83 protein-coding genes and 1 pseudogene (1 of these 84 only partly in view) are annotated in these 87,433 nt (G+C 70.5%); 46 read left to right on the top strand and 38 right to left on the bottom strand.

Annotated elements, in window-relative coordinates; translation table 11 throughout:
* On the bottom strand, positions 1-1,316 hold the 5' portion of the coding sequence (locus ASD56_RS03825) for a M13 family metallopeptidase (RefSeq protein ID WP_055961383.1). 649 nt of this gene lie to the left of the window's left edge; the window shows 1,316 of its 1,965 coding nt (coding positions 1-1,316); its start codon is at positions 1,314-1,316; the stop codon falls past the left edge of the window.
* A gap of 114 nt (positions 1,317-1,430) precedes the next feature.
* On the opposite strand from ASD56_RS03825, the gene ASD56_RS03830 reads away from it, so the two are divergent.
* Positions 1,431-2,747: an MATE family efflux transporter gene (locus ASD56_RS03830; RefSeq protein ID WP_055963601.1), complete on the top strand. Its 1,317-nt coding sequence runs from the start codon at positions 1,431-1,433 to the stop codon at positions 2,745-2,747.
* Between the two features lie 12 nt (positions 2,748-2,759).
* Here ASD56_RS03830 and ASD56_RS03835 read toward each other — a convergent pair whose 3' ends face one another.
* Positions 2,760-3,398, bottom strand: coding sequence for a TrmH family RNA methyltransferase (locus tag ASD56_RS03835; RefSeq protein ID WP_055961386.1), 639 nt, complete (start codon positions 3,396-3,398; stop codon positions 2,760-2,762).
* A gap of 185 nt (positions 3,399-3,583) precedes the next feature.
* Here ASD56_RS03835 and ASD56_RS03840 point away from each other — a divergent pair, with 185 nt between their 5' ends.
* The 6 genes from ASD56_RS03840 (at position 3,584) to ASD56_RS16545 (ending at position 9,013) form a co-directional block, all read left to right on the top strand.
* The gene (locus tag ASD56_RS03840; protein ID WP_055961389.1) at positions 3,584-4,924 is read left to right on the top strand and encodes an Nramp family divalent metal transporter; all 1,341 of its coding nucleotides are present in this window, start codon (positions 3,584-3,586) and stop codon (positions 4,922-4,924) included.
* A gap of 23 nt (positions 4,925-4,947) precedes the next feature.
* The gene (locus ASD56_RS03845; RefSeq protein ID WP_055961392.1) at positions 4,948-5,583 is read left to right on the top strand and encodes a metal-dependent transcriptional regulator; all 636 of its coding nucleotides are present in this window, start codon (positions 4,948-4,950) and stop codon (positions 5,581-5,583) included.
* Positions 5,584-5,825: 242 nt separating this feature from the next.
* The gene (locus tag ASD56_RS03850; RefSeq protein WP_157535755.1) at positions 5,826-7,403 is read left to right on the top strand and encodes a hypothetical protein; all 1,578 of its coding nucleotides are present in this window, start codon (positions 5,826-5,828) and stop codon (positions 7,401-7,403) included.
* A gap of 100 nt (positions 7,404-7,503) precedes the next feature.
* Positions 7,504-8,313 carry an HAD-IIA family hydrolase gene (locus ASD56_RS03855; protein WP_055961396.1) on the top strand — a complete coding sequence of 270 codons (810 nt, stop codon included), beginning with the start codon at positions 7,504-7,506 and terminating at the stop codon, positions 8,311-8,313.
* Complete coding sequence (locus ASD56_RS03860; RefSeq protein WP_055961399.1) at positions 8,313-8,885, top strand: YdeI/OmpD-associated family protein; 573 nt, start codon at positions 8,313-8,315, stop codon at positions 8,883-8,885. Before ASD56_RS03855 ends, ASD56_RS03860 begins: the two co-directional genes overlap by 1 nt.
* Entirely contained in the window at positions 8,882-9,013 is a 132-nt protein-coding gene (locus ASD56_RS16545) for a hypothetical protein (protein ID WP_268777892.1), read from the top strand. The genes ASD56_RS03860 and ASD56_RS16545 overlap by 4 nt, the downstream gene beginning before the upstream one ends.
* 91 nt (positions 9,014-9,104) lie before the next feature.
* On the opposite strand, the gene pyrE is transcribed toward ASD56_RS16545, so the two are convergent.
* Both pyrE and ASD56_RS03870 read right to left on the bottom strand, forming a co-directional pair.
* Positions 9,105-9,683 carry an orotate phosphoribosyltransferase gene (gene pyrE, locus ASD56_RS03865; RefSeq protein ID WP_055961402.1) on the bottom strand — a complete coding sequence of 193 codons (579 nt, stop codon included), beginning with the start codon at positions 9,681-9,683 and terminating at the stop codon, positions 9,105-9,107.
* A gap of 62 nt (positions 9,684-9,745) precedes the next feature.
* Entirely contained in the window at positions 9,746-11,146 is a 1,401-nt protein-coding gene (locus ASD56_RS03870) for a D-alanyl-D-alanine carboxypeptidase family protein (protein ID WP_235565507.1), read from the bottom strand.
* A 97-nt stretch (positions 11,147-11,243) separates the two neighbouring features.
* On the opposite strand from ASD56_RS03870, the gene ASD56_RS03875 reads away from it, so the two are divergent.
* Positions 11,244-12,083 (top strand): exodeoxyribonuclease III, encoded by an 840-nt coding sequence (locus tag ASD56_RS03875; protein ID WP_055961408.1) that lies wholly within the window; start codon positions 11,244-11,246, stop codon positions 12,081-12,083.
* 87 nt (positions 12,084-12,170) lie between these two features.
* Here the strand turns inward: ASD56_RS03875 and ASD56_RS03880 are convergent, their stop codons facing one another.
* The 5 genes from ASD56_RS03880 to ASD56_RS03900 all read right to left on the bottom strand — a co-directional run bounded on the left by ASD56_RS03880 (position 12,171) and on the right by ASD56_RS03900 (position 16,668).
* Positions 12,171-14,141, bottom strand: coding sequence for a DUF5979 domain-containing protein (locus ASD56_RS03880; protein WP_055961411.1), 1,971 nt, complete (start codon positions 14,139-14,141; stop codon positions 12,171-12,173).
* A 115-nt stretch (positions 14,142-14,256) separates the two neighbouring features.
* The gene (locus ASD56_RS03885; RefSeq protein ID WP_055961414.1) at positions 14,257-14,892 is read right to left on the bottom strand and encodes a dihydrofolate reductase family protein; all 636 of its coding nucleotides are present in this window, start codon (positions 14,890-14,892) and stop codon (positions 14,257-14,259) included.
* A 10-nt stretch (positions 14,893-14,902) separates the two neighbouring features.
* Positions 14,903-15,607, bottom strand: a complete 705-nt coding sequence (locus ASD56_RS03890) for a winged helix-turn-helix transcriptional regulator (RefSeq protein ID WP_055961416.1) — start codon at positions 15,605-15,607, stop codon at positions 14,903-14,905.
* Positions 15,608-16,045 (bottom strand): VOC family protein, encoded by a 438-nt coding sequence (locus tag ASD56_RS03895; RefSeq protein ID WP_055961419.1) that lies wholly within the window; start codon positions 16,043-16,045, stop codon positions 15,608-15,610.
* A 50-nt stretch (positions 16,046-16,095) separates the two neighbouring features.
* Complete coding sequence (locus ASD56_RS03900) at positions 16,096-16,668, bottom strand: NADPH-dependent FMN reductase (RefSeq protein ID WP_055961422.1); 573 nt, start codon at positions 16,666-16,668, stop codon at positions 16,096-16,098.
* A 135-nt stretch (positions 16,669-16,803) separates the two neighbouring features.
* Here ASD56_RS03900 and ASD56_RS03905 point away from each other — a divergent pair, with 135 nt between their 5' ends.
* On the top strand, positions 16,804-18,066 hold the full coding sequence (locus ASD56_RS03905; RefSeq protein ID WP_055961426.1) for a sensor histidine kinase: 1,263 nt from the start codon (positions 16,804-16,806) through the stop codon (positions 18,064-18,066).
* 5 nt (positions 18,067-18,071) lie between these two features.
* Positions 18,072-18,734, top strand: coding sequence for a response regulator (locus ASD56_RS03910; RefSeq protein WP_055961430.1), 663 nt, complete (start codon positions 18,072-18,074; stop codon positions 18,732-18,734).
* A 118-nt stretch (positions 18,735-18,852) separates the two neighbouring features.
* On the opposite strand, the gene ASD56_RS03915 is transcribed toward ASD56_RS03910, so the two are convergent.
* The gene (locus ASD56_RS03915; protein WP_055961433.1) at positions 18,853-19,422 is read right to left on the bottom strand and encodes an NADPH-dependent FMN reductase; all 570 of its coding nucleotides are present in this window, start codon (positions 19,420-19,422) and stop codon (positions 18,853-18,855) included.
* A 207-nt stretch (positions 19,423-19,629) separates the two neighbouring features.
* Between ASD56_RS03915 and ASD56_RS03920 the strand changes: the two genes are divergently transcribed.
* Both ASD56_RS03920 and ASD56_RS03925 read left to right on the top strand, forming a co-directional pair.
* Positions 19,630-20,514, top strand: a complete 885-nt coding sequence (locus ASD56_RS03920) for an ABC transporter ATP-binding protein (RefSeq protein ID WP_055961436.1) — start codon at positions 19,630-19,632, stop codon at positions 20,512-20,514.
* Positions 20,511-21,617, top strand: coding sequence for an ABC transporter permease (locus ASD56_RS03925; RefSeq protein WP_055961440.1), 1,107 nt, complete (start codon positions 20,511-20,513; stop codon positions 21,615-21,617). Before ASD56_RS03920 ends, ASD56_RS03925 begins: the two co-directional genes overlap by 4 nt.
* A 92-nt stretch (positions 21,618-21,709) precedes the next feature.
* On the opposite strand, the gene ASD56_RS03930 is transcribed toward ASD56_RS03925, so the two are convergent.
* Together ASD56_RS03930 and ASD56_RS03935 are read right to left on the bottom strand one after the other, a co-directional pair.
* The gene (locus ASD56_RS03930) at positions 21,710-22,921 is read right to left on the bottom strand and encodes an acetyl-CoA C-acetyltransferase (RefSeq protein ID WP_055961444.1); all 1,212 of its coding nucleotides are present in this window, start codon (positions 22,919-22,921) and stop codon (positions 21,710-21,712) included.
* A gap of 65 nt (positions 22,922-22,986) precedes the next feature.
* The gene (locus ASD56_RS03935; protein ID WP_082541234.1) at positions 22,987-23,523 is read right to left on the bottom strand and encodes a winged helix-turn-helix domain-containing protein; all 537 of its coding nucleotides are present in this window, start codon (positions 23,521-23,523) and stop codon (positions 22,987-22,989) included.
* A gap of 57 nt (positions 23,524-23,580) precedes the next feature.
* Between ASD56_RS03935 and ASD56_RS03940 the strand changes: the two genes are divergently transcribed.
* The 4 genes from ASD56_RS03940 (at position 23,581) to ASD56_RS03955 (ending at position 28,094) form a co-directional block, all read left to right on the top strand.
* Positions 23,581-25,005, top strand: a complete 1,425-nt coding sequence (locus ASD56_RS03940; protein ID WP_055961447.1) for an MFS transporter — start codon at positions 23,581-23,583, stop codon at positions 25,003-25,005.
* A 74-nt stretch (positions 25,006-25,079) separates the two neighbouring features.
* Positions 25,080-26,240, top strand: a complete 1,161-nt coding sequence (locus ASD56_RS03945; RefSeq protein ID WP_055961450.1) for a type III polyketide synthase — start codon at positions 25,080-25,082, stop codon at positions 26,238-26,240.
* Positions 26,237-26,968: a methyltransferase domain-containing protein gene (locus ASD56_RS03950; RefSeq protein ID WP_055961453.1), complete on the top strand. Its 732-nt coding sequence runs from the start codon at positions 26,237-26,239 to the stop codon at positions 26,966-26,968. The genes ASD56_RS03945 and ASD56_RS03950 overlap by 4 nt, the downstream gene beginning before the upstream one ends.
* On the top strand, positions 26,961-28,094 hold the full coding sequence (locus tag ASD56_RS03955) for an FAD-dependent oxidoreductase (protein ID WP_055961456.1): 1,134 nt from the start codon (positions 26,961-26,963) through the stop codon (positions 28,092-28,094). The genes ASD56_RS03950 and ASD56_RS03955 overlap by 8 nt, the downstream gene beginning before the upstream one ends.
* Positions 28,095-28,302: 208 nt before the next feature.
* Here ASD56_RS03955 and ASD56_RS03960 read toward each other — a convergent pair whose 3' ends face one another.
* The gene (locus ASD56_RS03960; protein ID WP_055961459.1) at positions 28,303-29,142 is read right to left on the bottom strand and encodes a UbiA family prenyltransferase; all 840 of its coding nucleotides are present in this window, start codon (positions 29,140-29,142) and stop codon (positions 28,303-28,305) included.
* A gap of 47 nt (positions 29,143-29,189) precedes the next feature.
* Positions 29,190-31,394, bottom strand: a complete 2,205-nt coding sequence (locus tag ASD56_RS03965; RefSeq protein WP_082541235.1) for an ATP-dependent Clp protease ATP-binding subunit — start codon at positions 31,392-31,394, stop codon at positions 29,190-29,192.
* Positions 31,395-31,504: 110 nt separating this feature from the next.
* On the opposite strand from ASD56_RS03965, the gene ASD56_RS03970 reads away from it, so the two are divergent.
* Positions 31,505-32,395, top strand: coding sequence for an AraC family transcriptional regulator (locus ASD56_RS03970; RefSeq protein ID WP_055961462.1), 891 nt, complete (start codon positions 31,505-31,507; stop codon positions 32,393-32,395).
* Between the two features lie 4 nt (positions 32,396-32,399).
* Here the strand turns inward: ASD56_RS03970 and ASD56_RS03975 are convergent, their stop codons facing one another.
* The 4 genes from ASD56_RS03975 to ASD56_RS03990 all read right to left on the bottom strand — a co-directional run bounded on the left by ASD56_RS03975 (position 32,400) and on the right by ASD56_RS03990 (position 39,077).
* Positions 32,400-33,335: an aldose 1-epimerase family protein gene (locus ASD56_RS03975; protein ID WP_055961465.1), complete on the bottom strand. Its 936-nt coding sequence runs from the start codon at positions 33,333-33,335 to the stop codon at positions 32,400-32,402.
* A 1-nt stretch (position 33,336) separates the two neighbouring features.
* Positions 33,337-36,258, bottom strand: coding sequence for a DUF5107 domain-containing protein (locus ASD56_RS03980; RefSeq protein WP_082541236.1), 2,922 nt, complete (start codon positions 36,256-36,258; stop codon positions 33,337-33,339).
* 87 nt (positions 36,259-36,345) lie between these two features.
* A complete protein-coding gene (locus tag ASD56_RS03985; protein ID WP_055963606.1) occupies positions 36,346-38,019 on the bottom strand; it encodes a SulP family inorganic anion transporter in 1,674 nt (557 codons plus the stop codon).
* A gap of 53 nt (positions 38,020-38,072) precedes the next feature.
* Positions 38,073-39,077: a GlxA family transcriptional regulator gene (locus tag ASD56_RS03990; protein ID WP_055961468.1), complete on the bottom strand. Its 1,005-nt coding sequence runs from the start codon at positions 39,075-39,077 to the stop codon at positions 38,073-38,075.
* 98 nt (positions 39,078-39,175) lie between these two features.
* On the opposite strand from ASD56_RS03990, the gene ASD56_RS16550 reads away from it, so the two are divergent.
* Positions 39,176-39,298 (top strand): hypothetical protein, encoded by a 123-nt coding sequence (locus ASD56_RS16550; protein WP_268777893.1) that lies wholly within the window; start codon positions 39,176-39,178, stop codon positions 39,296-39,298.
* A 37-nt stretch (positions 39,299-39,335) separates the two neighbouring features.
* Here the strand turns inward: ASD56_RS16550 and ASD56_RS03995 are convergent, their stop codons facing one another.
* Both ASD56_RS03995 and ASD56_RS04000 read right to left on the bottom strand, forming a co-directional pair.
* On the bottom strand, positions 39,336-40,553 hold the full coding sequence (locus tag ASD56_RS03995; RefSeq protein WP_055961471.1) for a glycosyltransferase: 1,218 nt from the start codon (positions 40,551-40,553) through the stop codon (positions 39,336-39,338).
* 4 nt (positions 40,554-40,557) lie between these two features.
* A complete protein-coding gene (locus ASD56_RS04000; protein ID WP_055961474.1) occupies positions 40,558-41,775 on the bottom strand; it encodes a glycosyltransferase in 1,218 nt (405 codons plus the stop codon).
* Positions 41,776-41,884: 109 nt separating this feature from the next.
* Here ASD56_RS04000 and ASD56_RS04005 point away from each other — a divergent pair, with 109 nt between their 5' ends.
* The 4 genes from ASD56_RS04005 (at position 41,885) to cls (ending at position 45,123) form a co-directional block, all read left to right on the top strand.
* Entirely contained in the window at positions 41,885-42,496 is a 612-nt protein-coding gene (locus ASD56_RS04005) for a hypothetical protein (protein WP_055961477.1), read from the top strand.
* Entirely contained in the window at positions 42,493-43,332 is an 840-nt protein-coding gene (locus ASD56_RS04010) for an LLM class F420-dependent oxidoreductase (protein ID WP_055961479.1), read from the top strand. The genes ASD56_RS04005 and ASD56_RS04010 overlap by 4 nt, the downstream gene beginning before the upstream one ends.
* An 88-nt stretch (positions 43,333-43,420) precedes the next feature.
* Positions 43,421-43,633, top strand: a complete 213-nt coding sequence (locus ASD56_RS04015) for a hypothetical protein (RefSeq protein ID WP_055961485.1) — start codon at positions 43,421-43,423, stop codon at positions 43,631-43,633.
* Positions 43,634-43,713: 80 nt separating this feature from the next.
* Complete coding sequence (gene cls / locus ASD56_RS04020) at positions 43,714-45,123, top strand: cardiolipin synthase (protein WP_082541349.1); 1,410 nt, start codon at positions 43,714-43,716, stop codon at positions 45,121-45,123.
* A gap of 15 nt (positions 45,124-45,138) precedes the next feature.
* On the opposite strand, the gene ASD56_RS04025 is transcribed toward cls, so the two are convergent.
* Both ASD56_RS04025 and ASD56_RS04030 read right to left on the bottom strand, forming a co-directional pair.
* Positions 45,139-46,317 (bottom strand): AI-2E family transporter, encoded by a 1,179-nt coding sequence (locus ASD56_RS04025; protein WP_235565508.1) that lies wholly within the window; start codon positions 46,315-46,317, stop codon positions 45,139-45,141.
* A gap of 34 nt (positions 46,318-46,351) precedes the next feature.
* Entirely contained in the window at positions 46,352-48,943 is a 2,592-nt protein-coding gene (locus tag ASD56_RS04030) for a LuxR C-terminal-related transcriptional regulator (protein WP_055961491.1), read from the bottom strand.
* A gap of 127 nt (positions 48,944-49,070) precedes the next feature.
* On the opposite strand from ASD56_RS04030, the gene ASD56_RS04035 reads away from it, so the two are divergent.
* From ASD56_RS04035 to ASD56_RS04050, 4 genes are all read left to right on the top strand, one after another.
* Complete coding sequence (locus tag ASD56_RS04035) at positions 49,071-49,289, top strand: hypothetical protein (RefSeq protein ID WP_055961494.1); 219 nt, start codon at positions 49,071-49,073, stop codon at positions 49,287-49,289.
* Between the two features lie 94 nt (positions 49,290-49,383).
* Entirely contained in the window at positions 49,384-49,764 is a 381-nt protein-coding gene (locus ASD56_RS04040) for an SHOCT domain-containing protein (protein ID WP_055961497.1), read from the top strand.
* A 24-nt stretch (positions 49,765-49,788) separates the two neighbouring features.
* On the top strand, positions 49,789-50,208 hold the full coding sequence (locus ASD56_RS04045; protein WP_055961500.1) for a DUF6325 family protein: 420 nt from the start codon (positions 49,789-49,791) through the stop codon (positions 50,206-50,208).
* An 11-nt stretch (positions 50,209-50,219) separates the two neighbouring features.
* Complete coding sequence (locus tag ASD56_RS04050) at positions 50,220-50,570, top strand: SHOCT domain-containing protein (protein ID WP_055961503.1); 351 nt, start codon at positions 50,220-50,222, stop codon at positions 50,568-50,570.
* Between the two features lie 52 nt (positions 50,571-50,622).
* On the opposite strand, the gene ASD56_RS04055 is transcribed toward ASD56_RS04050, so the two are convergent.
* On the bottom strand, positions 50,623-51,366 hold the full coding sequence (locus ASD56_RS04055; protein ID WP_055961507.1) for a potassium channel family protein: 744 nt from the start codon (positions 51,364-51,366) through the stop codon (positions 50,623-50,625).
* 54 nt (positions 51,367-51,420) lie between these two features.
* On the bottom strand, positions 51,421-52,530 hold the full coding sequence (locus tag ASD56_RS04060; protein WP_055961510.1) for an AI-2E family transporter: 1,110 nt from the start codon (positions 52,528-52,530) through the stop codon (positions 51,421-51,423).
* Positions 52,531-52,619: 89 nt separating this feature from the next.
* Between ASD56_RS04060 and ASD56_RS04065 the strand changes: the two genes are divergently transcribed.
* Both ASD56_RS04065 and ASD56_RS04070 read left to right on the top strand, forming a co-directional pair.
* Positions 52,620-54,026: a DUF2252 domain-containing protein gene (locus ASD56_RS04065; protein WP_055961512.1), complete on the top strand. Its 1,407-nt coding sequence runs from the start codon at positions 52,620-52,622 to the stop codon at positions 54,024-54,026.
* A 63-nt stretch (positions 54,027-54,089) separates the two neighbouring features.
* On the top strand, positions 54,090-54,830 hold the full coding sequence (locus tag ASD56_RS04070) for a FadR/GntR family transcriptional regulator (RefSeq protein ID WP_055961515.1): 741 nt from the start codon (positions 54,090-54,092) through the stop codon (positions 54,828-54,830).
* Between the two features lie 29 nt (positions 54,831-54,859).
* Here the strand turns inward: ASD56_RS04070 and ASD56_RS04075 are convergent, their stop codons facing one another.
* The gene (locus ASD56_RS04075; RefSeq protein ID WP_055961517.1) at positions 54,860-55,837 is read right to left on the bottom strand and encodes an aldo/keto reductase; all 978 of its coding nucleotides are present in this window, start codon (positions 55,835-55,837) and stop codon (positions 54,860-54,862) included.
* A gap of 213 nt (positions 55,838-56,050) precedes the next feature.
* Between ASD56_RS04075 and ASD56_RS04080 the strand changes: the two genes are divergently transcribed.
* Genes ASD56_RS04080 through ASD56_RS04095 form a run of 4 tightly spaced genes read left to right on the top strand, consistent with a single transcriptional unit; the run spans position 56,051 to position 59,263 of the window.
* Complete coding sequence (locus ASD56_RS04080; protein ID WP_055961520.1) at positions 56,051-56,695, top strand: bifunctional 4-hydroxy-2-oxoglutarate aldolase/2-dehydro-3-deoxy-phosphogluconate aldolase; 645 nt, start codon at positions 56,051-56,053, stop codon at positions 56,693-56,695.
* Complete coding sequence (locus ASD56_RS04085; RefSeq protein WP_055961523.1) at positions 56,692-57,633, top strand: sugar kinase; 942 nt, start codon at positions 56,692-56,694, stop codon at positions 57,631-57,633. Before ASD56_RS04080 ends, ASD56_RS04085 begins: the two co-directional genes overlap by 4 nt.
* Positions 57,634-57,662: 29 nt before the next feature.
* Entirely contained in the window at positions 57,663-58,514 is an 852-nt protein-coding gene (locus tag ASD56_RS04090; protein ID WP_055961527.1) for a fumarylacetoacetate hydrolase family protein, read from the top strand.
* Positions 58,511-59,263, top strand: coding sequence for an SDR family NAD(P)-dependent oxidoreductase (locus ASD56_RS04095; RefSeq protein ID WP_055961529.1), 753 nt, complete (start codon positions 58,511-58,513; stop codon positions 59,261-59,263). The genes ASD56_RS04090 and ASD56_RS04095 overlap by 4 nt, the downstream gene beginning before the upstream one ends.
* Positions 59,264-59,423: 160 nt before the next feature.
* Here the strand turns inward: ASD56_RS04095 and ASD56_RS04100 are convergent, their stop codons facing one another.
* The 11 genes from ASD56_RS04100 to dnaK form a co-directional block, all read right to left on the bottom strand.
* Complete coding sequence (locus tag ASD56_RS04100; protein ID WP_055961531.1) at positions 59,424-61,061, bottom strand: fucose isomerase; 1,638 nt, start codon at positions 61,059-61,061, stop codon at positions 59,424-59,426.
* Positions 61,058-62,014, bottom strand: a complete 957-nt coding sequence (locus ASD56_RS04105; protein WP_082541237.1) for a ribokinase — start codon at positions 62,012-62,014, stop codon at positions 61,058-61,060. Before ASD56_RS04105 ends, ASD56_RS04100 begins: the two co-directional genes overlap by 4 nt.
* Before the next feature lie 21 nt (positions 62,015-62,035).
* Positions 62,036-62,908 (bottom strand): dihydrodipicolinate synthase family protein, encoded by an 873-nt coding sequence (locus ASD56_RS04110; protein WP_055961534.1) that lies wholly within the window; start codon positions 62,906-62,908, stop codon positions 62,036-62,038.
* Positions 62,905-64,548, bottom strand: a complete 1,644-nt coding sequence (locus tag ASD56_RS04115; protein WP_055961537.1) for a tripartite tricarboxylate transporter permease — start codon at positions 64,546-64,548, stop codon at positions 62,905-62,907. The genes ASD56_RS04110 and ASD56_RS04115 overlap by 4 nt, the downstream gene beginning before the upstream one ends.
* Positions 64,545-65,075, bottom strand: coding sequence for a tripartite tricarboxylate transporter TctB family protein (locus ASD56_RS04120; RefSeq protein WP_055961540.1), 531 nt, complete (start codon positions 65,073-65,075; stop codon positions 64,545-64,547). Before ASD56_RS04120 ends, ASD56_RS04115 begins: the two co-directional genes overlap by 4 nt.
* A 49-nt stretch (positions 65,076-65,124) precedes the next feature.
* Complete coding sequence (locus ASD56_RS04125; protein WP_055963611.1) at positions 65,125-66,114, bottom strand: tripartite tricarboxylate transporter substrate binding protein; 990 nt, start codon at positions 66,112-66,114, stop codon at positions 65,125-65,127.
* 79 nt (positions 66,115-66,193) lie between these two features.
* Entirely contained in the window at positions 66,194-66,877 is a 684-nt protein-coding gene (locus tag ASD56_RS04130; protein WP_055961543.1) for a GntR family transcriptional regulator, read from the bottom strand.
* A gap of 59 nt (positions 66,878-66,936) precedes the next feature.
* On the bottom strand, positions 66,937-67,422 hold the full coding sequence (locus tag ASD56_RS04135; protein WP_055961545.1) for a heat shock protein transcriptional repressor HspR: 486 nt from the start codon (positions 67,420-67,422) through the stop codon (positions 66,937-66,939).
* A gap of 105 nt (positions 67,423-67,527) precedes the next feature.
* Positions 67,528-68,520 carry a DnaJ C-terminal domain-containing protein gene (locus ASD56_RS04140; RefSeq protein WP_055961548.1) on the bottom strand — a complete coding sequence of 331 codons (993 nt, stop codon included), beginning with the start codon at positions 68,518-68,520 and terminating at the stop codon, positions 67,528-67,530.
* An 18-nt stretch (positions 68,521-68,538) separates the two neighbouring features.
* Positions 68,539-69,144: a nucleotide exchange factor GrpE gene (locus ASD56_RS04145; RefSeq protein ID WP_055961550.1), complete on the bottom strand. Its 606-nt coding sequence runs from the start codon at positions 69,142-69,144 to the stop codon at positions 68,539-68,541.
* 2 nt (positions 69,145-69,146) lie between these two features.
* Positions 69,147-71,015 carry a molecular chaperone DnaK gene (dnaK, locus tag ASD56_RS04150; RefSeq protein ID WP_055961552.1) on the bottom strand — a complete coding sequence of 623 codons (1,869 nt, stop codon included), beginning with the start codon at positions 71,013-71,015 and terminating at the stop codon, positions 69,147-69,149.
* Between the two features lie 184 nt (positions 71,016-71,199).
* On the opposite strand from dnaK, the gene ASD56_RS04155 reads away from it, so the two are divergent.
* Positions 71,200-71,763 carry a GNAT family N-acetyltransferase gene (locus ASD56_RS04155; RefSeq protein ID WP_235565510.1) on the top strand — a complete coding sequence of 188 codons (564 nt, stop codon included), beginning with the start codon at positions 71,200-71,202 and terminating at the stop codon, positions 71,761-71,763.
* Between the two features lie 6 nt (positions 71,764-71,769).
* On the opposite strand, the gene ASD56_RS04160 is transcribed toward ASD56_RS04155, so the two are convergent.
* The gene (locus ASD56_RS04160; protein WP_055963616.1) at positions 71,770-73,350 is read right to left on the bottom strand and encodes an MFS transporter; all 1,581 of its coding nucleotides are present in this window, start codon (positions 73,348-73,350) and stop codon (positions 71,770-71,772) included.
* Between the two features lie 171 nt (positions 73,351-73,521).
* Between ASD56_RS04160 and ASD56_RS04165 the strand changes: the two genes are divergently transcribed.
* A complete protein-coding gene (locus tag ASD56_RS04165; RefSeq protein WP_055963619.1) occupies positions 73,522-74,961 on the top strand; it encodes an MFS transporter in 1,440 nt (479 codons plus the stop codon).
* 1 nt (position 74,962) lies between these two features.
* On the opposite strand, the gene ASD56_RS16450 is transcribed toward ASD56_RS04165, so the two are convergent.
* Positions 74,963-75,535, bottom strand: a complete 573-nt coding sequence (locus ASD56_RS16450; RefSeq protein ID WP_235565511.1) for a MarR family winged helix-turn-helix transcriptional regulator — start codon at positions 75,533-75,535, stop codon at positions 74,963-74,965.
* 115 nt (positions 75,536-75,650) lie between these two features.
* Between ASD56_RS16450 and ASD56_RS16135 the strand changes: the two genes are divergently transcribed.
* The 12 genes and pseudogenes from ASD56_RS16135 to ASD56_RS16455 form a co-directional block, all read left to right on the top strand.
* On the top strand, positions 75,651-76,472 hold the full coding sequence (locus tag ASD56_RS16135) for a MarR family winged helix-turn-helix transcriptional regulator (protein WP_055961556.1): 822 nt from the start codon (positions 75,651-75,653) through the stop codon (positions 76,470-76,472).
* A gap of 121 nt (positions 76,473-76,593) precedes the next feature.
* Positions 76,594-77,283: a sirohydrochlorin chelatase gene (locus ASD56_RS04180; RefSeq protein ID WP_055961559.1), complete on the top strand. Its 690-nt coding sequence runs from the start codon at positions 76,594-76,596 to the stop codon at positions 77,281-77,283.
* A 115-nt stretch (positions 77,284-77,398) separates the two neighbouring features.
* Positions 77,399-79,183, top strand: coding sequence for a nitrite/sulfite reductase (locus ASD56_RS04185; protein ID WP_442922378.1), 1,785 nt, complete (start codon positions 77,399-77,401; stop codon positions 79,181-79,183).
* Positions 79,180-79,923, top strand: coding sequence for a phosphoadenylyl-sulfate reductase (locus ASD56_RS04190; RefSeq protein WP_055961562.1), 744 nt, complete (start codon positions 79,180-79,182; stop codon positions 79,921-79,923). Before ASD56_RS04185 ends, ASD56_RS04190 begins: the two co-directional genes overlap by 4 nt.
* Positions 79,920-80,840, top strand: coding sequence for a sulfate adenylyltransferase subunit CysD (gene cysD, locus ASD56_RS04195; protein ID WP_235565513.1), 921 nt, complete (start codon positions 79,920-79,922; stop codon positions 80,838-80,840). The genes ASD56_RS04190 and cysD overlap by 4 nt, the downstream gene beginning before the upstream one ends.
* Positions 80,840-82,153, top strand: coding sequence for a sulfate adenylyltransferase subunit 1 (locus tag ASD56_RS04200; protein WP_055961566.1), 1,314 nt, complete (start codon positions 80,840-80,842; stop codon positions 82,151-82,153). The genes cysD and ASD56_RS04200 overlap by 1 nt, the downstream gene beginning before the upstream one ends.
* Before the next feature lie 45 nt (positions 82,154-82,198).
* Positions 82,199-83,266, top strand: coding sequence for an ABC transporter substrate-binding protein (locus tag ASD56_RS04205; protein ID WP_055961570.1), 1,068 nt, complete (start codon positions 82,199-82,201; stop codon positions 83,264-83,266).
* Between the two features lie 146 nt (positions 83,267-83,412).
* Entirely contained in the window at positions 83,413-84,138 is a 726-nt protein-coding gene (locus tag ASD56_RS04210) for an ABC transporter ATP-binding protein (protein WP_235565578.1), read from the top strand.
* A complete protein-coding gene (locus ASD56_RS04215) occupies positions 84,128-85,045 on the top strand; it encodes an ABC transporter permease (protein WP_055961572.1) in 918 nt (305 codons plus the stop codon). Before ASD56_RS04210 ends, ASD56_RS04215 begins: the two co-directional genes overlap by 11 nt.
* A complete protein-coding gene (cobA, locus tag ASD56_RS04220) occupies positions 85,042-85,860 on the top strand; it encodes a uroporphyrinogen-III C-methyltransferase (RefSeq protein ID WP_055961575.1) in 819 nt (272 codons plus the stop codon). Before ASD56_RS04215 ends, cobA begins: the two co-directional genes overlap by 4 nt.
* On the top strand, positions 85,857-87,299 hold the full coding sequence (locus tag ASD56_RS04225; RefSeq protein WP_082541242.1) for an FAD-dependent oxidoreductase: 1,443 nt from the start codon (positions 85,857-85,859) through the stop codon (positions 87,297-87,299). The genes cobA and ASD56_RS04225 overlap by 4 nt, the downstream gene beginning before the upstream one ends.
* Positions 87,296-87,433 (top strand): annotated as a pseudogene (locus ASD56_RS16455) (ferredoxin); the annotation flags it as partial. The gene ASD56_RS04225 and the pseudogene ASD56_RS16455, both read left to right, overlap by 4 nt.

The following is an 87,433-nucleotide window of genomic DNA, read 5'->3' on the forward strand; positions in this document are numbered from 1 at the left end:
CACTCGTCGCGGTCGATCGGCTGACCGACCTTGCCGAGCTGACGGTCGTGCTCCCAGATGTGGGCGCGGCGGACGTTGCCGATCAGGTCGGCGGCGTCGATCTCGAGCGCGGAGTAGTCCTTCCACTTCACGGGGAAGCCGATCTTGGGCGTGAACGCGTCGAGCTTCGCCAGAGCGCGCTGACGGGTCTCGGGCGTCATCCACTCCAGGCCGGTGATCGACTGGCGGTACGCCTCGATCAGGTTGGCGACCAGCTCATCCATCTCCGCCTTCGCGGTGGGCGGGAAGTGCCGCTCGACGTACACCTTGCCGATCGCCTCGCCGAGGGCCGCCTCGGCGAGACCGACGCCGCGCTTCCACCGCTCGCGGTTCACCGGCACGCCGGTGAGCTGCGTGCCGTAGAAGGCGAAGTTCTCGGCGACGAACTCCTCCGACAGGAAGGCCGCCGAGCCGTGCACGATCGAGAAGCGCAGCCAAGCCTTCCAGTCCTCGAGCCGGTCCTCGCGCAGCAGCGCGCCGAGCCCCTCGAGGAAGCTGGGCTGGTACACGTTGATCTCGGTGAACACCGCGCCGTGCTCGGGAGCCAGTCCCTCGAGCCATGGGCTGAGGTCCATGCCCGCGAGCGCCTGGACGTCATCCCACGGCAGCAGGTTGTAGGTCGCGACGGCGTCGCGGCTCTTGACGTTGTCCCAGTGGTGCGTGGCCAGCTCTGTCTCGAGCGCGACGACGCGGTCGGCGGATGCCGCGGCCTCGTCCACCCCGGCGAGCTCGAGCATTTTCTGCACGTGGGCGCGGAACGCCGTGCGCGTCGCCTCGAAGTTCTCGAGCCGGTAGTAGCTCTCGTCGGGAAGCGACAGGCCGCCCTGGATGAAGAACGGCACGTACCGGGTCGGGTTGCCCGGGTCGGGCTCGATGTACAGGTGGATGAGGCCGGCTGCGCCGTCGCGCTCGAGGGCGCCGATGGTGCGGAGGAAACCGGGGATGTCGGTCACCGCATCGACGGCGGCGAGCGCGTCGCGCAGCGGGGCGGCGCCCAGCGCCTCGACCCGCTCGGTATCCATGAAGCTCGTGTAGAGGTCGCCGATCTTGCGGGTCTCGGTACCCGGCTCGGCATCCCTGGACTCCTCGACGATGGCGTGGACGTCCTTCTCGGCCTGCTCGGCGATGAGGTGGAACGAGCCCCAGCGGGCCTTGTCGTCGGGGATCTCGGTGCGTTCCAGCCACGCTCCGTTGACGTGGCGGAAGAGGTCGTCCTGCGGGCGGATCTCGGCGCTGAGCTCCTCGAGCGCGAGACCGGAACGGGGGGCGTCGGTCATGCGTCCCAGGATATGCGCACACTCGTCGCAGCCGGCCAGGCTCGGTCGTTGAGCGAGCACAGCGAGACGAAACGCGCCGTCCGGCGCCCGGCCTAGGCTCGAAGCGTGACGAGCATGCCCGCGACGCTGAACCGCGACATCCTGCGGCTCGCCGTCCCGGCGCTGGGCGCTCTCGTCGCCGAGCCGCTGTTCCTGCTCGTGGACTCCGCCCTCGTCGGGCACCTGGGCGTCACTCCCCTCGCGGGCCTCGGCATTGCGTCCGCCGTGCTGCAGACGATCGTCGGGCTCATGGTCTTCCTGGCGTACTCGACGACTCCGGCCGTGGCGCGGCGGTTCGGCGCCGGCGATCCGACGCGCGCCGTCTCGGTCGGCATCGACGGCATGTGGCTCGCGCTCGGGCTCGGCGCCGCGCTCGCGCTCGGCGGCTACCTCGCCACCCCGCTGCTGGTCGGGCTGTTCGGAGCGGATGCCGCGGTCGCCGAGCAGGCCGAGATCTACCTCGGGATCTCGATGTGGGGTCTCCCGGCGATGCTGATCGTGTTCGCGGCGACCGGGCTGCTCCGCGGCATGCAGGACACCGTCACCCCGCTGTGGATCGCCGGCATCGGCTTCGCCGCGAACGCCGGCCTCAACTGGCTCTTCATCTACGGCTTCGGGTGGGGCATCGCCGGGTCCGCGGTCGGCACGGTGCTCGCCCAGTGGGGAATGGTCGGCGCCTACGTGCTGGTCGTCGGCCGGCTGGCACGCCGGCACGCGGCATCCGTCCGACCCCACCGCGAGGGCGTGCGCGGCTCGGCGCGCTCCGGCGGCTGGCTGTTCCTGCGCACCGTGTCGCTGCGCATCGCGCTGCTCGCGACGGTCGCGGTCGCGACCATGCTCGGCACTGAGGAGCTCGCCGGCTGGCAGGTCGCGTTCACGATCTTCTCGACGGCGGCGTTCGCCCTCGACGCCCTGGCGATCGCGGCGCAGGCCCTCATCGGCAAGGGCCTGGGCGCCGACGACATCCCGCTCGTGCGGCGCGTGCTCGGCCGGACTCTGGCGTGGGGCGCGTGGTTCGGCGTCATCGTCGGGGTCGCGATCGGTGCGCTGTCGGGAGTCATCGGGCTCCTCTTCACCGGCGACCCCGCCGTCGCCGCCCTGGTGCAGCCGGCGCTCATCGTGCTGGCGATCGCGCAGCCCGTCTGCGGCATCGTGTTCGTGCTCGACGGCGTGCTGATCGGCGCGGGCGACGCCAAGTACCTGGCGATCGCCGGCGGCCTCAACCTCATCCCCTACCTGCCCGCGCTGGTGCTCGTCGGGGTGCTCCAGCCGCCCGGGGCCGCCGGCCTGGCATGGCTGTCGGTGGCGTTCTTCGGGGTGTACATGCTCGCGCGGCTCGCGACGCTGGGCTGGCGCGTGCGCGGCGCCGCCTGGATGACCGCCGGGGCGTGAGGATGCCGGGGCTCACGCCCAGCGACGGCACCACTCGTACATGACCACCGCGCCGGCGGCGCCGGCGTTGATCGACCGCGTCGAGCCGTACTGGGTGATCTCGACGACCGCGGATGCCGCGGCGAGAGCCTCGGGCGAGAGCCCGGGACCCTCCTGGCCGAACAGCAGCACGCACCGCTCGGGAAGATCGGCGTGATCGAGCGGCACCGAGCCGTCGACGTTGTCGATCGCGATGATCGGCAGGGCGGCGGCATCCGCCCACTGCGTGAAGGCCGCGACGTCCTCGTGGTGCCGCACGTGCTGATAGCGGTCGGTGACCATCGCCCCACGGCGGTTCCAGCGGCGCTTGCCGACGATGTGCACCTCGGCGGCGAGGAACGCGTTCGCGCTGCGCACGATCGAGCCGATGTTCATGTCGTGCTGCCAGTTCTCGATCGCCACGTGGAAGCCGTGCCGGCGCCGGTCGAGCTCGGCGACGATGGCGTCCATGCTCCAGTACCGGAACTCGTCCGCGACGTTGCGCGTGTCGCCGTGTCCGAGCAGTTCGCGGTCGTAGCGCGGGTCATCCGGCCACGCGTCCGGGTCGCCGGGCCACGGCCCCACGCCGTACGGCAGCGTCGGCTCGGGCTCGGGGGCGGCGGGCTCGGTCACCGGGTCAGGCTACCCGGCTCCGAACCAGCCGAGAGTGCAGGAATCGCAACCCGGGCAGCGCGGACACGTCGTTCGTGCACTCTCGGCGTTGTCTCGCCGCGAGACCCTCGGAACACTTTTCGGCGCACCGAAATATGCCCTAGTATTTCGGTATGCCGAAAAATCCTCTGGTCGACGAAGACCGGATGCCGCAGCCCGCAGCCGACGCGAAGGCCCTGCGTCGCGCCCGCAAGGCGACGGTGCCGCGTGCGGCATGGCTGATCGGTCCCGCCCTGGTCGCGGGCGTGGCCTACCTCGACCCGGGCAATGTCGCGAGCAACATGACCGCCGGCGCGGTCTATGGGTACCTCCTGGTCTGGGTCGTGGTGCTCGGCAACGTGATGGCGTGGCTGATCCAGTACCTGTCCGCCAAGCTCGGCATCGTCACGGGCAAGAGCCTGCCCGAGACCCTCGGCGAGCGCATCGGCAGCGCGTGGGGACGCCGCGCGTATTGGCTGCAGGCCGAGCTCGTCGCCATGGCCACCGATATCGCCGAGGTGATCGGCGGGGCCGTCGCCCTCAACCTGCTGTTCGATGTGCCGCTGCTGTGGGGCGGCGTCATCACGGGCACGGTGTCGATCGCGCTGCTGCTGCTGCAGTCCAAGCGCGGTCCGCGCACGTTCGAGTTCGTCGTGATCGGCCTCGTCGCGATCATCGCGATCGGCTTCACGTACGGCGTCTTCATCGCTCCGCCCGACCCCGCCGGCGTCGTCGGCGGACTGGTGCCGCGGTTCGAGGACACCGGCTCGGTGCTCCTGGCCGCCTCGATCCTCGGCGCGACGATCATGCCCCACGCGATCTACGCGCACAGTGCGCTCGCCCGCGATCGCTTCGCCCCGGCGGCGGCCATGAGCCCTGCACGCACGGCTCCCCTCCAGGACGACGGCCCCGGCGCCCGCATCCCGGCCCCGCTCGAAGAGCTCCGCGGCATCTCGACCTCGCGCCTGCTGCGCGCGACGAAGTGGGACGTCACGATCGCGATGCTCATCGCGGGCACCGTGAACCTCTGCATCCTCCTGCTGGCCGCGGCCAACCTCGCCGGGGTTCCGGGAACCGACACGCTCGAGGGCGCGTACGCGGCGCTCGACGCGGGCCTCGGCCCGGCCGTCGCGACGCTGTTCGCGGTGGGCCTGCTCGCGAGCGGCCTGGCCTCGACGTCGGTCGGCGCGTACGCGGGCGCCGAGATCATGCACGGGCTCCTGCGCATCAAGGTGCCGCTGCTGGCCCGGCGCCTGGTCACCCTCATCCCGGCGCTCATCATCCTCGCCGCCGGGATCGACCCGACGCTCGCACTCGTGCTGAGCCAGGTCGTGCTGTCGTTCGGCATCCCCTTCGCCCTCATCCCCCTCGTCGCACTGACGGCGAAGGCCGACGTGCTCGGCGGGTTCAAGAACCGCGTCCTGACGACGGCAGCGGGGGTCGCGGCATCCGTGTTCCTCATCGCGCTCAACGGGATCCTGCTGTGGTTGGTGCTCACGGGCGCGTGAGCCCTGCCCGGTAGCCTGACGAGGTGGCCTCTCCCGCGATCGACGACTACCTCAAGACGATCTACCACCACACCGAGTGGCAGACCGAGCCGATCACGCCGTCGCAGCTGGCCGGCGAACTGGGGCTCGCGCCGTCGAGCGTCACCGAGATGGTCCGCAAGCTCGCCGCTCAGGGCCTCGTCACGCACCGTCCGTACGGACCCATCACGCTGACGGATGCCGGAGCGCTCCGCGCCGCCGCGATCATCCGCCGCCACCGCCTCATCGAGACCTGGCTGGTCGGCGAGTTCGGCTACGCGTGGGACGAGGTGCACGACGAGGCCGAGATCCTCGAGCACTCGATCAGCGACCGCCTGCTCGAGGGCATCGACGAGCGGCTGGGCCGGCCGCGGTTCGATCCGCACGGAGACGCGATTCCGGATGCCGCCGGCCAGGTGCAGCGCGAGCCGTTCGTGCTGCTCGCCGCCGCCGCCGCTGGTCACACCGGACGCGTCCTGCGGGTGAGCGACCGCGACCCGGCGCTGCTGCGCGCGGTGGAGGCGGCCGGGGTCGAAGTCGGCGCGGAGGCGACCGTGCTCGAGGGGCCGGGGCTGCGCGTCGGCGGGTCGGACATCGCTCTTCCGTCCGCCGCGGCCGACGCCGTCTGGCTCAGCGCGTGAGGGCGTTTCCCATCCCCTCTTGACATGGCTCCATCCCGGGTGGAGGATCCGCGGTGGGGAGTCCTCTGGGGAGGATCTGACCGCTCGGATGGGTCCGGGCGCGTCACGGATGTCGTGGGCATCCGTACTTTCGGCACGGACGGACGGGGGAATCGAACGCGTGCCGCGTCCGACCGCGACGACAGGTCTCACTCGATGACGAGGGCCTCCATCAAGGGGGATCCATCACCATGGAGGGGAACATGTCCAGAAGAACAGTGGCGATCGCGCTGGGGTCAGCGCTCGTCGCGGCGGGGTTGCTGGCAGCGCCGGCCGCATCCGCCGACATCCGCACCGGAAGCGCAGAGACCGAGTGTCAATCGGCCGGCTTCGACACCGGCGTCAAGCTCGACACCGGGGCTCCCGGTTCCTACGAATACGATGGGATCGGGCCCTGGGAGCCGGACGGCAAGCCCATCATCCTCAGCGTCACCATCACCGACAGTCACACCTTCGCCTGGACAGCCGCGCCGTCGATCGAGGCCGTCCTTGTGAAAGCGGGATCGGTGCACATCGCCTATCCGGGCGGATCCGCCGGCGGCGGAGACCTTGTCGCGGACCACGACCACAAGAACGGAATCAGTCACCTCACGTTCTGCTGGGGCGACGACCCGTACGACCCGTACGAGGAGCTCACGGTCACGAAGACCGTCGAGACCTCGTATGTCAGGGACCACGACTGGTCCCTGAGCAAGAGCGCGGACCCCGCCGAGGTGTGGCTGTACGCCCCCGGCGGCGCGGGGTCGGGATCGGCCGACGTCGACTGGACCGTGATGGTCGGGTATGACGGAGCGACCGACTCGGGTCACACGGTGAGTGGAATCGTGACGGTCGAGAACACAGGCAGTGCGGCGGCGGCGGTCACCGACCTCGTCGACACGATGACGACGGATGCTCCGCACGAGATCGCGCTCGACTGCGGTGAGGTCGACCTCAGTGGCGACGCTCTCGTGATCCTCGCGGCCGGAGACTCGTTCTCGTGCGACTACTCGATGGCGACGGCCGGCCCGGTGTCGGGCTCGAACACCGCCGTAGCCACGACGGTCAGCGGCGGTTCCTACAGTTCGGGCGCTGAGCCCATCGCATGGGGAGACCCTGTCGAGGAGTCCGACCGGACCGTGACCGTGACGGATGTGAGCGACGTGGGCGGAACGCAGGACGCCTCGTTCACCGCACCCGACGGCGGCAGCATCGATTACTCCGACACCTTCACGTGGTCGGACTACGAGACCTGCGGCGACCACGTCTACGACAACACCGCGACACTGACGAGTGAAGGCTCGGATCCATACGAGCCGGCCGTCGTGCTGGACGAGGTCACCGAGTCGGTCACGGTGCACGTGCAGTGCCTCGTGTTCGACGGCGAGACCGCATGGGCGGCCAACGCCGGACCGGGAACGCTACCGTACAACATCAAGAAGGGCGGCAACTGGGCAACGTACGTCCAGTACCCGAACACGGCTCCCGTGGTGAAGACGTACAACGTCTACGCCGGGCAGAACATGCTCGCCGGCACAGCGACAGTGAGCCCGACCGTCGGTGGCAAGGTGACGGTGACGGTCGACCTGATGGGCGACTGGGAGTTCGCGGAGGTCGCGTCCAACATGAAGATCCAGACGTACTCGAGTGCGCCGAGCGGCAACCCGTCGCCCGGATTGTTCGCGTACAAGACGACCTGCATGACGGATCCGTGCACGTCCGGCCCCATTCCGGTCGCCAAGTACTACGGAATCCACATGGACGTCGGCGTCTGGGTCCCCGACCCGGGGTTCGGACTCTGACGAACGAGCGTTGAACGCCTGCGGGGAGTCGGTGACGGCTCCCCGCAGTCGTGTCCGACGCACGACTCAACTGTTCACGTGACGCCCCTAGGCTGGGCGCATGCGTACCCGGGCAGAGATCGAGTGCTGGCTGACCGACATGGACGGCGTGCTCGTGCACGAGAACACGCCCATCCCCGGAGCGTCCGCGCTGCTGGAGCAGTGGCGCGACACCGGGACGCCGTTCCTCGTCCTGACGAACAACTCGATCTTCACGCCGCGCGACCTGAGCGCGAGGCTTCGCGCGTCGGGGCTCATCGTGCCCGAGGAGTCGATCTGGACGTCGGCCCTCGCGACGGCGGACTTCCTGCGGTCGCAGATGCCCGGCGGCACCGCGTTCGTGATCGGCGAGGCCGGTCTCACGACGGCGCTGCACGAGGCCGGCTTCATCATGACCGAGACCGACCCCGACTACGTCGTCGTCGGCGAGACCCGCAACTACTCGTTCGAGGCGATCACCAAGGCCATTCGCTTCATCGGCGCGGGCGCGCGGTTCATCGCGACCAACCCCGACGCCACGGGTCCGTCGATCGATGGCGTCCTTCCCGCGACGGGCGCGATCACCGCGCTCATCACGAAGGCCACCGGCATGGAGCCGTACGTCGTCGGCAAGCCGAACCCGATGATGTTCCGATCGGCGCTCAACCGCATCGGCGCCCACTCCGAGAACACCGGCATGATCGGCGACCGCATGGACACCGACGTCGTCGCCGGCATCGAGGCCGGCCTGCATACGATCCTCGTGCTCACCGGCATCAGCGATCCCGCCGAGATCCAGCGATACCCGTTCCGGCCCGACGAGATCCTCAACTCGGTCGCCGATCTCCTGGTCACCGAACCCATCGAGAGCGAAGAGGCGGACATCCTCTGATGGGAGCCCTCGACGACGGCGAGAAGGTGGAAGCACCGGATGCCGCGACCTGGCGCGCCTGGCTGGAGGCGAACCACCGCACCTCGAAGGGCGCCTGGCTCGTGCGTCCGCGCAAGGACTCGGGGCTGACACTCGTCGGCTATGAGGACGCGATCCGCCACGCCCTGTGCTTCGGCTGGATCGACGGTCCGGTGCGCACGTTCGACGCCGAGCGCGGGGGCCTGTGGTTCGCGCCGCGCCGGCCGTCCAGCGGCTGGGCCGCCACGAACAAGGCGCGGCTCATCGAACTCGAGGCCGCGGGTCTCATGACCGAGGCCGGCACCCGAGCGGTCGAGCTGGCCAAGGCGAACGGATCGTGGACCGTGCTCGACAACGCCGAGGCGATGATCGAGCCCGACGATCTCGTGGCCGCCCTGGACGCAGAGCCTGCGGCCCGGACTGCCTGGGACGCGTTTCCGCCGTCGGCCCGCAAGATCGGCATCGCCGCGGTCGACTCGGCGCGGCGTCCCGAGACGCGTGCGGCGCGCATCGCGAAGGTCGTCGCGGATGCCGCGGAGGGGAAGCGCCCATGATCATCTCGGAGCTCGAGCGGAACCTGCTCTTCGCGGTGTCCACGCTCATCGTGCTGGGCACGCTGACCGTGTTCATCTGGCAGCTCGTGCGCAGCCGCAATCGCGACCGCGACGACGACCAGGGCTGAGCCTCCTGCCGCCGAGTGCGGCACTTTCCGGCGAGCGCTGCGTCGCGCGACGGCGCGCTCGCAGGAAACTGGCGCGCTCGCGAAGCGCGGGCTACTGCGGGGCGAGCCCGAGGTCGTCGAGGTCGATCGCCGCGAGCCACTGCAGGCCCTCGGCCTCGACCGCGGCCTGGGCGCCGGTCTTGCGGTCGACGATCACCGCGACGGCGATGGGCTCGGCACCCTCGCGGCGCAGCGCCTCGACGGCCTTGAGCGCGGACTGGCCCGTGGTCGAAGTGTCCTCGAGGACGACGACGCGCTTGCCCGCGACATCCGCTCCCTCCACCTGACGACCGCGACCGTGGTCCTTCGGCTCCTTGCGGACGACGAAGGCGTCCAGCGGCTCAGGCGTGCGCGCCGACTCGTGCATGACGGCGTTCGCGATGGGGTCCGCGCCGAGCGTGAGACCGCCGACCGCGACGATGCCGTCGACGCCGCGGACGAGGTCGAGCATGATGCGGCCGATCGCGGGCGCTGCCCGATGGTCGAGAGTGAGCTTGCGCATGTCGACGTAGTACGTCGCCTTCTTGCCACTCGAGAGCGTGAAGTCGCCGTGGAACACCGCCTCGGCCTTGATCAGCGCGATCAGGTTCTGGCGGTCGGACTCGAGCTCGGGCGTGGAGGCGGCGGTCATGGGTTCGAGTCTATTGATGCGGCTCGGTCGTGACCGAGCCTGCGTCGTCGCCGAAACCGGACCTACCCGCCGAGCTCCGCGGGGTGGGTGAGCCGCCACCAGTCGGTGGGGGGCTCGATGTCGCCCTTCACGACGATGTCGACCGTCTCGGTGTGCGGGCCGGCGGTCCAGGTGATGCTGCCCGCCACTTCACCGTCCGCGTAGCTCTCGGGAGCCGTGGTGTCCATCTCGACCGTGATCGCGGTGTCGGACCACGTGAAGATCGACGCGTCGCGGGCCAGCACCAGGTCGGCGGTGCCACCCCAGGCGGTGGTGAACGAGCCCACCTGCTGGCCGCGTGCGGCGAGCGGGACGTCATGGAAGCCGGCGCGGATGCTGTCGAGCTGGGCGAGCACGTCGGCGTTGACCGACTCGCGGGATGCCCCGCCGAGCACCACGCCGATCACGCTGAGACGCTCGGCGATGCCCGGCTCGACCTCGACGTCCACGAGCGCCGAGTACAGCAGATTGTGCGTGCCGGGGCCGAGGTTGCCGGTTTTGAGGCCGGTGATGCCGCCGGTGCCGAGCAGCGCGTTGGTGTTGAACATCCGGTCGTACCCGTCGAACGACAGCGACGGGGTGGCCGCGATCAGGGAGATGACCGGGTCCGCCGACGCCAGCTTGCCGATCGCGATCAGGTCCGTCAGCGTGCTCGTGTTGCGGGCGCTCATCCCGGTCGGTTCGACGATGGTCGTGCCGGTGAGTCCACGGGCAGCGAGCCAAGCTCGCGCCGCTTCGAGGAATCGCCCCTGCGAGCCGAACGCCCACGTCGAAACGGCCTCGGCGTAGTTGCTGGCCGACGGGACGAGCATCGTCGCCAGCGCCTGGCGCTGCGTCATCGTGCTGCCCGTGGGCATGGCCGCGATGGTGGCCCCCATCACGTAGTACTTGTCGTAGAGGTCGTTGTCGGCCTCGCTGAAGGTGAGGGTGGGGCCGGGGTCCGTCGCGTGCGCGAGCGGCTTGGCGTCGAGGATCACCATCGCGGTGATCAGCTTCGTCAGACTGGCGAGCGGGCGGGGCTCGTCCGTGCCCGTCGTCGACCAGATCCCGCTCGCGCCAGGGCCGAGATACTCGTCGCCACCGCTCACGCTGATCGCCGACGCGGCCGCCGACGGGACAGCGAGGACGGCGGCGGGCGCGGGCGTCACACCCGGAGTCTGCGAGGTCTCGACGGGCGCAGCCAGCGGAGCGTTCAATGCCCAGCCGGTGTAGCCACCCGCAGCCAGCAGCAGCACGGCGATGATCGCGACGGTGATGAGCAGAGCGCGCCTGCGGCGACGACGACGGGCCGCCCGGACCTCGGCCTGGGCTCCGGCGTCCGGCTCGGGCATCTCGTCGCGCATCAGCTCCGTGAGGTCGGCGAACTCGTCCGGCGCCTGCTGATCGGTCGTCATCGAGGCGCGGCCGGTCGGAGCATGATTCACTTTCTCATGCCGGGCGGGGGCAGGACGGGCGTGATCCCGCGCTGTGGACAACCGCGGGCGCGCGTCCACGTCGCACGCCGCGCCTAGGCTTGATCCCATGCGTCTGGCCACCTGGAACGTCAACTCGATCCGCGCCCGCGTCGACCGGATCGTCGACTTCGCGGTGCGCGAGCACATCGACGTGCTCGCCATGCAGGAGATCAAGTGCAAGGTCGAGCAGTTCCCGTTCGAACGGTTCGAAGAGGCGGGGTTCCACGTCGAGGCCCACGGCTTCTCGCAGTGGAACGGCGTTGCGATCGCGAGCCGCGAGCCGGTCGAGAACGTCCGCACGGCCTTCCCCGGAATGCCCGGCTTCGAGAAGGGCGTCGAGTCCCTGGATGCCCCGCAGGAGGCACGCGCGATCGGCGCCACCGTGGGCGGTGTCGAGGTCTGGAGCCTGTACGTGCCCAACGGCCGCGCGCTCGGCGACCCGCATTACTTCTACAAGCTCGACTGGCTGGCAGCGCTCGAGCAGTACACGCGCGAGTCGCTGATCGCCGACCCCGACCTGGCGCTCGCACTGGTCGGCGACTTCAACATCGCACCGACGGATGCCGACAACGGCGTGCCTCAGATCGTCCAGGGCTTCTCGACCCACGTCTCGCCGCCCGAGCGCGAGGCGTTCGCCGCACTCGAGCGAGCCGGCCTGCTCGACGTCGTGCGCCCGTTGGTGCCGACCGGCTTCACGTACTGGGACTACAAGCAGCTCCGCTTCCCCCGCAACGAGGGGATGCGCATCGACTTCATCCTCGGCTCACCTGCGGTCGCGAATGCCGTCACCGGCGCCGTGATCCACCGCAACGAGCGCAAAGGCGAATTGCCCAGCGACCACGTGCCGGTCGTGGTCGACCTCGACCTCACAGGGCCGGACGACGACGACCGCCCGATGATCTTCTAGTCGCCGCGTCCGGGGCGCCGCGCGTGCGCGACGCGCCCGTCGGCCCGGCGTGTTGTGACGACCCGAGGCCCCGAACCGCGTCCGACGTCAGCTCAGACGACGACGCTTAGCCGCGGCGAATGCGAGCCCGCCGACGAGCAGAAGGATCGCCCCGATGAACGTCGTACCCGCGACGTCCACTCCGGTCGCGGGGAGGCCCGAGTCGCTTCCGCCACCGGCGCCACCGCCACCACCGCCACCGGAATCCTCCGGAGCGTAGGTGTTCGTCGCCGTGACCGCCGTGACCGTGTCGGCGCCGATCGTCACCGAGCTCGGCGAGAACGCGACGCCGACGAAGTCGAAGCCCTCGGCTTCGGGTGCCGTCACCTCACTGAAGGTCACGACCGTGCCGACCGGCAGATCCGTCGGACCGTTGACCACGCCGCCGGTGGCGGGAAGCTGGAACACCTGGCTCGCCGGCACACCACCCACCGACCACGACGCCGTCACCTCGAACACCGTGCCGTCGGGGAAGTCCGCCGCTGTCACCCCGCTGAGTGCCTTCTGCAGCGAGAACCCGCCCGTCTCGACGGGCTCCGGCGCGTAGGTGTTCGTCGCTGTGACGGCCGTGACCGTGTCGGCTCCGATCGTCACCGACGTCGGCGAGAACGCGACGCCGACGAAATCGAAGCCCGCGGCATCCGGCGCGGTCGCCTCAGTGAAGGTCACCACCGTGCCGACCGGCAGATCCGTCGGGCCCGCGACCATGCTGCCGTCGACGGGAAGCTCGAACACCTGGCTCGTCGGCACATCCTCGACCGACCACGACGCCGTCACCTCGAAGACCGTTCCGTCGGGGAAGTCCGCCGGCGTCACGCCCACCAGCGCCTTCTGCAGCGTGAACCCGCCCGGCTCCACCAGTGAGCAGGGGAGCAGACCGAGGAAGAGGTTCGTGTGGATCTCCTCGCCGTTCTGGAGCGCACTGAACGAGGAAGCGATGAGCTGGCCCTCGAACTCCTTCCCGCCCTCAGCGGACGGCGGGAAGATCACGTGGGCGTCGGGCGCGTAGATCGACCCGCGCACGGGGCGATCAGGCGCGACGATGGTGACGTCTCCGGTGATGTCGCTCAGATCGAACAGGAGGTAGCTGATGCCTTCGTTGCCGGGCGCGTCCTTCCCGGCATTCGCATAGGAGGGCAGAGTGAGCACGCCGCCCACGACGTCGGCCGGCGAGACCTTGACGATCAGAGGTGCCTGCGCGGAGAAGCTGGACATCGTGAAGACGTTCGCGTCTCCCAGCCCGGCCCACAGGTCGACGAGGGCGATCTGGTTCGGACCGGATGCATTGAGCGCGACGTTCGGCGTGCCGCCGGGCACGACGTTCGGCGCGACGTAGTCGGTCTCGGAGAGGAGCGCGGCACCGGTGTCTTCGGGGAAGTACGCCCCGAAATCCGTCAGCGCGGTGTCGAAGGTCGCCTCACCGGCGCCGCCGTTCCAGAGCTGCGCCCGGGAATCGAGCTGTGGGCTCTGGTTGCCACCGGTACTCGGGTAGTACGTCGTGCCTGCGCTGTCGAAGGACGGGCCGAACACGTAGCCCGCGGGGGTCGTCTGATCGATGATCTTGGCGCCGCCGACGGGCAGGCCGTCCTGGACCTGCACCTGGACGATCTTGGGCGTCGCCGGGTCGCTTGCGAACCGGTTCAGCAGGACGCGATTGTCGACCCCATCGATCTGCGGAAGGTCGTAGTCGGCGTTCCCGCCGATGCCGCCGTGGTAGATGGGGTACTGCAGGTTCGCGTTGCCGCGAGGGTCCCCGAAGGTCGCCGTCCCCCCGATCGCCAGCGTCCCCTCGATCTCGGGGTTGGAGAGGATCGCGTCGCCGGTCGTGTAGATCGTGTACGCCGCCTCGGACCCGAGAGGAACGGACGCCCCCATCGGATTGGCACCCGCGGGCGTGCACTCGTTCGCGATCGCCGCGGTCGGCGCGCCGATGACGACGACACCCGCCGCCAGCACCATGGCGCCCACGGAAAGCACCGCGGCCGAGCGTGCACGGATCAAGCGTCGACGAAGCGACATGTCCCTCCCCAGGGTCAGCGCTCCGGGCGAGATCATCGTCTGCAGATGCGGAGCGCTCTTCGAACCTAACCGGGCACGACGGAATTCGCTAGTTGGCCTAACAACCTAAGGCGCTTCAGACGCCGCGGTCTTCGGCTCCCATGTCTCCGGTCGCCGGAACGCCGGGCAGCGGGCCGTAGCGCAGCAGGATCGCGCCCTTCTGCGACACCACGGGCGGTGCGAGCAGCTCCAGGTTCGCCGGTGCGGCCCCGTCGGGGAACACCTTCTTCCCCTGGCCGAGCACGATGGGGTAGACCCACAGCACGAGCTCGTCATAGAGCTGCTCGGCGAGCAGGGTCTGCGCGAGATCGACGCTGCCGATGATGTGGATGTTCTCGTGCCGGGCGCGCAGCGCGTCCATCTCCGTGCGCAGGTCGGGGCCGAGCTGCGTCGTGCCCGCCCACTCGAGGTTCAGCGTGCCGCGCGAGGCGACGTACTTCGGCACGCGGTTGAACACCTCGGCGATGGCGTTATCGGGACCGGTGTGATGCGGCCAGTACGAGGCGAAGATGTCGTACGTGCGGCGGCCGAGCACCAGCGCATCGAGGTCGGCGATCCCGGCGCCGACGGTCTCGCCGACGAGATCGTCCATGAGCGGCGCCTGCCAGCCGCCGAAGGGGAACCCACCGCTCGGGTCCTCCTCCGGCCCACCCGGCGCCTGCGCGACGAGGTCGAGGGTCGTGAACAGATCGATCTGGATGAGGCCGGGCATGGTATTCCTTTCAGGCGGCGAGCGCCGAATCGCCCGCGGGGTCGATGTGGAAGGTCGCTGCGAAGCGCTCGAGCAGCATCGCGTCACCCGAGACGACGGCGAGCACGTCCTGGTCGATGGCTTCTGCAGGGGTCAGTTCACCGGAGATCACCCGACGGATGCCGGGACCCGCCGCGATGACGACGTCGGGCTCCCCCACCGGGATCTTCCCGCCGACGGGGGGCGCGGGCGGCGCGAGCTGAGCGATCCGCAGCTCCACGCCCTCGACCTGCACTCGCAGCGCGACATCCCCGACGTGCACCTCGTAGTCCGCGGGCGGCAGCGAGGCCGCGGCATCCGCTCGGAATGCCGTTCGCAGCGCCATGGTCAGCGAGTCGGGGGTCACGATGTCGTCGGGCCCGGGATCGCCCATCTGCGCGAAGCCCCACCGTCCGAGCGCCAGCACGATCGGCTCGAGCCGGCGGCCGTACGGCGTGAGCTCGTACACGAGACCGCAGTTCAGCAGCGGCACGCGGCGGACGACACCGCCCTCCTGCAGCTCCTTGAGCCGCGTGGAGAGGATGTTCGTGGGGATCCTGGGCAGTCCCTGCTTGAGGTCGGTGTAGCGGCGCGGCCCGACGAGCAGATCGCGGACGATGAGCATCGCCCACCGTTCGCCGATCAGCTCGACGGCGGTCGTGACGCCGCAGTACTGCCCGTAGCTGCGCGAGGCCATCTAGGCCTTGGCCTGCTCCGCCAGGTAGACGTCCGGCCCCTGCTCGGCCGCCTGCGGCTCCATGAAGACGAACTCGATGCCGTTGCCGTCCGGGTCCTCGAGGTCGCGGCTGTACATGAAGCCGTAGTCCTTGGCCTCGCCGGGCTCGGTGCCGCCGTTGGCGACGCCGGCCTCGACGATCGTGTCGACGGCCTCGCGGGAGTCGCGGCTGATCGCGATGAGCACCTGGGCGTGCGTGCGCGGGTCGACGATCGGCTTGTCGGTGAACGTGGCGAAGTACTCCTTGGTGAGCACCATGAACTGGATGTTGTCGCCCCAGACGACGCACGCGGCGTTCTCGTCCGTGAAGAGCGGGTTGATGTCGCAGCCGAGCGCCGTGTAGAACGCCTTCGACTTCTCGAGGTCTGCCGTGGGGATGTTGACGAAGATGTGGGTCATGGGAGTGATACTTGCAAAAAACAACCTCGCTTGTCAATAGCAAGCAGGATCTAGGTCGTCAGCGCGATGAGGTCGCGGAAAGCCTGCAGGAACTCGGTGAGGAACTCTCGAGTCGAGGCGTTCGTCACCGTCCCGTCGTCGGCGATGAGTCCGTCCTCGTAGTGGAGGTAGGCCTCAGGGTCGCCGAGGACCAGCGCCCCCTGCGAGATCAGGATCGCCTTCAGGTGGTTCTGCGCGACGGCGGTCGAGATGTCGCCCTCGCTGGTGCCGGTCACCGCGGTCGGGCGCCCCGGGAACGAGCTCTCGCCGTCGGGCCGCGACGCCCAGTCGATGGCGTTCTTGAGCACGCCCGGGATGGAGCGGTTGTACTCCGGCGTCACGAAGAGGAGGCCGTCGGCCTCGTCGATCGCGCGCTTGAACGCCCGGCCCACCTGCGGGTAGTCCTGCGGCGACTGCATCTCGGCTCCGAAGAACGGCAGGTCGCCGATCTCGACGTCGTTCAGCCGCAGTCCGGCGTCGTGGGCGAGGCCGGTGAGCGCGTTGGCGAGTCGGCGGTTGAGCGACGGCTGTGAGACGCTGCCGACGATGAGGGCGACGGTGTACGGATCTTGGGTCGTGGTCATGGCTGCTCCTGTCGTCGTCATCCATCCCATGCCGGTGGCCGCGATCCGGCCACCCCCTTGTGCTGAGCGCCCAGGGCGGGCAGGGTCCGCCTCACGGGGGATGCCGCGCCCCGCCCTCCCCCGTAGCGTGGAGGGATGTCCGACACGACCTCTGCCCGGCGACGCGAGCGCCCGTCGCCGAGCCAGCTGCGAAACGATGTCTGGCTCGCGCTGGCGCTCCTCCTCGGGGCGGTGCTGAGTGCCGCGCTCGGGTCGGTCGCCGGCTTCTACGGCGACGACACCTCGCAGGACATGCGGTGGGTCCTGCTCTACTCGTTCGGGCTCACTGCTCCCCTGGCCGTGCGGCGTCGCCTTCCGGAACTCGTCGCTGTGGCGGTCGCGCTCGTCTTCTTCGCCGGCGTCACCTTCCGCATCCCCGAGGTCTACGTCGGCAACATCGCGCTGTTCATCGCCATCTATACGGTCGGCGCCTGGGTCGACAGCCGCCGCCGGGCGATGTACGTCCGCATCGGGATCATCGTCGGGATGTTCGTGTGGCTCCTGGTCACGACATTCCAATCGGCCACCGCCCCGACCGACGACGGCCTGTCCCGCGAGGGCCTCTTCTCCCCCTTCGTGGCCTTCATGCTCATCCAGTTCCTGATCAACGCCGCGTTCTTCGGCGGGGCGTACTACATGGGCGACCGCGCCTACGCGGCGGCGCTCGAGCGGGGCGCGCTCGAAGAGCGCACGCGCGAGCTCGAGAACGAGCGCGAGGTCACCGCGGCGCAGGCCGTCGCGCTGGATCGCGTCCGCATCGCGCGCGAGCTGCACGACGTCGTCGCCCATCACGTCTCGGCGATGGGCGTACAGGCAGGTGCCGCGCGGGCGGTGATGGACCGCGATCCCGAGGCCGCGCGCGGCGCGCTCGCCGGGATCGAGACATCCGCTCGCTCCGCTCTCGAGGACCTCCGGCACCTCCTCGAGACCCTGCGCACCCCCGACGGCGATCCGCCGAACGCCTCGACCGTCAGCCTCGCCGGCCTCGCCGAGCTCGCCGCCCACGCGACCGAGAACGGCCTGCCCACGACCCTGACCGTCGTCGGCGAGGAGACGCCGGTGCCGGACCTCGTCCAGGTGAACCTGTACCGCGTCGCGCAGGAGGCGCTCACGAACGCACGCCGCCACGGCGGACCGGATGCCGCGGCCGACGTCCGCCTGCGCTACGACGCCGACGCGGTCGAGCTCGAGGTCGTCAACTCCGGGCGGGTCGCCCCCGCGCTGCGACCGGGCCTCGGCCTGGTCGGGATGCGCGAGCGCGCCGCTGCGTCGGGCGGAACGCTCGAGGCGGCCCCGCGTGCGCGCGGCGGATTCCTCGTACGACTGAGCGTCCCGCTGGCCGAGCGGGTCGGCGCGTGAGCGGGATGCCGATCCGCGTGCTCCTCGCGGACGACCACGCGGTCATGCGCGCGGGGTTCCGCATGATCCTCGAGTCCGCGGACGACATCGAGGTCGTCGGCGAGGCCGCCACGGGCGTGGAGGCGGTGGCCGCGGCATCCGCTCTGCACCCCGACGTGGTGTGCATGGACGTGCAGATGCCCGACATGGACGGGCTCGAGGCGACCCGGCGGATCGTCGCCGACCCGGCCGTGCTGTCAGCCGTCGTGATCGTGACGACCTTCGACCGCGACGACTATCTCTTCACGTCCCTGTCGGCGGGCGCGAGCGGGTTCCTGCTCAAGAACGCCGGCCCCGAGGAACTCATCAGCGCGGTGAGGGTCGCGGCCGCCGGCGATGCCCTGCTCGCGCCCGAGGTCACCCGGCGCGTGATCGCGAGGTTCACCGACGCCGAGCCGGCGTCGGGAGCCGCCCGGACGGCGACTCCCGACGGGATGCCCGAGCTCACCGAACGCGAGAACGAGGTGCTCCAGCTGGTGGCGCAGGCGATGAGCAATGCCGAGATCGCCGAGCGCCTCTACATCGGCGAGGCCACGGTGAAGACGCACGTGTCGAACCTGCTGCAGAAGCTCGGCGCCCGCGACCGCGTCGCCGCGGTCGTCTACGCCCACCGCCACGGCATCGCGTAGGCGCGTTTCGTCTCGGTCGCTGCGCTCCCTCGCTCAACGACCGAAAATGTGCCGGTCGTTGAGCGAGCGAAGGTTCACCGGTCGTTGAGCGAGCGAAGCGAGACGAAACGCCCCCGACTCAGGCCGCGACGGGGACCTGCGCGTAGCGGTCGACGAGCGCGCCGAAGGCCTCGAGGTACCCGACGAGGAACTCGGCGGTCTGGTCGTTGGTGACCTCGCCGGAGTCGGTGAACAGACCCGGCGTGGTCTGCACGTAGCCCTCGGGCTGACCCAGCGTCGGAGCGTTGTAGTGGCTGAGGATCGCCTTGAGGTGCTGCTGGGCGGCGGCGGTCGCGATGCCGCCGGCAGAGGTTCCGATCACTGCGGTGGGCTTGCCGTTGAACGAGCCCTGACCCCACGGTCGCGCGGCCCAGTCCAGGGCGTTCTTCAGCACGCCGGGGATGGACCGGCTGTACTCGGGCGTGACGATGATCACGCCGTCGACGTCGTCGATGGCCTGCTTGAAGTCCCGGGCCACCTGGGGATAATCGGCGTCGAAGTCCGGGCTGTAGAAGGGGAGGTCCTTGATCGGGATCTCGACCAGGGTGGTGCCCTCGGGCGCGAGACGCTCGAGCGCCTTCGCGAGGCGGCGGTTGATCGACGTCGACGAGATGCTGCCGACGATGTAGCCGATGGTGCGATCCGACATGTGAGTTGCTCCTTGAAAACAGAAAGGTCCCCAGTGGGGACCACCGTGGACGTTCCATTCACGTGAACGCACCGGCAGCCGATATCTATTCCCGTGCATACGAATGCGACCGAGGATGGAAAGGATTCCGCCCTGCGGGGGAGGCGCGGGCGCCCGGTCATCCCTAGCGTGGAAGCACACGGGGGACGTGGACACAGGAGGAGCACGATGCTGCAGCTGACCGGGATCACCAAGAGCTACGGAGGGCGACGGGTGCTCGACGATGTCGCGTTCGACGTCGTGCCGGGCCGCCTCACCGGATTCGTCGGCGGCAACGGCGCCGGCAAGACCACGACGATGCGGATCGTGCTCGGCGTGCTGGGCAAGGACGCCGGCACGGTCACCCTCGACGGCGCCGAGGTCACGGCATCCGACCGACGCCGTTTCGGCTACATGCCCGAGGAGCGCGGGCTCTACCCGAAGATGAAGGTGCTCGAGCACATCGTGTATCTCGCGCGGCTGCACGGCTTCTCGAAGACGGATGCCGCGGCCCGCGCCACCGCGCTGCTCGAGCAGCTTGGACTCGGCGAGCGACTGAACGACAACGTCGAGACGCTCTCCCTCGGCAACCAGCAGCGCGCGCAGATCGCCGCCGCTCTGGTGCACGATCCCGAGGTGCTGATCCTCGACGAGCCCTTCTCGGGCCTCGACCCGCTCGCCGTCGACGTCGTCGCCGGCGTGCTGCAGGCCCGCGCCGCGGCCGGGGCGGCCGTGCTCTTCTCCTCGCACCAGCTCGACGTGGTCGAGCGGCTGTGCGACGACCTCGTCATCATCGCGGGCGGGACGATCCGGGCGGCCGGTGCGCGCGACGCGCTGCGCGCCAAGCACTCCACGCGGCGGTTCGAGCTCGTCTCGACCGGCGACGCCGGGTGGCTGCGCTCCGAGCCCGGTGTGGAGGTCCTCGACTTCGACGGCGGCTACGCCGTCTTCGACGCCGACACCGACGACACCGCGCAGCGCGTCCTGCGCCGGGCCGTCGACCAGGGCGACGTCGCCAGCTTCGCCCCGCAGCATCCCACCCTCGCCCAGATCTTCAAGGAGGTCATCCAGTGACCGTCTCGACCCGTAACAACGCTCCCGCCCTCGGCACCGCCCAGGGGATCTGGCTCGTCGCAGAGCGCGAGATCGGCTCGAAGCTGCGCAGCAAGGCGTTCGTCATCTCGACGGCGATCCTTTTCGTCGGCGCCCTGGCACTGGTGCTGTGGGGCGGCTTCTCGGCCGCCAACGCCACCGGCACCCCCGTCGCCGTCACCACGGACGCCACGCAGTTCGTCGCGAACGCCCAGGGACTCGACGTCACCGAAGTGGCGGACCGCGCCGAGGCCGAGGCGCTCGTCTCGGATGGCGAGGTCGACGCCGCCATCGTGGCGGACGCCGGCTCGCCCGTCGGCGTGGCGGTGATCGCCGAGTCGGACGTGCCGACGCAGCTCATGCTGCAGCTCGCCGTGACGCCGCCGGTCGAGCTGCTGAACCCCGAAGAGGGCAACGCCGCGATGGGCTACGTCGCCGCCATCGGGTTCGGCGTGGTGTTCCTGTTCGCCGCCTCGATGTTCGGCGGCACGATCGCGCAGAGCGTGGTCGAAGAGAAGCAGACCCGCGTCGTCGAGCTGCTCATCTCGGCGATCCCGGTGCGCTCGCTGCTGGCGGGCAAGGTGATCGGCAACACCGTCCTCGCCATGGCGCAGATCCTGATACTCGCCGCGATCGCGATCGTCGGGCTGACGGTGACGGATCAGACCGCCCTGCTGCAGGGCCTCGGCGGTCCCATCGCCTGGTTCGCGGTGTTCTTCCTGTTCGGGTTCATCCTGCTCGCGTCGCTGTTCGCGGCTGCGGCGTCGATGGTCTCGCGCCAGGAGGACATCGGCTCGACCACGACCCCGCTCACGATGCTCGTGATGGCGCCGTACTTCCTGGTGATCTTCTTCTTCGACAACCCGCTCGTGCTGGGGATCATGTCGTACGTGCCGTTCTCGGCTCCAGTGGGCATGCCGATGCGCCTGTTCCTGGGCGAGGCGCAGTGGTGGGAGCCGCTGCTGTCGCTCGCGATCCTCATCGCGACCTGCGTCGCGGCGATCCTCGTGGGCGCCCGCATCTACGAGAACTCGCTGCTGCGCATGGGCGGCCGCGTGAAGCTCTCGGAGGCGCTCGCCGGCTGAGCGTCCCCGGTCGTTGAGCGAGCGCAGCGAGACGAAACGCGTGACGCACGTTTCGTCTCGCTCGCTGCGCCCCCTCGCTCAGCGACCGGGTCTTACAGCCTTTCGACGACGGTCGCGACGCCCATGCCGCCGCCGATGCAGAGGGTGGCCAGGCCGTAGCGGCCGCCGCTGCGCTCGAGCTCGTCGATGAGGGTGCCGAGGATCATCGCCCCAGTCGCGCCGAGCGGGTGGCCCATCGCGATCGCCCCGCCGTTGACGTTGACGCGCTCGTGCGGGAAGTCGTCGAGGTCGCGCATGAGGCGCAGCGCCACGGAGGCGAAGGCCTCGTTGATCTCGACCAGATCGATGTCGTGGATGCCGAGCCCGGCCCGCTCGAGCGCCAGACGCGACGCGGGTCCGGGACCGGTGAGCATGATCGTCGGCTCGGTGCTCACGACGGCAGCGGAACGGATCCGTGCGCGGGGCGTAAGCCCGTGGCGCTCCCCCGCCGCCTCGCTGCCGACCAGCACCAGCGCGGCGCCGTCGACGATGCCCGACGAGTTGCCGGCATGGTGCACGTGGTCGATCGCGCCCGCTTCGGGGTAGGCGCGCAGCGCGATCTCGTCGAAGCCCGAGCGCCCCATCTCGGCGAACGCCGGCTTCAGCGCCGACAGCGTCTCGACGCTCGTGCCGGGGCGGATGGTCTCGTCCCGGTCGAGCAGCACCGAGCCGTCGGCGGCGCGAACGGGGATCACGGACCGGTCGAAGCGGCCTTCGGCCCACGCGCGGGCCGCTCGCTCGTGGGATGCCGCGGCGAAGGCGTCGACGTCCTCGCGGGAGTAGCCCTCCAGCGTCGCGATGAGGTCGGCGCTGATGCCCTGGGGAACCCCGTCGGGGGTCACGGCGGCAGCGGTCTCCTTCGACCACGGCCCGCCGTCGCTGCCCATCGGCACGCGGCTCATCGACTCGACGCCGCCGGCGAGGAAGAGGTCCTCCCAGCCGGAGCGCACCCGCGCGGCGGCCTGGTTGACGGCCTCGAGTCCCGAGCCGCAGAAGCGGTTGAGCTGCACGCCGGGCACGGTGTCGGGCAGTCCTGCGGCGAGCGCCGCGACCTTGGCGATGTCGGACCCCTGGTCGCCGATCGGCGTCACGCAGCCGAGGACGAGGTCATCGATTCCGGCGGGATCGAGGTGCGGGTGCCGCTCGCGCAGCGCTGCCACCAGCCCGACCACCAGCTCGTGGGGCTGCACGCCGTGCAGCGACCCCGTCGCTTTGCCGCGGCCGCGAGGCGTGCGCACGGCGTCGTATACGAACGCCTCGGTCATCGCGTCTCCTTCGACTCGCTGCGTCAATCGTGCCACTCCCGCAGGGACCTGGGCCCGGTCGCGGGTTACCGGGGAGCGGGCGGGTTGCGGTCGGGGTGGAGCGCGATGAACAGCGAGTACGTGTCGCCGTCGGCGTCGGGGCCTCGCTGCTTGAACTCCTGCACCAGGTCGTAGAGCCGCTGCTCGAGCTCCGCCTTGTGCGCCGCGTCGAGTTTCAGCCCCATCCACGTCGTGTCGAGCTCCTCGTCGGTGAGGCCCTCGATCTGCTGTAGGAACGTCTCGACGAGCACGGTGCTGCCGCCCGGCATCGAGGTGCGCCAGGACAGCCCTGTCGCGCGGTACGGGACCTCGCGCGCCCCCTGTGCGCCGGTGCGCTCGGGATCGGATGCCAGGTAGCCCGTCTGCACGAGCGTGCGGACGTGGTGCAGCATCGTGCCCGGGTTCACGCCGAGGAGCTCGGCGAGCTCCTTGTTGGTGCGGGCCTCGAACGCGCAGAGGCGGAGCACGCGCAGCCGCAGCGGCGAACTCAGTGCGCGCATGCGCGCCTCGGCTTCGGGATCGCCCGGCCGCAGCTCGATGCGCTCCTCTGTGTACTCCACCACGGGTCCAGGCTAGACCAGTGATTGACAATTCTCAATCGGTCACCGAAACTGATTGGCATGTCTCAATCACCAGAGCAGGACGGCGTCGCCGATGTCGACGACGATGTCCTCGCCGAAGCCCGCGCCGAGGCCGCCGGGACCTCCACCGCCGCCCGCGCAGACGCCGGTGCCGACGCGGATCAGCCGGATGCCGAGCAGTCGGCAACGGACACCAAGGGCTCGCTCTGGCGCGACCGCAACTTCCTCACCATGTGGGGTGGGCAGACGCTGAGCCAGTTCGGCGCGCAGATCACCGAGCTGGCCGTGCCCGTCCTCGCCGTCCTGCTCCTCAACGCCACCGAGTTCCAGGTCGGCGTCCTCAACGCCGCCAATGTCGCCGCGTTCCTGCTCGTCGGACTCCCGGCCGGCGCCTGGATCGACCGCATGCGCAAGCGTCACGTCATGATCGCCGCGGATCTCGTCCGCGCCGTCGCGCTCGCCCTCGTCCCGCTGCTGTGGGTGGCCGGCCTGCTGCAGATGTGGCAGCTAATCGTGATCGCCGCGATCGTCGGCATCGCCACCGTGTTCTTCGACGTCTCGTACCAGAGCATCGTGCCGTCACTCGTACGGCCGCATCAGATCGCCGAGGCGAATGGCAAGCTCCAGTCCTCGTACGAGATCGCGAACATCGCCGGACCCGGCTTCGGCGGCTGGCTCATCGGCGTGATCACCGCGCCGCTCGCCGTGCTCGCCACGGCCGGCACCTACGTGATCTCGGCGATCGCGCTGATGTTCACGCGCGACCGTGAAGCGGTCCGTCCGGCCGAAGACCGTGGCCCGATCCTGCGCGAGATCTGGGAGGGCCTCCACTTCGTCTTCACCGAGAAGCTGCTGCGCCGGATCGTCGCCACGACCGGCACCTCGAACTTCTTCAACACGGTCTCGACGACGCTGCTCCCGCTGTTCCTTCTGCGCGAACTCGGGTTCTCGCCCGCGGCGCTCGGTCTGATCTTCTCGCTCGCGTCCATCGGCGGCCTGCTCGGTGCCATCGCGACTCCTCACATCGTGAAGCGGATCGGCGAGGCACGGGCCATCCCGATCAGCGCGATCGGCTTCAGCATCGTCGCCTCGCTCCTGCCGGTGGCCGCGCTCGTGCCGGAGTTCGCCTTCCCGCTCCTCGTGGCGCAGTTCTTCGTCGGCAGCTTCACGGTGCTGCTCTACAACATCACGCAGGTGACCTTCCGGCAGCGGATCACACCGGCCCGCCTGCTCGGGCGCATGAACGCCTCGGTGCGCTTCGTGGTGTGGGGCGTCATGCCGATCGCCGCGCTGCTCGCCGGCGTCCTCGGCGCGTGGCTGGGCGTCGTGCCGGTGATGTGGATCGGCGCCATCGGCCAGCTCTTCTCGGCGTGCTTCGTGGTGTTCGCACCCTTCTGGACGATGCGAGAGCTTCCCGACGCGCACACGAACGCCGGAGCGAACGCTGGCACGACGGAGGACTGACCGAATGCGAGCATGACGACGCCGGTTCGCGCAAGTCTGCCCTCTGAGCATCCCGGGGATGGTTGAGTGTCAGCATGAGCGCGCGCATCGTCTCGATCGGCACCGCGGTTCCGCCGACCCGCGTCCCACAGGAGCGGGTCCGCGACTTCTTCGCGGGCCAGCCCGGAGTGGACCGCCTCACCCAGCGCCTCATCCGCGCGGCCTTCGACGCCGCCGCGATCGACCAGCGGCACACGGTGCTCACCGAGCTCGCCGACCTGGGTGAGCCGGTCCTGGCGGGGGACGGACCGTTCGTCGATCCCTCCGGAACGCTGCGCCGGCCGACGACCGGCACGCGCAACGACATCTACTCCCGGGTGACGCCGGGCCTCTGCGCGCAGTCCGCTCGGGTCGCGCTCGAGGACGCGGCGGTGGACGCGGCATCCGTCACGCATGTGATCACCGTCTCGTGCACCGGGTTCTTCGCCCCGGGTCCGGACTACCGGCTGGTGCGCGACCTCGGGATCCCGACCACCGCGGAGCGCTACCACCTGGGGTTCATCGGCTGCGCTGCGGCGCTTCCGGGCATCCGCCTCGCCACCCGCATCGCGGCGGCCCAGCCCGAGGCCGTGGTGCTGGTGGTCTGCGTCGAGCTCTGCTCGCTGCACATCCGCCCCTCCGCCGACCCGCAGCAGATCGTGGCGGCATCCGTCTTCGCCGATGGTGCGGCGGCCGCGGTGATCACCGCCGACCCCTCGGTCGGAAGGCCCGGCGGCCTTCACCTCGACCGCTTCACCACCGCTCTCACGACCGAGGGCGAGAGCGACATGGTGTGGACGATCGGCGACCACGGCTTCGAGATGACCCTCTCGGCCGAGGTGCCGCGCATCGTCGGACGCGAGATCCGTGGGGCCGTCGACCGGTTCCTCGGCGACGATGGACAGCCCGACGCCTGGGCCGTGCACCCGGGCGGGCGAAGCGTGCTCGACCGGGTCGAGGCCGGCCTCGAACTCGAGCCCGGTGCGATCGACGCCTCCCGCGAGGTGCTGCGCGAATACGGCAACATGTCGAGCGCGACGATCCTGTTCATCCTCCGCCGCCTGCTGCTCGACGACTCGATCGGCGACGGATCCCGGGTCGCCGGTCTCGCCTTCGGCCCTGGGCTCACCGTCGAGTCGGCCCTCATGACGAAGCGGGTGCCGGTGCGCGCCGACGCCTCCGCCGGTGCCGTGACCGCCGCCGCGGGACGCGCATGACCCTGGCGGTCCGCGACCTCGAGCTCGAAGAGCTCATGGACGACCCGCACTGCGACCCGGCGCGGCTCGAAGCGACCCTGCGCCGGTTCGGCACGATCAACCGACTCGTGTCGGGCTGGGGCACCGTCTACCGTGCGACGCTCGCACCGCACCTGCGGTCGCTCGGACGTCCGGCGCGTGTGCTCGACCTGGGGTCGGGCGGCGGCGACCTCGTGCTGCGGCTCGCCGGGCTCGCCGCGCGCGACGGCCTCGAGGTGGAATGGGTCGGCGTGGATCCCGACCCGCGCGCGCACGCCGTCGCGACCGAGAGCGCGGCGCCGCCGAACGTCCGGTTCCGGTGCACGGATGCCGCGACCCTCGTCGCGGCGGGTGAGGCGTTCGACGTCGTGCTGTCCAACCACGTCCTGCACCACCTCGGCCCGCAGCTCGGCGGATTCCTCAGCGAGTCCCGGCAGCTCTCGCGCGGCCTGGTGCTGCACGCCGACATCGAGCGCCGCCGGCTGGCGTACGGGCTCTACGCCGTGGGGATCACGCCCTTCGCCCCCGGAACCTTCCTGCGCACCGACGGGCTCCGCTCGATCCGGCGAAGCTTCACCCGGGCCGAGCTCGCACTCGAGCTCGACCGGCACGGCGGCAGCGAGTGGTCGGTGCAGCGCCCGGTCCCGTTCCGGCTGGTCGCCGTCGGGCAGGGCAGGGCCGACGGCCCACGCGGAGCATCCGGTGCCTGACGTCCTGATCGTCGGCGCCGGACCTGTCGGGCTGCTACTCGCAGGCGAGCTCGCACGCCGGGGAGTGGACGTCGAGATCCTCGAGAAGCGCCCGGCGATCGGCGGCGGCACGCGCGCGATCGGCGTGCACGCCCCCGTGCTCGCCGCGCTCGAGGAGTCGGGCGTGACGGAGCGGCTGCTCGCCGGCGCGACCCGGGTTCCGCGGGGCGAGGCGCGGTCGGCGGGCCGGCTGCTCGGCGTGGTGCGGTTCGACCGGCTGTCGGCCCGGTTCCCGTTCGTGGCGACCCTGCCGCAGGCCGCGACCGAGGCGGTGCTGGCAGCGGATGCCCCGACCCCGCGCCGTGCGACGACCGTCACCGCGGTCGTGCGGCGCACAGACGGCGGGCGCGTCCGGCTGGAGGGCGGGCTCGAGCTCACGGCGCCGATCGTCGTGATCGCCTCCGGCTGGAGCGGGCGCGACCTCGCCTACCGTCCCGGCGCCGTGCCGGTGCGGCAGTACCGCGATCGGTATCTCATGACGGATGCCGCGACCGGCGCCCGCGCGGACGCCGAGCTCGCCGTGGTGCACCTGGACGCGCACGGCGTGCTCGAGTCCTTCCCACTTCCGGGCGGCGTGCGGCGCTTCGTCGCGTGGGACCGACCCGGCGCGGACCCGGGCCCCGAGGCGAGGACGGCCCGGCTGCGGGCGGCGCTCGAGGCGCGCGGCGAGGGCCACGCCGCCGCGGCCGTCACGTCGGCGACCTCGTTCGGCGTGCGCCGGGTCGTCGCACCACGGCTGCGCAACGGCCGCGTGCTCGTGGTCGGCGACGCCGCGCACGAGGTCAGCCCGATCGGCGGCCAGGGCATGAACCTCGGCCTGCTCGACGCGGCCACGCTCGCGCCGCTGCTGGCGACCTGGGTCCGCACCAGCTCGGCGCCGGACGCCGAGCTGCGCCGGTGGGAACGCGTTCGGGTCGCGTCGGCGCGCACGGCCGCAGGCCTGGCCGCGGCGAACACGGCGCTCGGGCGGCCTCTCGGTCCAGTCGGCGACGCGGTACGCCGCGCGACGGTGCGCGCGATGCTCGCCCCGCCGATGGGCGGCGTGTTCGCCCGCGCGTACTCGATGGGCTTCGACCGCAGCGCCTGAGCCTGACCCCGCCAGCCCGTCGAGTTGCCAGTCCGGGTCGCTTCGGCGCGCCGAGACCGACCTCGAGTGGCAACTCGGCGCGCACGCCGTGCCCGATCCCGGCCCGCCAACCCACACGCCGAGACCGCACGAACGCACCGAAATTCGCGCTCGGACGGTGCGTTCGTGCGTTCTCGGCAGGTTGAGCGGGCCGGGCGGAACCGGAAGGTCAGCCGGTCAGAGCAGTGCCGGTCGCCACCAGCTGGGCGGCGAGCAGCAGGGCGGCGAGCATCACGAGCCGGAACAGCGCACGGCTCGGGGGCCGCACGAGGGCCCGCACCACCGTCACGACGGCCAGCACCGCGACGCCGGCGAAGAAGACCCAGGCGAGCGGCGGCACCGCGGCGAGGTCGCCGGCCGGCCCGAGCAGCACGGCGACCGCTCCGGCGAGCACGGCGCCTGCGGCGAGCACGGCCGAGGCGCGCGGCCCGATCCGGTGCGGGAACCCACGGACGCCGGTCCGCTCGTCGTCGTCGAGGTCGGGCAGCACGTTCGTGAGATGCACGGCCGATCCGAGTGCGGCGCCCGCGATCCACGCCCAGCCCGGGGCGAACGCCGGGTCCGGCGCGGACAGGGTCGCCAGGGACGGGAACAGGCCGAAGCTCACGATGAACGGCACGAGCGAGAAGGCGGTGGACTTCAGCCCGGCGTTGTACGACCACGCCGAGCCCAGCAGCAGCGCATGGGCGGCCAGCATCCGCCATCCCAGAGGTGCCGACAGGGCGAGCGCGAGAAGAAGCGAAGCGGATGCCGCGACCCACGCCGCGCGCAGGCTCACGTCGCCGCGGGCGATGGGCTTGTCGGTGCGGCCGACCGCGCGATCGCGCGCGGCGTCGAGGGCGTCGTTCGAGATGCCTATCGACACCTGGCCGGCGAGGACCGAGAGCGTCAGCAGCGCGAGCCGCCACAGCTCGAGCCCGATCGACAGGCCCAGCGCCAGCGCCAGGGTGGTGACCACGAGCGTCGGCCCCGGGTGCGTGGACCCCCACAGAGCCCGGACGATGCGCATGCCCGATGCTCTCACGCCTCGGCGCGGGCGCTCATACAGGACCCGGGTCAGTCCTCGAGGACCGCCTCGACGACGTCGTCGTCCTCGGGCGATTCGGGGACCGGCGACTGCCCTTCGCTCACCAGGGTGAGCCCGGATCCGTCGGCCGCGACATCCACCCGCACTACGTCGCCGTCGTGCACCCCGCCGCCGAGGATGGCCATGGCGAGGCGGTCCTGGATCTGCGACTGGATGAGCCGGCGCAGCGGCCGCGCGCCGAACAGCGGGTCGTAGCCGCGCTCGGCCAGCCAGCCGCGTGCATCCGGCGTGACGGCGAGCGTGAGCCGGCGGTCCTTGAGCCGGCGCTGCAGCGCGTAGACGGCGAGCTCGACGATCTGGGCGAGGTCGTCCTCGGTGAGCGCCTGGAAGATCACGATGTCGTCGAGGCGGTTCACGAACTCGGGCTTGAAGGCCTGGCGCACCAGGCCCTGAACCTGCTCGCGCTTCTGCTCGGTCGACAGCGTCGGGTCGATGAGGATCGGCGAGCCGAGGTTCGAGGTGAGGATCAGGATCACGTTCTTGAAGTCGACCGTGCGTCCCTGGCCGTCGGTGAGACGCCCGTCGTCCATGACCTGCAGCAGCACGTCGAACACCTCGGGGTGCGCCTTCTCGACCTCGTCGAGCAGCACGACGCTGTACGGACGCCGCCGCACGGCTTCGGTGAGCTGGCCGCCCTGCTCGTAGCCGATGTACCCCGGAGGGGCGCCGACCAGCCGCGACACGGTGTGCTTCTCGCCGTACTCCGACATGTCGATGCGCACCATGGCGTGCTCGTCGTCGAAGAGGAACTCGGCGAGGGACTTCGCGAGCTCGGTCTTGCCGACGCCGGTGGGACCGAGGAAGAGGAACGACCCGGTCGGCCGTCCGGGGTCGCTGATCCCCGCGCGGGAGCGGCGCACGGCGTCGGAGACGGCCTTCACGGCGTCCTTCTGCCCGATCAGCCGCCGGCCGAGCTCGGCTTCGAGGTGCAGCAGCTTCTCGGTCTCGCCCTGCAGCAGCCGCCCGACCGGGATGCCGGTCCACGCCGCGATGACGGCGGCGATGTCCTCGTCCGTCACCTGGTCGTTGACCATGCGCTCCCCCGCCGGCTCTTCGCGCTCGGCATCGACGAGCTGCCGCTCGAGGGCCGGGATCTCGGCGTAGAGCAGACGCGACGCCTTCTCGAGGTTGCCCTCGCGCTGCGCGCGCTCGGCCTCCATGCGGGCGGCGTCGAGCTTAGTCTTCAGGTCGCCGACGCGGTTGAGCGAAGCACGCTCGCGCTCCCACCGCTCCTGCAGCTCGCTGAGGCGCTCCTGCTCGCTGCCGAGCTGCTGCCGCAGTGCGGCCAGGCGCTCCTTCGAGGCGTCGTCCTTCTCCTTCTTGAGCGCGAGCTCCTCCAGCTTCAGCCGGTCGACGTGCCGGCGCAGCTCGTCGATCTCGAGCGGCGCCGAGTCGATCTCCATACGCAGCCGCGAGGCCGCCTCGTCGATGAGGTCGATCGCCTTGTCGGGCAGCTGACGGCTCGGGATGTAGCGGTGGCTGAGGGATGCCGCGGCGACGAGCGCGGCATCCGCGATGGCCACCTTGTGGTGGGCCTCGTACCGTTCCTTGAGGCCGCGGAGGATCGCGACCGTGTCTTCGACCGAGGGCTCGCCGACGTAGACCTGCTGGAAGCGGCGCTCGAGCGCGGCATCCTTCTCGATGAACTCGCGGTACTCGTTGAGCGTGGTGGCGCCGATCATGCGCAGCTCGCCGCGCGCGAGCATGGGCTTGAGCATGTTGGATGCCGCGACCGACCCCTCGCCGCCGCCCGCGCCCATGAGCACGTGCAGCTCGTCGATGAACGTGATGATGCGGCCGTCGGAGTCGGTGATCTCCTTGAGGACGTTCTTGAGGCGCTCCTCGAACTGCCCGCGGTACATCGCTCCCGCGACGAGAGCGGAGATGTCGAGGGTGACGAGCTCCTTGTCCTTGAGCGACTCGGCCACGTCGCCTGCGACGATCCGCTGCGCGAGCCCCTCGACGACGGCGGTCTTGCCGACGCCGGGTTCACCGATCAGCACCGGGTTGTTCTTGGTGCGGCGGGTGAGCACCTGACTCACGCGCCGGATCTCGCTGTCGCGCCCGATGACGGGATCGAGTTTGCCCTGCCGGGCACGGTCGGTCAGGTTGATGCCGAACTGCTCGAGGGCGCTGCGCGCGTCTTCCTGGCCCGGCTGCTGCGTGGCGTTCATCTGTCTCCTGAAATCTGCTCACGTGAAACTTGAGTCGTGATGGCTCAAGTTTAGCAGTCGACGGATGCCGCGGCAATGCCGAACGCCGGTACGCTGAGCGGCGGAGAGCCATGGACGAAACGACGACCGAGCCGACGCCGCACTACCGGGTCGAGGGCTTCGCCGACCAGCGCCTCTGCGTCGTTCCGCAGCCGCAGGTGGATGCCGCGTTGGCCCGGCCGGGCACGCGGAGGTTGACGGTGACCGATGCCGGCTACTTCCCCGCTGCTGCCGGTCATCGCCGGGTGCGGGGCAAGGGGGCGCCCGAGACGATCGTCCTGCTCTGCGTGGCCGGACGCGGCACGGCCACGATCGCCGGCGATACCTTCACGCTCACCCCCTCGGCGTGCATCGTCATCCCGGCGGGCGCGCCCCATGTCTACGAGACCTCCTACGCCGATCCGTGGAGCATCTGGTGGATGCACGTGCGGGGCAGCGACGTCGCCGAGCTCACCGGACCGCTGCTGGGTCAGCAGGTGCCCCTGACGCATCTCCGGGCTCTCGACAGGGTGGTCGCGCTGTTCGACGAGCTCGTCTCGTCGCTGGATCGCCGGCTGTCGCCCGCCCAGCTCCTCACCGCATCGGGAATCGCGTGGCATCTGCTGACCCGCATCGCCGCGGACAGCGTGCTGCCCTCGGAGGGATCACCGCTCGAGCGGGCCATGCGCCATCTCGAAGCGCGCATGGACAGCAGCATCCGGGTCGGCGAGCTCGCCGCCATCGTCGGCCTGTCACCGTCGCATCTGAGCGCCCTGTTCCATCAGGCGACCGGCAGCGGGCCGGGTGCGTTCCAGACCTCGCTGCGCATGTCGCGTGCCCGCGAGCTGCTCGACACCACGTCGCTCAGCATCCGTGAAGTCGCCGGCGCCGTCGGCTACACGGACTCGCTCTACTTCTCGCGGCACTTCCGGCGGCTGCACGGCGTGAACCCGTCCACGTACCGTTCGCAGCACAAGGGCTGAGCGCCTACGGGTCGATCCCGCGGATCGTCCATCCGGCGCTGACGGCGGCGCCGGGCGCGATCGTCAGGAGGTCGCGCCCCGAGTTGAGGGCATCCGGTGGGCAGGTCATCGGCTCCACCGCCACCGCGTGCCGGTGCGTCGCATTGCCTGGGCTGTCGGCGGTGTAGACCTGCACCCACGGGCACCGGTCATCCCAGGCGACTTCGACCCCGGAGCCGTCGGCGGCTCGCGCGCGCACGCGCGCCGTGCCGGCGGCATCGCGCCGGAGCTGCGTGAACGCGTGGTTGATCTCCGTTGCGCCCAGCGCGCGAGGTTCACGGAAGTCCCAGCGGCCGTCGCCCTCGGCCACGTGCGCCGAGCCGGTGGGGAGCAGCCGGTCCGGAGACACCAGGAGCACCTCCGCCCCGGGCAGCTCGAGCTCCCAGGCATCGATGGCGCCCGGCCCGCTGTCCCCGGCCAGGACGTAGGGGTGTCCACCCAGTCCGAAGGGGGCGTCGCTCGCGCTCTCGTTGACCGCGACGATCTCCTGCGTTAGACCGTCCGCGGAGAGGGTGAAGGTCACCTCCAGCCGGACGAGCCACGGGTAGCCCGGCTGCGGCGGGATGACCGCGCGCAGCATCAGCTCGTCCGGTCCTGCCGAGACGGCGGCGAAGTCCAGCCACGCGACGAGACCATGGGCGGCGGTGCCGCGCTCCGGCTCGTTGACCGGCAGCTGGTGCCGGACGCCGCCGAACTCGTACGCGCCGTCCGCCGTCCGGTTCGGCCACGGTGCGAGGAGCGCACCGCTCATCGACGGCCGCACCTCATCGGCGGCGAACGGCGTGATCAGATCGCGGTCACCGAGGCGCAGCATCCGCAGGCTCGCCCCGACGCTCGCGACGCGCGCCTCATAGCCTGCCGCGCGCAGCACGTGCTGCGTTCCGGAGAGCGGGCTGCGCACGTCAGCCGTCCTGGGGCTCGCGCGCGAACAGCAGCAGCTCGGGAAGGCTCGTGGCGAAGTAGTCGGTCACACCGTCCTCACGGACGGCCGCCGGCGGCACGTAGCGCGGGCGCGTCTCGCCGAGCGTGGCGGGCGGGTCGCTCTCGGGCATGCCGAGCGCGGCGCGGGTGGCATCCCAGGCCGCGACGGCCTGGCCTTCGCCGCCCTCCCACGGGCGGAAGGTCCGGGTGCTCAGGATCTCGAGGGCGTCGGCGGCGAACCCCTCCGCGACCAGCAGACGGATGTACTCGATCGTGAAGTCGTCGCGCGTGAGGACGAATGCTTCGACGCCGCGCAGAGCGCTCAGGCGCGTTGCCGTGCTCTCGCCGAGCCGCGCGGCGAGCTGATCCTGCTCGTACCGCAGACGCGCATCGCCTGGGGCCGCCTCGACGGCCCGCGCATACAGCTCGCGCGCCTGCCGGTCGTCGTGGGCGACGTTGTAGGCGGCCAAAGCCGCATTGCGCAGGAGCACCGGTTCAGCGAGCCCAAGCTCGATCGCACGGTTCCACCCCTCGAGCGCCTCGCGGCGACGCCCGTGCGCGTAGAGCAGCATGGCCCGCAGCGAGAGCGCGACGGCGTCATCGGGTTCGGCCGCCAGCGCCGTGTCCAGGGCCGCGAGCGCGTCGAGTCCGGAGGGGAATGCCCACGTCCGGTCGGACCGGCGGGCACGCTCGCGCTCGGCGGCCGCGTCGCCAGCCCGGCCGAGCCCATCGAGGATCGCGGCGGCCTCGTAGTGCGCGATCGGACGCACGTTGCCGGCGCCGGTGACCGGAGCGGCGACGGCTCGCTGCAGCAGCTCGAGCGCCGCGTCGACGGCACCGGCACGCGCGTGGTCCCGCGCGACATCGAGCAGCAGCGCGGCATCGGCCGCCAGTGGCCGCCCGGCGAGCGCACGCAGGGTGGCGTCGAGCGGATCGTCGACGAGGGCGCGCTCGACCAGCTTCTCGGCCTCGGAGACCCGGCCGGTCCGGCCCAGGACGATCGCCCGGAGCGCTGCCCGGCGCGTGTCGTGGCCGACGACGCCGTCCAGGGTGTCCAGCACGCGCAGCGCCGCCCGATTGTGCCCACGCCGGGCCAGGGAGCGTGCCAGCTCGAGCCCGGCGGCGGCCGCCCACGCGGCATCCCATCCGGCTTTGCCGAAGGCCTGCTCCGCTTCGACGTCGCGTCCGAGCCGCTGCAGGATGAGGCCGGTGAGGTAGAACACCTCGGCGTCCGGCGGGTTGGCGTTGCGGCGCGTGAGCCGGGCGAGCGCGATCTGCGCACGGTCGAGGGCTTGCTCGTACCGGCCGGCGCGGTAGTGGTCATCGGCCAGGACGAGGTTCGTGCGCGCGTCACCCGGATCCCGCTCCAGAGCCGCCTGCCAGTAGGGCAGCGGCGAACGGGTCGGGTGCCGGTACTGGCTCAGGTGCAGGCCCGTGAGATAGAGCTCCTCCACCGAGTCGATGTCCTCGGGAAGCGGGGGCTCGTCGGCGACCCAGGGCTCTTCGTCCGAGACGTCGACCGGCTGCCACTGCACGAGGATGCGTCCGGCGTCGTCATGCAGCTCGACGGAGATCGCGTCGGCAGGATCGACGTCGGTCGACGCGAGCGAGACCGGGACACCGGGGACCATGTCCTCGGTCACGGACGCGACGACGACACCGCCACGCAGGATGCGCAGGGTCGCGCCGGGCTGCGAGGCCGTGACGGCGACCGTGGCGCCGACCCCACCGTCACGGTCCACGTGCACGGCGGCGTCCGGCGTGGCCTGGTGCGCGGGGCCCATGGCCGGGATCGGGTACCAGTACTGCGTGAAGACCTTCGTCTCGCCGGGCATGAGCCACGAGAAGTCGGGCTGGTTGTCGGTGTAGACGCCCGCCATGAGCTCGACGTACGGCCCATCGGCGTCGGTGAGCTGGTCGTCCCACGCGTGGCCGAAAGGCGCGTTCCCCCAGGTCCACTGCTTCTTGCCCGGCGAGACGCGCCGCTCGGCCCAGTGCACGAAGCCCGCCCCGGCGGCATGGTCGTAGCCGCCGAAGAAGTCCTGCTGCGAGTCCACGATCATGTACGACGTGGGCGCGGGGATGTTCCGGTAGAAGTCGATGCGATCGGCACCCGGCTGCTCTGCGGCCAGCGCCGGGTAGTCGACGTTGTAGTACGGCCGGTCGGCCGCAGGGAATGCGGTCAGCGCCCGTCGCGCGTGGTCGGCGACGTAGCGCACGTCCTCGGGGAAGAACGACTGGTAATCGTCATGCACGCGCGCCGCGACGTTGGCCCACCATAGGAATGTCTGCCGCTCGCTCGTGCGGTTGTGCAGCCGGACGACGAGTTCCACCACCGAGCTGCCGGGCCGCAGGCGCACGCCGTGCTGGGCGGACATGCGGGTGAACGGGTCGTGGTCGTGGCACCACACGGTCACCGAGCCGTCGTCGGACTGCTCGATGAGCGTCTCGACCGGCAGGTAGGTGGCAGGGCGATGGTGCTGCGGCCAATTGAACTCGACGCCGCCGCTGATCCACGGCCCGGCGAGACCGACGAGCGCCGGCTTGATGACGTTGTTGCGATAGAAGAAGTCGTAGTCCGTCGTCTTGTCGTAGCCGACGTGGATGCGGCCGCCGAGCTCCGGCAGCACCACGAGTCGCACGAACTCGTTCTCGAGGTGCACCGCCTGCCACGCGCGCGGCGCCGGCTCGTCGGAGATCTGCTCGGTGAACGGCAGCGGATAGACCTTGCCGCTCGAGCCCTGGTAGACCCGCTGGTCCAGGTACATCGGGTACACGCTGGGCGCGGCGGGCTCGTAGGTGCGGATCGTCAGCGGCTCGCTCCACGCGACGGCCCCACCCTGGTCGAGCTGCGCCCTCAGGTCGGCGGGCGCGTCGGGAAGAACGATCTGGTCGGTGCTCATTCGTCCGATGCTAGGCGGGCATAGGGCGCGAGGATATGGGCAGAACTCCGCCACGCATGGACGAAACGATGATCGTCCTTCGGCTGTTCAGCGTCGACGATCGCCGATCTCGTCCAGGGCGTCGGCGTACGCACGCCGCAGTGTGTCACCCACCCACTCGGTGCCCTTGTAGACGTTGCGCTCGCCGATGTCGTCGGTCAGCCCGCCGGCGGCGAGCTGATCGATCACGCGGGTCTCGGTCGCGACCACCTTGAGGCCCCCGCCCGTCTCGCGCAGCTGCTCGGCGTACCGCCGCAGCACGTCGACGAGCGAGAGACCGATCTGATCGGTTCCGCGGAGGCGCACGATGACGATCGCATCGCGCGAGTGCCGGTTCACCTCCGGCAGCTGCTTCTCGAAGATGGGCGTGCTCGCGAAGAACAGGCTGCCGTACGGCTGAAGGATCAGCACTCGCCCGGCGGGCACCGACTTCGGCGGATCCGACTCGCGGAGGCGCCCGTCGGTCTCGAGATGCACCGCGCGCACGCGGACCCGGTTGGACTGCTGGGCGACGTAGAGGATGATGCCGAGTCCCGCACCGGCGAGGACGGCGAACTGCAGCGGGATGATCAGCGTCAGGCCGAAGGTGACCGCCATGATCGCCGTGGGAAGCGGCCCCGACTTCACGACCGAGTAGATGCGGCTGGGCTTCACGGCGCCGATGCCGACGACGATCAGCAGACCCGCGAGGGCCGGCATGGCCACGTAGGCGACGACATCGGATGCCGCGAACAGCAGCACCGCCATCACCGCGCCGGCCACGAACAGGGCGAGCCGGGTCTTGGCGCCCGACTGCACGAGGATCGACGAGCCCGCCATCGATCCGCCGACGGGCATGCCGCGCAGGAGGCCGGAGAGGATGTTGCCCGCGCCCTGTCCGATGAAGTCGCGGTTGGTGTCGGGCGGGCGGCCGTCCACGGTCGGGATGCCCGCCGACACCGCCGCGCCCTGCACGAGTCCGATGAACGCGAGCGAGACCGCCGGCACGATGAGCGCGGGCACGTCGGCCAGGCTCGGCAGCACCGGGGACGGCAGCCCTCGCGGCACCTCGACGATGTCACGCAGCTGTGTGACGGGGTCGCCCACCCAGAGGTTGAGCAGCACGGCGCAGACCGAGCCGACCACCACGGCGAGCACCAGGCCGAGACTGCCGACGCGCGTCTGCCGGAGCACCACGATGAGCAGGATCGTGATGGTGCCGACGATGACCGAGGCGATGCTCCAGGCGTTGATGTGCAGCAGGACGTCGAACATCTTCAGCAGCCGGTTGGCGCCGCGCGCGTCGTAGCCCGTGAAGTTCGACAGCTGCCCGAGCACGATGTTCACGCCGATCGCCGTGATGAAGCCCGTCATCACGGCCGTGGGGACGAAGCTCACCAGGCGTCCGGCACGCGCCAGACCGGCGATGACCATGACGATGCCCGTGAGCACCGCGAGCGTGAACAGCGCGCGGTCGGGGTCGGGGCGGCTGTCGAGACCGGCATCCGACACGACCAGGGCCATGGCGCTCGTCGCCTGCACCGCCATGAAGGCGCTGCTGGTGAAGCATGCGGCGCCGACGAGCCCGAACATGTAGCCGTAGAGCCCGGCGAGCGGGTTCACCCCGGCGAGCAGGCCGGCGGCCAGGCCGTCGGGCACCGCTTCGACGCCGAGCACGACGCCGGACATCACATCCTTGCCGAGCGTCTTGCGGGAGAACCACCGCCTCGGATCGATGCGCACCGTCACACCGTAGCGAAGCCCGGCGCGCGGGACCTCGCCCGGTGCGGGTGGTGTCAGGCGACCGGCTCGAGCATCTCGACCTCAGCCCCGGCGGCCTGCATCGCCTCACGCGTGCAGCAGAACCGTGCGCGGTAGGCCGTGGGGGTGGTATCGAGCACGCGGGCGAAGTTCTGCCGCAGCACGGCGGCCGACCCGAAGCCGCTCTCGTAGGCGACGCGATCGAGGCCCAGATCGGTCTTCTCGAGCAGGCGCTGCGCATGGATGATCCGCTGCCGGGCCAGCCAGGCCGCCGGCGTCGCGCCGTAGTCGGACTTGAAGCGACGGGCGAACGTGCGCGGCGACATGTGCGCCTTGGCAGCGAGCTGGTCGACCGTGAGCTCGAGCCGGAGGTTCTCGACCATCCAGTCGGTCACCGGTGACAGCGACAGCGACGCGACCTCGGGCAGCGGACGATCGATGAACTGCGCCTGGCCCCCGTCGCGCTGCGGCGGCACGACCATGCGCCGCGCGATCTTGTTGGTGAGCTCGGCGCCGAGCTCCTGGCGCAGGAGGTGCAGGCAGGCGTCGAGGCCCGCGGCGGTGCCGGCGCTCGTGATGACCTTGCCGTCCTGCACGTAGAGCACATCTGGGTCGACGTCGACGCGCGGGTACATCTTCGCCATGATGTCGGCGTACATCCAGTGCGTGGTGGCCCGGCGGCCGTCGAGCACGCCGGCCGCGCCCAGGATGAAGGAGCCGCTGCACACGCTCAGCACCCACGCGTCGCGCGCCACGGCGGCCCGCACCGCGTCGAGCACGCGCTCGTCGGTGTTGTCCCAGTACTGCCGGGGCGTGGGGGAGACGACGACGAGATCGGCCTCGTACGCGAACGCCAGGTCGAGGTCCACGTTGATCGAGAAGCCCATCTTCGACTGCACGACGCCGGGGTTCGGCGTCACGATGCGGAAGTCGAAGTTGGGGATGCCGTCATCCGACCGGTCGAGCCCGAAGGCCTCGCAGGCGACCCCGAATTCAAAGGGCGCGAACCCGTCCTGAACGATCACGGCGACCGTCTTCATGTCGTACCTCCGGGCTCGAACCGCCATGGCAGTTTTCGTGCGATGTGTGTCCATCCTGCCACTGTTGGCAGTTCCACCGCAAGCGTAGCGTTACTGCCATGTTCCTGGTGATTCTTCTTACAGCCCTGGCCGCTGTCGCGGTCGCCTCCACGATCACGGCCCTTCGCAACGACGGCTACCACCGTCTCCCCACCGATCCCGCCCGCCTGCCCCACCCCTGACGCGGTGACGGTTCGTCTCGACCGAGACGGACCGTCGTCAGCGGGCGGTGACCCGCTCGTAGACCTCGACCATCGCCGCCGTCCGCGAGGACTGGCGGAACCGGTCGCGGATCGACGGGTCGACGGACCGGGGCGTGCCGGCCACGATGTCCGCGGCCGCGACGCGCAGCGCTTCCGCCAGCGCGGCGGTCGAGGCATCCGCCGTCTGACCCTCGCCGACCACCCAGAAGCCCGAGCCCAGCTCGGCGCCGATGTCGGGGTCGCTGATGATCGACGGCGTGCCGAGCGACGCGGCCTCGAATGGCGTCATCCCCTGCGTCTCGAAGCCGATCGAGGTCTGCACGAGCGCATCGGCGCGGGCGATGCGGCGCAGCGTCTCGGGGTACGAGAGCCGCCCCGCGAACTGGACGATCGACTCCAGCCCGCGCTGGGCGACCAGCCGCTGCGCGGCCCGCAGCTGCCCGCCGCCGCCGATCACCTCGACCTCGGCCTGTACGCCCGAGTCGGCGAGCGCCTCGAGGAACGGCAGCAGGCGCTTCTCGGGGCTCATGCGCCCGAGCCACACGAACCGCGGCGGTCCGCTCTCACGCTCGGCGGGCGCCGCAGCCCGTGCCGCGTCGAGGATCTCGTCGTCGATGCCGTTCCAGATGACGTCCACTCCACCGCCGCGCCGGGGCACGACCGCGTGCTGCTCGAGGCGCCGGGCGAAGTGCGACGAGGGTGCGGTCACGGCATCCGATCGGGCGGCGAACCGGCGCAGGAATGCCCAGCCGTCCCGTCCGGCGGCCGGAACGCGGATGGCCCGGCGCTGCCAGGCGTTGAGAGCGCGCAGCACCAGCGACGGGAACGGCGCGGTGGCCTCGATGCCGACGTCCACGCGGTTGTGCATCGTGTGCACGACCGGTAGGCCGTGCCGCGCGGCGTACCGGTGGCCGGTGAACGCCCCCCAGAAGTCCGCCTGCACGTGCACGACGTCCACGGGTGGGCGGACGGCGAGCGCGGCATCCACCCACCGGTCGGTGCGCCGGCCCGGCCATGACATCGAGTACTCGCGGTCGACGGTGATCGGAACGGACGGGATGTCGAGGTACGCGGCATCCGGAGCGAAGGAGCGACCGCGCGGACCGTGCACGGCCGGCGCGACGATCGTCACGGTGTGGCCGGCCTGCTCGAGGAACCGTCGCTGCAGTCGCATCGAGACCTGAGCTCCGCCGAGAGTCTCGACGTGCTGGTCGCCGAACATCACGACGTGCACGGGGCTACTCGGGCAGGGGTTCGTCGCGGTAGAGCGCCTCGAAGGTGTCGAGCGTGCGCTTCATGTCGTGCACCTTGACCCCTTCGAGCGACGCCTGCTGCATGCTCAGGCGCTCCTCGGGGGACTGGGTGAGCACCGTGGTGAGCTTGGCGACGAGGTCGTCGACGTTGCCGGGCTCGAACAGGTAGCCGTTCTCGCCGTCGTGCACGAGGTGCGGGAGGGCCACGGCGTCGGCGGCGACGATCGGCAGGCCGGAGGCCATCGCCTCCATCGTCGCGATGGACTGCAGCTCGGCGATCGAGGCGATGACGAACAGGCTGGCGTTGGTGAGCAGCCCGCGCAGCTCTTCGTCGGTGGTGTGCCCGTGGAAGCTCACCCGGTCGGCGAGGCCGAGCTCGACCATGAGCTCCTCGAGGTTGCGGCGCTGGTCGCCCTTGCCGACGATGTCGAACCGGACGTCGAGCGCCGGGTCGAGCTTCGCGACCGCGCGGAGCACGACGTCGATCTGCTTCTCGGTCGTCAAGCGGCCGACGAAGACCAGCCGGTGGGCGTCTCGCGGCGTGAGGTCGGGCTGGTAGTTCGACGCGTCGATCCCGCAGCTGATCGGGATGACGCCCTTGATGTCGATCGTGTGCTCGAGGAAGTCGGCGGCCTTGCGCGTCGGTGTGGTGACGGCGCGGGTCATGTCGAACGTGCGCTTGGCGTCGGCCCACGCGAGCTTGATCGCGTAGCGGGTCCAGGATGCCGGCAGCACCGTGAAGTCGAGCACGTTCTCGGCCATCACGTGGTTGGTGGCGACGATCGGGATGCCGCGCTTGCGCCCCTCGCGCGTGAGGGCGCGGCCGATCACGATGTGGGACTGGCTGTGCACGACGTCGGGCTTCACCCGGTCGAGCACGCGCCGCGAGTAGTGCTTGGCACGGAACGGCAGCACGAACGTGAGCCAGTCGTGCGGATACCAGCGCCACGCCGGGATGCGGTGCATCGTCATCGGCTGGCCCTCGATCACCTCGGTGAACGTGCCGTGCCGGCGGTGCGTGTCACTCGGAGCCATGACGTGCACATCATGGCCGCGTGCGACGAGACCGGCGGCGAGGCGCTCGGCGAACCGGGCGGCGCCGTTCACGTGAGGGAGGAAGGTGTCGGCGCCGATCAGGATGGTGAGCGGGCGCGTGCTCCCTGCCTCGGCGGAGGTCTCTGCGGGCGTCTCGGACGGGGTCACGGGATGCTGGGGGCCTGTCTGTGGGGTACGCGGCGGACGAAGGGGGAGGTGGGTCGCGCGGCATCAACTGTACCCGAGGGGCCTCTGTCGGCCCCGTACCCTGGATGGCATGCCACGACTGCAGGCCGATGCCGACACGACGCTCTGGGTGGGCGTGACCGAATCGCTCGGGTTCCGCGGCCGGCGCCACTGCAAGGCGGCGATCCGGATGCTGCTGTCCCAGGCCAACACCGCGATGGGCGCCCCCGAGCGTCCCGGCAGCGGAATGGCCGCGTGGGCGATGAGCCAGGCGGCTCCGCTGCTGATGCGCCGCGCTGCGGGCCGCGTGCTCGTGTGGGTGTGGAAGGCGGACCCGGAGCTCGTCGTGGTCATGGCCCAGGTGCAGGAGGCGACATCGCAGATGCGGGTCGCCCGGGCCATGATGCCGATGGAGTACGACGACACCGCGAGCTTCCGGAGCCCCTACCTCGGCGTGGGCGAGAAGCTCGAGATGCCGCTGCCGCCGGATCCGCGCACGCCGCCCTTCGCGACCTACACGTGGGACACCGGCACGCATTTCGTGACGGTCACCGCCGTCTGCCCCGACCGCGAGCGCTTCGGCACCGTGATCGGCTCGGTCGACGACCTCGCCCGCACGGTGCGGATCGTCGACGACCTCGCCGTCGGTCAGGCGCCCGGCGTGCTGCGCATCGAACCCGGCGGCAACGGAGGACCGGCATGACCGACGTGACCCACCCCGCCGACCACCGGCCCCTGCGCATCGGAGTGCAGCTCGCGCCGCAGCACGGCTCGTATGCGGCGTACCGCGACGCGGTGCTGCGCGCCGAGGACCTCGGCGTCGACGTCATCTTCAACTGGGACCACTTCTTCCCCCTCACCTCCCCCTTCGAGGCCGATCACTTCGAGGCATGGACGGTGCTCGCCGCGATCGCCGAGCAGACCGAACGGGTCGAGTTCGGCCCGCTGGTCAACTGCAGCTCGTACCGCAACGCCGACCTTCAGGCCGACATGGCCCGCACCGTCGACCACATCAGCGCCGGGCCCGACGGCACCGGCCGGCTGATCTTCGGCACCGGCTCGGGATGGGCCGAGCCGGACTACGTCGAGTACGGCTACGAGTTCGGCACCGTGGGCTCGCGGCTCGACGCACTGGCGGACGACCTGGTGCGCATCCGCTCGCGCTGGGATCGGCTGAACCCTCCGCCCACCCGCAGGATCCCGATCCTCATCGGCGGCCAGGGCGAGCGCAAGACGCTGCGGCTGGTGGCCCAGCACGCCGACATCTGGCACACCTTCACCAAGCTCGACGACATGCCGCGCAAGATCGGCGTGATGCACGAGTGGTGCGCGAAGGAAGGCCGGGACCCCGCCGAGATCGAGCTGTCGAGCGGGTACACGATCCGCGGCTTCGGGCCTCTGACGGAGACGGATGCCCCGGCCCGCCTCTTCGAGCTCGGCTTCCGTCTGATCATCCCGGCCATCGACGGGCCCGACTACGATCTGTCCCCGCTGCATCCGCTGCTCGAGTGGCGGGACCGGGTGAACAGCGAGCGCTGAGCGAATCATCCCCGAGGGGTGACGGCATCCGCCGCCCTTTCCTCCACGCTGGGCTCTGACCATCTCGCAGTCCGCGCCAAGGAGGGCCATGTCCGCTCACGTCGTGGAAGTGGTCGTCACGGGCCGGCTCGGACCCTCATTGATCGCGGCGCTCGACGGCTACGATGTGACGACCCGCGACGACGGGACGTCGAGCGTCACCGGCATGGTCGCGGACCAGTCCGGACTGCGCGGACTGCTCGGCGTCTTCGACGATCTGAACATCGAAGTCGTGTCCGTCAACCGCGTGACCCCCGCCTAAGGAGCCAAGGCTTGCTAACCATCGCCGAATCGGGACCCTTCTGGCCGATCGTCCTGATCGCGGCCGTGGTCATCGACATCATGGCGCTCATCCTCGTGCCCCGCGGCGACCGCAAGCCCACGGCGGCCATGGCGTGGCTGCTGCTGATCCTCCTGCTGCCGTTCATCGGCATGCTGCTGTTCCTGCTGATCGGCAGCTTCCGCCTGCCGCAGAAGCGGCGCGACGAGCAGACGCGCATCAACGGCGTGATCCGCGACTCCGTCCACTCGCAGCACCTCGAGACCATGAGCGCGGACTGGCCACGCTGGTTCCAGCGCGTCGTCCAGCAGAACGAGGCGCTCACCGCGCTTCCGGCCAGCGAGGGCAACCGGGCGACGCTCCACGGCGACTACCAGGGATCGATCGACGCCATGGCGGCCGAGATCGACACGGCGACGACCTTCGTGAACGTCGAGTTCTTCATCGTCGCGTGGGACGACACCACGCGCGGCTTCTTCGCCGCCATGGAGCGCGCCGTCGCCCGCGGCGTGACGGTCCGCATGCTCATCGACTACGTCTCGACGCGCCGCCTCAAGAACTCCACCGCGACGCTCGCCGAGCTCGACCGCATCGGCGTGAAGTGGGAGTGGATGCTGCCGGTCATGCCTCTCAAGGGCAAGTACCAGCGCCCCGACCTGCGCAACCACCGCAAGATCGTCGTCGTGGACGGCCGCGTCGGATTCATGGGGTCGCAGAACCTGATCTCGCGCGATTACGACTCACCCAAGAACATCAAGCGCGGCCTGATGTGGCAGGAGCTGGTCACCCGGCTGAGTGGGCCCGCCGTGGCATCCCTCAACGCGGTCTTCCTGTCGGACTGGCTCATCGAGACGGGCGAGGACCTCCGTCCGGTGGCGCACGTGCCGGCCTCGCAGATCGAGCACTCCACGGCGGACGACGCCCTGCTGTGCCAGGTCGTGCCCAGCGGCCCCGGCTACCCGACCGAGAACAACCTGCGGCTCTTCCTCTCGCTCATCTACGGCGCGACCGAGAAGGTCATCATCACGAGCCCGTACTTCGTCCCCGACGAGGCGATGGTCTACGCGATCACGACCGCCTGCCAGCGCGGCCTCGAGGTGCAGCTGTTCGTGTCCGAGATCGGCGACCAGGGCCTGGTCTACCACGCGCAGCGCTCGTACTACACGCCGCTGCTCGAGGCCGGGGTGCGGATCTTCATGTACCCGCCGCCGTACATCCTGCACGCCAAGCACTTCTCGATCGACGACGACATCGCCGTGATCGGCTCGAGCAACATGGACATCCGGTCGTTCAGCCTCAACAGCGAGGTCTCGATGCTGGTGCGCGGCGAGTCCTTCGTCGCCGCGATGCGCGAGGTCGAGCAGGGCTACCGCGACGCCGGCCGCGAGCTCACTCTCGAGGAGTGGCGCAACCAGCCGAACAAGGCGACCTTCCTCGACGGGCTCGCGCGCCTGACCTCCGCCCTGAACTGACCCCCGCGGGAGGGGTCAGACCTTGAGGTCCTGCTTCGGCACGACGACCTCGCGGATGATCAGGAGGATCGAGGCCATCACCGGCAGCGCCACCAGCACGCCGATGATGCCCATGAGCGCCCCGCCGACGAGTGCGCCGATCAGCACCAGCGCGGCCGGGATGGCGACCTGCTTGTTCATCACCCGCGGACTGACGACGTACGACTCGATCTGGATGTAGATCAGGTAGCAGACGGCGAAGATCAGTGCGGGAACCGGCCCGGTGAAGAGCGCGACACCGGTGCCGATCACGAGGAAGATGACCGAGCCGAACAACGGGATGAGGGTGACGACGAAGGCGATCGTCGCCATCAGCGCCGGGAAGGGCAGCCGGATCGCGATGTGCAGGACGAAGACGACGCCCGCGTTGATCGCGGCGAGGATGACGGAGCCGATGAGCGCTCCGCCCACCGAGTCGGTGATCCGCTCCGTCATGCTGCTCAGCCGGGGCCGGCTGTGCGCAGGCGCCAATGAGTAGAACGCCGCCTTGATGCCCGACAGCGACGCCAAGAAGTAGAGCGTGAGCGCCACCACGATGAAGGATGCCGTGATGGCGCTGATGATCCCGATGCCCACGGCGAGCACGCCACCGCTCACGGCGGCGATGGTCGCCGGACTCGACACCCAGTCGGCGAGCTGATGCATTGCATCGAGGATGGCTCCCTGCGCGTCGCGGTCGAGCGTGGCGAACCATTCGGTGTCGGGGATGCCGATGATCGCCTCCGGGATCGCCTCGACGAACTCGCCGATCTGCGCCAGCACCGGAGGAAGCACCCAAATGAGGAAGGCGGCGAAGAGCAGGATGAATCCGCCGAAGACGATGACGATCGCCACGCCCCGCTTCATCCCCTGGCGCTCGAGTCGCCGCACGATCGGGTCCAGCCCGACGGCGAGGAACATCGCCAGGACGATGTAGACGAGGATCGTCGAGATCGATCCGAGCGCGCTCGCGAGGATGAGGGCGCCGATCACGCCGATCGTCGTCAGGAACCCGAGCGCGAGCGGCTTGTCCAGCATCGCGAGGACGCCGACGAACCTGCCCGGCCGGGCGACGAGGGGATCGGGAGCCATGGGCGCCTCGACGAGCGGAGCCGCGGCATCCGTCCCGTCCGCGTCGTGCGGATCCTGGGTACCCCCGACGGCGTGTTCGGTCATGTCGTCATGATGTCCGGGCGGCGAGGGCGCGACGTCACCCCACGCGGGCGATCTCCTTGGCGTCGATGAGGCCGAGCTCCACGGCCCGCTCGATCGCGGCATCCCGGCCCGACACGCCCAGCTTGCGGTAGATGTGCCCGAGGTGCGTCTTGACGGTGTTCGTCGACACGAAGCAGCGCACCGCGATGTCGGCGATCGTCAGCCGGCTCGGCAGGAAGGCCAGCAGCTCCAGCTCGCGAGGCGTGAGGTCGTCGATGAGGCGCCTGCTGCGGACCACGACCCCGGAGCGGGTGCGGGCGACCACGAGCCGGCTGAACTCGGTGCGCGGCCCGACGAGCTCCTCGATGAGGTCGGCGACGACAGGACCCGACCGCATGAACGGGTCGATGATCCCCTCGGGTCCCGCGATCGCGAGGGCGTTCTCGAGGTGGTCTCGGGCGCGCGGCCGGCGATTCTCGAGCGCCGACAGCCAGCCCAGAAGGATCTCGAACTCGATCGAGGCTAGCGGATGGAGGGCGTCCGGCTCGAAGCGCAGCTGTCCGAGGCGAGCGCGGGCGGCGGCGGGCTGACCCAGCGTGAGCAGCGCGGCGACCTCTTCGAAGGCGATCGGCGACCACGGTCCGGGCGGAGCTCCGGAGGGGACCCCGGGCGTGCCCTCGAGTCGCGCCCTGCGCATCGCGAGCGCCGCCAGTGCCCGACGGATGAGCGGCGGCGGCGGACCCGCCGGCTCGACCGACTTCTCGACCCGGTCGGCCGCGGGATCGGCGAGCAGGGAGACCAGGTGCGCGACCCACATGAGCTGCGTCCGCTGGTTCGCGGACGCACGGAGCTCGCCCTCGGCCAGCGAGATGGCTCCCACGTCGGGCTCGCCGCGCTGGATCGCGACCAGCGCGCGGGCGAGGTAGGCATCGGCGGGAGCCGGATGGGCGAGCAGGCCGGATTCCCGCGCCATGCCGAGCGCTTCGTCCGCACGGCTCGCGGCGGCCGTCAGCCGACCCGTCAGCGCGTCGGTGAGCGCGATGCTGCCGAGCAGGTGGACCCGGAACGGGCTGTACGCGAAGGCGCTCGATGTGGCCGTCGCCGCGAATGCCGCGCGTGCCTGGTCGAAGTCGCCGAGGAAGAGGTGGGCACGGCCCATCGATCCCTGCGCGAGGTAGGTCAGCAGAGGCCGGGCGGTCAGGCCGAGCAGGTCGGGCGGCTCGGCATCCGGATGCTCGGCCAGCAGCGCGACGGCCTCCTGGGCGGCGTGGAGGAAGGCCTCCGGGTAGGGCCGGAACTGCACGCACGCCGCCAGGAACGCCAGCGCGACCTGCCGCTGGCCGATGGAGAGCGTGTCGCCGGCGAGGAGGGCCCGGATGGTGTCGACGGCGACCATCCCCCGCCCGCTCATCCCCGCGGCGATCGCACGCAGCAGCTCGACGTCGGGATCGGTCGCGCGGATCTCGACCGGCACGCGGTCCAGCCACTGCGCGAGCGCGGTGGCCCGCACCTCCTCGAAGACCTCGCGGCCGCTCGCGAGCACGTGTGCCATCACGCGCTCCCAGCGCCGCGCGCGGATGAGGTACTCCACGGCGTCCTGAGCGTCACCCTCGCCGAGGAACCAGTCCGCCGCGGCCTCGAGCAGCCGGGGCTCCGCATGGGAGTCGGCGGCCCGCAGCCGGTAGCGCAGGAGGTCGCGGAAGAGCCGGTGGAAGCGATACCAGCCGGGCCGCTCCGGCACGGCGACGAGGAACATCGAGTCTCGCTCGAGCCCGGCGATGAACGCGGCGCCGTCGACTCCGGCGACGGCCTCGGCCAGTCCCGCGCAGATCTCGTCGAGCACCGCCAGCCGGATCAGCGCGTCGCGCCGTTCGGGCTCGAGGGCGTCCAGCACCTCCTCGCTGAGGTAGTCGACGACCAGCCGGTCGGTGTCGGCGAACGTGTCCACGGTGCGTTCGGGGTCGGTCGAGAACCGCAGGGTGAGCGCCGTCAGCTGCACGCCGACCGCCCAGCCCTCCGTCCTGGCGGTCACCGCGGCGACGGCCCTCTCGGTCACGCGCTTGCCGGCGATCCGCTCGATCACGCGAGCCGTGGTGGCGTCGTCGAACGCGAGCTCGCGCTGCCGGATCTCGATGAGCCCGTGCTCCAGCCGGTGGCGGCTCCACCCGAGCTGCAGGTCCACGCGCGACGAGAAGACGGCGTGCGCATTCTCGGGCAGGAGGTCCACGAGACGCCACAGATCGGCCAGCAGCGGCGTGCCCGAGATGCGGTCGAGGTCATCGAAGACGAGGACGACGGTGCCGGCATCCGCGAGCCCTCCGGCCAGATCCTCGAGGAAGGCCTCGCCGAGACGACGCTCCGAGGCCTCGACGGGAGTGGCGGGAGCGCGGAAGCCGGGGGCGACTGCACGGATGCCGGAGACCAGGCGCACCGCGAACGCGAGGGGCTCATCGTCGGCAGAGGTGATGTCGAACCAGGCGACCGCGATGTCGGGGCGTGCCTGCGCCCACTGCGACAGCAGGACGCTCTTGCCGGCGCCGGCGGGGGCGACGATGAGCGACAGCGGCGCGGACGTGCCGGTGTCGAGTTGCTTCCGCAGCGCCGGCCGATCGACAGCGTGCGGAGGGATCCTACGTACTTCCCTCACGGAGAGCCTCCCAGGCGAGCGGGCGTGAGCTCGGGGGAATCATCCCACAGGGGTGACGTCACCGCGAGAAGGAGGCCGTCATAATGTGCGGCACCCGCACGGCGCGAGCACCGCACGAGGAGGTGCCATGAACGATCAGATCGTCGAGATCGTGGTCGGCGGTCCGCTCGATCCCGAGCTCATCGCGGCTCTCGACGGGTTCGAGATCGCTCCTGCCGCGGACGGCTGCACCAGCATGGTCGGCGCCATCCCGGATCAGGCGAAGCTGCTGGGACTGATCGAGATGCTGGACGAGCGGCACGTCGATGTGGTGTCGGTCAACTTCCTCACCGACGACGCGGCGTGATTCTCACCCCGCACGGGTGACGTCGCACCAGCGGCCGCCTCATACGTTTTCGTTACGACGGACGTTCGGTCCGCCCTGACGATTGGCAGCGCAAATGGATCTCTGGAGTTTGGTCGCCTGGTTCTTCTGGGTCTTCGTTTTCGTGGCGTACCTGATGGTGCTGTTCTCGATCCTCGGCGACCTGTTCCGCGACCACACGCTGGGCGGCGGCTGGAAGGCGGTGTGGATCATCTTCCTGATCTTCGTGCCGTTCCTCACCGCGCTGGTCTACCTCATCGCCCGCGGCTCGGGCATGCAGAAGCGCTCGGTCGAGCAGTACGCCGAGCTGCGCAAGCAGCAGGACGCGTACATCCGCACGGCCGCCGGCTCGTCCAGCCCGACGGACGACATCGCCAAGGCCAAGAGCCTGCTCGACTCCGGCGCGATCTCCGACGCCGAGTTCACCGCACTGAAGACCAAGGCACTCGCGGGCTGAGGCCCGCAGGAGGAGGATGACGACATGACGACATTCGATTACGGCCCGATCGAGTTCTACGCGATCGCCTTCGACGGCGACAAGCCCGGCCCGGGAGTGCTCCAGGCGATCGACGACCTGGTGGCTTCTGGCACGGTCAACGTTCTCGACCTGGTGTACGCCACCCGCTCCCCCGAGGGCGAACTGACGGTGGTGGAGCTGTCCGACACGACCGACGACGCCGGCGTCCCCGCCCTCGACCTCGCCGGCCTGGCGGGAGTCGAGGACATCGAGGTGCTGGCCGAGAACGTTCCCCCGGGAGCATCCGCGGCGATCCTGGTCGTCGAACTGCTGTGGGCGAAGTCGTTCGCCGCCGCTCTCTACGATGCGGGCGGTGCGGTGATCGCCCGTGAAACCATCCCGGCGCCGATCGTGAACGCTTTCCTCGCCGAGAACGTCGACTGAAGGAGACAGACATGATGCGCAGAGCAGGCCGTCCCGGCCTCATCGGAATGGCGGCTCGCACCGCCGTCGTCGCCGGCACCGCCACCGCGGTGTCGGGCAACGTCCAGCGGCGCCAGCAGGGCCGCGCCGACGCGAAGTACGACCAGCAGCAGTACGAGGCCCAGCAGCAGCAGGCTGCGATGGATGCCGCAGCCGCACAGGCCGTCGCCAACGCCCAGCCGGCCTACGCGCCGCCGCCCCCCGCTGCCGCACCCGCGGGCAACGACATGATGGCCCAGCTCACGCAGCTGGCGACCCTGCACTCGCAGGGCATCCTGTCGGACGAGGAGTTCGCAGCGGCCAAGGCCAAGCTGCTTTCCTGACCTACTTCGATCGAGGAGGGCCGCACCCGCGAGGGTGCGGCCTTCTTCCGTCTCAGGACTGGGCGGGGCCCGGTCCGCCGGGCTCGTCGGGGTGCGCCGGGCGCTGGGCCGCGCTCAGCGCCTCGACCTGGGCGAGCAGCTGCCGCACCTGGGCGCGCGTCGCGGGCTCGGCGTCATCGCGCCCGCGCGCCGCGCGCTCGAACACCCAGGACGCGAGCGTCGCCGTGATGATTCCGGCCAGCGCGATCCCCGAGAACATCACGCCGGTTCCGACCAGGCGCCCGACGACCGTGACGGGGTAGTAGTCGCCGAAGCCGGTCGTGGTGATCGTGACGCAGGACCACCACACGGCGTCGCCGAAGGAGGTGATGTTGGCGTCGGGCGCGTCGCGCTCGGCTTCCAGCACGGCGAGCGATGCGATGTAGATGAGGAGCATGCCGGCGCCGGCGCCGTAGACCATGATCTGCGTCCGCAGCCGCGTGCCCGCAGACGGCTTCATGCCGGGAACCCGGGTGAGCACGCGCAGCAGGAGCACCAGCCGGAACACGGGGACGAGCGCGATGGCGAGCGTGCCCAGGTGCGTGCGGAACCACTTCACCCGGTCGGACGCGAGCGACAGCCGGACCAGGTAGTCGATGATGAAGAGCGCCCAGGTCGCGAAGATGATCACGGTCATGAGCAGATGCGCGGGGCCCGACAGACCGCCGATCACGCGCCACGAGAAGGCGACGAGATAGGCCAGCGACGCCAGCATGAGGGGCACCTGCGTACGGCGCTGCCAGGTCGTTTCATCCACAGGCGAATTCTGCACCACCCGGACGCGGGCCCTGCGCTGGCGCGCCCTGCGCCGTCAGAGGAGCCTGCGGTGTCCTCCCGGCGCGGTGGCGGCGGCATCCGGTGGAGGAACAGCGGTGCGGTCCCCCGAGAGCCACCGCAGCCAGTGCGCACCCGGATCGCCCTCGAGCACCAGAGCCCTGACGAACAGGGTCAGCGGAATCGAGAGGATGGCCCCGAGCGGTCCGATGACGAACGTCCAGAAGATCACCGAGAAGAAGCTCAGCGTGAGGCTGAGGTCGACCGCGTCGCTGACGAACTTGGGCTGGACCAGCACCTGCAGGACGACGTTGACGACGCAGTACACGGCGATCACGGCGAGGAGGAGCGGCCAGCCGCCGACGACGAAGGCGAGGACCGCGGGCGGGATGAGCCCGAGAATGAACCCGATGTTGGGGACGAAGTTGGTGACGAACGCGAGGATCGCCCACACCAGCGGGGCGGGGACTCCGAGCCACCACAGCGCGAGGCCGTCGATCACGGCGACGACGGCGCCGAAGCTGGCGTTGACGACGTAGTACCGCCGCACTCCCGAGTTCAGGTGGCGGATGCGGGCGAGCACCGGCGCCTTCGCGGCACCGAACACGCGCCCGGCTTCGCGATAGCGCGCGGCGTCGGCGGCCATGAAGATGATGTACGCGAACACGAAGAACAGCGCCGTCGCGACGCCGAGCACCGTCCCGCCGAGCTTCGAGACGAGGCCGACCAGGGTTTCCGGATCGAGCACGGACCCCACCGCCGAGGACGCCTCCTGGTCGAGGCCGACCTCCTGCAGCCATGCGAGGAACCCCTCCCCGCTGGAACGGAGCTCGTCGGCGAAGTCGGCGACCAGCTGCGCGAACTGACGGCCCGCGAGCCACAGCAGCGCCCCCATGGCGACCAGCACGAGATAGGCCACGACGATGACGGCCGTCGTTCCCGTCCACCGCGGCCAGCCACGACGCTCGAGCGGACCACGGAGCGGCTCGCAGATCACGACGAGCACGATGGCGAGGGCGAGCGGCCCGACGATCTCGCGCGCGAGCGAGACGCCGGCGAGCAGCACGACGACGGCGGCCAGGCCGATCAGGGTGCGCAGGCTCGGCGAGAGGGCCGGCGGCGGCGTGGAGGGCACGGATCGGGTCACGCGGCCAGGGTACCCACGGCTGGCGGCAGCCTCGGGATTTCCCCGGCCGAGCCCTCCCGCGCGCCGCCCGCTGGTGCCACACTGACCACATGGCAACCACGACGGACGTCCGGCCCCTGGCCGAGAGCTGGTCAGCACCCCCGACGCTCGAGGACCACCTCGGCGAAGGACGAGCGGCGCGCGAGCGCGTGCCCCGCGAACAGCTCGCCGTGCTGCCCGACGGCGTCCGCGACCCGATGGCGATCCTCGACGAGCAGGACTCTACGCGGGTTCCCGAGCTGGTCCCGATCCGCTCGGAGCGCATGGCCGCGAGCGCCTTCGCGTTCTACCGGGGCACGGCCGCCCTCATGGCGGCCGACCTCGCGCGCTCGCCCAGCAGCGGTCTCGACGTCGGGTCATGCGGCGATGCCCACGTGTCGAACTTCGGACTCTTCGCCTCGCCGCAGCGCACCCTCGTCTTCGACCTCAACGACTTCGACGAGTCGGCGTGGGCTCCGTGGGAATGGGACGTGAAACGGCTCGTCACGAGCATCGTGATCGCCGGGCAGTCCACGAACCGGGACGAGAAGGTGGTGGAGGATGCCGCCCTCGGCGCCGTCAGGACGTACGCCCGCGCCCTGCGCAGCGGCGCCAGGCGCAGTCCGCTGAAGCGCTACTACGACCACTTCGACGCGGATGCCGCCGAAGAGGCGGTCGATCCCGAGTCGGCCGAGGCCCTCCACCGCGCGATCAAGGACGCCGAGAAGCGCACGGCGGCGCGAGCGGTGCGCAAGTTGACGACCGTCGATCCCGGCGGCCGGCTGCTCTTCATAGAGCAGCCGCCCACGATGACGCATGTGGACCCGCGGATCGAAGCCCGCATCAACGAGTACATCGCGCTGTACCTGTCGTCGGCGAACGTCGACATCCGCGTGCTGATGCAGAAGTACCACGTCACCGATATCGCGCGCCGCGTGGTCGGGGTCGGCAGCGTCGGCACACGGTGCTATCTCATCTCGAACGCGGACGGCGACGGGAACGCCCTCCTGCTGCAGGCGAAGGAGGCAAGTCAGAGCGTGCTCGTCCAGTACGGCGGCATCGCGCAGCCGGAGGCCGTCGCCGACTTCATCGAGCGGCAGGGCGAGGGCGGCAGGGTGGTGGCGATGCAGCGGATCCTGCAGGCCGTCTCGGACCCGTTCCTCGGCCACCTGCGCGGCACCCCCGTCGAAGGCGGTCCGGAGCGGTCCTTCTACGTGCGGCAGTTCCACGACAAGAAGGGCGGATTCGACATGGACACGCTCGAGGACTCGGCATTCCGCTGGTACGCCGACGCGTGCGCGACGACCCTCGCGCGCGCTCACGGTCAGTCGCCGAACGCCTCCGTGGTCTCGGGCTACGTGGGCGGCGGCCGCGTCGCAGGCGCGGCGATCCTCGAGTGGTCGTACCGCTACGCCGACCTGTCGCGCGCGGACTGGCAGCTGTTCCGCCGCCATCGCGGGCTGGATGTCTCGGACTGACCACAGCCCGGCGCCCGGACGCTTCCGGACGGCCGGAGAAGGGCGGGCCGTACACTGACAGCCATGACCGATGCCGAGCCCCGTGCGGCAACCCGATCGCAGACGGACGTCGTCATCGACGGCATCAAGAGCATGCTCACCCGCGGCGAGCTGCGTGCGGGTTCGCGACTGCCGATCGAGAAGGATCTCGCGGCGCAGCTCGGGGTGTCGCGCGGGTCGCTGCGGGAAGGCGTCCGCGCGCTGGCGACCCTCGGCGTGCTCGAGACCCGGCAGGGCGACGGCACGTACGTGACCTCGCTCGATCCCGGCGTGCTGCTCAGCCCGCTGGGCTTCCTCGCCGACCTTCAGCAGCCGGCGCACGCCGCCGATCTCCTCGCCGTGCGCCGCGTGCTCGAGGCGGAGAGCGTCTCACTGGCGGCGACTCGGCTCACCGACGCGGATCTCGGCCGGCTCGAGGACGTGCTGCGGGGAGTGGATGCCCTGCTGGCCAGCGACCCCGATGTCGATCTCGAGCAGTTCGTCCAGGCCGACACCGACTTCCACGCGATCATCGCGGCGGCCAGCGGCAACCCGGCTCTCGCGGCGATCATCGACAGCCTCGTCGGGCGCACCTTCCGCGCGCGACTGTGGCGGGCCATCTCCCATCGCGGATCGCTGCTGGAGACGCAGACCGAGCACCGCGCGATCCTCGCAGAGCTCCTGAAGCGCGATCCCGAGAGGGCGCGCATCCGCATGTCGGTGCACCTGCTCGGGGTCGAGCAGTTCAGCGCCGCGCACGCTGACGAGGACCCGAAGGCCGTCTGACCTGCGAGCCTGCCCTTCCTGCGGTCAGGCTAAGCGAGCGCGTCGGGGATCAGCCCCGCTGCCGCCAGGTCGCGCCACAGCGCCTCCGGCACGTCGGCGGCTGATCGCTGCGCATTGGAGTCGATCTGCCCGCGACCACGCGCGCCGAGCACGACCGAGACGACGGTGGGGTGACGGCGGACGTAGGCGATCGCCGCCTCGGGCAGCGTCACGCCGTGGGCCTCGCAGACGTCGGCGATCGCGTGGGCCCGTGCGAGCATCTCGGGGGGCGCGGGGGCGTAGTCGAAGAGGGCGTCAGCGGCCGGGCGCGGCTTGCCGAGGAGGCCCGAGTTGTACACGCCCGCCGCAACGATGGAGACGTTCCGCTCCTGCGCGAGCGGCAGGAGCTCGTCCAGCGCCGAGTCGTCGAGCAGCGTGAAGCGGCCCGCGCACATGAGGATGTCCACGTCCGCACGACGAATCAGTTCTGCAAGGGGAGCGGCGTAGTTCATGCCGGCGCCGACTGCTGAGACGACGCCCTGCTCGCGCAGCTCGATGAGGGCGCCGATGCCCTCGGTCGAGGCCTGCTCGAAGTGATTCTCGGGGTCGTGCAGGTACAGGATGTCGAATCGGTCGAGCCCGGTGCGTTCGAGCGAATCCTCGACCGACCGGAGGATGCCGTCGCGACTGAAGTCCCACTGACGCACCAGGTCGGCCGGCACGTCGAAGCCCTCGGTGTCATGGCCTGCGGCCCCGTCGGGGTCGGGAACGAGCAGTCGTCCGACCTTCGTCGACACCGCGAACGCGTCGCGCGGACGCCCGCGGAGCTGCTCGCCCAGACGACGCTCGGACACCCCGACGCCGTAGTGCGGCGCGGTGTCGAAATAGCGGATGCCGCACTCCCACGCGGCGTCGACGGTTTCGACGACCTCCTCCTCCGTCGTGGTGCGGTAGAGGTTGCCCAGCTGGGCGGCGCCGAGGCCGAGCTCGGTGAGCTCGAGGCCGGTGCGCGTGGTTCGGGTCTGCATCTCGTTCCCTCCATCGGGTGCGACGATCAGTTTAGACGAGTCATTGGATGAATGGCAGTCCTGAGGGGCCCATCTCTTCAGCAGAGCGCCGGATTCCCCGCCTTCGAGCCCGCGGGGTTGCCCATTCTTACGGATACCAGGTGAGAAAGGCCCGGTGATGGTGCACAATGGGTTCTGGCTAATTCATCTGACTTTTGAGATCGAGGCTCCTCCATGACGGAAACAGTCGACGCGGTCACGCAGATCGGCATCGTGCCGGTGGTCGTCATCGACGACGCCGCCCGTGCCGTGGACCTCGTGCACGCGCTGATGGAGGGCGGCATCGCGTGCGCCGAGTTCACGCTGCGCACGCCCGCCGGGCTCGTCGCGCTCGAGGCGGCGGCCGGGGTCCCGGGCTTCACGCCGGGTGCCGGAACGGTGCTCACCCGCGAGGACGCCCGGGCCGCAACGAGCGCGGGCGCCGCCTTCGCGGTGAGCCCGGGCTATGACGCCGACGTGGCCCGCGCGGTCATCGACGGCGGCGCCACCATGGTTCCCGGCGTTGCGACGCCGACCGAGGTCCAGCGTGCGATCGCCGACGGGTTCACCCACGTGAAGGTGTTCCCCGCCGGGCTCCTGGGCGGGCCCGCGTACCTCGATGCGCTCGCCGGCCCGTTCCCCGGCCTGCGCTTCCTGCCCAGCGGCGGAGTCGGCGAGGCCGATCTCAGCGCGTACGCCTCGCGCCCGCACGTCTTCGCGGTGAGCGGCAGCTGGATGGTCCCCCGCGACGCGATCGCGAGCGGCGACTTCGAGCTGATCGCCCGTCGCAGCCGCGCAGCGGCCGACGCTCTGCAGCTCGCCCGCGGGGGTGCACGATGACCGGCCTCATCACCATCGGCGAGAGCATGGGCCTCATCCGCGGCGACGGCATCGGCGGCCTCGAGCACCTCAGCGCCGCGCGCGTGGACACCGGCGGCGCCGAGGGCAACGTCGCGATCGGCGTCGCCCGTCTCGGCGGATCGACGACCTGGCTCGGGCGCGTCGGCGACGACGCTCTGGGCCGCCGGATCGCGGGCGATCTCCGCTCGGAGTCCGTCACCGTGCACGCGGTGGTCGACCCGCGCGCGCCGACCGGACTCATGCTGAAGACCAGCCCCCGCGCCGGTACGACCGTCGTGGACTACTACCGGCGGGGCAGCGCAGGCAGCCGCCTCACGCCGGCCGACCTCGACGGCGCCGACCTCGAGTCTCACGGCATCCTCCACATCACCGGCATCACCCTCGGCCTCTCGGAGTCGGCCCGTGAGACCGTGTTCGCCGCCGTGGCGCGCGCTCGCGCCGCCGGGATGCTCGTGTCGTTCGCGATCAACCACCGCTCGCGGATCTGGCACGCCGACGAGGCCCGCGCCCACTACCTGGCCGTCGCCCGCTCGGCCGACATCGTCTTCGCGAGCGCCGAAGAGGCCGAGCTCCTCGTGTCGGGCGCGACGCCCGCCGACCTCGCGCAGGCGCTCGCCGACCTGGGCCCCGGCGAAGTCATCGTCACGCTCGGGGCCGAAGGATCGGTCGCCGTGATCGACGGAGAGGCCCACACGGTCGCCGCCGTCCCGATCACCGCGATCGACACCGTCGGCGCCGGCGACGGATTCGCGGCCGGGTATCTCGCCGACCGGCTGGCCGGAGCATCCGCCGTCGACCGCCTCCGCACCGCCGCCGCCTCCGGCGCGCTCGCCTGCACGCATCCGGGTGACTGGCAGGGCGCGCCGCGCCGCGCCGACATCGCGGGCCTCACCGCCGGCGACCCCGTCATCCGCTGACCCGAACCACCATCCTCGAAGGAGACCCCATGACCCTCGGACGCCTCGGCGACGCCGGGAACGAGATTCCCGTCTTGCACTACGACGGCCGCGCCTACGACCTGCGCCCGCTCACCGCCGACATCGACGGCGCGTTCCTCGCGTCGGGCGGCGCGGCCTCGGCCCTCGCCGCCCTCAACCGCGGCGACCTGGTGGAGGTTCCGGATGCCGCGGCCCTGCGCGTCGCGCCCCCGATCGCGTCCCCCGGCAAGATCGTGTGCATCGGCCTCAACTACCGCGACCACGCGGAGGAGACCGGTGCCGCCATCCCGGAAGAGCCCGTCGTGTTCATGAAGGACCCGAGCACGATCGTGGGCCCCTTCGACGAGGTCTACATCCCGCGCAAGTCCGTCAAGACCGACTGGGAGGTCGAGCTCGGCGTCGTGATCGGCAAGACCGCCCGGTACCTCTCCTCTCCCGAAGAAGCCGACTCGGTGATCGCCGGCTACGTGCTCTCGCATGATGTGTCGGAGCGCGAGTTCCAGCTCGAGCGCGGCGGCCAGTGGGACAAGGGCAAGAGCTGCGAGACGTTCAACCCGCTCGGGCCGGTGCTGGTGCCGGCATCCGAGGTGGCCGACCCGCAGTCCCTCGGCCTGCGGCTCTGGGTCAACGGCGAGCTGCGTCAGGACGGCAGCACCGCGAACATGATCTTCGACGTCCGCCACGTCATCTGGTACCTGTCGCAGTTCATGGTCCTGCGGCCCGGCGACCTCATCAACACCGGCACCCCGGCCGGCGTCGCCCTCGGCATCGAGGGCAACCCGTACCTCCGCGACGGCGATGTCGTCGAGCTCGAGATCGACGGCCTCGGTCGCAGCAGCCAGAAGATGGTGCAGGCATGAGCGGCGCGTTCGACGGCCTCACGGTCGCGGTCACCGGTGGCGCCTCCGGCATCGGTCTCGCGACCGCCCTGGCGTTCGCCGAGCAGGGCGCGTCGGTCGCCGTGCTCGACATCAATCCGAGCGGCGCCCCCGAGCCGCTGTTCGGCGTCGTCGCCGATGTGAGCGACCGCGCGTCGGTCACCGCGGCCGTCGAGGCGGTCGTCGCGCGCTTCGGCGGACTCGACATCCTCATCAACAACGCGGGCGTCAGCGCGATCGGCACCGTCGAGGAGCAGAGCGACGAGGACTGGGCGCGGGTGCTCGACATCAACGTCACCGGCATCGCACGCACGAGCAGCGCGGCCCTGCCGCACCTGCGCAAGTCCGGCCACGCCGCCATCGTCAACCTGTGCTCGGTCGCCGCGCTCAACGGCCTGCCGCAGCGCGCGCTGTACTCGGCCACCAAGGGCGCCGTGCTCTCGCTGACCTACGCAATGGCCACCGACCACGTGAAGGAGGGCGTGCGGGTCAACGCCGTCAGCCCCGGCACGGTGGCGACCCCGTTCGTCGACAACTTCCTCAAGAAGTTCGACGACCCGGTCAAGGAGCGCGCCGCACTCGACGCCCGCCAGGCCACGGGACGCATGGTCACGCCCGAAGAGGTCGCCGGCGCGATCCTCTACCTGGCGCACCCCGCCTCGACCTCGACGACCGGCACGGTGCTCGAGGTCGACGGCGGTCTCACGCACCTGCGCGTACGCAGCAGCTGAGACCGCTCCGCAGACGAGCGCCCGAGCGGCGAGTCCTCCCCGTCTCGCCCTCGGGCGCTTCTGCGTCCCCGCGCCGTGGTGAACGGTCGCAACACGCCGCTACCGCCGGACGTTCGACGGCGTGTTGCGTCCGTTCAGGCGTCGCCGTGGCCGCGTGGGCTCAGAGACCCTCGACGCGTCCGACGATGTTGACGCGGATGCCGATTCGGTCGAACATCGCGGCCTTCGCGACGAGACCCTTGTCGGCCGTCTCGGCGTCGGGCGCGTAGACGAGCTGCGCGTGGTTGGCCTTGTGCCGCGCCATGAACTGGTCGCGCGACACGTCGTGGAGCACGACGTGCGCGATCGGCCACTCCGGGTTGGTGGCGTCCTTGCGGCGCTGCGTCTCCTCTGCCGGGAGCTCGACGACGGTGCCCCGGAAGATGTCGGCCTGCAGGATGCCGTCGGCGATGAAGACGCGCGAGATGACGACCTCGCCCGGCTTCGAGACGCCGTTGATCGTCGCGCCTCCGGCCGGGAAGAACACCGGTCCCTGACGCCAGCCCTCGGCCTTGTCCCAGCCGCCGAGGTGCGAGGCCGGGACCGAGCCCGAGATCTCGTAGACCCAGACGAACTCGCCGTCGTAGTCCTCGCCCCAGCGCACGTCGTGCAGGGTGTTGTCCGGCACCAGGCCCATCGCCGTCCAGACGCGGTCGGTGATGAGCGCGTCCACGGCGACCCCCTCATCGGCTTCGTTGAAGTGCGGGAGCGCGCGACCGGCGAAGAGCTCGCGCGACCCGTCCCTCGAGAGCACGGGCGGGCGCTCGGTGGAGTTCAGGACGCCTTCGGCGAGATCGGATGCCGGCACCAGATCCTTCAGACCCTGCTGGTACTGGATGCCGACCGCGTCCAGCCCGAAGTCGTCGGCGATGCGCAGGGCGGCCACGTACATCTTCAGCTGCCAGCGCACCTGCGCTTCGGTCAGCTCGGTCTTCTCGTCGGAGCCGAAGCGGAACGTCATGCCGCGATCGATGAGCCAGTCGCGGGCGGCGTCGGCCTCGGCATCCGTCACGGTCAGCATCTCGGCGTACAGCGCCGACTGAGAAAGACGCTCCTTGTAGATCCCGGTCGCGTTGAGCAGCTCGTCGTCGAAGATCGCGTTGTACATGCCCATGCAGCCCTCATCGAAGACGCCGATGATCGCCTTGTCGGCGAGGAGCTGATCCCCGAGCGCCCGGCCGAGCTCGACCTCGGGCGTGCCGGGCAGCTGCGGCAGGGGCCTCACGTGCGACTCGTCGTGGGTGATGCGCCCGGTCTCGGTCCACTCCTTGAGGCCGGCCTTGAACCAGTCGTCGGTGAAGTCGACGGACCAGATGGTGGAGTACTCCCGGCCCATCTTCGTCATGCCGGCGTTGAGGCCGAGGAGTCCGACGAGTCCCGGCCAGTCGCCCGCGAAGTTGGCGACGGTGAGGATGGGACCGCCGTGGGTGCGCAGGCCCGCGAGGACATGGTGCGAGTACTGCCACACGGCCTCGGCGACGATCAGCGGCGCGTCGGCGGGGATGGTCTTGAAGACCTCGAGCCCCATCCGCTGGCTCGAGATGAACCCGTGCCCCGTGTCGGGGTCGATGCCGTTGGCGCGCACGACGGTCCAGCCGAGCTCGCCGAGGGCGGCCGTGACGTCGGCCTCCATCTGCGCCTGCGTCGGCCAGCCCGCGCTGTTGGCGGACTCACGCAGATCGCCGCTCGCGATGAGGTAGGCGGTCTTGGGCGGTACCGTCGTCCGCTCGCGGGTGGTGGGCAGCGAGTAGGTGCTCATGAGGTCTCCTGAAGGGCGGGTTCTGCGGTCGGGGTGATCGTGGGGACAGGGCCGGGATCGTCAGTGCGCGTGAGCTCGGCGTCGATCTCGGCCCCGGTGGGCATCGACTCGGCCGCTCCGTGCCGGCCGACGGAGATCGACGCGGCGACCGCTGCCGCGTGCAGGGCGGAGTCGAGGTCGGCCCCGGCGGCCAGTCGTGCGGCCAGAACGCCGGTGAACGTGTCGCCTGCAGCGGTGGTGTCGACCGCGTCCGCTCGCCGTGCCGAGACACGACCGACGATCGCGCCGCCCGTGGCGACGAGCGCGCCGCGGACTCCTCGCGTCAGCACGACGGTGCCGGCATGAGCGCTGAGCGCGATCGCCGCACGCTCGGGGTCGGCGTCACCGGACAGCAGCACGGCCTCGCCCTCGTTCGGGATGAGAAGGTCGGCCAGCGCGATGATCTCGTCCAGACCGGCGCGGGCCGGTGCCGGCGTCACGACCGTCATGACGCCACGGGACCGCGCGAACTCGAGCGCTTCGCGCACGAGCGCCTCGGGACGCTCGAGCTGGACGACGAGGTGGGATGCCGCGGCGATGAGGTCACGGTCGGCGTCCTCGAGCATGTTCCGGCCGTTGGCCCCCGGCACGACCACGATCGCGTTCTCGCCGTCGTCCGTCACGGTGATCTGCGCGATGCCGGTCGGATCGTTGACGATGCGCACTCCCGCGACGTCCACGCCTTCGTCCTGCAGCCAGGTGCGCAGGCGAACGCCGAAGTCGTCGGCTCCCACGGCGCCGATGAAGGCCACGGAGGCTCCGGCGCGGGCCGCGGCGATGGCCTGGTTCAGCCCTTTGCCCCCCGGTCCCGTCCGGAACGACGAGCCGAAGATGGTCTCGCCCGGCTCGACGCGCCGCGGCTGCCTGACGACGAGGTCCATGTTCGCGCTTCCCAGCACGGCGATGCTTCCCATGGCACTGTCCATCGACGCGGATCAGGCGCGATAGGCCGCGAGGACGCGGTCGATCTCGGCGAGCGCGTCGACATCGGGCTCCACCAGAGCCATCCGGCAGACACCGTCCGCGACGCCCATGCTGCGGTACGCCGCCTTCATACGCGCCATGTCGCCGCCGATCACCGAGACGACGTCGTCGACAGCTGCCTGAGCGCGCTCGATCTCCGCCGAGTCCCCGCTGTCCGCCGCACGCGCGAGAGCGCGGAACGGCGCCGGCAGCACCGACGAGACGCCCGACACCACCCCCTGGGCGCCGACTTCGCCGGCAGCCACGAGCTCGCGGTCAGCCCCGGTGTAGATCACGAACTCGGCCGGCACCACCGCGCGATACGCCGCGAGCTCGTCCAGCGACAGCTCGCTGACCTTCGCGCCGATGACGTTCGGCAGCTGCGCCAGGCGGACGAGCAGCTCCGGGCTGACCTCGATGCCGCTGCGCTTCGGATACACGTAGATGAAGAGCGTGCCGTCGCCGATCGCCTCCGACACCGCGGCGAAATAGTCGTAGACGGCATCGTCGGTCGCGGCCAGGTAATAGGGCGTCAGAGCCGCGAACTCCGTCGCACCGAGCCGTCGAGCGATGCCCACGCGGCGGACGGCCTCGAACGCGCTGGGCTGCCCGACATGCACGATCACGCGCATCGCATCCGAGAGCTCCTCGATCGCCGCTCGAACCAGCGCCTCGAACTCCGCATCGTCGATCGCCGGGAACTCGCCCGTCGTGCCGAGGATGAAGGCGCCTTCGTTGCCCGACTGGGCCACGTAGCGGAAGATCGCGCGGCTGCCGGGCTCATCCAGGGTCCCGTCCGCGTGGAAGCTGGTCGGGATGGCGGTCACGATGTCTCGGCGGGTCACTTCTTCTTCTCCGTTGGGCCGGGGGCGGGCAGGTCGATGTCGTCGAGCGTGCGGACCACGCCCGTTCGGGGATCGGGCAGGGCGTCGATCGCCTGGTGCTTCTGCTCGATGTCCGCGACGAGTTCGTCGTCGAGGATCGACTCGGCGAGAGAGGCGCGCTTGTCGAGTGGGCGGCGGGCGTTGCGCACCGCGGGAACGACGATGGACAGGACGGCGAGCGCGAGCAGGATGATCGCGATCGGGCTCACGACCTCGAAGAAGGGCTTCGTCGGGAGGATCGCGAGGGTGCGCGCCAGGTTCTCCTCTGCGAGCGGCCCGAGCAGCAGGCCGAGCACGACCGGACCGGCGGGCACCGACATCCGCTTCAGCACCAGGCCGATGACGCCGAACCCGAGCATCGTGAGCACGGTCGACAGGCTGTTCGACGTCGCGAACGTGCCGATGATGCAGAAGATCAGGATGCCGCTCCACAGGTACGGCTGCGGCACATCGAGCAGCTTCACCATGCCGCGCATGCGCACCAGGCTGAGGCCGAGCGACAGCAGGGTCGCGATCAGCATGATGGCCGTGATCGAGACGACCAGGTCGGGGCGATCGGCGAACAGGCTCGGACCGGGGGTGATGCCCCAGATGATCATCGAGCCGATCATCACCGCCATGACCGAGTCGCCCGGGATGCCGAGCGCCATCGTCGTGGTGAGCGACCCGCCGAGCGTCGCCGACGATGCGGTGTCGGACGCCGTGATGCCCTCGATCGATCCCTTGCCGAACTGCTCGGGCGTCTTGGACACCTTGCGCGCGCGCTCCCAGCCGATGAGGCCGGCGATGTCGCCGCCCGCTGCGGGCACGAGGCCGACGCCGAGACCGACGCCGCCGGAGACCGCGAGAGCACGGCGGGTCTGCAGCAGTTCCGATCTGTTCGGCCACCAGCGGCCGAGGCTCGAGATGGGCCGGACCTTCGACTGGTGGTAGGTCAGCAGCTGGTCGAACAGCTCGGCGATGCCGAAGAGGCCGATGATGACCGCGATGAAGTTGAAGCCCTCGACGAGCTCGAGGACGCCGAAGGTGAAGCGGCGGTCGCCGGTCGCCGAGTACAGCCCGACGGTGCCGAGCATGAGGCCGAACAGGCCGGCGAGGATGCCCTTGAGCATCGACTTGGACGAGATGCCGATCATGATCGCGATGCCGAAGACGACGAGCGCGAACAGCTCGGGAGACTTGAAGTAGTCGCGGGCGAAGGTCGCGACGGGAACCGCCGCGACCGCGAACAGCACCAGCGAGGCCAGGATGCCGATGGCCGAGACGATCGCCGAGATCGTCAGCGCGAGACCGGCGCGGCCCTGCTTCGCCATCGGGTAACCGTCGAGGGTGGTGGCGATCGAGGCCGGAGTGCCCGGCGTGTTGACGAGGATCGCGGGCACGCGGTCGCCGAAGTTGGCGGCGACGTAGATGGTGAGGAGGACCGCCAGGCCCTGGACGGGCTCGAGCGTCATGGTGAAGCCTGCGGCCAGGGCGACGGCCATCGTGGCCGTGATCCCCGGGAAGGCGCCGACGAGGAAGCCCAGGAGCAGGCCGATCAGCATGTACAGCAGGATGGAGATGTCGAGGAGAGCCCCGATGCCATCGACGATTGCGTTCACAGCGGGATCCTCAGCAGCATTCCGAACAGGACGTAGATGAAGGCCGTGACCGCCAGCGGGTAGATCACGAGGCCGAGCCAGCGGCGCTGGCCGTAGACCAGCAGCAGCGCGAACATGTACAGCGCCGTGATGATCGGGAAGATCTCGATGCGGTAGCCGAATGCGACGATGGCCGAGATCGTCCACAGTGCGACGTACACGATGGTGAGCGCGCAGGTGATCGCCACCCGCATCACCCCACCGGGCTGGATGCGCTCGAGTTCTTCGCGCGAGGGCGCCGGGCGCGTGAGGGCGATCACGAGCAGGGCGATCGACACGGCGACGCCGGCGGTTCCCAGCATGAGGGGCCAGAAGCGGGCATCGATCTGCCCGGGCGCAGCGGCCTGCCGCAGCTCGATCTGCGTGCCCAGCGCGAGGTACGTCGCGGTGAGCACCAGGGCGGTGGCAGCGAAGGCGATCTCGATCGCCCGCGACGGGCGCGCGGTGTCGCTGTCGGCGGTGTCGACGACGGTGTCGGGAGTAGACATGGTTCCTCCGGTGCGGGGGCGAGGATGCGTCCTCGCCCCCGCGGACGGGTCAGCCCAGGAGGTCCTGGAACAGGGCGAACTGCTCGTTCACGAAGTCGGTGAACTCGGCGGAGTCGCGGTAGACGACGAGGTTGCCGGCGTCGTCCTGGAACTGCTGGTAGCTGTCGCTCTCTACGGCTTCGGCGATCGCCGACTCGAGCTTCTCGCGGACGTCGTCCGGCAGGCCGGCGGGCGCGTAGATGCCGCCCCAGCCACCGAAGAGGACCTCGCTGCCGATGGCCTCCTCGGCCGTCGGCACGTCCTCGGCGTCCGGGTGACGCTCGTCGTTCAGCACCGCGAGGATGCGGACGGCGTCACCCTGGGCCAGGGCCTCGCCGAGACCGGACACCGCGGCATCCGTCTCACCGGAGGCGGCAGCAGCCACCGCGGTGGCGCCGCCGTCGTACGGAACGGGCGTGAAGGTGCCGTCGGTCTCGGTCGCGAGACCGATCGTCGCCGCCTCCCAGATGGAGCCGGCACCGGAGTTCGCGACGGTCACGCCGCCGGCCGTCGCCTTGTCGACGAGGTCCTCGAGCGTCTGGACGTCGCTGTTCGCCCCGACGGTGACGACTCCGGGAGCGAGCATGATCTGGCCCAGGAGGTCGTAGTTCTCCGGTAGGACGTTCGCGCCCTGGGTCGTATTGAGCATGGCGATCTCGACCGGGCCGAAGCCGATCACGTACCCGTCGGCGGGCTGCCCCGCGACGTACTCCATCGCGAGGGCGCCGGCCGCGCCGGGCATGTTCTCGGGGATCACGCTGACGTCGAGGATCTTCTCGAGCTCGGTGGCGAGAGCGCGCGAGGACAGGTCGGATCCACCGCCCGGGTTCGCCTGGATGATCAGCCGGATGTCCTTCTCGGGGAACGTCGTCTCGGCGACAGCGCCGTCCTCGGTGGGTTCGGGGTCATCGCTCACGCGGGTGCAGGCGGAGATCGTCATGGCGGTGACGGTGAGTGCGAGCGCGGCGGCGGCGACTCGGGTGATGCGCGTGCGGGGCATCATCGCTCCTCTGGTGCAGGTCGACCTTGTTGTCGATGACGCCACGGTACAGCGTTGACTGTTAACAGTCAACGCTTTGTCACGATTCTTCGGCGACCTCCACCAGACGAGATGCCAGCTCCTCGGTCATCCGATCGTGGGCGCCCTGCAGATGCGCCGCGAGGACGCCCGCGGCGACTGCGAGGTCGGAGGTACGCATCACGGCGTACAGCCGATCGTGGTCGGCAGCCGAGTCGTGAAGGTCTTCATCGTGGTTGATGGTGACATCCAGCAGCGCCTCGAAAGTCGGCAGGTACTGGCGCCATGCGCCTTCGAGACGGGGGTGATCGGCCAGCTCGTAGATCTGCGAGTGGAAGTCGAGGTCCGCGGCGAGGAACGCCGCGTGATCACCGGCGTCCGCTGCCAGCGTCATGCGGGTCACAGCGTCGCGCATGGCCCGCCAGCGGGTGTCGTCGCTCACGCGCATGGCCCGCTCGAGGGCCAGCTGCTCCAGCGCCGCGCGGAGGCTGTAGAGCTGTTCGACATCGTCCTCGGTGAGGCCGACGACGTAGATCCCCCGCGGCTTCTGGATGCGCACGAGCTTCTCGAAGGCGAGCTGCGTCACGGCGTCGCGGACCGGGCCGCGGCTGACCTCGAACTCCTCGGCCAGCGCCTCCTCGGTCATGCGGTCACCCGCGCGCAGTTCGCCGCGCACGATGCGCTGGCGCAGGATGTCCGCGACCTGCTGTCCCAGCGAGACCGCGCGTTCCACCGATCGAGCCATTCCGTCTCCTGTCGACGGTTGACAGAATACGACGAATCCATCGAGAGTGACGGATTGGTTCAGACGGATCCGCCGTCGGAGGGCTCGGCATCCGTCCCGTCGTCGCCGCGATCGAGCTGGTGACGCGGCCGCCAGACCACGAGCTCGGTGGCCCGGCGCACACGGGTGCCGTGGCGCAGGGTCACGACGGCGCCCGTCGCTCCGGCGGCGAACACGCGGGCGCCCGGGCGCCGCTCGAGCTCGGTGCGCACGCGATCCTCGAGGTCGCGCACGCGGACGTGCAGCTCGCGGACGCGGTCCTCGAGCTCGAGGATGCGGGCGATCGCGGGCAGGCCGATCCCCTCGGCCGACATGCGTGCGACCTCGCGCAGCTGCGCGACGTGGTGGATGGAGTACCGGCGCGAGCCTCCGGGGGTGCGGTCGGGCACCACGAGGCCGAGACGGTCGTATTGGCGCAGAGTCTGCGGGTGCATGCCCGACAGCTCGGCGGCGACGGCGATCGCGAAGATCGGGGCGTCGTCGTCCACCTCACGCTGCTCACCCATTGCCGTCACCTCCTCCTCCTCCTATTCTCCGGTTCATCTGTGCGATATCGACCTCAAGACATCCGCGGAAGGTCCATTTCGCACAGACGAACGCGCGGGAGCCGTCTAGCCGCGCGCCTTGGACATCAGGTCGGCCCGCGGGTTCTCCTTGGGCTCGAGGTCGTGGTACCGCTCGAGCGCCTCGCGCGCGGCGTCGTCGAGGTGCGAGGGCACTGCGACCTGCACCTCGGCCAGGAGATCTCCCGTGCCCTTCTGTGTCTGGACTCCGCGGCCCTTTACGCGCAGCACGCGCCCCGACGGGGTGCCCGGCGCGACGCGCAGCTTGACGGGATCCCCGCCGAGCGTGGGGACCTCGATCGTCGCGCCCAGCGCCGCCTCGGTGAAGGTCACCGGCACCGTGACGCGCAGATTGAGCCCGTCGCGGACGAACACCGGGTGCGGCCGCACGGCCACCTGCACCACGACGTCGCCAGGCTCGCCGCCGTCCGGCGACGGCCTGCCGCGGCCGCGGAGACGGATCTTCTGGCCGTCCGAGACGCCCGCGGGGATCTTGACCTTGAACGGCTTCCCGTCCTCGCCCTGAAGCGTGATGGTCTCGCCCTTGGCGGCGGTGATGAAGTCGATCGTGGTGCGCGCCGTCACGTCCGCACCGCGCGACGGTCCGCCGCGGCCCCGGTAGCCGCCGGTCGACTGGCCGAACCGGCCCGAGCCGAACCCGCCGCCCTGCTGCTGGTTGAACATCGCGAAGATGTCGTCGAAGTCCTCGGCCTGGCCACGCCCGCCGCGGCCCTGATTGAACATGCTGAACACGTCCTCGAAGCCGCCGTTGCCGCCCTGGCCGGCCGCGGTGAAGCGCGCTCCCGAGCCCATCGCCCGGATCTGGTCGTACTCCTTGCGCTGCTCGGCGTCGGAGAGCACCGAGTAGGCCTCGCTGATCTCCTTGAACTTCGCCTCGGCCGCCGCGTCTCCGGGCTTGGAGTCGGGGTGGTAGGTGCGCGCGAGCTTGCGGTAGGTCTTCTTCAGGTCAGCGTCGTTGACGTCCTTGGCGACGCCGAGGATCTTGTAGAAGTCCTTGTCGAACCAGTCCTGACTGGCCATGGATGCTCCTCCTCGGGCTTACTCGACGGGCACCGCGACGACGACCTTCGCCGGGCGGAGCTCGACGGACCCGAGGCGGTAGCCGATCTCGACGACCTCCAGGACGGTGGGTGCATCGACCCCGGGGGTCGGCGCCTGGAAGATGGCCTCGTGCTGCTGCGGGTCGAACAGTTCGCCCGCCGCCCCGTAGGTGGTCAGTCCCATGCGCTCGGCGACGCCGCGCAGCTTCTCGGCGATGGCGACGAAGGGCGTGCCCTCGACGAGGTCGCCGTGCTTCTCGGCGCGATCGAGGTCGTCGAGCACGGGCAGGAGGCCCTTGGCCACCGAGCCCTTGGCGCGCTCGATCTCGATCTCGCGCTGCTCCTCGGTGCGCCGACGGTAGTTGGCGTACTCGGCCTGCAGCCGCTTGAGGTCGTTCAGCAGCGCCGACTCGAGGTCGGCGATGACGGCGTCCTCGGCCGCGGCATCCGCGTTCTGAGGCGAGCCCAGGATGTCGTCGACCGTGAGCTCCTCGCCCTCGGCCTCATTCGTCGCTTCGGGGTCCACCTGCGGGTCGGACCCGGAAGCCTGGGCTTCCGGGTCCTCGCCGGCGGGGACCTCGTTCTCGAAGTCCTTGTCCGTCATGATTACTTCTTCTCGTCCTCGTCGTCGATGACCTCGGCGTCGACGACATCCTCATCGGATGCCGACGAGCCCTGGTCGCCGGCCGGAGCGTCGGTCTCGGCATCCGGAGTCGCCTGCGCGGCCTGGCTCGAGGCGTAGATGGCCTCGCCGAGCTTGCCCTGGCTCTGGTTCAGCTTGTCGAACGCGGTCTTGACCGCGTCGTCGTCGTCACCGGCGAGCGCCGTCTTGAGCGCGTCGACATCGGCCTGGACGTCGGTCTTGACGTCCTCGGGCAGCTTGTCGTCGTTCTCCTTGATGAGCTTCTCGATCGAGTACGAGAGGGTCTCGGCCTGGTTGCGGATCTCGGCGGACTCGCGGCGCTTCTTGTCTTCGGCCGCGTTCTCCTCGGCCTCGCGGACCATGCGCTCGATGTCCTCCTTGGGCAGCGACGAGCCGCCCGTGATGGTCATCGACTGCTCCTTGCCGGTGCCCTTGTCCTTCGCGGACACGTGCACGATGCCGTTCGCGTCGAGGTCGAAGGTGACCTCGATCTGCGGGATGCCGCGCGGGGCCGGCGCGATGCCGGTCAGCTCGAACGTGCCCAGCGGCTTGTTGTCGCGGGTGAACTCGCGCTCGCCCTGGAAGACCTGGATCGCGACCGACGGCTGGTTGTCGTCGGCGGTCGTGAAGGTCTCGCTGCGCTTGGTCGGGATGGCGGTGTTGCGCTCGATGAGCTTCGTCATGATGCCGCCCTTGGTCTCGATGCCGAGGCTCAGGGGGGTGACGTCGATCAGCAGGACGTCCTTGCGCTCGCCCTTGAGGACGCCGGCCTGCAGGGCAGCGCCCACGGCGACGACCTCATCGGGGTTGACGCCCTTGTTCGCCTCCTTGCCGGCCTCCTGCTTGACGAGCTCGGCGACGGCGGGCATGCGGGTCGAACCGCCGACCAGCACGACGTGGTCGATGTCGGCGACCTTGATGCCGGCCTCGCGGATGACGTCCTCGAACGGCTTCTTGGTGCGGTCGAGCAGGTCCTTGGTGAGGTCCTCGAACTTGGCGCGCGTGATGGTCTCGCTCAGCGACACCGGGCCCGAGTCCGTCAGAGAAAGGTAGGGCAGGTTGACCGAGGTGGAGGTCGAGGAGGAGAGCTCCTTCTTCGCCTGCTCCGCGGCCTCCTTCAGACGCTGCAGCGCGATCTTGTCGCCCGAGACGTCCACGCCGGTGGTGTCCTTGAACTGCTTGATGAAGTAGTCGACGAGGCGCTGGTCCCAGTCGTCGCCACCGAGGCGGTTGTCGCCGGCGGTCGAGCGCACCTGGATCGTCGAGAAGTCGTCGTCCTTGCCCACTTCGAGCAGCGAGACGTCGAACGTACCGCCACCGAGGTCGAAGACGAGGATGAGCTCGTCCTCCTTGCCCTTGTCGAGGCCGTACGCGAGTGCCGCGGCGGTGGGCTCATTGATGATGCGCAGGACGTTGAGGCCCGCGATCTCGCCGGCCTCCTTGGTGGCCTGACGCTCGGCGTCGTTGAAGTACGCGGGGACCGTGATGACGGCATCCGTCACGGTGTCGCCGAGGTAGGACTCGGCGTCGCGCTTGAGCTTCTGGAGGATGCGCGCGGAGATCTCCTGCGGCGTCCACTTCTTGCCGTCGACCTCGAAGGTCCAGTCGGTGCCCATGTGGCGCTTGACCGAGGCGACGGTGCGGTCGACGTTGGTGACGGCCTGGCGCTTGGCCGTCTCGCCGACGAGCACCTCGCCGTCCTTGGTGAAGGCGACGACCGAGGGGGTCGTGCGGAAGCCTTCGGCGTTGGCGATGACCTTGGGCTCGCCGCCCTCGAGGACGCTGACGACCGAGTTGGTCGTACCGAGGTCGATTCCGACAGCACGTGCCATGTGTATCTCTCCTTCGTATGGGCGAAGCGGATGCCTCGGCCCGTGGGTGATGGGAAGCCTGGGCGGATCACAGAAGGTGAGCCGCGATGACTCAACGTTACTCGGGCCCCTGCGAGGTGTCAAATGAAGTTGATACGAGGCGACTCAACTTCGCATCCTCGGTCGGTGCGGCCAGGATGGACCGGTGACTCTGCCCTGGGATTTCCACCCGCTCCACGGCGAACGCGTGACGCTCGACGCGCTGCGCGACGACGACTACGACGCGCTGCTCACGATGCAGTCCGACCCGGAGGTCTGCCGATACCTCCTGTACGAGGCACGCAGCCCCGAGAAGGTGCGTGAAGTGCTGACACGGGATGCCGCGGCCCTCCGCCTCGCAGAGAAGGGCGACTACCTCCAGCCGGCGATCCGCGACGAGCAGGGCGTGTTCGTCGGCACGATGTACTTCACCCTCGCCTCGATCGAGGACCGGACGGCCGAGATCGGCTGGATCCTGGCGCCCCACGGCCAGGGCAAGGGCTATGCGACGGAAGCGGCGGGGGTCCTGCTCGACCTCGCGTTCGGCGAGCTCGGGCTGCACCGCGTGTACGCCGAGCTGGACCCGCGGAACGCGGCATCCGTCGCGATCTGCACCCGTCTCGGGATGCGACACGAGGCGCACCACATCGAGCACATGTGGCTCAAGGGCGAGTGGACCGACACCGGCCACTACGCGATCCTCGAGCGGGAGTGGGCCGCACGCGCGTAGCGCCGATCAGCCGAGGATCGATCCCTCGGCGGCTGCGGAGGCCTTCGGATCCGGCAGCCGCCGCATGCGCAGCGCATTCAGGATGCCGAGCACGCCCGCGAAGATCGGGATGAGCAGCGCGACCTGCAGCGCGAACGGGCGGGCCTCGGTGTTGATGCGCACGACCTCCGCCGACACCTCGGGCGACTCGTCGGCGAGCATCTCCTCGAGACCGGTGTTCGACATCAGCTCGGCATCCTCTTCGAGCACGGTCGAGACCTGCTGCTGGTCCGCCGTCAGCACGGGGCTCGCCTCCGCGAGCGCGGTGAAGCTCGACGCCAGCGTCGCCAGCAGGATCGCCCCGGCGAACGCGAGCCCGAACGACAGCCCGAAGGACCCCGCCGCCGAGTTCACCCCGGCCGCCTCGCTCACGCGCTCATCCGACACCGGCGAGAGCGTGTAGTTGTTGAGCTGCGAGACGAGCAGGCCGAGGCCGGATCCGCTGATGATGAGCGGCACAACGAGGTACCAGCCCGAATCGGCGATGGGGACGATCGGCTCGAGGATGACCAGCCCGGCGACGGTGAGGACGAAGCCCCAGAGGATCAGATTCGCCGGCCGCCCCTTGGCCCGCTTCCCCGCGATCATCGCCACGGCGAACATGCTCAGCGACAGCGGTGCGATCGAGATACCTGCCCACAGCGCGTTGTACTCCAGGACCATCTGGAGGTAGAGGGGAAGCACGATCATGGTTCCGCCGAGCGCGATCTGCTGCAGGAGCTGGCCGCTCACGCCGGTGCGGAACGGCTTGGAGCGGAAGAGCGCGGGGTCGAGCAGGACGGGCTTTCCCCGCTTCTTGCGGGAGTTGAGCCACCACGCGAGTCCGCCGAGCGCAACCGCGCCGAGGCCGATGATCAGGGCGACGTAGCCGCCTCCCTCCTGCCACACGAGGATGCCGAGCACCACCCCGCCCATGCCGATGACCGAGAGCCCCGCGCCCACGAGATCGATGGATCGGTCCCCGGTGTATTTCACGTCCTTCACGAGACCGAGACCGAGGAGCACCACGAGGATGACGACCGCTTCCAGGGCGAAGGCGACCCGGTACGACCAGAACGTCGTGATGAACCCGCCGAGCAGCGGGCCCACGGCCGCCGCGATGGCCGCAGACGCCCCGACGAGCGCGTAGACCCGCTTCTGGTGATCCCCGGCGAAGTTGCCGTGGATGAGCGACTGCATCGAAGGCAGGAGCAGAGCCGCGCCGATGCCGCCGATCACGGCCCAGAAGATGATGACGGCGGTGAGGCTCTGCGCGAAGGTCATCGCCACCGCGCCGACCGCGTAGCCGAGCAGACCGAGGGTGTACGCCAGCTTCCGGCCGATGAGGTCGCCCATCTTGCCGCCGATGAGGATGAAGGCCGCCGACACGAGTGCTTCGAGCGCGATGGCGCCCTGGACTCCGCTCGCAGTCGTGCCCAGTTCCGTGACCACCGCGGAGATCGACACGTTCATGATCGACGTGTCCACCACGAGCACGAACATCGCCATCGCGAGGAGGATCGCGAGGCGGCCGTTGAACGCTGCCGCGGGCGAGGGCTCGGCTGTCATGAACGAAGCAAAGCACAGGCCGCGGGCGGGCATCTAGAGGCGGGGACGACATTCGGTCCCGCGTCTGGGCTCAGCGGAGCCGGCGCCGGGTAGCCTAGCCAGGCGTCGCGACGAGGCGACGCGCCGCTCGGCGCCATCCGCCGTTCACCGAAGGGTCCTAGCGTGACCGACATGAGTGCGCCCGAACCTCCCGCCGTCAGTCCCGGCGGTTCCGATCCGCGATTCTCCACCGCGGCCCTCGCGGCGCAGCCCGACGACCGCCCTGTTCCCCGCAAGCGGGTGATCTCGTGGGCGCTGTGGGATTGGGCCACCCAGCCGTTCAACACCGTGCTGCTCACGTTCGTGTGGGTGCCGAGCTTCCTGGTGTCGCCGTTCTTCCTCGATCCGGCCGTCGCGCAGTCGGGGATGGTCGAGGGCGAGAGCATCGACTGCGACACGGCGACGAACACGGCGACCGAGTACTGCCGGGCGCTCGGCGAGCTCGACGCCAATCTCGGCTGGGGCATCATGGCCGCCGGCATCCTGATCGCGCTGCTCGCGCCCGTGCTCGGCCAGCGCGCCGATGCCACCGGACGCAAGAAGGCGATGCTCGGAATCTTCACCGGGCTGCTCATCGCGTGCCAGCTGGGCATGGTGTTCGTCGCCGGCATCCCGTCGTTCTTCTGGTTCGGCGTCGCGATGATCGCGTTCGGCAGCATCGTCGGCGAGATCGCCGGCGCCAACTACAACGCGCTGCTCGTCTCGGTGTCGACACCGCGGACGGTCGGGCGGGTGTCCGGCCTCGGCTGGGGATTCGGCTACCTGGGCGGCATCATCGCCCTTGCGATCGTCGTCGGCCTCATCCTGGGCGGTGTGCTGGACGGCACCGAGCCGCTGACCTTCCAGCTCATCGCGGCCGGCGCGACGGTGTGGACGCTGCTCTTCGCCATCCCGATCTTCCTCAACGTCCCCGAGCCGCCGCCCAGCCGCGACTCCAAGCGCGTGAACTTCTTCAAGGGCTACGTGGAGCTCTTCCGCTCGATCGCCCGGCTGTGGCGGGAGCACCGGTCGACCTTCTGGTTCCTGCTCGCCTCGGCCGTCTACCGGGACGGCCTGGCCGCCGTGTTCACCTTCGGCTCGGTCATCGCCGCCCGCGTCTTCGGCTTCGGCTTCACCGACCTCGTGATCTTCGGCATCGCGCTGAACCTCGTGGCCGGCATCTCGACGATCTTCGCCGGCCGGCTGGACGACCGCTTCGGACCGAAGCCCGTCATCCTCTTCGCGATCGGCGGGATCATCGCGTGCTGCCTCGCCGTCTTCGTCGGAGCAGGAGCCGGCAAGTCGCTGTTCTGGGTGGTCGGCATCGTGCTCGCCGCGCTGGTCGGACCGGCGCAGGCGGCGTCGAGGTCGTTCCTCGCCCGGGTCACGCCCGCCGGCCACGAGGGCGAGATCTTCGGCCTCTACGCCACGACCGGCCGGGCCGCGAGCTGGCTCGCGCCGCTGCTGTGGGGCATCTTCATCGCCGCGGCCGCGCACCAGACCCTCTACGGGATCCTGGCGATCGCCCTCGTGCTCGCCGTCGGGTTCGTCCTGCTCGTGTTCGTCAAGGCGCCCCCGCGCGTCCGCGACTGAGTCAGGAGCGCGGCCATGAGTCGGCCAGCTTGGTGAGCAGTCGCGCCAGGTCGTCCCGCTCCTGGTCGGTGAATCCGGCGAGCGCGGTGTCGATCGCATCGCGGCGCTCCCCGCGGAATCCCCGGACGAGCGCGGATCCGGCATCGGTCAGCGCGACCCGGGTGCGCCGGGCGTCCTCCGGGTCGGCCTCGCGGCGCACCAGGTCGAACTGGACGGCCTGCTGCACCAGTCGGGAGGCGCGCGGCTGATCGACGCCGACGGCGTCCGCGATCTCACCCACCGACAGGGGATGGGATGCCGCGGCCAGCGCCTCGAGCAGGCGCATGCGTGCCGGTCCGCCGATGCGCGCGGCGCCGACCCAGGGCGGACCGGCGTGGCCGTGCGCGTGCGGGCCGCCGCGCCCCCAGGGTGGGCCGCCGTGGCCGTGGCCGCCGTGCGGCGCTCCGTGCAGACCGGGGCCCATCGGGCGCCCTGAGCCGTCGGCATCCCACGGTGGGCGCGGCATCCGCCGGCCGCGCAGTCGGGCGAGCGCCGCGGCGATCGCGTCGGCGGGGTCGGCGGGGCTCTGCGGCATGGGACCAATTTACATGCGACTTGACATGAATCAGGAATGCATGTCACACTGCATATACATGCACAAAGACATACATCACGGGCGGCGCCCGACGCCGCCGGAAACGGACCCCGACATGACTGACGAAAACGAACTCCCCGACATCCCCGCGAACCACGTCCCGGCCGGCGACCTGCCGACCGACCGACGACCGCTCGGCTACTGGCTGCGCGCCGTCGACGCCCTCCTCACCCGCCAGTTCGACGCCGCGTTCGCCGCCGAGAACATCACCCGCCGCGAGTGGATGCTGCTCAATCTGGTGGCCGGCGACGTCGATGCTCCCGGATGGGCGGAGCGCCTGGCCCGCAAGGGCAAGCGCCTGCGTCGCCTCGAAGACCTCGGCTGGGCCGAGGAGCAGGGCGACGGCACCTGGGCCCTCACCGACGCCGGGCGCGATGCGCATCAGCGGCTCGGCGACATCGTGAACGGCATCCGCTCACGCGTGGCCGGCGCCGTGTCCCCCGAGGACTACGCGACGACCATGGCCTCGCTCGAGGCCATCGCCCGCGAGCTCGGCTGGGACGAGGGCGACCCCTTTCCCGGAGGCCGGGGCCGTGGTCGCGGCTGGGGCGGGCGCTTCGGCGGCCCGCGTCCCTTCCGCCCGGAAATCCGGTTCGGGTTCGGCCCGAACCTGCACCACGGCTTCGAGCCCGGCAGGCCGGGTCGCCCCGGGACCGACCCGCACCACGGCACGTCGCACGAAGACAGCTGGGGCGGACACGGCCACGGTGACCCCGGATGCCGCGGCCACCACCACGGCCGGCACGGTCACGGCCGGCACGGCTTCCCGCACCACGGCGACCACGAGCACGGCCATCACGGCCACGGCTCCGAGCAGGCGTACGAGCGCGGCTTCGACGCCGGGTTCGCCCGGGGGCAGGAGTCCGGCGCCGCCTGACCGCCCCGTCACCCGATGAACGGTCGCAACACGCCGCCACGCCCTCCGCGTGGCGGCGTTGCGTCCGTTCGTCTCGCACGGCGTAACACGCCCGCCACAACCAGGCGCAAGAATTGGCCCCATGGCAACCCCGGCACTCCTCGCGATCTCCCACGGCACCGCATCGCCCGCGGGCCAGGCGGCCGTCGCCGCGCTCGTCGCCGCGGTCGCCGAACACCTGCCCGACGTGACGGTGCGGCTCGGCCACGTCGACGTGCAGCAGCCGGATGTCGCGGCATCCCTCGACGCTCTTCCGCCCGACCAGCCCGTCGTGATCGTGCCGCTCCTGCTGTCGGCGGGATACCACGTGCGCATCGACCTGAAGGAGCAGTCGGCCGGCCGCGGCAACGTCTCCATCGCCGCGGCGCTCGGGCCCGACCGGCGGCTGGTCGATGCTCTGCTCGCGCGCCTCGCCCCGCTCGAGCCCGCGCCGTCCGACGCCGTGGTGCTGGCCGTCGCCGGGTCGAGCGACGAACGCGCCAACGACGACTGCCGCGAGATCGGCGCGATGCTCGGCGAGCGCCTCGATCGCGAGGTGTCGATCGGATTCCTCGCTGCCGCGGACCCGCGCGTCGGAGCCGCGGTCGAGGCGGCGCGCCAGGGCGCCGAACGCGTCGTCGTCGCCGACTACCTGCTCGCGCCGGGGTACTTCCACGACCTGGCGACCAAGCTGGCGGACGGCTCGCCGGTCGCCCGTCCGCTGCTCGACGACGACGCCCCGCCGACCGCGCTCGTCGAGATCGTTGTCGACCGCTACCGCGCCGCCTGCTGAGTGCGGCGCCGACCCGCCGATGCGCCCGGCGCAAGTGTGTGACGCTCTGTGACGCACGGTGACAGACCTTGACACCCGGATAGGTCGCACCCGCTAGCACTCATAACCTCGCGGAATGGAACTCATTCGAGTTCCGCCGGGGACGCCCGGACATTCGGAGGCCACCGTGACCATCAGCGACACCGATTCGCCCGCCGCAGGCGCACCCGCTGCCGCGCGCGCCCGTCCGCCGCGCCCATCGTCGAAGCCGAACGGGCAGTGGAAGATCGACGGCACCGCCCCGCTCAACGGCAACGAGGAGTGGAAGCAGGTCGACAACGGCCTGGCCGTGCGCGAGCGCATCGAGAAGACGTACTCCAAGGGCGGCTTCGCCTCGATCGACCCGACCGACCTGCACGGCCGCTTCCGCGTGTGGGGCCTCTACACGCAGCGCAAGCCCGGTATCGACGGCGGGCGTACCGCGACCCTCGAGCCGCACGAGCTCGAGGACGAGTTCTTCATGCTGCGCGTCCGCATCGACGGCGGCCAGCTCACCACCGAGCAGCTGCGCGTCATCGCGAGCGTCTCGAACGACTTCGGGCGCGGCACCGCCGATCTCACCGACCGCCAGAACGTCCAGCTGCACTGGGTCGAGGTCGAGTCGATGCCCGAGATCTGGCGCCGCCTCGAGGCTGTGGGCCTGGGCACCACGGAGGCGTGCGGCGACGTGCCGCGCGTCGTGCTGGGGTCCCCCGTCGCCGGCATCGCCGCCGACGAGCTGATCGACCCCACGCCGCAGATCGACGAGATCACGTCGCGCTTCATCGGCGACGAGTCGCTGGCGAATCTGCCCCGCAAGTTCAAGTCGGCGATCACCGGGCACCCGAGCCAGGACGTCGTCCACGAGATCAACGATGTCGCGTTCGTCGCGGTCGACCACCCCGAGCTGGGCATCGGCTACGACCTCTGGGTCGGTGGCGGACTGTCCACGACCCCCCGCCTCGGCGAGCGCCTGGGCGTCTTCGTGGCACCGGAGCAGGTGGCGGATGCCTGGCACGGCGTCGCCCAGATCTTCCGCGACTACGGCTACCGGCGCCTGCGCAACAAGGCGCGCCTGAAGTTCCTGCTCGCCGAGTGGGGCACCGAGAAGTTCCGCCAGGTGCTGCAGGACGAGTACCTCGGCTACGCGCTGCCCGACGGCCCTGCCGCGCCGAAGCCGAAGACGCAGGGCGACCACATCGGCGTGCACCGTCAGAAGGACGGCCGCTTCTTCATCGGTGCGACCCCGATCGTCGGCCGCGTCTCGGGCCCGATCCTCGCGCAGCTCGCCGACCTGATCGAGGCGCACGGCTCGACCCGCCTGCGCACGACGCCGCACCAGAAGATCGTGATCCTCGACATCCCCGAAGACCGGGTGGAGTCGCTCATCGCCGGCCTCGACGAGCTCGGCCTCTCTGCCCGCCCGAGCCTCATCCGCCGCGGCACCATCGCGTGCACGGGCATCGAGTTCTGCAAGCTCGCGATCGTCGAGACCAAGGCGTACGCGACGGCGGCCGTTCTCGCCCTCGAGGAGCGTCTCGCGCAGTTCGAGCTGCCGCATCCGATCTCCCTCCACGTCAACGGCTGCCCGAACTCGTGCGCCCGCATCCAGACCGCCGACATCGGCCTGAAGGGCCAGCTCGTCACGATCGACGGCGAGCAGGTTCCCGGCTATCAGGTCCACCTCGGCGGCGGGCTCGTGAACGCCGACCGCGACGAGGCCGGCCTCGGACGCACCGTGCGCGGGCTGAAGGTCGCCGCGGACGGCATCGCCGACTACACCGAGCGCGTCGTCAAGCGCTTCCTGGTCGAGCGCGACATCGCCGCCGACGAGACGTTCGCCCAGTGGGCGCACCGCGCCGACGAGGAGGCCCTCCAGTGAGCGTCTCCCTCGCACCCCGCGTCGCCGTCAAGCGCACCCGCGAAGAGCTCAAGGCCCTCGCGGAGCAGGGCAACGTCGAGCTCGGCAGCCTGACCGAGAACGAGGCCTCCCCCGCAGAGGTCGTCGCCTGGGTGGCGAAGAACTTCGGAGCGGATGCCGCGGCCGTCGCCTGCTCGATGGCCGATGCCGCGCTGCCCCACCTCGTGGCCGAGCAGCTCCCCGGCGTCGACGTGCTCTTCCTCGACACCGGCTACCACTTCGCCGAGACCCGGTTCACGCGCGACGAGGTCGGCCGCGTGCTCGACGTGCGCATCGTCGACGTGCTGCCCGAGCAGACCGTCGCCCAGCAGGACGCCGAGTTCGGCGCCAAGCTGCACGACCGCGATCCCGCACTGTGCTGCGAGCGCCGCAAGGTCGCGCCGCTGAAGGACGCCCTCGGCGGCTACGAGCTGTGGTTCACCGGAGTCCGCCGCGAAGAGGCGCCGACCCGCGCCAACACCCCGCTGGTCCAGTGGGACGAGCGCAACGGACTCGTCAAGGTCAACCCGGTCGCGGCGTGGACCTTCGACGACCTCCTCGACTACGCCGGCGACCACAAGGTGCCGGTGAACCTGCTGGTGAGCAACGGCTACCCCTCGATCGGCTGCGAGCCGTGCACCAAGCCGGTCGCCGCAGGCGAAGACCCCCGGTCGGGCCGCTGGGCCGGCCTCTCGAAGACGGAATGCGGGCTCCACGTATGACCGACACGATCGCGCGTCCCGCGACGCACCTCGACACGCTCGACCTCCTCGAGGCCGAGGCCATCCACGTCATCCGCGAGGTCGTCGCGGAGTTCGAGCGGCCCGTGCTGCTGTTCTCCGGCGGCAAGGACTCGGTGCTCGTGCTGCACCTCGCGACCAAGGCGTTCGCGCCGGGCAAGGTGCCGTTCCCGGTGCTGCACGTGGACACGGGCCACAACTTCCCGGAGGTCATCGCCTTCCGCGACGAGACCGTGAAGCGTCTCGGCATCCGTCTCGAAGTGGCCAAGGTGCAGGACTACATCGACGACGGCCGGCTCCACGAGCGCGCCGACGGCACCCGCAATCCGCTCCAGACGCTGCCGCTGCTCGACGCGATCGCCGCGGGCCGCCACGATGCCGTCTTCGGCGGCGCACGCCGCGACGAGGACAAGGCCCGGGCCAAGGAGCGCATCATCTCGCTGCGCGACGAGTTCGGCCAGTGGGATCCGCGCAACCAGCGCCCCGAGCTGTGGAGCCTGTACAACGGCCGTCACACCCCCGGCCAGCACGTGCGCGCCTTCCCGATCTCGAACTGGACCGAGCTCGACGTCTGGCGCTACATCGAGCGCGAGGACATCGCCCTTCCGCCGCTGTACTTCGCGCACGAGCGCGAGGTCTATGCGCGCGACGGCATGTGGCGCCCGGTCGGCGAGTTCTCGCCGCCGCGCGCCGACGAGACCGTCGAGGTCCGCACGGTCCGGTACCGCACTGTGGGCGACATGAGCTGCACCGGCGCCGTCGATTCGGATGCCGCGGACATCGGCGCCATCGTCGCCGAGGTCGCCGTCTCCACCCTCACCGAGCGCGGCGCCACGCGCGCCGACGACCGCCTCAGCGAGGCGGCCATGGAGGATCGCAAGAAGGACGGGTACTTCTGATGACCACGCTGACATCCGAAGGGACGCTGTTCCGCTTCGCGACGGCGGGATCGGTCGACGACGGCAAGTCCACGCTCGTCGGGCGCCTGCTGCACGACTCGAAGGCGATCCTCGCCGACCAGCTCGAGCAGGTCGCGCGCACCTCGGCCGAGCGCGGCTTCGCCCATGGTGAGTTCGACTTCGCCCTGCTGACCGACGGCCTGCGCGCCGAGCGCGAGCAGGGCATCACCATCGACGTCGCCTACCGCTACTTCTCGACGGGGGCCCGCTCGTTCGTCCTCGCCGACTGCCCCGGTCACGTGCAGTACACGCGCAACATGGTCACCGGTGCGACCACCGCCGACGCCGTCGTCGTGCTCGTCGACGGTCGCAAGGGCGTGCTCGAGCAGACGCGTCGTCACCTCGCGGTCGTCGCACTGCTGCGGGTGCCGCACGTCATCGTCGCGGTGAACAAGATCGACCTGGTCGGGTACTCCGAAGAGATCTTCGCGGATGTCGCGGCCCAGGCCCGCTCCGTCGCGACCGAGCTCGGCATCCTGGATCTGCACGTGCTGCCCGTGTCGGCGCTCGAGGGCGACAACATCGTCGACCGCTCCGCTCGCACCCCCTGGTACGAGGGTCCCGCGCTGCTCGAGCTGCTCGAGACCCTGCCCGCGGCCGACGAGGTCGAGCAGGCGCTCGAGCCGCTTCGCCTGCCGGTGCAGCTGGTCCTCCGCCCCCAGGGCGGCCTGGCTCCCGAGCTGGCCGCGGACCCGATCGAGGCCGAGCGGCTGCGCGACTACCGTGCCGTCGCCGGGCGCATCTCGTCCGGCACCGTGAGCGTGGGCGACCGGGTCGAGATCTTCCCGTCCGGCATCGCGACCACGGTCACCGGCATCCGCTCTGCCGGCACGCCCGTCGAGACCGCCGTCGCGCCGGAGTCGGTCTCGCTCGAATTCGCCGACGACCTCGACACCGCGCGCGGCGCCGTCGTCGTGGCCGCCGGAACGCTTCCCACCGGCCGCAAGGAGGTCGACGCCGAGCTGTTCCAGCTCGACGCGCGCACCCTCGCCGCGGGCAGTCGCGTGCTCGTCAAGCACGGCACCACCACGGTGCAGGCGATCGTGTCCGAGATCGAGTCGCGCTACGACCTCGATTCGCTCACGCACGAGCCGGCAGCGGCGCTCGCGACCAACGACATCGGCCGCGTGCGTCTGCGCCTGGCCGCCGAGCTGCCCCTCGAGCCGTACAGCTCGAGCCGTCACGGGGGCTCGTTCCTCGTGATCCATCCGTCCGACGGCGCCACCCTGGCCGCCGGCATCGCGCGCAACTGACGCGCACACCCATCCAGTGACAACGACTGCCTAAGGAGGCGAACCGTGAACACCATCCGCACTGCGACGACGATCACCACTCTGGGACTTGTCGCCGTCATGATGGCCGGCTGCGCCTCCGCCGCAGGCAGTACACCCGAGACCGAAGAGGTCGGCGCGCTGCGCCTCGGCTACTTCGCCAACGTCACCCACGCGCCCGCGCTGGTCGGCCTCGAGGAGGGCCTCTTCGAAGACGCGCTCGGCGACATCGACATCGAGACCTCGGTCTTCAACGCCGGCCCGGCCGCGATCGAGGCGCTGACCGCCGGCGCGATCGATGCCACGTACATCGGACCGAACCCGTCCATCAACACGTTCATCCAGTCCGGCGGCGCCTCGGCGCGCATCGTCGCCGGCGCCGCGACCGGCGGTGCCGCGCTCGTGGTGGCCGACGGCATCGACAGCCCCGAAGACCTCGCCGGTCTGACGCTGGCCACGCCGCAGCTCGGCAACACGCAGGACGTCGCGCTGCGCGTGTGGCTCGACGAGCAGGGCTACACGACCGACACCTCCGGCGGCGGGGGCGTCTCGGTGACGCCGACGGACAACGCGCAGACGCTGACGCTCTTCCAGCAGGGCGAGGTCGACGGCGCCTGGCTGCCGGAGCCGTGGGTGTCACGCCTGGTCGTCGATGAGGGCGCGAGCGTCCTGGTCGATGAGGCGAACCTGTGGGAGAACGGCGAGTTCCCGACCACCGTGCTGCTGGTGCGCGCCGAGTTCCTCGAGGAGCACCCGGATGTCGTGGAGCAGCTGCTCGAGGGGCACGTCGCGGCGGTCGATTGGATCGCGGACAATCCGGAAGAGGCCCCGGGCGTGATCAACGGCGCTATCGAGGCCGAGACCGGGAAGCCGCTCAGCGACGCCGTCATCGAGCGTGCGCTCGAGCACGTCACGTTCTCGGCCGACCCGCACGCCGACACGTTCGAGACTCTCGTCGAGAACGGGCTCAAGGCCGGCACGCAGAAGGAGGGCTCGATCGAGGGGCTCTTCGACCTGCGGCTGCTCAACGGCCTGCTCGAGGCGGCGGGTACGGAGACCATCTCGGCCGCCGGGCTCGGTGAGGACTCGCCGTGACCTCAGCCTCCCGCCAGGCACGCGGTGCCGCGTCGTCGCCTTCGGGCGACGGCGCGGCGCCGCGCCCGGCCGTACCCAACCTCCTGGGCCCCAGCTTCGACGGCGTGACGCCGGTTCTGCAGCCCACTCCGCCGCCGCCGCCGGCGGTGCGCATCGACGGCGTCTCCAAGCGCTTCGGCGACGGGCCGCTCGTGCTCGACGACGTCGCGCTCGACATCGCACCCGGTGAGTTCGTCTGCCTTCTGGGCGCCTCGGGCTGCGGCAAGTCCACGCTGCTCAATCTGATCGCGGGGCTCGACCGGCCGACGTCCGGCAGCATCCAGACTCCGGCCGAGGGCTCCTCCGTCATGTTCCAGGAGTCCGCGCTCATGCCGTGGCTCACCGCCCGCAAGAACGTCGAGCTCGCCCTGCGCCTGCGCGGCGTCCCGCGCGGCGAACGCCGCGAGAAGGCCCTCGCGCTCCTCGACACCGTCAACCTCGCCGACGCCGCCGAGAAGCGGCCTCACGAGCTGTCCGGCGGCATGCGCCAGCGTGTCGCGCTGGCCCGCGCTCTCGCCCAGGACCGGCCGGTCCTCCTCATGGACGAGCCCTTCGCCGCGCTCGACGCCATCACCCGCGACCTGCTGCACGAAGAGCTCGAGCGCGTGTGGCGGGCGACGGGCCGCACGATCGTCTTCGTCACCCACAACGTCCGCGAGGCCGCGCGCCTCGGCCAGCGCGTCGTGCTGCTCTCGAGCCGCCCGGGCAAGGTCGCCGGCGAGTGGCGCATCGCGCAGACCGTCGGCCGGCGCATCGAGTCGCCCGAAGTCGCGGCGCTCTCGGTGGAGATCACCGAGCAGCTGCGTAAGGAGATCCGCCGAAATGCCGCGTGACATCACAGCCACCACGAACGCCCGGATCGAGGCATCCGCTCACGAAGACCTGCGCAGCCTCGAGGCGGGCCTCGACCGCCTGCAGACGGATGCCGCGACCCGTCCGAGCCGGTGGCGCGTCATCGCCGCGAGCGTCGTGCCGCCGATCATCTTCGTGCTGCTGCTGCTGGTGGTGTGGCAGCTCTACGTCGTCATCGCCCAGCCGCGTCCCGACATCGTGCCGAGTCCGCTCGACGTGATCGCCGCGCTCGGCGACGCGTGGGAGACCGGCCGCCTGCAGCTCGCCGTCACCACCAGCCTCGAGCGGGGCATCGTCGGCTTCCTCATCGCCATCGCCGTGGGCACGCCCATCGGGCTGCTGCTGGCCGAGGTGCGTCCGATCCGCCGCGCCGTCGGCCCCATTATCTCCGGCCTGCAGGTGCTGCCGTCGGTCGCCTGGGTGCCTGCCGCGATCATCTGGTTCGGCCTGTCCGACGCCACCGTCTACTTCGTCATCCTGATGGGCGCCATCCCGTCGATCGTGAACGGGCTCATCGCCGGTGTCGACCAGGTGCCGCCGCAGCTGCGCCGGGTGGGAACGGTCCTCGGTGCCACACGCTGGCAGCTCGCGACCGCGGTGATCCTTCCCGCGTCGCTGCCGGGCTACGTGGCCGGGCTCAAGCAGGGCTGGGCGTTCTCGTGGCGCTCACTCATGGCGGCCGAGATCATCGCGACCGGCGGCACGATCGGCTTCGGGCTGGGCTCGATGCTCGACCAGAGCCGTGAGCTCGCCGATCTCGCGGGCGTGCTTGGCACCATCATCGTGATCCTCGCGATCGGCATCCTGATCGAACTGGTCTTCTTCGGTCCGCTCGAGCGTCGCCTGCTGCGTCGTCGCGGACTCCTCGGCGCGGGAGGTGCGCGATGAGCCGGGGAAAGGTCTGGCTCGTCGGGGCCGGCCCCGGCGACCCGGGACTGCTCACCGTCAAGGGGCTCCGCGCGCTCGAGCGCGCCGATGTCATCGTGGCCGACCGCCTCGGCGCCCGCGCGGTGCTCGACGGCCTCGCCGCCGAGGGCGTCGTGCTCTCCGCCGAGGTCGTCGACGTCGGCAAGCGCCCCGGCCACCACGCCGTGCCGCAGGACGCGATCAACGCCCTCCTCGTGCAGCTCGCGCAGGACGGGCAGCAGGTCGTCCGTCTCAAGGGCGGCGATCCCTACGTCTTCGGCCGCGGAGGCGAAGAGCTCGCCGCGTGCCAGGAGGCCGGCGTCGAGGCCGAGGTGGTGCCGGGCATCACGAGCGCCATCTCGGTGCCCGCGATCGCCGGCATCCCGCTCACCCACCGCGGTGTCGCGACGGCGTTCACCGTCGTGACCGGCCACGATCAGATCCGCGCCCTCGGCGGCAGCCGCGATCACACCGTCGTCCTGCTGATGGGCGTGGGCACTCTCGCGCACTCCGCTCTCGTCCTCGCCGGCGGCGACCGCGGGGCCGACTGCCCCGTGGCGATCGTCGAGGACGGCTTCGGTCCCGGCCAGCGCGTCACCGTCGGCACCCTCGCGACCATCGCGCAGCAGGCCGCGCTGCGCGGCGTGCGATCGCCCGCCGTCGTCGTCGTGGGCGACGTCGTGCGCCTCAGCCCCTTCGCCCCCGCCGAGATCGCGACCCTCGATCTGTCGGCCTTCGACCCGCTCGCTCCGCCCGCATCACCCTCGGGCTCCGCCACCCGAAAGGCATCCTCGTGACCTCCTCGTCCCTGCTGAACCTCCGCGTCGCGATCGTCGGCGCGGGCCCTGCCGGCATCTACGCCGGCAACATCCTCGCCAATTCGGTTCAGGATGCCGGCGGCTCGGTCGCCATCGATCTCTTCGAGTCGCTGCCCGCACCGTACGGGCTGATCCGCTACGGCGTGGCACCCGACCACCCGCGCATCAAGGGCATCGTCACGTCGCTGCACGAGATGCTCGACGCCGGCACGATCCGCTTCATCGGCAATGTCGAGGTGGGCCGCGACATCGCACTCGAAGAGCTGCACGAACGGTACGACGCCGTGATCCTCGCGACCGGTGCGATCCGCGACGCCGATCTTCCGATCCCCGGCATCGACCTGCCCGGCTCGTTCGGCGCGGCCGACTTCGTCGCCTGGTTCGACGGGCACCCTGACGTGCCCGCCGACTGGACCCTCGACGGATCGCAGGTCGCCGTCATCGGCAACGGCAACGTCGCCCTCGACGTCGCGCGCATCCTGGCGAAGCACGCCGAAGACCTGCGCTCGACCGAGATCGCCGACAACGTGCTGGCGGGGCTCGAGGCCTCGGCCGTGACGGACGTCCACGTATTCGGCCGCCGCGGTCCCGCCGACATCAAGTTCACGCCCATCGAGCTGCGCGAGCTGGGCGAGGTGCCGAACGTCGACATCGTCGTGCACGACGAGGACTTCGCCTACCTCGAGGGCGTCGCGCCCGCGAACAACCAGATGAAGGTGATGCTGCGGGTGCTCGAGAGCTGGCGCACGCGCGAGCCGTCCGGCGCGAGCCGGCGGCTGCATCTGCACTTCTACCACGCACCGCTCGAGGTGCTCGGATCCGACCGGGTCGAGGGCCTGCGCTTCGAGCGCACCGAGCCGACCGGCGACGGCGGCGTCCGGGGCACCGGCGAGATCCGCGAGTTCCCGATCCAGCAGGTCTACCGCGCGGTCGGCTACTACGGCACCCCCGTGGTCGACGCGCCGTTCGACGACGTCCGCGGCGTCATCCCGAACGACGAGGGGCGTGTCACCGTCCCCACGACCCCTCCGCTCGCCGCTGACGCGTCGGGCGGAGCCTCCGGTCGCGTGGGCCCAGAAGCGGCTTCGCCGGTCACCGGCCTCTACGCGACGGGCTGGATCAAGCGCGGACCGGTCGGCCTCATCGGCCACACCAAGTCCGATGCGATAGAGACCATCGCCCACCTCGTCGCCGACGCGACGGAGGGGCGCCTGACCGCTCCCGACGTGGGCGGCGATGTGCTGGACCTGCTCGGCGAACGCGACGTCGCCTTCACGACGTGGAACGGCTGGCTCGCCCTCGACGCCCATGAGCGCGAGCTCGGCGCCGGGCACCGCTACACGCGCGAGCGCGTCAAGGTCGTCCCGCGCGATGAGCAGGTCGCGATCTCGCGCAGCAATTCGCTCATCCAGTCATGACCTACGTCATCGCACTGCCGTGCGTCGATGTGAAGGACCGAGCCTGCATCGACGAATGCCCGGTGGACTGCATCTACGAAGGCGACCGGTCGCTGTACATCCACCCCGACGAGTGCGTGGACTGCGGCGCCTGC

The sequence above is a fragment of the Microbacterium sp. Root166 genome (assembly GCF_001427145.1).
In the GTDB taxonomy this organism is placed as follows: domain Bacteria; phylum Actinomycetota; class Actinomycetes; order Actinomycetales; family Microbacteriaceae; genus Microbacterium.

Bases quoted from the DNA above. Each gene is read 5' to 3' on its own strand.
- ASD56_RS03830 (WP_055963601.1), top strand. From the start codon at position 1,431: ATGCCCGCGACGCTGAACCGCGACATCCTGCGGCTCGCCGTCCCGGCG.
- ASD56_RS03840 (WP_055961389.1), top strand. From the start codon at position 3,584: ATGCCGCAGCCCGCAGCCGACGCGAAGGCCCTGCGTCGCGCCCGCAAG.
- ASD56_RS03850 (WP_157535755.1), top strand. From the start codon at position 5,826: ATGTCCAGAAGAACAGTGGCGATCGCGCTGGGGTCAGCGCTCGTCGCG.
- ASD56_RS03855 (WP_055961396.1), top strand. From the start codon at position 7,504: ATGCGTACCCGGGCAGAGATCGAGTGCTGGCTGACCGACATGGACGGC.
- ASD56_RS03860 (WP_055961399.1), top strand. From the start codon at position 8,313: ATGGGAGCCCTCGACGACGGCGAGAAGGTGGAAGCACCGGATGCCGCG.
- ASD56_RS16545 (WP_268777892.1), top strand. From the start codon at position 8,882: ATGATCATCTCGGAGCTCGAGCGGAACCTGCTCTTCGCGGTGTCCACG.
- pyrE (WP_055961402.1), bottom strand. From the start codon at position 9,683: ATGACCGCCGCCTCCACGCCCGAGCTCGAGTCCGACCGCCAGAACCTG.
- ASD56_RS03875 (WP_055961408.1), top strand. From the start codon at position 11,244: ATGCGTCTGGCCACCTGGAACGTCAACTCGATCCGCGCCCGCGTCGAC.
- ASD56_RS03880 (WP_055961411.1), bottom strand. From the start codon at position 14,141: ATGTCGCTTCGTCGACGCTTGATCCGTGCACGCTCGGCCGCGGTGCTT.
- ASD56_RS03885 (WP_055961414.1), bottom strand. From the start codon at position 14,892: ATGCCCGGCCTCATCCAGATCGATCTGTTCACGACCCTCGACCTCGTC.
- ASD56_RS03890 (WP_055961416.1), bottom strand. From the start codon at position 15,607: ATGGCCTCGCGCAGCTACGGGCAGTACTGCGGCGTCACGACCGCCGTC.
- ASD56_RS03895 (WP_055961419.1), bottom strand. From the start codon at position 16,045: ATGACCCACATCTTCGTCAACATCCCCACGGCAGACCTCGAGAAGTCG.
- ASD56_RS03900 (WP_055961422.1), bottom strand. From the start codon at position 16,668: ATGACCACGACCCAAGATCCGTACACCGTCGCCCTCATCGTCGGCAGC.
- ASD56_RS03905 (WP_055961426.1), top strand. From the start codon at position 16,804: ATGTCCGACACGACCTCTGCCCGGCGACGCGAGCGCCCGTCGCCGAGC.
- ASD56_RS03910 (WP_055961430.1), top strand. From the start codon at position 18,072: ATGCCGATCCGCGTGCTCCTCGCGGACGACCACGCGGTCATGCGCGCG.
- ASD56_RS03915 (WP_055961433.1), bottom strand. From the start codon at position 19,422: ATGTCGGATCGCACCATCGGCTACATCGTCGGCAGCATCTCGTCGACG.
- ASD56_RS03920 (WP_055961436.1), top strand. From the start codon at position 19,630: ATGCTGCAGCTGACCGGGATCACCAAGAGCTACGGAGGGCGACGGGTG.
- ASD56_RS03930 (WP_055961444.1), bottom strand. From the start codon at position 22,921: ATGACCGAGGCGTTCGTATACGACGCCGTGCGCACGCCTCGCGGCCGC.
- ASD56_RS03940 (WP_055961447.1), top strand. From the start codon at position 23,581: ATGTCTCAATCACCAGAGCAGGACGGCGTCGCCGATGTCGACGACGAT.
- ASD56_RS03945 (WP_055961450.1), top strand. From the start codon at position 25,080: ATGAGCGCGCGCATCGTCTCGATCGGCACCGCGGTTCCGCCGACCCGC.
- ASD56_RS03950 (WP_055961453.1), top strand. From the start codon at position 26,237: ATGACCCTGGCGGTCCGCGACCTCGAGCTCGAAGAGCTCATGGACGAC.
- ASD56_RS03960 (WP_055961459.1), bottom strand. From the start codon at position 29,142: ATGCGCATCGTCCGGGCTCTGTGGGGGTCCACGCACCCGGGGCCGACG.
- ASD56_RS03965 (WP_082541235.1), bottom strand. From the start codon at position 31,394: ATGAACGCCACGCAGCAGCCGGGCCAGGAAGACGCGCGCAGCGCCCTC.
- ASD56_RS03970 (WP_055961462.1), top strand. From the start codon at position 31,505: ATGGACGAAACGACGACCGAGCCGACGCCGCACTACCGGGTCGAGGGC.
- ASD56_RS03980 (WP_082541236.1), bottom strand. From the start codon at position 36,258: ATGAGCACCGACCAGATCGTTCTTCCCGACGCGCCCGCCGACCTGAGG.
- ASD56_RS03990 (WP_055961468.1), bottom strand. From the start codon at position 39,077: ATGAAGACGGTCGCCGTGATCGTTCAGGACGGGTTCGCGCCCTTTGAA.
- ASD56_RS16550 (WP_268777893.1), top strand. From the start codon at position 39,176: ATGTTCCTGGTGATTCTTCTTACAGCCCTGGCCGCTGTCGCGGTCGCC.
- ASD56_RS04005 (WP_055961477.1), top strand. From the start codon at position 41,885: ATGCCACGACTGCAGGCCGATGCCGACACGACGCTCTGGGTGGGCGTG.
- ASD56_RS04010 (WP_055961479.1), top strand. From the start codon at position 42,493: ATGACCGACGTGACCCACCCCGCCGACCACCGGCCCCTGCGCATCGGA.
- ASD56_RS04015 (WP_055961485.1), top strand. From the start codon at position 43,421: ATGTCCGCTCACGTCGTGGAAGTGGTCGTCACGGGCCGGCTCGGACCC.
- cls (WP_082541349.1), top strand. From the start codon at position 43,714: ATGGCGCTCATCCTCGTGCCCCGCGGCGACCGCAAGCCCACGGCGGCC.
- ASD56_RS04025 (WP_235565508.1), bottom strand. From the start codon at position 46,317: ATGACCGAACACGCCGTCGGGGGTACCCAGGATCCGCACGACGCGGAC.
- ASD56_RS04035 (WP_055961494.1), top strand. From the start codon at position 49,071: ATGAACGATCAGATCGTCGAGATCGTGGTCGGCGGTCCGCTCGATCCC.
- ASD56_RS04040 (WP_055961497.1), top strand. From the start codon at position 49,384: ATGGATCTCTGGAGTTTGGTCGCCTGGTTCTTCTGGGTCTTCGTTTTC.
- ASD56_RS04045 (WP_055961500.1), top strand. From the start codon at position 49,789: ATGACGACATTCGATTACGGCCCGATCGAGTTCTACGCGATCGCCTTC.
- ASD56_RS04050 (WP_055961503.1), top strand. From the start codon at position 50,220: ATGATGCGCAGAGCAGGCCGTCCCGGCCTCATCGGAATGGCGGCTCGC.
- ASD56_RS04065 (WP_055961512.1), top strand. From the start codon at position 52,620: ATGGCAACCACGACGGACGTCCGGCCCCTGGCCGAGAGCTGGTCAGCA.
- ASD56_RS04070 (WP_055961515.1), top strand. From the start codon at position 54,090: ATGACCGATGCCGAGCCCCGTGCGGCAACCCGATCGCAGACGGACGTC.
- ASD56_RS04075 (WP_055961517.1), bottom strand. From the start codon at position 55,837: ATGCAGACCCGAACCACGCGCACCGGCCTCGAGCTCACCGAGCTCGGC.
- ASD56_RS04080 (WP_055961520.1), top strand. From the start codon at position 56,051: ATGACGGAAACAGTCGACGCGGTCACGCAGATCGGCATCGTGCCGGTG.
- ASD56_RS04085 (WP_055961523.1), top strand. From the start codon at position 56,692: ATGACCGGCCTCATCACCATCGGCGAGAGCATGGGCCTCATCCGCGGC.
- ASD56_RS04090 (WP_055961527.1), top strand. From the start codon at position 57,663: ATGACCCTCGGACGCCTCGGCGACGCCGGGAACGAGATTCCCGTCTTG.
- ASD56_RS04095 (WP_055961529.1), top strand. From the start codon at position 58,511: ATGAGCGGCGCGTTCGACGGCCTCACGGTCGCGGTCACCGGTGGCGCC.
- ASD56_RS04100 (WP_055961531.1), bottom strand. From the start codon at position 61,061: ATGAGCACCTACTCGCTGCCCACCACCCGCGAGCGGACGACGGTACCG.
- ASD56_RS04105 (WP_082541237.1), bottom strand. From the start codon at position 62,014: ATGGGAAGCATCGCCGTGCTGGGAAGCGCGAACATGGACCTCGTCGTC.
- ASD56_RS04120 (WP_055961540.1), bottom strand. From the start codon at position 65,075: ATGTCTACTCCCGACACCGTCGTCGACACCGCCGACAGCGACACCGCG.
- ASD56_RS04125 (WP_055963611.1), bottom strand. From the start codon at position 66,114: ATGCCCCGCACGCGCATCACCCGAGTCGCCGCCGCCGCGCTCGCACTC.
- ASD56_RS04130 (WP_055961543.1), bottom strand. From the start codon at position 66,877: ATGGCTCGATCGGTGGAACGCGCGGTCTCGCTGGGACAGCAGGTCGCG.
- ASD56_RS04135 (WP_055961545.1), bottom strand. From the start codon at position 67,422: ATGGGTGAGCAGCGTGAGGTGGACGACGACGCCCCGATCTTCGCGATC.
- ASD56_RS04140 (WP_055961548.1), bottom strand. From the start codon at position 68,520: ATGGCCAGTCAGGACTGGTTCGACAAGGACTTCTACAAGATCCTCGGC.
- ASD56_RS04145 (WP_055961550.1), bottom strand. From the start codon at position 69,144: ATGACGGACAAGGACTTCGAGAACGAGGTCCCCGCCGGCGAGGACCCG.
- dnaK (WP_055961552.1), bottom strand. From the start codon at position 71,015: ATGGCACGTGCTGTCGGAATCGACCTCGGTACGACCAACTCGGTCGTC.
- ASD56_RS04160 (WP_055963616.1), bottom strand. From the start codon at position 73,350: ATGACAGCCGAGCCCTCGCCCGCGGCAGCGTTCAACGGCCGCCTCGCG.
- ASD56_RS04165 (WP_055963619.1), top strand. From the start codon at position 73,522: ATGAGTGCGCCCGAACCTCCCGCCGTCAGTCCCGGCGGTTCCGATCCG.
- ASD56_RS16450 (WP_235565511.1), bottom strand. From the start codon at position 75,535: ATGCCGCAGAGCCCCGCCGACCCCGCCGACGCGATCGCCGCGGCGCTC.
- ASD56_RS16135 (WP_055961556.1), top strand. From the start codon at position 75,651: ATGACTGACGAAAACGAACTCCCCGACATCCCCGCGAACCACGTCCCG.
- ASD56_RS04180 (WP_055961559.1), top strand. From the start codon at position 76,594: ATGGCAACCCCGGCACTCCTCGCGATCTCCCACGGCACCGCATCGCCC.
- ASD56_RS04185 (WP_442922378.1), top strand. From the start codon at position 77,399: ATGGAACTCATTCGAGTTCCGCCGGGGACGCCCGGACATTCGGAGGCC.
- cysD (WP_235565513.1), top strand. From the start codon at position 79,920: ATGACCGACACGATCGCGCGTCCCGCGACGCACCTCGACACGCTCGAC.
- ASD56_RS04200 (WP_055961566.1), top strand. From the start codon at position 80,840: ATGACCACGCTGACATCCGAAGGGACGCTGTTCCGCTTCGCGACGGCG.
- ASD56_RS04215 (WP_055961572.1), top strand. From the start codon at position 84,128: ATGCCGCGTGACATCACAGCCACCACGAACGCCCGGATCGAGGCATCC.
- cobA (WP_055961575.1), top strand. From the start codon at position 85,042: ATGAGCCGGGGAAAGGTCTGGCTCGTCGGGGCCGGCCCCGGCGACCCG.